This is a genomic window from Ruegeria sp. AWH4_226 (assembly GCF_056159225.1).
The window spans coordinates 2092501-2203968 of the sequence record NZ_JBSWUU010000001.1 but is presented as its reverse complement, the minus strand read 5'-3'; the positions used below and the strand labels follow the sequence as shown (position 1 = coordinate 2203968).

The 111468-nt window shown below is 57.9% G+C and carries 115 protein-coding genes and 2 tRNA genes (1 of these 117 only partly in view); 58 read left to right on the top strand and 59 right to left on the bottom strand.

Features of this window, described 5'->3' with window-relative positions; translation table 11 throughout:
- The 5 genes from ACXAET_RS10845 to ACXAET_RS10825 form a co-directional block, all read left to right on the top strand.
- Positions 1 to 201, top strand: partial view of a hypothetical protein gene (locus tag ACXAET_RS10845; protein WP_475184577.1) — the 3' portion only. 21 nt of this gene lie to the left of the window's left edge; 201 of the gene's 222 nt are visible here — the last part of the coding sequence; its start codon lies off the left edge, out of view; it ends in the stop codon at positions 199 to 201.
- Positions 137 to 856: a helix-turn-helix transcriptional regulator gene (locus ACXAET_RS10840; protein ID WP_475184575.1), complete on the top strand. Its 720-nt coding sequence runs from the start codon at positions 137 to 139 to the stop codon at positions 854 to 856. The genes ACXAET_RS10845 and ACXAET_RS10840 overlap by 65 nt, the downstream gene beginning before the upstream one ends.
- 82 nt (positions 857 to 938) lie before the next feature.
- Positions 939 to 1577 (top strand): acyl-homoserine-lactone synthase, encoded by a 639-nt coding sequence (locus tag ACXAET_RS10835; protein ID WP_475184572.1) that lies wholly within the window; start codon positions 939 to 941, stop codon positions 1575 to 1577.
- Between the two features lie 58 nt (positions 1578 to 1635).
- Positions 1636 to 3168, top strand: a complete 1533-nt coding sequence (locus ACXAET_RS10830) for an ATP-dependent DNA helicase (RefSeq protein WP_475184570.1) — start codon at positions 1636 to 1638, stop codon at positions 3166 to 3168.
- Positions 3165 to 3893 carry an SDR family oxidoreductase gene (locus ACXAET_RS10825; RefSeq protein ID WP_475184567.1) on the top strand — a complete coding sequence of 243 codons (729 nt, stop codon included), beginning with the start codon at positions 3165 to 3167 and terminating at the stop codon, positions 3891 to 3893. Before ACXAET_RS10830 ends, ACXAET_RS10825 begins: the two co-directional genes overlap by 4 nt.
- A 3-nt stretch (positions 3894 to 3896) precedes the next feature.
- On the opposite strand, the gene ACXAET_RS10820 is transcribed toward ACXAET_RS10825, so the two are convergent.
- The 14 genes from ACXAET_RS10820 to trpS all read right to left on the bottom strand — a co-directional run bounded on the left by ACXAET_RS10820 (position 3897) and on the right by trpS (position 15450).
- Positions 3897 to 4664: a TIGR02186 family protein gene (locus ACXAET_RS10820; RefSeq protein ID WP_475184564.1), complete on the bottom strand. Its 768-nt coding sequence runs from the start codon at positions 4662 to 4664 to the stop codon at positions 3897 to 3899.
- Between the two features lie 2 nt (positions 4665 to 4666).
- A complete protein-coding gene (locus tag ACXAET_RS10815) occupies positions 4667 to 5587 on the bottom strand; it encodes a sulfite exporter TauE/SafE family protein (RefSeq protein WP_475184563.1) in 921 nt (306 codons plus the stop codon).
- 6 nt (positions 5588 to 5593) lie between these two features.
- Complete coding sequence (locus tag ACXAET_RS10810) at positions 5594 to 5833, bottom strand: hypothetical protein (RefSeq protein WP_475184560.1); 240 nt, start codon at positions 5831 to 5833, stop codon at positions 5594 to 5596.
- A gap of 89 nt (positions 5834 to 5922) precedes the next feature.
- Entirely contained in the window at positions 5923 to 6891 is a 969-nt protein-coding gene (locus ACXAET_RS10805; RefSeq protein WP_475184557.1) for an ABC transporter permease, read from the bottom strand.
- The gene (locus ACXAET_RS10800; RefSeq protein WP_475184553.1) at positions 6891 to 7985 is read right to left on the bottom strand and encodes an ABC transporter permease; all 1095 of its coding nucleotides are present in this window, start codon (positions 7983 to 7985) and stop codon (positions 6891 to 6893) included. Before ACXAET_RS10800 ends, ACXAET_RS10805 begins: the two co-directional genes overlap by 1 nt.
- Position 7986: 1 nt before the next feature.
- A complete protein-coding gene (locus ACXAET_RS10795; RefSeq protein WP_475184550.1) occupies positions 7987 to 9516 on the bottom strand; it encodes an ABC transporter ATP-binding protein in 1530 nt (509 codons plus the stop codon).
- Between the two features lie 85 nt (positions 9517 to 9601).
- Positions 9602 to 10600, bottom strand: coding sequence for a BMP family lipoprotein (locus ACXAET_RS10790; protein WP_475184548.1), 999 nt, complete (start codon positions 10598 to 10600; stop codon positions 9602 to 9604).
- A 159-nt stretch (positions 10601 to 10759) separates the two neighbouring features.
- Positions 10760 to 11173, bottom strand: coding sequence for a GNAT family N-acetyltransferase (locus tag ACXAET_RS10785; RefSeq protein WP_475184541.1), 414 nt, complete (start codon positions 11171 to 11173; stop codon positions 10760 to 10762).
- A complete protein-coding gene (gene tsaB / locus ACXAET_RS10780; RefSeq protein ID WP_475184537.1) occupies positions 11170 to 11754 on the bottom strand; it encodes a tRNA (adenosine(37)-N6)-threonylcarbamoyltransferase complex dimerization subunit type 1 TsaB in 585 nt (194 codons plus the stop codon). Before tsaB ends, ACXAET_RS10785 begins: the two co-directional genes overlap by 4 nt.
- On the bottom strand, positions 11744 to 12307 hold the full coding sequence (locus ACXAET_RS10775; protein ID WP_475184534.1) for a NifU family protein: 564 nt from the start codon (positions 12305 to 12307) through the stop codon (positions 11744 to 11746). Before ACXAET_RS10775 ends, tsaB begins: the two co-directional genes overlap by 11 nt.
- A 69-nt stretch (positions 12308 to 12376) precedes the next feature.
- Positions 12377 to 12970 (bottom strand): DsbA family protein, encoded by a 594-nt coding sequence (locus tag ACXAET_RS10770; RefSeq protein WP_475184531.1) that lies wholly within the window; start codon positions 12968 to 12970, stop codon positions 12377 to 12379.
- Positions 12971 to 12978: 8 nt separating this feature from the next.
- Positions 12979 to 13434: a universal stress protein gene (locus tag ACXAET_RS10765; protein ID WP_068338174.1), complete on the bottom strand. Its 456-nt coding sequence runs from the start codon at positions 13432 to 13434 to the stop codon at positions 12979 to 12981.
- 65 nt (positions 13435 to 13499) lie between these two features.
- Positions 13500 to 14363 carry a branched-chain amino acid aminotransferase gene (locus tag ACXAET_RS10760; protein WP_475184524.1) on the bottom strand — a complete coding sequence of 288 codons (864 nt, stop codon included), beginning with the start codon at positions 14361 to 14363 and terminating at the stop codon, positions 13500 to 13502.
- 58 nt (positions 14364 to 14421) lie between these two features.
- Positions 14422 to 15450: a tryptophan--tRNA ligase gene (trpS, locus tag ACXAET_RS10755; RefSeq protein ID WP_475184522.1), complete on the bottom strand. Its 1029-nt coding sequence runs from the start codon at positions 15448 to 15450 to the stop codon at positions 14422 to 14424.
- An 86-nt stretch (positions 15451 to 15536) separates the two neighbouring features.
- Here trpS and ACXAET_RS10750 point away from each other — a divergent pair, with 86 nt between their 5' ends.
- On the top strand, positions 15537 to 16223 hold the full coding sequence (locus ACXAET_RS10750) for a rhomboid family intramembrane serine protease (RefSeq protein WP_068338180.1): 687 nt from the start codon (positions 15537 to 15539) through the stop codon (positions 16221 to 16223).
- Here the strand turns inward: ACXAET_RS10750 and murJ are convergent, their stop codons facing one another.
- Genes murJ through ACXAET_RS10735 form a run of 3 tightly spaced genes read right to left on the bottom strand, consistent with a single transcriptional unit; the run spans position 16224 to position 21713 of the window.
- Positions 16224 to 17765: a murein biosynthesis integral membrane protein MurJ gene (murJ, locus tag ACXAET_RS10745; protein WP_475184521.1), complete on the bottom strand. Its 1542-nt coding sequence runs from the start codon at positions 17763 to 17765 to the stop codon at positions 16224 to 16226.
- Positions 17762 to 20581: a [protein-PII] uridylyltransferase gene (locus ACXAET_RS10740; RefSeq protein ID WP_475184517.1), complete on the bottom strand. Its 2820-nt coding sequence runs from the start codon at positions 20579 to 20581 to the stop codon at positions 17762 to 17764. Before ACXAET_RS10740 ends, murJ begins: the two co-directional genes overlap by 4 nt.
- Positions 20541 to 21713 carry a penicillin-binding protein activator gene (locus ACXAET_RS10735; RefSeq protein ID WP_475184513.1) on the bottom strand — a complete coding sequence of 391 codons (1173 nt, stop codon included), beginning with the start codon at positions 21711 to 21713 and terminating at the stop codon, positions 20541 to 20543. Before ACXAET_RS10735 ends, ACXAET_RS10740 begins: the two co-directional genes overlap by 41 nt.
- 86 nt (positions 21714 to 21799) lie before the next feature.
- Between ACXAET_RS10735 and rsmI the strand changes: the two genes are divergently transcribed.
- From rsmI to gshB, 3 genes are all read left to right on the top strand, one after another.
- Positions 21800 to 22657 carry a 16S rRNA (cytidine(1402)-2'-O)-methyltransferase gene (rsmI, locus tag ACXAET_RS10730; protein ID WP_475184508.1) on the top strand — a complete coding sequence of 286 codons (858 nt, stop codon included), beginning with the start codon at positions 21800 to 21802 and terminating at the stop codon, positions 22655 to 22657.
- A gap of 1 nt (position 22658) precedes the next feature.
- Positions 22659 to 23030 (top strand): YraN family protein, encoded by a 372-nt coding sequence (locus tag ACXAET_RS10725; RefSeq protein ID WP_475184507.1) that lies wholly within the window; start codon positions 22659 to 22661, stop codon positions 23028 to 23030.
- Between the two features lie 61 nt (positions 23031 to 23091).
- Complete coding sequence (gene gshB, locus ACXAET_RS10720) at positions 23092 to 24024, top strand: glutathione synthase (RefSeq protein WP_475184502.1); 933 nt, start codon at positions 23092 to 23094, stop codon at positions 24022 to 24024.
- Here the strand turns inward: gshB and ACXAET_RS10715 are convergent.
- Genes ACXAET_RS10715 through cobU form a run of 4 tightly spaced genes read right to left on the bottom strand, consistent with a single transcriptional unit; the run spans position 24021 to position 27643 of the window.
- Positions 24021 to 25535, bottom strand: a complete 1515-nt coding sequence (locus ACXAET_RS10715) for a YifB family Mg chelatase-like AAA ATPase (RefSeq protein ID WP_475184499.1) — start codon at positions 25533 to 25535, stop codon at positions 24021 to 24023. The genes gshB and ACXAET_RS10715 overlap by 4 nt on opposite strands.
- 45 nt (positions 25536 to 25580) lie before the next feature.
- A complete protein-coding gene (locus tag ACXAET_RS10710; protein WP_475184494.1) occupies positions 25581 to 26465 on the bottom strand; it encodes a glutathione S-transferase in 885 nt (294 codons plus the stop codon).
- A gap of 57 nt (positions 26466 to 26522) precedes the next feature.
- Complete coding sequence (locus ACXAET_RS10705; RefSeq protein ID WP_475184490.1) at positions 26523 to 27101, bottom strand: histidine phosphatase family protein; 579 nt, start codon at positions 27099 to 27101, stop codon at positions 26523 to 26525.
- Positions 27098 to 27643: a bifunctional adenosylcobinamide kinase/adenosylcobinamide-phosphate guanylyltransferase gene (cobU, locus tag ACXAET_RS10700; RefSeq protein ID WP_475184487.1), complete on the bottom strand. Its 546-nt coding sequence runs from the start codon at positions 27641 to 27643 to the stop codon at positions 27098 to 27100. The genes ACXAET_RS10705 and cobU overlap by 4 nt, the downstream gene beginning before the upstream one ends.
- A gap of 76 nt (positions 27644 to 27719) precedes the next feature.
- Here cobU and ACXAET_RS10695 point away from each other — a divergent pair, with 76 nt between their 5' ends.
- The 6 genes from ACXAET_RS10695 (at position 27720) to ACXAET_RS10670 (ending at position 34449) form a co-directional block, all read left to right on the top strand.
- On the top strand, positions 27720 to 28598 hold the full coding sequence (locus ACXAET_RS10695) for an RNA polymerase factor sigma-32 (protein ID WP_475184483.1): 879 nt from the start codon (positions 27720 to 27722) through the stop codon (positions 28596 to 28598).
- Positions 28595 to 29407: a ChaN family lipoprotein gene (locus ACXAET_RS10690; protein ID WP_475184477.1), complete on the top strand. Its 813-nt coding sequence runs from the start codon at positions 28595 to 28597 to the stop codon at positions 29405 to 29407. Before ACXAET_RS10695 ends, ACXAET_RS10690 begins: the two co-directional genes overlap by 4 nt.
- A 63-nt stretch (positions 29408 to 29470) precedes the next feature.
- Positions 29471 to 30682 carry a bifunctional phosphopantothenoylcysteine decarboxylase/phosphopantothenate--cysteine ligase CoaBC gene (coaBC, locus tag ACXAET_RS10685; protein ID WP_475184474.1) on the top strand — a complete coding sequence of 404 codons (1212 nt, stop codon included), beginning with the start codon at positions 29471 to 29473 and terminating at the stop codon, positions 30680 to 30682.
- Entirely contained in the window at positions 30682 to 31137 is a 456-nt protein-coding gene (gene dut / locus ACXAET_RS10680) for a dUTP diphosphatase (protein WP_475184470.1), read from the top strand. The genes coaBC and dut overlap by 1 nt, the downstream gene beginning before the upstream one ends.
- Positions 31137 to 32204 (top strand): HesA/MoeB/ThiF family protein, encoded by a 1068-nt coding sequence (locus ACXAET_RS10675; protein WP_475184468.1) that lies wholly within the window; start codon positions 31137 to 31139, stop codon positions 32202 to 32204. Before dut ends, ACXAET_RS10675 begins: the two co-directional genes overlap by 1 nt.
- Before the next feature lie 229 nt (positions 32205 to 32433).
- Positions 32434 to 34449 (top strand): M3 family metallopeptidase, encoded by a 2016-nt coding sequence (locus ACXAET_RS10670; protein ID WP_475184467.1) that lies wholly within the window; start codon positions 32434 to 32436, stop codon positions 34447 to 34449.
- Here the strand turns inward: ACXAET_RS10670 and ACXAET_RS10665 are convergent.
- The 6 genes from ACXAET_RS10665 to ACXAET_RS10640 are packed head-to-tail and all read right to left on the bottom strand — an operon-like array spanning position 34446 to position 41010.
- The gene (locus ACXAET_RS10665; protein WP_475184464.1) at positions 34446 to 35378 is read right to left on the bottom strand and encodes a 2-hydroxyacid dehydrogenase; all 933 of its coding nucleotides are present in this window, start codon (positions 35376 to 35378) and stop codon (positions 34446 to 34448) included. The genes ACXAET_RS10670 and ACXAET_RS10665 overlap by 4 nt on opposite strands.
- Positions 35379 to 35393: 15 nt before the next feature.
- On the bottom strand, positions 35394 to 36533 hold the full coding sequence (gene rodA, locus ACXAET_RS10660) for a rod shape-determining protein RodA (protein WP_475184460.1): 1140 nt from the start codon (positions 36531 to 36533) through the stop codon (positions 35394 to 35396).
- On the bottom strand, positions 36530 to 38479 hold the full coding sequence (gene mrdA / locus ACXAET_RS10655) for a penicillin-binding protein 2 (RefSeq protein ID WP_475184455.1): 1950 nt from the start codon (positions 38477 to 38479) through the stop codon (positions 36530 to 36532). Before mrdA ends, rodA begins: the two co-directional genes overlap by 4 nt.
- A gap of 2 nt (positions 38480 to 38481) precedes the next feature.
- Positions 38482 to 39012: a rod shape-determining protein MreD gene (locus ACXAET_RS10650; protein ID WP_475184453.1), complete on the bottom strand. Its 531-nt coding sequence runs from the start codon at positions 39010 to 39012 to the stop codon at positions 38482 to 38484.
- Positions 39005 to 39907, bottom strand: coding sequence for a rod shape-determining protein MreC (gene mreC, locus ACXAET_RS10645; protein ID WP_475184450.1), 903 nt, complete (start codon positions 39905 to 39907; stop codon positions 39005 to 39007). The genes ACXAET_RS10650 and mreC overlap by 8 nt, the downstream gene beginning before the upstream one ends.
- Before the next feature lie 56 nt (positions 39908 to 39963).
- On the bottom strand, positions 39964 to 41010 hold the full coding sequence (locus tag ACXAET_RS10640) for a rod shape-determining protein (protein WP_039523195.1): 1047 nt from the start codon (positions 41008 to 41010) through the stop codon (positions 39964 to 39966).
- Positions 41011 to 41164: 154 nt separating this feature from the next.
- Between ACXAET_RS10640 and ACXAET_RS10635 the strand changes: the two genes are divergently transcribed.
- The gene (locus ACXAET_RS10635; RefSeq protein ID WP_475184446.1) at positions 41165 to 41956 is read left to right on the top strand and encodes a 23S rRNA (adenine(2030)-N(6))-methyltransferase RlmJ; all 792 of its coding nucleotides are present in this window, start codon (positions 41165 to 41167) and stop codon (positions 41954 to 41956) included.
- Positions 41957 to 42112: 156 nt separating this feature from the next.
- On the opposite strand, the gene ACXAET_RS10630 is transcribed toward ACXAET_RS10635, so the two are convergent.
- Entirely contained in the window at positions 42113 to 43687 is a 1575-nt protein-coding gene (locus ACXAET_RS10630; protein WP_475184442.1) for a 2-isopropylmalate synthase, read from the bottom strand.
- A 286-nt stretch (positions 43688 to 43973) separates the two neighbouring features.
- On the opposite strand from ACXAET_RS10630, the gene ACXAET_RS10625 reads away from it, so the two are divergent.
- Positions 43974 to 44639, top strand: coding sequence for an SDR family NAD(P)-dependent oxidoreductase (locus ACXAET_RS10625; RefSeq protein ID WP_475184437.1), 666 nt, complete (start codon positions 43974 to 43976; stop codon positions 44637 to 44639).
- Between the two features lie 4 nt (positions 44640 to 44643).
- Here ACXAET_RS10625 and ACXAET_RS10620 read toward each other — a convergent pair whose 3' ends face one another.
- Complete coding sequence (locus ACXAET_RS10620; RefSeq protein ID WP_475184432.1) at positions 44644 to 46080, bottom strand: MORN repeat-containing protein; 1437 nt, start codon at positions 46078 to 46080, stop codon at positions 44644 to 44646.
- Positions 46081 to 46226: 146 nt separating this feature from the next.
- Here ACXAET_RS10620 and ACXAET_RS10615 point away from each other — a divergent pair, with 146 nt between their 5' ends.
- From ACXAET_RS10615 to ACXAET_RS10605, 3 genes are all read left to right on the top strand, one after another.
- Positions 46227 to 47885 carry an NAD+ synthase gene (locus ACXAET_RS10615; RefSeq protein ID WP_475184430.1) on the top strand — a complete coding sequence of 553 codons (1659 nt, stop codon included), beginning with the start codon at positions 46227 to 46229 and terminating at the stop codon, positions 47883 to 47885.
- Positions 47886 to 48200: 315 nt separating this feature from the next.
- Positions 48201 to 48434 (top strand): hypothetical protein, encoded by a 234-nt coding sequence (locus ACXAET_RS10610; RefSeq protein ID WP_475184429.1) that lies wholly within the window; start codon positions 48201 to 48203, stop codon positions 48432 to 48434.
- Positions 48435 to 48606: 172 nt separating this feature from the next.
- Positions 48607 to 49935, top strand: coding sequence for an NAD(P)/FAD-dependent oxidoreductase (locus ACXAET_RS10605; RefSeq protein WP_475184426.1), 1329 nt, complete (start codon positions 48607 to 48609; stop codon positions 49933 to 49935).
- A gap of 4 nt (positions 49936 to 49939) precedes the next feature.
- Here the strand turns inward: ACXAET_RS10605 and ACXAET_RS10600 are convergent, their stop codons facing one another.
- Positions 49940 to 50872 carry an MBL fold metallo-hydrolase gene (locus ACXAET_RS10600; protein ID WP_475184423.1) on the bottom strand — a complete coding sequence of 311 codons (933 nt, stop codon included), beginning with the start codon at positions 50870 to 50872 and terminating at the stop codon, positions 49940 to 49942.
- 114 nt (positions 50873 to 50986) lie between these two features.
- Here ACXAET_RS10600 and ACXAET_RS10595 point away from each other — a divergent pair, with 114 nt between their 5' ends.
- A complete protein-coding gene (locus ACXAET_RS10595; RefSeq protein WP_475184420.1) occupies positions 50987 to 51421 on the top strand; it encodes a DUF1801 domain-containing protein in 435 nt (144 codons plus the stop codon).
- 60 nt (positions 51422 to 51481) lie between these two features.
- On the top strand, positions 51482 to 52807 hold the full coding sequence (gene gltX / locus ACXAET_RS10590; protein ID WP_475184415.1) for a glutamate--tRNA ligase: 1326 nt from the start codon (positions 51482 to 51484) through the stop codon (positions 52805 to 52807).
- Between the two features lie 51 nt (positions 52808 to 52858).
- Here gltX and ACXAET_RS10585 read toward each other — a convergent pair whose 3' ends face one another.
- Positions 52859 to 53428, bottom strand: a complete 570-nt coding sequence (locus ACXAET_RS10585; RefSeq protein WP_475184411.1) for a gamma-glutamylcyclotransferase family protein — start codon at positions 53426 to 53428, stop codon at positions 52859 to 52861.
- Between the two features lie 93 nt (positions 53429 to 53521).
- Between ACXAET_RS10585 and ACXAET_RS10580 the strand changes: the two genes are divergently transcribed.
- Positions 53522 to 53968 carry an RrF2 family transcriptional regulator gene (locus tag ACXAET_RS10580; RefSeq protein ID WP_224891573.1) on the top strand — a complete coding sequence of 149 codons (447 nt, stop codon included), beginning with the start codon at positions 53522 to 53524 and terminating at the stop codon, positions 53966 to 53968.
- Here the strand turns inward: ACXAET_RS10580 and ACXAET_RS10575 are convergent.
- Together ACXAET_RS10575 and ACXAET_RS10570 are read right to left on the bottom strand one after the other, a co-directional pair.
- Entirely contained in the window at positions 53965 to 56493 is a 2529-nt protein-coding gene (locus ACXAET_RS10575) for an ABC transporter permease (RefSeq protein WP_475184406.1), read from the bottom strand. The two genes, ACXAET_RS10580 and ACXAET_RS10575, sit on opposite strands and share 4 nt — an antisense overlap.
- Positions 56490 to 57185: an ABC transporter ATP-binding protein gene (locus ACXAET_RS10570; protein ID WP_068338243.1), complete on the bottom strand. Its 696-nt coding sequence runs from the start codon at positions 57183 to 57185 to the stop codon at positions 56490 to 56492. Before ACXAET_RS10570 ends, ACXAET_RS10575 begins: the two co-directional genes overlap by 4 nt.
- Before the next feature lie 47 nt (positions 57186 to 57232).
- On the opposite strand from ACXAET_RS10570, the gene ACXAET_RS10565 reads away from it, so the two are divergent.
- Positions 57233 to 57871, top strand: a complete 639-nt coding sequence (locus ACXAET_RS10565; protein WP_475187189.1) for an arylesterase — start codon at positions 57233 to 57235, stop codon at positions 57869 to 57871.
- Here ACXAET_RS10565 and ACXAET_RS10560 read toward each other — a convergent pair whose 3' ends face one another.
- The 5 genes from ACXAET_RS10560 to ettA form a co-directional block, all read right to left on the bottom strand.
- Complete coding sequence (locus ACXAET_RS10560) at positions 57872 to 58432, bottom strand: L,D-transpeptidase (protein ID WP_475184402.1); 561 nt, start codon at positions 58430 to 58432, stop codon at positions 57872 to 57874.
- Between the two features lie 188 nt (positions 58433 to 58620).
- A complete protein-coding gene (locus tag ACXAET_RS10555) occupies positions 58621 to 58827 on the bottom strand; it encodes a cold-shock protein (protein WP_475184399.1) in 207 nt (68 codons plus the stop codon).
- 212 nt (positions 58828 to 59039) lie between these two features.
- Positions 59040 to 59966 (bottom strand): hypothetical protein, encoded by a 927-nt coding sequence (locus ACXAET_RS10550; protein WP_475184396.1) that lies wholly within the window; start codon positions 59964 to 59966, stop codon positions 59040 to 59042.
- A gap of 42 nt (positions 59967 to 60008) precedes the next feature.
- Positions 60009 to 60719, bottom strand: coding sequence for a hypothetical protein (locus ACXAET_RS10545; RefSeq protein WP_475184394.1), 711 nt, complete (start codon positions 60717 to 60719; stop codon positions 60009 to 60011).
- Positions 60720 to 60751: 32 nt separating this feature from the next.
- The gene (gene ettA, locus ACXAET_RS10540; RefSeq protein WP_475184392.1) at positions 60752 to 62419 is read right to left on the bottom strand and encodes an energy-dependent translational throttle protein EttA; all 1668 of its coding nucleotides are present in this window, start codon (positions 62417 to 62419) and stop codon (positions 60752 to 60754) included.
- A 137-nt stretch (positions 62420 to 62556) separates the two neighbouring features.
- Between ettA and ACXAET_RS10535 the strand changes: the two genes are divergently transcribed.
- The 3 genes from ACXAET_RS10535 (at position 62557) to dacB (ending at position 65225) form a co-directional block, all read left to right on the top strand.
- Positions 62557 to 63027 carry an MOSC domain-containing protein gene (locus tag ACXAET_RS10535; protein ID WP_475184389.1) on the top strand — a complete coding sequence of 157 codons (471 nt, stop codon included), beginning with the start codon at positions 62557 to 62559 and terminating at the stop codon, positions 63025 to 63027.
- A 32-nt stretch (positions 63028 to 63059) separates the two neighbouring features.
- Positions 63060 to 63680: a nicotinate-nucleotide adenylyltransferase gene (locus ACXAET_RS10530; protein WP_475184386.1), complete on the top strand. Its 621-nt coding sequence runs from the start codon at positions 63060 to 63062 to the stop codon at positions 63678 to 63680.
- A gap of 66 nt (positions 63681 to 63746) precedes the next feature.
- Entirely contained in the window at positions 63747 to 65225 is a 1479-nt protein-coding gene (gene dacB / locus ACXAET_RS10525) for a D-alanyl-D-alanine carboxypeptidase/D-alanyl-D-alanine endopeptidase (protein WP_475184381.1), read from the top strand.
- A gap of 2 nt (positions 65226 to 65227) precedes the next feature.
- Here dacB and ACXAET_RS10520 read toward each other — a convergent pair whose 3' ends face one another.
- Both ACXAET_RS10520 and ACXAET_RS10515 read right to left on the bottom strand, forming a co-directional pair.
- Positions 65228 to 65650 carry a tellurite resistance TerB family protein gene (locus tag ACXAET_RS10520; RefSeq protein ID WP_475184378.1) on the bottom strand — a complete coding sequence of 141 codons (423 nt, stop codon included), beginning with the start codon at positions 65648 to 65650 and terminating at the stop codon, positions 65228 to 65230.
- An 83-nt stretch (positions 65651 to 65733) separates the two neighbouring features.
- Entirely contained in the window at positions 65734 to 66201 is a 468-nt protein-coding gene (locus tag ACXAET_RS10515; RefSeq protein ID WP_475184375.1) for an Lrp/AsnC family transcriptional regulator, read from the bottom strand.
- A gap of 108 nt (positions 66202 to 66309) precedes the next feature.
- Here ACXAET_RS10515 and phhA point away from each other — a divergent pair, with 108 nt between their 5' ends.
- The 5 genes from phhA to ACXAET_RS10490 all read left to right on the top strand — a co-directional run bounded on the left by phhA (position 66310) and on the right by ACXAET_RS10490 (position 72049).
- On the top strand, positions 66310 to 67110 hold the full coding sequence (gene phhA, locus ACXAET_RS10510) for a phenylalanine 4-monooxygenase (protein ID WP_475184373.1): 801 nt from the start codon (positions 66310 to 66312) through the stop codon (positions 67108 to 67110).
- Positions 67111 to 67117: 7 nt separating this feature from the next.
- The gene (locus ACXAET_RS10505; protein WP_475184369.1) at positions 67118 to 67471 is read left to right on the top strand and encodes a 4a-hydroxytetrahydrobiopterin dehydratase; all 354 of its coding nucleotides are present in this window, start codon (positions 67118 to 67120) and stop codon (positions 67469 to 67471) included.
- A 122-nt stretch (positions 67472 to 67593) separates the two neighbouring features.
- The gene (locus ACXAET_RS10500; RefSeq protein WP_475184365.1) at positions 67594 to 69168 is read left to right on the top strand and encodes a lysine--tRNA ligase; all 1575 of its coding nucleotides are present in this window, start codon (positions 67594 to 67596) and stop codon (positions 69166 to 69168) included.
- 48 nt (positions 69169 to 69216) lie between these two features.
- Entirely contained in the window at positions 69217 to 69618 is a 402-nt protein-coding gene (locus ACXAET_RS10495; protein ID WP_475184361.1) for a DUF4864 domain-containing protein, read from the top strand.
- Between the two features lie 142 nt (positions 69619 to 69760).
- Complete coding sequence (locus ACXAET_RS10490) at positions 69761 to 72049, top strand: glycosyl hydrolase family 28-related protein (RefSeq protein WP_475184359.1); 2289 nt, start codon at positions 69761 to 69763, stop codon at positions 72047 to 72049.
- A 44-nt stretch (positions 72050 to 72093) separates the two neighbouring features.
- Here the strand turns inward: ACXAET_RS10490 and ACXAET_RS10485 are convergent, their stop codons facing one another.
- Positions 72094 to 72756: a hypothetical protein gene (locus ACXAET_RS10485; RefSeq protein ID WP_475184356.1), complete on the bottom strand. Its 663-nt coding sequence runs from the start codon at positions 72754 to 72756 to the stop codon at positions 72094 to 72096.
- A 146-nt stretch (positions 72757 to 72902) separates the two neighbouring features.
- Here ACXAET_RS10485 and ACXAET_RS10480 point away from each other — a divergent pair, with 146 nt between their 5' ends.
- Both ACXAET_RS10480 and ACXAET_RS10475 read left to right on the top strand, forming a co-directional pair.
- On the top strand, positions 72903 to 73229 hold the full coding sequence (locus ACXAET_RS10480; protein WP_068338276.1) for an antibiotic biosynthesis monooxygenase family protein: 327 nt from the start codon (positions 72903 to 72905) through the stop codon (positions 73227 to 73229).
- A gap of 65 nt (positions 73230 to 73294) precedes the next feature.
- On the top strand, positions 73295 to 73702 hold the full coding sequence (locus ACXAET_RS10475) for a universal stress protein (RefSeq protein ID WP_475184353.1): 408 nt from the start codon (positions 73295 to 73297) through the stop codon (positions 73700 to 73702).
- On the opposite strand, the gene ACXAET_RS10470 is transcribed toward ACXAET_RS10475, so the two are convergent.
- Complete coding sequence (locus ACXAET_RS10470; RefSeq protein ID WP_475184351.1) at positions 73687 to 74190, bottom strand: HugZ family pyridoxamine 5'-phosphate oxidase; 504 nt, start codon at positions 74188 to 74190, stop codon at positions 73687 to 73689. The genes ACXAET_RS10475 and ACXAET_RS10470 overlap by 16 nt on opposite strands.
- A 238-nt stretch (positions 74191 to 74428) precedes the next feature.
- Between ACXAET_RS10470 and ACXAET_RS10465 the strand changes: the two genes are divergently transcribed.
- The 4 genes from ACXAET_RS10465 (at position 74429) to ACXAET_RS10450 (ending at position 76395) form a co-directional block, all read left to right on the top strand.
- A complete protein-coding gene (locus tag ACXAET_RS10465; RefSeq protein WP_475184348.1) occupies positions 74429 to 74734 on the top strand; it encodes an excalibur calcium-binding domain-containing protein in 306 nt (101 codons plus the stop codon).
- 98 nt (positions 74735 to 74832) lie between these two features.
- Positions 74833 to 75123: a hypothetical protein gene (locus tag ACXAET_RS10460; RefSeq protein ID WP_068338279.1), complete on the top strand. Its 291-nt coding sequence runs from the start codon at positions 74833 to 74835 to the stop codon at positions 75121 to 75123.
- Between the two features lie 48 nt (positions 75124 to 75171).
- The gene (locus ACXAET_RS10455) at positions 75172 to 75525 is read left to right on the top strand and encodes an MmcQ/YjbR family DNA-binding protein (RefSeq protein ID WP_475184344.1); all 354 of its coding nucleotides are present in this window, start codon (positions 75172 to 75174) and stop codon (positions 75523 to 75525) included.
- A gap of 183 nt (positions 75526 to 75708) precedes the next feature.
- Positions 75709 to 76395 (top strand): biosynthetic peptidoglycan transglycosylase, encoded by a 687-nt coding sequence (locus tag ACXAET_RS10450; protein WP_475184342.1) that lies wholly within the window; start codon positions 75709 to 75711, stop codon positions 76393 to 76395.
- Here the strand turns inward: ACXAET_RS10450 and ACXAET_RS10445 are convergent.
- A complete protein-coding gene (locus ACXAET_RS10445) occupies positions 76369 to 76986 on the bottom strand; it encodes a hypothetical protein (RefSeq protein ID WP_475184339.1) in 618 nt (205 codons plus the stop codon). The two genes, ACXAET_RS10450 and ACXAET_RS10445, sit on opposite strands and share 27 nt — an antisense overlap.
- A 4-nt stretch (positions 76987 to 76990) precedes the next feature.
- A complete protein-coding gene (gene uvrB / locus ACXAET_RS10440; RefSeq protein ID WP_475184335.1) occupies positions 76991 to 79177 on the bottom strand; it encodes an excinuclease ABC subunit UvrB in 2187 nt (728 codons plus the stop codon).
- Between the two features lie 150 nt (positions 79178 to 79327).
- Between uvrB and ACXAET_RS10435 the strand changes: the two genes are divergently transcribed.
- From ACXAET_RS10435 to ACXAET_RS10425, 3 genes are all read left to right on the top strand, one after another.
- Entirely contained in the window at positions 79328 to 79639 is a 312-nt protein-coding gene (locus tag ACXAET_RS10435) for an ETC complex I subunit (protein ID WP_475184331.1), read from the top strand.
- Positions 79640 to 80104, top strand: coding sequence for a GNAT family N-acetyltransferase (locus ACXAET_RS10430; protein ID WP_475184329.1), 465 nt, complete (start codon positions 79640 to 79642; stop codon positions 80102 to 80104).
- Between the two features lie 217 nt (positions 80105 to 80321).
- Positions 80322 to 80399, top strand: a tRNA-Arg gene (locus ACXAET_RS10425).
- A 28-nt stretch (positions 80400 to 80427) separates the two neighbouring features.
- On the opposite strand, the gene ACXAET_RS10420 is transcribed toward ACXAET_RS10425, so the two are convergent.
- Together ACXAET_RS10420 and ACXAET_RS10415 are read right to left on the bottom strand one after the other, a co-directional pair.
- Entirely contained in the window at positions 80428 to 81396 is a 969-nt protein-coding gene (locus tag ACXAET_RS10420; RefSeq protein WP_475184327.1) for a DMT family transporter, read from the bottom strand.
- 9 nt (positions 81397 to 81405) lie between these two features.
- On the bottom strand, positions 81406 to 82020 hold the full coding sequence (locus ACXAET_RS10415) for a nitroreductase family protein (protein ID WP_475184323.1): 615 nt from the start codon (positions 82018 to 82020) through the stop codon (positions 81406 to 81408).
- A 153-nt stretch (positions 82021 to 82173) separates the two neighbouring features.
- Between ACXAET_RS10415 and ACXAET_RS10410 the strand changes: the two genes are divergently transcribed.
- The 9 genes from ACXAET_RS10410 (at position 82174) to ACXAET_RS10370 (ending at position 91946) form a co-directional block, all read left to right on the top strand.
- Positions 82174 to 83061 (top strand): LysR family transcriptional regulator, encoded by an 888-nt coding sequence (locus tag ACXAET_RS10410; RefSeq protein ID WP_475184321.1) that lies wholly within the window; start codon positions 82174 to 82176, stop codon positions 83059 to 83061.
- Positions 83062 to 83300: 239 nt separating this feature from the next.
- Positions 83301 to 84314, top strand: a complete 1014-nt coding sequence (gene iolG, locus ACXAET_RS10405) for an inositol 2-dehydrogenase (protein WP_475184318.1) — start codon at positions 83301 to 83303, stop codon at positions 84312 to 84314.
- A 123-nt stretch (positions 84315 to 84437) separates the two neighbouring features.
- A complete protein-coding gene (locus ACXAET_RS10400; RefSeq protein WP_224891597.1) occupies positions 84438 to 85358 on the top strand; it encodes a sugar ABC transporter substrate-binding protein in 921 nt (306 codons plus the stop codon).
- A gap of 66 nt (positions 85359 to 85424) precedes the next feature.
- Complete coding sequence (locus tag ACXAET_RS10395; RefSeq protein WP_475184311.1) at positions 85425 to 86531, top strand: ABC transporter permease; 1107 nt, start codon at positions 85425 to 85427, stop codon at positions 86529 to 86531.
- Between the two features lies 1 nt (position 86532).
- Positions 86533 to 87351, top strand: coding sequence for an ATP-binding cassette domain-containing protein (locus tag ACXAET_RS10390; RefSeq protein ID WP_068338300.1), 819 nt, complete (start codon positions 86533 to 86535; stop codon positions 87349 to 87351).
- Positions 87352 to 87440: 89 nt separating this feature from the next.
- Positions 87441 to 89273, top strand: a complete 1833-nt coding sequence (iolD, locus tag ACXAET_RS10385; RefSeq protein ID WP_475184309.1) for a 3D-(3,5/4)-trihydroxycyclohexane-1,2-dione acylhydrolase (decyclizing) — start codon at positions 87441 to 87443, stop codon at positions 89271 to 89273.
- On the top strand, positions 89270 to 90172 hold the full coding sequence (gene iolE / locus ACXAET_RS10380) for a myo-inosose-2 dehydratase (RefSeq protein WP_475184307.1): 903 nt from the start codon (positions 89270 to 89272) through the stop codon (positions 90170 to 90172). Before iolD ends, iolE begins: the two co-directional genes overlap by 4 nt.
- 212 nt (positions 90173 to 90384) lie before the next feature.
- Positions 90385 to 91191, top strand: coding sequence for a 5-deoxy-glucuronate isomerase (iolB, locus tag ACXAET_RS10375; protein ID WP_475184305.1), 807 nt, complete (start codon positions 90385 to 90387; stop codon positions 91189 to 91191).
- Entirely contained in the window at positions 91188 to 91946 is a 759-nt protein-coding gene (locus tag ACXAET_RS10370; protein WP_475184304.1) for an SDR family NAD(P)-dependent oxidoreductase, read from the top strand. Before iolB ends, ACXAET_RS10370 begins: the two co-directional genes overlap by 4 nt.
- Before the next feature lie 259 nt (positions 91947 to 92205).
- Here the strand turns inward: ACXAET_RS10370 and ACXAET_RS10365 are convergent, their stop codons facing one another.
- The 3 genes from ACXAET_RS10365 to ACXAET_RS10355 are packed head-to-tail and all read right to left on the bottom strand — an operon-like array spanning position 92206 to position 94868.
- The gene (locus ACXAET_RS10365; RefSeq protein ID WP_475184303.1) at positions 92206 to 93045 is read right to left on the bottom strand and encodes a class II fructose-bisphosphate aldolase; all 840 of its coding nucleotides are present in this window, start codon (positions 93043 to 93045) and stop codon (positions 92206 to 92208) included.
- Positions 93042 to 93878: a 5-deoxy-glucuronate isomerase gene (locus ACXAET_RS10360; protein ID WP_475184301.1), complete on the bottom strand. Its 837-nt coding sequence runs from the start codon at positions 93876 to 93878 to the stop codon at positions 93042 to 93044. Before ACXAET_RS10360 ends, ACXAET_RS10365 begins: the two co-directional genes overlap by 4 nt.
- A 9-nt stretch (positions 93879 to 93887) precedes the next feature.
- Positions 93888 to 94868 carry a PfkB family carbohydrate kinase gene (locus ACXAET_RS10355; protein ID WP_475184299.1) on the bottom strand — a complete coding sequence of 327 codons (981 nt, stop codon included), beginning with the start codon at positions 94866 to 94868 and terminating at the stop codon, positions 93888 to 93890.
- Positions 94869 to 94979: 111 nt separating this feature from the next.
- Here ACXAET_RS10355 and ACXAET_RS10350 point away from each other — a divergent pair, with 111 nt between their 5' ends.
- Together ACXAET_RS10350 and ACXAET_RS10345 are read left to right on the top strand one after the other, a co-directional pair.
- The gene (locus ACXAET_RS10350; RefSeq protein WP_475184296.1) at positions 94980 to 96083 is read left to right on the top strand and encodes a Gfo/Idh/MocA family protein; all 1104 of its coding nucleotides are present in this window, start codon (positions 94980 to 94982) and stop codon (positions 96081 to 96083) included.
- A gap of 38 nt (positions 96084 to 96121) precedes the next feature.
- The gene (locus ACXAET_RS10345) at positions 96122 to 97255 is read left to right on the top strand and encodes a Gfo/Idh/MocA family protein (protein WP_475184295.1); all 1134 of its coding nucleotides are present in this window, start codon (positions 96122 to 96124) and stop codon (positions 97253 to 97255) included.
- Here ACXAET_RS10345 and ACXAET_RS10340 read toward each other — a convergent pair whose 3' ends face one another.
- Both ACXAET_RS10340 and ACXAET_RS10335 read right to left on the bottom strand, forming a co-directional pair.
- Entirely contained in the window at positions 97256 to 98254 is a 999-nt protein-coding gene (locus ACXAET_RS10340) for a LacI family DNA-binding transcriptional regulator (protein ID WP_475184293.1), read from the bottom strand.
- Between the two features lie 140 nt (positions 98255 to 98394).
- Positions 98395 to 98470: transfer RNA gene (locus ACXAET_RS10335), tRNA-Val, on the bottom strand.
- 219 nt (positions 98471 to 98689) lie between these two features.
- Here ACXAET_RS10335 and modA point away from each other — a divergent pair.
- From modA to ACXAET_RS10315, 4 genes are all read left to right on the top strand, one after another.
- Positions 98690 to 99469 carry a molybdate ABC transporter substrate-binding protein gene (gene modA / locus ACXAET_RS10330; RefSeq protein WP_475184292.1) on the top strand — a complete coding sequence of 260 codons (780 nt, stop codon included), beginning with the start codon at positions 98690 to 98692 and terminating at the stop codon, positions 99467 to 99469.
- 3 nt (positions 99470 to 99472) lie between these two features.
- Entirely contained in the window at positions 99473 to 100165 is a 693-nt protein-coding gene (modB, locus tag ACXAET_RS10325; protein ID WP_475184289.1) for a molybdate ABC transporter permease subunit, read from the top strand.
- Positions 100162 to 101259, top strand: coding sequence for a molybdenum ABC transporter ATP-binding protein (gene modC, locus ACXAET_RS10320; RefSeq protein WP_475184286.1), 1098 nt, complete (start codon positions 100162 to 100164; stop codon positions 101257 to 101259). The genes modB and modC overlap by 4 nt, the downstream gene beginning before the upstream one ends.
- A 105-nt stretch (positions 101260 to 101364) precedes the next feature.
- Positions 101365 to 101778 (top strand): hypothetical protein, encoded by a 414-nt coding sequence (locus ACXAET_RS10315; RefSeq protein ID WP_475184284.1) that lies wholly within the window; start codon positions 101365 to 101367, stop codon positions 101776 to 101778.
- A gap of 7 nt (positions 101779 to 101785) precedes the next feature.
- On the opposite strand, the gene hemF is transcribed toward ACXAET_RS10315, so the two are convergent.
- From hemF to clpS, 4 genes are read right to left on the bottom strand one after another with little or no spacing between them, the layout of a single operon-like run.
- On the bottom strand, positions 101786 to 102670 hold the full coding sequence (hemF, locus tag ACXAET_RS10310; protein WP_475184283.1) for an oxygen-dependent coproporphyrinogen oxidase: 885 nt from the start codon (positions 102668 to 102670) through the stop codon (positions 101786 to 101788).
- A gap of 5 nt (positions 102671 to 102675) precedes the next feature.
- Positions 102676 to 103476: an SDR family NAD(P)-dependent oxidoreductase gene (locus tag ACXAET_RS10305; RefSeq protein WP_475184282.1), complete on the bottom strand. Its 801-nt coding sequence runs from the start codon at positions 103474 to 103476 to the stop codon at positions 102676 to 102678.
- 36 nt (positions 103477 to 103512) lie between these two features.
- The gene (locus tag ACXAET_RS10300) at positions 103513 to 104478 is read right to left on the bottom strand and encodes a class I SAM-dependent methyltransferase (protein ID WP_475184280.1); all 966 of its coding nucleotides are present in this window, start codon (positions 104476 to 104478) and stop codon (positions 103513 to 103515) included.
- 27 nt (positions 104479 to 104505) lie between these two features.
- Positions 104506 to 104850 (bottom strand): ATP-dependent Clp protease adapter ClpS, encoded by a 345-nt coding sequence (gene clpS, locus ACXAET_RS10295; RefSeq protein WP_068338331.1) that lies wholly within the window; start codon positions 104848 to 104850, stop codon positions 104506 to 104508.
- A 93-nt stretch (positions 104851 to 104943) separates the two neighbouring features.
- Between clpS and ACXAET_RS10290 the strand changes: the two genes are divergently transcribed.
- Together ACXAET_RS10290 and ACXAET_RS10285 are read left to right on the top strand one after the other, a co-directional pair.
- Positions 104944 to 105645 (top strand): HAD family hydrolase, encoded by a 702-nt coding sequence (locus ACXAET_RS10290; RefSeq protein ID WP_475184278.1) that lies wholly within the window; start codon positions 104944 to 104946, stop codon positions 105643 to 105645.
- Between the two features lie 279 nt (positions 105646 to 105924).
- A complete protein-coding gene (locus tag ACXAET_RS10285) occupies positions 105925 to 107307 on the top strand; it encodes a D-alanyl-D-alanine carboxypeptidase family protein (protein ID WP_475184275.1) in 1383 nt (460 codons plus the stop codon).
- Positions 107308 to 107365: 58 nt separating this feature from the next.
- Here the strand turns inward: ACXAET_RS10285 and ACXAET_RS10280 are convergent, their stop codons facing one another.
- From ACXAET_RS10280 to ACXAET_RS10265, 4 genes are all read right to left on the bottom strand, one after another.
- Positions 107366 to 108613, bottom strand: a complete 1248-nt coding sequence (locus ACXAET_RS10280) for a hypothetical protein (protein ID WP_475184273.1) — start codon at positions 108611 to 108613, stop codon at positions 107366 to 107368.
- A gap of 151 nt (positions 108614 to 108764) precedes the next feature.
- On the bottom strand, positions 108765 to 109526 hold the full coding sequence (locus ACXAET_RS10275; RefSeq protein ID WP_475184269.1) for a LamB/YcsF family protein: 762 nt from the start codon (positions 109524 to 109526) through the stop codon (positions 108765 to 108767).
- 12 nt (positions 109527 to 109538) lie between these two features.
- A complete protein-coding gene (locus ACXAET_RS10270) occupies positions 109539 to 110537 on the bottom strand; it encodes a 5-oxoprolinase subunit C family protein (protein WP_475184268.1) in 999 nt (332 codons plus the stop codon).
- Positions 110534 to 111286, bottom strand: coding sequence for a 5-oxoprolinase subunit B family protein (locus ACXAET_RS10265; protein ID WP_475184265.1), 753 nt, complete (start codon positions 111284 to 111286; stop codon positions 110534 to 110536). The genes ACXAET_RS10270 and ACXAET_RS10265 overlap by 4 nt, the downstream gene beginning before the upstream one ends.
- Positions 111287 to 111468 lie beyond the last annotated feature (182 nt).

Here is a 111468-nt window from a genome sequence, read left to right as displayed (position 1 = left end):
CTGGACGTGTTGTCGGACCTCAACGCCTTCGCTGTTGAGAACGGTTTGATCGCGCTGGCCGAGCAGTTGGATGACACCAAACTGATCGCCGCAGCCGAGATCGCGTCCATGCAGGCTAAGGTACGGACGCCAGCGGATGGGAACAGAACTAGATTTGAGCCAGGTTCTGGAGGAATTGGAAAACACAAGCACGCTGGATGAACTCAGCGATGTTGCCGTGCGGCTGCGGGACAGCCTGAGGGTTGAACACCTTATTTATCATTGGGTTGATGGTGCCGGTGATCAATATGGCTATACGACTTATCCAGATGCTTGGGTCCAGCGGTATCTGGAAAAAAGTTATCATCGCTTAGACCCGGTGATCGTGGGATGTTTCCAGCGGTTCCATCCGGTTGATTGGAAAAAACTAGACTGGTCTAGTAAACCGGCTAAGGCATTCCTGAAAGATGCGCAAAGCCACGGCGTCGGCAATCAAGGATATTCGATCCCGATCCGGGGGCCAAACGGGCAATTTGCCTTATTTACCGTCAACCACTCCTGTGACGACAGCACATGGCAGGATTTTGTTGAAAGCCACGGGCGTAGCCTGATTCTGATCGCGCATTATTTCAACCGAAAAGGATTGGAATTTGCGAGTGACCGGCAACCCGGTTCACCTCGGGGGCTTTCACCGCGCGAGGTGGACGTAATGACTCTGCTGGCACTGGGCTATAGCCGCGCGCAGGTGGCGCACTCATTGTCGATCTCCGAACATACCTTAAGGGCGTATATCGAAGGCGCGCGCGCGAAACTCGGCGCTCAGAATACGACCCATGCCATCGCAACAGCGCTTAGCCGCGGATTAATAGTGGTTTAAGAGGCGTGCGGTCTCAAAACGAGAATTTAATGATGTTTTTGTACCCCCTTCGTTCCTGCAATGGACGACAAGGGGAAAAGTCATGTTGCGCTATCTTTACGCCGACGAATTGTACAAATATCCGGATTTGGCAGACGGGATGTTCCGTGATCGGGCAGACCAGTTTAAAACCCGGTTGGGCTGGGATGTTCACGTCGATGTACATGGGCAAGAGAAGGACCAGTACGACGACTTGAACCCCCTATACGTCATCTGGGAAGAGGAAGATGGCAGTCACGGCGGCTCAATGCGCGTAATGCCCACCACGGGTCCGGTCATGGTAAACGATGTGTTTGGACATCTCACAGGGGGCCAGCCGATCTGCAACCCGCTGATCTGGGAAGTAACGCGGTTCTGCCTTTCGCGCACCGCCAGCCCTCATACGGCTGGCGCGATCATGTTGAGCGGGGGCGAGTTGATGGAGGGGTTTGGCCTGACCCATATTGCCGGTGTTTTTGATGCGCGTATGATTCGGATTTATCGCCTGATCGGATCGTCGCCGGACGTGCTGGGATCAGAAGGAAAAGGGCGCGATCAGGTTTCTGTTGGGCTGTGGCCCTATTCCGCCCAGGATTGCAACCGCGTGGCAGAGCGCGCGGGCATTCCGCGTGAGCTGTCCCGGCTGTGGTTCAAGACGGCATTTGGCGCCGGACGGCAGCAAAGGTTCCCTCTTTCGGCGTGACCGGGAAAACCCAAATCAGTCTCTGGTGATAGCCGGCGTGGCCCTGTAGGGTCGCGCCATGTCTTTGCCTCCGGTCACTTTCTCAGACGATCAGGCCGCCGCCTATGACAACATCTCCGAGATGTTGAAAGCGGCCGGTGTCGACCTGGATGATGACGCGCTGTTGAAATTACCGGGTGGCGGCAAGTCAGGTGTCATGGCGGTGATCGGAAAGGCAGGATCGGGCAAAACCCTGCTTTTGGCCGAGCTCTACAAGGCGCTTGCGGGAACCGGTGTTCAGATCGTTTCGGGCGATTTTGAAAGCCGCAAAGCGCGGGATAAGCGAAGCCTTGCGATTTTGGCGCCCACCAACAAAGCCGCAAGCGTCCTGCGTCTGCGCGGTGTGCCGGCCACAACCATTCACCGGATACTCTATACACCGGTCTATGATCCGGAATACGAGCGAATCGCCGAATGGTTGGCGGGCAATGATGAACGCCCCGAGATTGAGGGCCTGACGGACGAGGCTTTGGATCGAGCAGCCGCGTTTTATGAAAAGAACAAATCTATTCCCGGCGCGCTGGCGGCGGCTGGCTTGCGCGGGTCTGACTTCATCACAGGCTGGAAACGCCGGGATGAGCCGCTGGATATCGGGTTCGTTGATGAAGCCTCGATGCTGGACGACCGGCAATTCGAAGACCTGAAAGAAATCTTTCCGACCCTTCTTCTGTTTGGTGATCCCGCGCAGCTGGCCCCGGTTAACCAGTCGGGTGGCATGGTGTTTGATGCTCTGCCGGAGCCACGCAAGCAAATCCTGCACAGGGTTCACCGGCAGGATGCGGATAATCCCATCCTCGATCTGGCGCACGCATTGGCGGACCCTCAGATGGGGTTCGAAGACTTCGAACGTCTTGTCGAACAGACCGCCCGACAGGATGACCGCGTGGTCTGGGGGCAGCGGGTCGAGGTGGATCTGATGGCGCGCAGCCCGGTTCTGGTCTGGCGCAACGCGACGCGCATTCGGTTGATACAGGCGTTCCGAAATGTACACGGCGCGCCGGATACGGAGTTGTTGGAAGGTGAACCTCTTATTTGCGACGGTATCGAACTGCCCCTGAAGCACCGCAAAAAGCGGCTGGACCTTGAGGCGCGTGGTTTGATCAAGGGCGCGCAGGTGATTTACCTGGGGCCGGGACGCAAGCCGGGGTTTTCTCGTTTGCATGTGATGGGCGCTGAAGACCCTCAGGTCAGCGCCGCGTCGATCGTCAAGATCGAGAAACCTGACGAAGAAGAACCATTTATCCCATACGCCGCGCGCATGGGCGCAACCTTTTTGCACGGGGCCGCAGTGACGATACACAAGGCCCAAGGGTCGCAGTGGGACACGGTGCAGGTTTTTGCTCCGGACATTTACGCGGCTGCACGAATGGGCCGGACCGAGGCCGGGCAACCCTTGTGGAAGCGGCTGGCTTATGTGGCAATTACGCGTGCGCAGCAAAGGTTGATCTGGGTGGTCCGCAACCGGCTGGCTAAACCCACCCATGCGCTGCGTGTGGACGATCTGCGCGCCGTCCCGGCGGCGGCGCTGGAATTAGAGGCAGAAGAGACATGAGCACCATCATCATTACCGGCGCAAGCTCGGGCATTGGCCGCGCGACGGCCGAGCTGTTTTTGAACGAAGGCTGGACCGTTGGCTTGCTGGCTCGTAGTGCAGACAAGCTGCGCGACATGGCGGCGGATCACAAAAATGCGCTTCCGTTAGCTGCGGATGTTACAAGTCCGGATGCGGTACAGGCAGCCTTCCGAGCTTTTCAGGACAAGGCTGGCCGGTTGGATGTTCTGTTCAACAATGCCGGAATTTTCGCCCCTGGCGGTACAATTGATGAGATCGAGTTGGAAGATTGGTATCAAAGCGTGAACGTGAACCTGAATGGTATGTTCCTCAGTGCGCGCGAAGCCTTTCGGATCATGCGGCACCAGACCCCTCAGGGTGGGCGTATCATCAATAATGGTTCAATCGCTGCCTATGTGCCGCGACCGAACTCGGTGCATTATTCAGCGACGAAACATGCCATCACGGGCCTGACCCGAAGTTTGTCTTTGGACGGGCGCGATTTCGGGATTGCCTGCGGTCAGATCGATATCGGCAATGCACGCACGCCAATGGTGCAAGGGTTGGTGGATGCCGCGATTGAGGCAGGGCGACAGCCCGACCCGACCATGGCTGTCGAAGATGCGGCGCGGTCAGTGCTTCACATGGCGACCCTGCCTCCCGAGGCAAACGTACAGTTCATGACCGTCATGGCCACGACAATGCCCTATATCGGGCGCGGTTAGGTTTTAGGTCTCGCGTAGCAGGCGGAATGCCGTCGACGCGCCCCATCCTGCGGCAATCGCGATGACCAACGACATTAAACCATACCAAACCGGCTGCTCGCGGGACATGCTGTAAAGGAATCGTTCCAGTCCGACTTTGCGCACATCAATAACCGTTTCGTATTGCGACACGACCTCGCCGCCCCGTGTCAGAAAGATGCGCGCGGAATAGTTCCCCTCGGTCAGGTCAGCAGGCATCGCGATTGAGGTGCGGAACAGGGTCTGTTCATCCACGGCCACGGTGTTTTCGCGGATGGAATACAAATCCTCGCTTTCACGAATGCGGATGACTGCGTCCGCAAAGTCCTGTGCGCCACGGATATGCATGGCCGCCCCGACCGAGCGGATAGCACGTTCGATGGAAATTCGATTACGCAAATCTTCGGTATCGGTGAGGATGTCGTCCAATGGGCCGCTTGTGGCAACGGCGTAAAAACTGGGCGCAAGGTCGACAAGAACACTGTCTGTGTTGACCCAGATCCCCAGTTTGCGTTCCTTGCGCCGGACGGTCACAGGACCCGATGGCCCGGCCACGGCGACGATCACCTCAAGCGGGGGACCGTCTGGTATAGGCGTTTCCCGTTTCACAGCACCAAAAATCAGAATTTCAGATCCGTCAAACGTCGCGGTGATGGCTACGCGATCCTGGCTGAGGCCCAGCACAACTTGTTCTTCAGCGGCCAGAGCCGGGGTGCAGCACAGAACCAGCAGGACAATCAGGCGTTTCAGCATGATCAATGGCCCCCTGCGGTGCCCAGAGAATAAAGCTCGGACGGTTCAATCAACAAGTCCAACGCCAGCTTGCCGCAAACCACCAGAACCAGGGCGGCCAACAACACCCGCAATTGCTCGGCCGGCATGCGCGCTCCGATCACCGTGCCAATTTGCGCGCCAATAACACCGCCGATCAGAAGCAGGACGGCCAGAACGATGTCTACGGTATAGTTCGTTGTCGCGTGCAACATCGTTGTAAAGCCGGTCACGAAGATGATCTGAAACAGTGACGTCCCAACCACGACTTTCGTGGGCATCCCCAGCAGGTAGATCATTGCGGGCACCATGATGAACCCGCCGCCAACGCCCATGATTGCAGACAAGACACCGACGAAAAGCCCAACGAGGATGGGTGGAATGACCGAGATATAAAGCCCCGAGGTACGGAATCGCATTTTGAACGGCATGGAGTGCACCCAACCGCGCTGTCGCCGCTTTGCAGGTGCAGCTATGCCCTTTCGTGATTTACGCAGCGCACGCAGGCTTTCGATGAACATCAGGCTGCCAACTACACCAAGAAATATGACGTAACACAGCGTCACCAACAGATCGACTTGGCCCAAGCTTTTGAGATAGTTGAACACTACCACCCCAAGGGCGGCTCCAGTTAACCCGCCAACCAATAAGACTGTGCCCATTCTAAAATCGACTGTTTTTCGTCGAAGATGCGCGAGAACACCGGAAAAGGACGAGGCAACGATCTGGTTGGCTTCGGTTGCAACGGCAACCGCTGGGGGGATGCCGATGAAGAATAGAAGTGGGGTCATCAAGAAACCGCCACCCACACCGAACATGCCCGAAAGCACGCCGACCATCCCCCCCAACCCCAGCAAGAGAAAGGCATTCACGGAAACTTCGGCAATAGGAAGGTAAATCTGCATTTGGAATTACCGGATGACAACGGACGGATCACGCGGGGCGATCCGGCCCGTCTCATACCTTTGGGGTGAGGCTTTTATACGGCGCAGAATAAGCGGCTGTATGGCGAATACCGGCCCAACCGAAGCGTATTCGGTCAGCCAGTTTGGCTGGTTAAAAAAGAAACGCCCGTAACCGGGGTGTTCACGTGTTTCCAATGCCCCGCAGGGGCTTGATCCGCTCTGGGCTATGGCTGGAAATACGCTCATACCCCTTTAGAGCGGTTGCGGCATGCAAAATCAACTCTGTATGCCGCTCTGCAGCGAACAGGACTGAATTGAGTTCAAAACTGGACCTATCAGCGCTCCTTCACATACGGCTCACCCCCGGCGCGGGGCGGGATGGCTTTGCCCACGAAACCGGCCAGAATGACCACAGTCAGGATATAGGGCAGGGCGTCCATGACCTGCACCGGTATAACGATGCCCCCGAGGTCAATATTCTGGAAACGCAAGGCAATCGCTTGCAGCAGACCGAACAGCAAGCAGGCCCACATCGCATGCCAAGGCCGCCATTTCGCAAAGATCAGCGCCGCAAGCGCGATAAACCCGCGCCCAGCCGTCATTTCTTTGACAAAACCGGCCTGCAGGGCTGTGGCGAGGTATGCCCCAGCTATCCCACACAGCACACCACAGATGGCGACTGCGGCGAAACGCAAACCAACAACCGACACACCGGCTGTATCCACCGCCGCAGGGTTTTCACCGACCGCGCGCAGGCGCAATCCAAACCGGGTGCGGTACAAAATCCACCATGTGAGCGGGACCATCAGGAACGCGACATAGACAAGGATCGAATGACCAGACAGAAGTTCCGAATACACCGGACCAATGATCGGTACTGCTTCAAGCGTTTCGGCAAAGGGGAAATTGATCGGTTCGAACCGGCCTTCACCAAACAGCGACGGTGTACGGCCACCCTGCTGGAACCAGCTTTGGGCGATCAGTACGGTGAGACCTGAGGCCAGAAAATTAATCGCAACGCCCGAAATCAGCTGATTGCCCCGGAAGGTGATCGAGGCCACGCCGTGCAGCGCAGACAGAAGCAGCGACGCCCCGATACCCGCCATAAGGCCCAACCAGACAGATCCCGTCACCGCAGCCACGGCGGCTGAGAAAAAGGCAGACATCAGCATCTTGCCTTCCAGACCGATATCAAAAATGCCCGCGCGTTCGGAATAGAGCCCGGCCAGACAGGCCAACAGCAGCGGTGTCGCCAGGCGGATTGTCGAGTCGAGGACCTGAATCAGAGTAACAAAAAACTCCATCACTCTGCCCCCTTCCGCAGACCAAGGAACAGTTTTTCAAGCGGTATCCGCACCATGTTGTCCAACGCTCCGGTGAACAGAATCACCAATGCCTGAATCACCACGATCAGCTCGCGCGGGATCGACGTCCACAGCGCCAGTTCCGCACCGCCCTGATAAAGAAATCCAAAAAGGATCGCCGCGAGGAAAACGCCGAATGGATGTGAACGGCCCATCAAGGCCACAGCGATGCCGATAAAGCCTGCACCCTCGGTCGCGTTCAGAACCAGACGTTCCGCTTCGCCCATCACGTTGTTGATTGCCATAAGGCCCGCCAGCGCGCCCGAGATCAGCATAGCGATGATCGTAATCCGAACCGGTGAAATTCCGGCATAGACGGCGCCGGTTTCAGAATGGCCGTATGCGCGGATCTCGTAACCCAGCCGTGTGCGCCAGATCAGTGCCCACACTATCACGCAGGCCAGCAACGCAACGAAGAATGAGATATTCGCGGGCGCGCCCCGGAACACCACGTTTTCTGCGGTTGAGAACATCGATTGGAAGGTCGGCAGGTGCACAGCCTCGGGGAAGCGCGCGGTAGCCGGATCTTGTGAGCCCTGCGGGCGCATGACATTAACCAGCATATAGTTCAGGAACGCAGCCGCGATAAAGTTGAACATGATCGTGGTGATCACGATATGGCTGCCGCGCTTGGCTTGCAGATAGGCCGGGATCGCGGCCCATGCAGCCCCGAACAGCATCGAGGCCGCGCAGGCAGCAAGCAGCGCGATGCTCCAATGTGGCCAGGGAATGTAAAGACAGGCTACGGCGACACCAAGACCGCCCAGCATCGCTTGACCTTCGCCCCCGATGTTGAACAGCCGGGCGTGGAAGGCCACAGCCACAGCCAGCCCGGTGAACATGAAGTTGGTTGCGTAATACAGCGTATAGCCCCACCCATAGGTGGACCCCAACGCCCCCGTGACCATCAGGTTCACCGCCTCGACGGGGTTTTCACCGATGGCCAGAATGACCAGTGCCGAAAGAATAGCGGCCAATATCAAACTGATCAGCGGGATCAGAACAACGTCGGCCCATTTGGGCATTTTTTCCATGTTACGCGGCCTCTCCCGCAACACCGGCCATAAGCAGGCCCAGTTCTTTTTCATCCGTCTCATGGGGCAGGCGCTCGCCCATGATATGTCCGTCAAACATCACCGCGATCCGATCCGACAGCGAGAAGATCTCCTCCAGCTCGACCGAGACCAGCAGGATTGCCTTCCCCTGATCCCGCAGCGCGACGATTTGTTTGTGAATAAACTCGATCGCGCCGATATCCACGCCTCGGGTGGGCTGACCGACCAGCAGCAGGTCCGGGTTGCGCTCGATCTCACGTGCGACGACGATTTTCTGCTGGTTGCCGCCCGAAAAGTTTTTCGCGGTCAGCCAGGCATTGGGCGGGCGCACGTCAAACTTTTCAATCTTGCGTTCGGTATCTGCGCGCAGGGCGGCGTTGTCCATGAACAGACCGCGTTTATAAGCCGGGTCGCGGTGATAGCCGAACGCCACATTCTCCCACGCGTGGAAATCCATGATCAGACCCTCGCGTTGCCGGTCTTCGGGTACGTGAGCAACGCCTTGTGCCCGTCGGGCCTGACCGTCAGACCCATGCCCTGAAAGTGCCAGTGGCGTGCCGTTCAACCTGATCGTCCCCTGACCGGGGCGCATGCCGCCCAACACCTCAAGCAGCTCGGACTGACCATTGCCCGCGACGCCGGCGATGCCGACAATCTCGCCTGCGCGCACTGTCAGGTCGATTCCCTTGACGCGCTCAACACCCGCTTCGTCGACCACACGCAGGTTCTCAACCTCGAGAATGGGTTTCCCGGGTTGTGCCGGAACCTTGTCCACTTGCAACAGGACTTTCCGGCCCACCATCAGTTCAGCCAACTCCTGCGGGCTGGTTTCTGCAGTTTTCACGGTCGCCGTCATCTGACCACGTCGCATAACGGAAACGGTATCCGTGGCCTCCATGATCTCGCGCAGTTTGTGCGTGATCAGGATAATCGTCTTACCTTCTTCGCGCAGGCGATGAAGAATTCGGAAAAGCTGATCGGCCTCGGATGGTGTCAGAACTCCAGTGGGCTCATCAAGAATCAGAATTTCTGCCCTGCGATAAAGCGCTTTGAGGATTTCGACGCGCTGTTGCCGGCCCACGCCGATTTCATCAATGCGCTTGTCCGGATCTACGAACAGCTCGTATTCTTCTTCCAGGGCTTTCAGTTCCTTCCGCGCCTTTGCCAGCGACGGGGCGAGCATGCCGCCATCCTCGGCGCCCAGAACGATGTTTTCCAGTACGGTGAAATTCTCGACCAGTTTGAAATGCTGGAACACCATCCCGATGCCGGACGCGATTGCCGCCTGGCTGTCGGGGATGTCGGTCTTGGTGCCGTTGATCCAAATCTCACCTTTGTCGGCCTTGTAAAAGCCGTAGAGAATACTCATCAGCGTTGACTTGCCCGCGCCGTTTTCACCGATGATCCCATGAATGGTACCGGGGGCGACGCTGATGGAAATGTCCTTGTTGGCCTGGACTGGCCCAAAGGCTTTGGAAATCCCTTTGAGCTCAATGGCGGGGACTGTCATGTCTTGTCCTCAATAGCCGAAGGGCCGCGCCCATTGCGCGGCGAAGTGGATGCGAGGCGGAGGATCACCACCGCCCCGCGCGATATCAGAACTGCAGTGCCGGGCAGCTGTCGTTGTCGTAATAGCTGACCACCGTGATATTGCCATTGATGATGTCGCTGCGTGCGTCTGCAACAGCTGCGCTCATCTCTTCGGTGACCAGTTCAGCGTTGTTTTCGTCCATTGCGACACCAACGCCTTCCTCCGCCAGACCCATGGTGAATACGCCGGTTTGAACGTCTTCACCTGCCTTCATCGCGTCATAAACGGCAACGTCTACTCGCTTCAGCATCGAAGTCAGAACCTGGCCCGGGTGCAAATGGTTCTGGTTGCTGTCCACTCCGATCGACAGGATGCCTTCATCAGCAGCGGTTTGCAGGACACCAACGCCGGTACCACCAGCCGCAGCGTAGATCACGTCCGCGCCCTGGCTGATTTGTGCTTTTGTTAACTCAGACCCTTTGACGGGGTCATTCCAGGCTGCTGGGGTCGTGCCGGTCATATTTGCAATGATGTTCACATCCGGGTTCACAGCCTTGGCGCCCTGCGCATAGCCGCACCCAAAATGACGGATCAGGGGAATGTCCATCCCACCGATGAACCCAACGGTGCCAGATTCCGACGCCATCGCCGCCATCATCCCAACAAGGTATGAGCCTTCGTGTTCAGCAAAGCTGACCTGGCGGATATTCGGTGCATCCAGCCAGTTTACGTCAACGGCGACAAACTTAGTGTCCGGGTAGTCACCGGCAACCGCAGCCAATGGATCGGCCATCGCAAAACCCATGGTGATGATCGGGTTCGCACCCGCTTCGGCGAAGCGGCGCAGCGCTTGTTCCCGCTGGGCTTCGGATTGAAGTTCGATTTCGCGATAGGTTTGACCGGTTTGTTCCGCCCAACGTTGCGCGCCGTTATGTGCTGCTTCGTTGAACGATTTGTCGAACTTGCCGCCCAGGTCAAAGATCAGGGCTGGCTCGGCCAAACTTGCACCTGCGGTCAGCGCAACGGCGGCGGCTGCACCCATCAAGGATTTCATCAGGCTCATTTCATACTCCCGTTTGTTTTTGTTGATCGAGGCCACGATAGCCGCGATTACCCGCTGCGAGCGAGCACAATTGTTGTGATGGCGGGAATTAAGGCTGTTTGCAACCGGTGTGGTCAATAGAATTTTGACCATTTGGTCGAAAAAATTTCGAAATTGTGCTCAGGTGAAAGTGCGCGCCATAACGATGGCGTCGATTTTCATTGCATTTTCACGTAGGTAATACCCTGTGCGACGACCGCAGGGTTCGAATCCGCAACGTTTGTACAATGCGATAGCCGGATCATTGTCTGCGGCAACGTCCAGAAGGGCCCGCGATGCACCGAGTTGGGTGGCCTTCGCCTGCCAATCCTGCATGCAGCATAAGGCCAAGCCTTGGCGCTGATGGCGGGGGTGCGTGGCAATTGTCAGCAGTTCTGCTTCATCCGCGATGACCTGAAATACGGAAAAACAGTCTGCATTTCCAACCGCATGAGTGAAGCGATTTGCCAGAAGATCGCTGAATTCTTCGGCTGTCCATGGGCGAGACTGTGTGAAGGCCGCCGCGTGGGTGATCGCCATCTCTTGCGGGGTCATCCGTCCAGCAAAACCGGTGGCGTGTCTTTTGACGGGGCGGCATCCGCAGGCCGCAGATACAGTGGTGCCGGCGGTTCGGTCACTGTGGGCCATCTTTCACATGTCAGCCGCGCAATCGCGCGAACCTGCTGATCGGGCGAGTCGTTCAGGATCAAAGGCCCGAGTGATTCTGCCTTTTCCAAGGCCATCAGCGTCGGCTCTTGTCCAGGAATTGCGACATAGACCTGATCGCGCGGGGCGCGGATAGCGGGCAGTTCTTGCCCAATTTCGGCCAGCGCATCGAAGCCCGAAACTCCAACGGCTGGAATCCCAAGACCAAGCGCAAGCCCACGTGCGGCGGACACCGATATTCGGATGCCCGTGAAGTTGCCCGGTCCGATACCGATGCCGATAGCCGTGAGGTCGGACCATGTGTAGTCCGCGTCGGCCAGAAGTTCCTCAAGCAAAGGCATCAATCGTTCGGCTTGTCCGCGTGACATCGCCTCGGTTCGGGATGCGATTACTTCGTCACCCTGCAATAAAGCGGCCGCGCAATGCGCGGCCGATGTGTCAAACGCCAGAATGAGCGGATCAGACGGCAACAGGGCGCACCTCGGTCACTTCGGGAATGTAGTGACGCAACAGGTTCTCGATCCCCATCTTCAATGTAAGGGTCGAAGACGGACAGTTCGCGCAAGCCCCTTGCATGTGCAGATAAACAACGCCGCGGTCGAAGCCATGAAAGGTGATATCACCGCCATCCTGGGCCACGGCTGGCCGCACGCGGGTATCCAGCAGATCTTTGATCTGATTGACGACTTCGGCATCTTCACCCGAGTGTTCAGCGTGACCCGAATTGGGCGTCGCTTCGGAATCCATAACAGGTTGGCCAGATTGGTAATGTTCCATCACGGCGCCCAAGATAGCAGGTTTAATGTGATCCCACTGAACGCTGTCCGATTTGGTCACGGTTATGAAATCATTGCCAAAGAACACACCTGACACACCGTCCACCGTGAATATCCGTCGTGCCAGGGGCGATTTCTCGCTGGCTTCGGCCGAAGGGAAGTCCGCGGTGCCGGCCTCAAGCACCGTTTGACCGGGCAGGAATTTCAGCGTTGCGGGGTTCGGCGTGGATTCGGTTTGGATGAACATGACATGGCTCCGTTACAGATGTTCCTGATATGCGGGTCCGGGATTAGGAAGTCAAGATTTGGAACGATTCTAAATTTCAGCCGCAAGTTGAATTGCGCCATCCAGCCGGTCATCGCCCCAGAACAGCTCATCTCCAACGAAAAAGCTGGGGGCTCCGAAAACTCCCTTGGTCTGGGCCGTTTTCGTTTGCTCCATAAGGGCGGCCTTGATGGCGGGTTCCTGGCACTGATTCAGTGTTTCAGCGGCCAGGCCGACTTGCGACAGGCAGTCAATCAGCACCTCGTCGTCTGAAATGTTCCGACCTTCGGCAAATTCAGCAGTGTAAACAGCCCGGATAAACGCAGCTTTCTGAGGTTGGTCCTTGATCGCTAAAACCAGCCGCGCGGCCTTTAGCCCATTCTGGGGAAACGGATCGGGGCGGGTGAATGCCAGGCCTCGCTGTGCGGTTAACCGTTCCATATCACGCCACATGTATCGGCCTTTGTCCGGGTAGATATTGAACGGGGTATTGTCCAATCCCTGCGCCGCGAAAATTGGGCCAAGCAGGAAAGGGTGCCATTCAACAGCAACGCCGTGCTGCGTCGCAAGCTCTTCGATCCGCATCGCGCTCAGGTAAGAATAGGTCGAAGCGAATTCGAACCAGAACTGAATCTTGTTTGTCATGGTTTGTCTCAGGTTATTTCTTCCAGTTTTTCCTTGCTCAGATCACCGGGGACAATGGTGATCGGGATCGGCAGGCTGCCCGAGTTCTTGGTAAGCTGCGTGACAAGGGGACCTGGGCCTTTCTTGTCGACGCCAGCACCCAGAACCAGAACGCCGATCTCGGGGTCCGACCGCACATGCTCGATAATCTGGGCAACCGGTTCACCTTCGCGGATCGCAAGTTCAGGGTCGATATTCTGTTTGTCGCGCATCCACTTGGCGAATACTTCGTAGTGGGCATGGATACGCTCGCGCGCCTCTTCGCGCATCACCTCGGCCACTCCGATCCAATGGTTGAATTCATCTGGTGGGATAACGGACAGGATCGTCACACCGCCGCCAGTATGGGCCGCGCGCATCGCGGCGAAGCGCATCGCGTTCAGGCATTCACGACTGTCATCCAGAACAACCAGAAATTTGCGCATGAAGTGTCCTTGTTCATTTCCGGCGATCATGCCCGACCAAGTGCGGACTGGCAACTAAAGCGTGGTCAGCGGGTGCTCAGGGCCCAATCCCAGTACATTTCCCGCGCGCGGCGGGCGATCGGGCCGACTTGAAACTGCGTATCCTCAAGTGCTGTGACCGGTGTAATTTTGTTCATGTTGCCAGTCATGAAGACTTCGTCCGCCTTGTAAAAGTCATCAAATCCAAGGACCGATTCGTGCACCTTGACCCCGTCAGCGCGCAGGTTTTCGATGTGGCGCGCGCGGGTAATACCGGCCAAAAAAGTGCCGTTGGGGATGGGAGTGAAAACCTCTCCGTCACGGACCATAAAGATGTTGGCAGTTGCTGTTTCGGCCACATTCCCCATGGCGTCAGCCACCAGGGCATTCGTGAACCCCCTGCCGCGGACCTCTTTCAGCATGCGCGCGTTGTTGGGGTAGAGGCATCCAGCCTTGGCGTTGACCACAGCGGATTCCAGAACTGGGCGGCGGAACCGCGTGTATCCCAGTGTGACCGAGGCTGTCTCGGGCGCCATTGGAATTTCCTCAAGACAGATGGCAAAACCTGTACTGTCTTCCATTGGAACGATGGCCGTCGCGTCGCCGTCGATACCCCAGTACATTGGGCGGATGTAAACGGCTGCGTCGGGACTATAGGAAGCTAGCCCCTCCTTGGTGATCTCAACCATCTGCTCTGTCGTCACAAACGGTGTCAGCATCAGCGCCTCGGCCGAGCGGTTCACGCGCGCGCAATGCGCCTCAAGATCCGGGGCCATGCCGTCAAAATAGCGTGCACCGTCAAAGACTGATGATCCCAGCCAAGCGCCGTGATCGGCCGCGCGCATGATCGGGGCATCCCCATCGTGCCACTGACCTTCGAAATAGGTGCGGATATTCTTGCCGACTGCCATGACGCCCTCCCAAGCTTTTGCGCAACCTAGGAAGACGTCGCAGCAACGTCCAGCGCAATCATCTCTGTTTTGCGCCAACCATGCCTACGATATCGTAGGTCTGCCGCAAGATCGGGGCTGCAATTGCGCGGGCTTTATCCGCGCCTTTGGCCAGAATCCGGTCAATCTCGGCCTCTTCACCCATCAGGCGGGCCATTTCGGTTGAGATTGGCGACAGTTTTGCGACTGCCAGATCGGCCAGCATCGGCTTGAACTCACCGAACTGTTTTCCGCCGACCTCGGCCAGTACTTCTTCGGTGGTCTGATTGCTGAGGGCTGCGTAGATGTTCACCAGATTGCGGGCTTCGGGGCGTTCTGAAAGGCCGTCCACCTCAGATGGCAGGGCGTCCGGGTCGGTCTTGGCCTTGCGGATTTTCTTGGCGATGGTATCGGCATCGTCGGTCATATTGATCCGGCTCATATCTGACGGATCGGATTTCGACATTTTCTTTGATCCATCCCGCAGGCTCATGACGCGCGTCGCCGCGCCTTCGATCACGGGTTCGGTGATCGGGAAGAAATCAACGCCGAAATCGTTGTTGAACTTGATCGCGATGTCGCGGGTCAATTCAAGATGCTGTTTCTGGTCGTCGCCAACCGGCACATGGGTCGCGTGATAGACCAGAATGTCAGCCGCCATCAGCGACGGATAGGCAAGCAGGCCCAGCGAGGCGTTCTGCTGGTTCTTGCCCGCCTTGTCCTTCCACTGGGTCATCCGCTGCATCCAGCCCATGCGCGCGACACAGTTGAAAATCCACGCCAGTTGGGTGTGTTCGGGCACCTGGGACTGGTTGAACAGGATCGACTGTTCCGGGTCGATGCCGGCGGCGATGAAGCCTGCACACAGCTCGCGCGTGGAATGCGCCAGTTCCTTGGGGTCTTGCCAGACGGTGATCGCGTGAAGATCGACCATACAATAGACGGTCTCTTTCTCCGGTCCCTGCATATCCACAAAACGCTTGAGGGCACCAAGGTAGTTGCCAAGATGCAGGTTTCCCGACGGCTGGATGCCGGAAAACACGCGTGGTGTGAACTGGGTTTCGGTCATCGAAGGGAACTCCCGTCTGGAAAAATCAGCCCCCGTCGCTTACCCATGAGGTTAAGGGACGTCAACAGCCGTGAAAGGCCAGCCCAATGAGCAGTGAGCATTACACACCCGCCGTGAACCCTTTGCCGCCTGTCGTGGTGGCCTTGACCCTGTTTATCATGGGGGTGGAGCTGGCCTTTACTTTGGGTACGCGTGGATTGGTCGGCGGCCCCTCGGCAGTGGGGTGGCGGCTGGATGCGTTGCAAAGCTATTCTTTTTCACCCGATATCTTCTACTGGATGATCGAGAACGGGCGCTGGCCGATTGAGCATGTCATCCGTTTCGTGACCTATCCGTTTGTCTCGGGCAGCTTCACGCAGGCCATCTTTGTCTGTGTGTTCGTGCTGGCGATGGGCAAGATGGTGGCTGAGGTCTTTGGCGGAGCTCAGATGCTTGTGATCTTCGTTTTGTCAGGCGTCGGCGGAGCACTGGCCTACGCGCTTTTGCTAGACCCCAACTATCCGCTGGTCGGGGGGTTCCCGCCCGTGTACGGCCTGATCGGCGCGTTCACTTGGCTGCTGTGGCGCAAGCTATCGCTGGTCGGGGAAAATCAGTCGCGCGCGTTCAGCCTGATTGCAGTCCTGATGGGCATCCAACTGCTGTTCGGTTTGTTGTTTGGCGGCACGTCCGACTGGGTGGCCGATTTGGGTGGTTTTGCCACGGGGTTCTGCCTGTCTTTCTTTTTGGCACCCGGCGGTTGGGCACGGATCGTGCGGCGCATTCGCCGCGACTGATCACGACCGCCGCAACGCCTTCTTGAATTCAGACAGCTCAAAAGCACCAAGCAGGTGACCAAGGAAGAAATAGGCCGCTGCTGCAACCTTGATCGTAATGATCAGCGCCAGGTAACGCCATCCCGGTAGATCGAAGGTCCAGCCGAACAGGTGAATGCCTGCATAAAGGATGGCCCCCATGCCCAGCGACGCAGCAATGATGCGCCATGCCCGGTGTTTGAAGCGATCATCAAAGCGCGCCTCTTCACCCATACGCCGCGCTCCTAGGAACAACAGGCCAACCATCACCCAACCGGCAGCCGAGGCCGCTATGGCCGGGGCAATCCAGCCCACCAGTGGAAAAAGGCCGAAGGCCAGCACCGCATTCACGATCATCGCCACAACCGCATAGTGGAACGGTGTTCGCGTATCTTCACGCGCAAAATAAAGCGGTTGTAGTAGCTTTTGCAGCATGAATGCAGGCAAGCCGACACCATAGATCGCAACAGCCAGCGCTGTGGCCGTGGTATCCTGAGCGCTGAACTGCCCGCGCTCGAAGAGGACCGACACCAGCGGGCTGGGCAAGACCACAAAAGCCACCGTTGATGGTATCGTCAGCAACAGCGTGAACTCACCCGCACGTGAAAGCGCATTTCGGGCCCCGGCTTTGTCATCGGCCCGCAGGCGACGAGACAGATCAGGTAGCAGCACGATCCCGACGGCTATGCCCACCACGCCCAGAGGCAGTTGGTAAAGCCGGTCCGCCGCGAACAGCCAACTTACGGCCTTTTCGGTTTTTGAGGCCACAAGTTGCCCCACCACAAGATTGACCTGCGTTACCCCCATGGCCAGTGCGGCTGGAACGGCGATACGGACCATATGGCGCATTTCGGGGCTGAGTTTGGGAATGCCGGGGCGGATGCGATACCCTGCACGTTCGGTTGCCACCCAAACCAATGCCAGTTGCGCAACTCCGGCCAGCGGGATCACGGTAATCAGCCAACGGATTACCTCGCCGCCAGCGGCTGCTCCGGCGATGAGGGCGCTACAGGCGAATATGTTTAGCAGCACCGGCGCGGCGGCTGCGGCAGCAAAGCGACCAGTGGCGTTCAGAACGCCAGAAAACAGCGCTGCAAGCGACATGAACAGGATGTAGGGGAAGACCACGTACCCGTAGCCCACCGCCAGATCGAATCTTTCATCGCCATAAAACCCCTCGGCCGTTATCCAGACCAACCCGGGCATGAACACCATCGCCAACCCGACCAAAGCCAGAACGGCGATGGCAAGCAGGTTGAACGCGTCCTGCGCAAAGCCTTCGGCGTCTTCTTCCCCCTCCAGACGTTTTGAAAACATCGGTACAAAAGCTGCGTTGAACGCGCCTTCGGCAAAGAACCGGCGAAACATGTTGGGCAGGCGGAAAGCGGCGACAAAGGCGTCCATCACCGGACCTGGCCCGATATAGGCGGTCAGCAGGATTTCCCGTAGAAAGCCCAGTATCCGGCTGGCCAGGGTCCAGAAGCCGACCGTGAACAGGCCTGAAAACAGACGGATCTGCTTCATGAGGCCGCGCGCTCGGCGCCTTCGGTGATGGCTTTGCGCAGCTTATCCTCTAGCGTGCGCTGTTTGCTTTCCGAATAGTATTTCAGCCCGAACATATCCTTGACGTAGAACGTGTCCACCACCTGTTCGCCATAGGTCGCGATCACCGCGTTGGCGATATAGACATTGGCCGCCGCCAGCGTACGGGCCAGATCGTACAGCAGGCCGGGACGGTCGCGGGTGTCGACCTCGATAATCGTGTAGATCTCGGATCCGTCATTGTCGAAGGTGATGTGGGTCGGCACGTTGAAGGCGCGCTCGCGTTTCTTGATCTTGTCGCGCGACTTCAACGCATCCTGCGCGACGACCTCGCCCCTCAGCGTCTTGTGGATCATCTGGGTCAAGCGCGGCAGGCGGCTGGATTCAAATGGTCGGCCATCGGCATCCTGAATCCAGAACACATCGGTCACATAACCGTCCTTCGTGGTATAGCTGCGGGCGTCGACCACATTCGCCCCGACCAGTGCCAAGGCCCCGGCGATCCGCGCAAAAATGCCGGGGTGATCGCCCATCGCAAAGCAGGCCCGTGTCGCATCGCGGTCTTCGTCCGGGTGAAGACGGATTTCCATATCACCCGGGTCGCCGCTGATTTCCAGCGATCGCAACATCTCGGCAAATTCTACGTGGGTCGAGACGTTCAAACCCTGCCAATACGGCGCGTAATGCCGCGTGGTTTCAGCCTTGAGGTCAGACTTGGACCAGTCTGCAAGCTCGGCCCGCAGCGCCTTTTTCGCCACAGTGCCGCGATTGGCGCGGTTTAGGTCCTCCATCCCCGTTTCCAGGGCGCGCTTGGTTTCAGCGTGCAGCGCCCTCAGCAGGGTGGCCTTCCAGTTGTTCCAGGTATTCGGCCCCACGCCACGAATGTCGCAGACCGTCAGCACGGTCAACAGGTCCAGCCGCTTGACCGTCTGCACCGCCTTGGCAAAGTCCCGCACCGTGCGCGGGTCCGATATGTCGCGTTTTTGCGCCATGTCCGACATTAAAAGGTGATAGCGCACCAGCCATTCTACGGTTTCCGAATCCGATTTGTTCAGACCCAGCCGCGGGGCAACCTTGCGGGCGATCTGCGCACCAAGGATCGAGTGATCTTCGGCGCGGCCCTTGGCGATGTCATGCAGCAACAAGGCCACGTACAGAACCTTACGATTTACCCCGCCTTTCAGGATCGACGAGACCAGCGGCAGTGTCTCGACCAGCTCTCCGCGTTCGATCTGGGCAAGGTTGACGATACACTGAATGATATGCTCATCCACGGTATAGCTGTGATACATGTTGAACTGCATCATCGCCACGATAGGCTCAAATTCTGGCAGAAAGGCCGACAAGACACCTAACTCGTTCATCCGCCGCAAGGCGCGTTCGGGGTTGCCGTGCTTGAGCATCAGATCAAGAAAGATGCGCCTCGCCTCTTTGTTTTCGCGCATTTCCTCGTCAATCAGGTTCAGGTTCGCGCTGACAAGCCGCATCGCATCCGGGTGTATCAGCATTCCTGTGCGCAAGCCTTCTTCGAACAGGCGCAGCAGGTTCAGCTTGTCCGACAGGAATGTCTCGGGGTCGGCTACATCCAGACGTCCATGCACCACCTTGTAGCCCGCCTTGATCCGACGGCGGCGGCGAAAAATACGCTCAAGCAAAGCTTCGCCCTTCAGATGCGAGGCTTCAAGTTTGGTCAGAAAAATCCGGGTCAGATCGCCGACATAGGTTGCCTCGCGGAAATAGCGTTGCATGAACACTTCAACAGCGCGGCGTCCGGCCCTATCTTCGTAGCCCATCCTTTTTGCGACCTCGACCTGTTGGTCAAAGGTCAACTGTTCTGTGGCGCGCCCCGTGACCAGATGCAGATGCGATCGCACGGCCCAAAGGAATTCTTCAGCCTGAACAAATGTTCTGAACTCTTCAGGCGTGAACAGGCCCAACGGCACCAATTCGGCCACATCCTGAACCCCGTAAATATACTTGGCAATCCAATACAAGGATTGCAGGTCTCGCAATCCGCCTTTGCCCTCTTTTACGTTGGGCTCGACCACATAGCGTTGGCCCTGCTTTACATGACGTTCGTCGCGTTCCTTCAGTTTGGCTTCGATAAACTGACGCTCGGTGCCCTTGAACAAATCGGATTTCAAGCGTTTTTCCAAATCCGCCGCAAGCTTGGTGTCACCGGCCAGGTAACGCTGCTCCAACATGGCCGTTCGGATCGTGAAATCATCGGCCCCAAGACGCAGACAGTCTTTAATCGTGCGCGACGAATGGCCAACCTTCAGCCGCAAATCCCACAAGATGTAAAGCATGGACTCGATCACGCTTTCGGCCCATGCCGTGATTTTGTAGGGCGTCAGAAACAGCAGGTCTACGTCGGATGAGGGCGCCATCTCGCCGCGCCCATAACCGCCCACCGCCAACACAGCGATCTTTTCGCCCTGCGTGGGTGTGGCCAGGGGGTGCAAATCCTCGCTTGAAACTTTCATGGCGGTACAGACCAGCCCGTCGGTCAGATAAGTGTAGGAGCGGGTCAGTGGCCGCGCATCAAACGGGCGCTTTGCAAAAGCATCGGCTATCGCCTGACGCCCGGCTTTCTGGGCGTCACGTAGAATTCGCACAGTTTCGTGCCGCCGCGCGGCATTATCCGAGATTTTTTCGAAAACCTCCGACAGCCGTGCCAGTACGGCGTCGCTGTCGAAAATTTCATCGGCCGGACAGATCAACTCACCCCTTGGGGCAAGTGTCAGAGCCGGTAGATCAGAAACCGGCACCGGAGAAGCTTTGTGGGGCAGGGTCAATCACTACTACCTGTTTATTCTGGATCGTGGCGACAGCCAGACCGCGTTCATTGGTACCGTTCGGCCGCAGGCGGAATATACCGCCGACACCCTGGAAACCGGCGTTTTGTGTCAGCGCCGAAGCGGTGAGCGCGTTGGACCTTCCTTGACTGACCAGGGCAGCGATTGCAGCAATGCCATCATAGGCCAAACCGCTGATCGGGTGCGGGGCTTCGCCATAGGTATTGTTATACCGCTGCCGATATGCCTGTGCTTTGGATGGGTCTGGCAGCGCGAACCAGCCACCTTGTACACCCGGCAGGTCCAATGTTTGTGGCGGGATATCCCAGCGCGTTAGACCGATAAACTGTGTGTTCGCCGGTGAAACGCCTGCTTCGGGCAGCAACTGCGTAAAAAGCGGCAACGCGCCGGCAGTGGTCGCTGTCAGAAACAAAGAGTCCGCACCAGACGCATCTACGGTTGCTTTGACTGACGGGACAGAGTTGATGACACCCTGCTGAGAACGGTCATAACCCACCGAACCCGCATTGTTCACGCGGCTGCCACCAAGTGCATTGGCGATGGCGGCTTGACCCAACCGCCCGGCAGCATCGTTGCTATGAACGATGACCATGTTCGATTTGCCTTGCGATCCGGCAAAACTGACAAGACGGTTGGCTGTATTGTCGAAAGTTGGCCCCAGCACGAAAACATTGCCGCCTGCAATGCTGGTGTTGTTGGAAAAGGACAATACATTCACGTTGTTGCTCAGCGCTGCAATGCCTGCAGAATTTGCAGCCTGCGCATAGACGGGCCCGAGTATGATCTTCGCGCCGTCAGCCACCGCTTGCTGCGCAACCGCGGCCGCCGTATTTGAGCTGCCCCGTGTGTCATAAACGCGCAAATCTATCTGAACATTCGGCAGATCCGAGATAGCAAGCCGAGCCGCGTTTTCCAGGCTGCGCGCCAAAGCTGCGTCACCGGCCTGCCCTGATCCCGCAGGGACCAACAAGGCAACAGGCACGGGGTCGGAGGTATCGATCGAAGGCCCGCCGCCAATGGTGCTTACGTCGCAAGCGGCCAAAAATGCGGCGGTTGCCAGAACGGCGGCTGTATGCGCCAGTTTGCGAACGGGCTTGCAAAGGCTAAACATCTGAATGAAAACTCCCTGTCCGGGCGGCTAGGGGACCGCCACTCTGTTGCTCGGGATAATAAACGTCACGCTGTGAGGGTCCAGCTTTGAATTTCCAAAAAGTCAGTTTGGGCGCCGGCCTGTATTTTGTTGCCACGCCAATCGGGGCTGCGCGCGATATCACGCTTAGGGCGCTGGACGTGCTGGCGTCGGCTGACGTTATTGCGGCCGAAGATACGCGCAGCCTGCGACGTTTGATGGAAATTCATGGAATCCCGCTCGAAGGTCGGCGCATTCAGGCATACCACGACCACAGTGGTGCCGCCGCGCGCGGAAAGGTTCTGGATGCGCTCGCGGAAGGAAAGTCGGTTGCCTATGCATCGGAGGCCGGGATGCCGTTGATTGCCGATCCCGGCTATGATCTGGGGCGACAGGCCGCCGAGGCCGGGCATCTTGTAACCTGCGCACCGGGACCGTCCGCCGCCTTGATGGCACTGACGCTTGCAGGATTGCCAACGGACGCGTTCTTTTTTGCCGGTTTTCTGCCAAACGCCTCTGGCGCGCGACGAACTCGCATCGAAGCCTTGCGCGACGTACCGGGAACCCTTGTGTTCTACGAATCGCCCAAGCGCGTGGCGGCCTGCCTTTCGGACCTGGCCGAGGTGCTGGGTGAAGACCGCAGCGCCGCCATGTGCCGCGAATTAACCAAGAAATTCGAAGAAGTCCGGCGCGGCACTTTGGGCCAATTGGCGTCTGAGCTGCACGGTCAGACACTCAAAGGCGAGATTGTGTTGCTTGTGGATCGCGGACATTCGGACTCTGTTAACGAATCCGACGTAGAAGAAGCTCTGAAACGGGCCCTAGAAACCCACTCGGTCAGGGATGCGGCGGATTTGGTTTCTCAGATGTTCAAACTGCCTCGACGACCGATTTATCAAAAGGCCCTGAAGCTCGGGAAGAGATAACATGACAGCGCGATCCGTCCGAAGCTCGGTCTCTTACCACGCTGGGCAAGCGGCAGAGCTGCGGGTTGCAGCCGACTACGAACGCCGCGGCTTTTCCATCGCGCATCGACGCTGGCGTGGCGCGGGTGGCGAAATTGACCTGATCGCACGCGACGGCGAAGACCTGGTGTTCATCGAGGTCAAGAAAAGCACCAGGTTCGACATGGCGGCCGCCCGGATCAGCCAGCGTCAGATCAATCGCATCTGTGCCTCGGCCGCTGCGTTTTTGGGCAGCGAACCGCGTGGTCAACTGACAAATGTTCGGTTTGATGTGGCTTTGGTGGATGGCAGCGGCGTCGTTCAAATTATCGAAAACGCGTTCGGTACCGCGTGATCCCCATTGAACCCCCGGTCGCGCTGGGCCATGTAACGGGCGAGAAACTGAGGGACACGCCATGAAAATCGCCTTTCAGATGGACCCGATCGGGGCCGTGGATATCAACGCAGACAGCTCTTTCCGTCTGGCCGAAGAGGCACAGGCCCGCGGGCATACCCTCTTTTTCTACAGCCCGGATCACCTCGCCTATCAGGAAGGACGGATTACCGCGCGCGGCCACGACATGAAGGTCCAGCGCGTTGCTGGCAATCCAGCCGTGCTCGGGTCTGAACGTGAAGTTGATCTGGCGGACTTTGATGTGATCTGGCTGCGCCAGGATCCTCCGTTCGATATGCACTACATCACGTCGACCCACATTCTGGATCGCCTCAAGGGGCAGACGCTGGTGGTCAATGATCCGTTCTGGGTGCGGAACTACCCTGAAAAACTGTTGGTTCTGGACTTCCCTGAATTGACCCCGCCGACAACGATTGCGCGCGACCTTCAGACGATCAAAGCGTTCAAGGAAAAGCACGGTGACGTCATTCTGAAGCCGCTTTATGGCAACGGCGGCGCAGGTGTGTTCCGGCTTGACGCAAACGATCGCAACCTGACCTCGCTGCACGAGCTGTTTACAGGTTTCTCGCGCGAGCCCTTGATCGTGCAGAAATTCCTGCCTGATGTCAGCAACGGCGACAAGCGCGTAATCCTTGTGGATGGCGAAGCTGTCGGTGCAATCAACCGGGTTCCGGCGGCGGGTGAGACTCGTTCGAACATGCATGTGGGTGGCCGCCCGGAAAAGATTGGCCTGTCAGAGCGCGATCAGGAGATATGTGCCGCAATTGGCCCCCTTTTGAAGGAAAAAGGGCAGATTTTCGTGGGAATCGATGTTATCGGCGACTATCTGACCGAGATTAATGTGACCTCGCCAACCGGCATTCAGGAACTTGAACGGTTTGACGGCGTCAACATTGCTGAAAAGATATGGCAGGCGATTGAGGCCAAAGTCTAAGACGCGATCTTGGCGCTGATACGAAAGCTCAGCGCCTCTGCGACATGCGGTCGTTTAACATCCCTTTCGCCGTCCAGATCAGCGATTGTGCGCGCGACCCGCAGGATGCGATGAAAGGCGCGGGCTGACAGGCCAAAACGCTCGGCAGCTTTCAACAACAGCTCTTTCCCCTCTGCGTCCGGGGCGGCGATTTCCTCGAGAACGTTGCCCTCGACATCCGCGTTTTGGCGGGTTGCGGGCGTTTCCCGAAAACGGTCGGCCTGAATTGACCGTGCCTGTTCAACACGTGCTGCAACAGTGGCTGAACTGTCGCCAGAGGGCGGCAGATCGAGGTCAGTAAACCCGACTGGCGGGACCTCAATCCGCAGATCGAACCGATCCATCAGCGGGCCGGAGATCCGGCCAAGGTAGTCTTCGCCGCAGACCGGTGCGCGGGAGCAGGCGCGCCCGGGATCGGTCAGATACCCGCATTTGCAGGGGTTGGCCGCAGCTACCAGCATGAACCGGCAGGGATATTTCACATGGGCGTTGGCGCGGGCCACCATGACCTCGCCGGTTTCGATAGGTTGGCGCAGGGTTTCCAGCACCGTGCGGGGGAACTCTGGAAACTCGTCCATGAACAACACGCCATTATGAGCCAGCGAAATCTCACCCGGCTTTGCACCCTTGCCGCCGCCGACAATGGCAGCCATCGACGCGGTATGGTGTGGTTCCCTGAACGGGCGGCTGCGGCTGATACCGCCTTCATCCAGCAGCCCACAAAGGGATTGTATCATCGAGGTTTCCAGCGCCTCGACCGGGGTAAGCGGCGGCAGAATACCGGGCAGTCGCGCAGCCAGCATGGATTTGCCGGACCCTGGTGTGCCGATCATGATCAGGTGGTGGCGCCCGGCGGCGGCAATTTCGAGGGCGCGCTTGGCCCGTTCTTGGCCTTTTACATCGCGCAGGTCCCGGGTGCTGGGCGCAAGGCTAACCTCTCCGGGTTTGGCTACAGGCAAAGGCGACTGGCCCGAGAAATGGCGCACGACATCGCCAAGAGACTCTGCACCGATCACCTGAGTGGCATCCACCCAAGCAGCTTCGGCGCTTGACGCGCGCGGGCAAAGCAGGCTGCGATCCTCGGTCGCGGCAGTCATGGCCGCGGGCAGCGCCCCGAGGACGGGCACCAGTGAGCCATCCAATGACAATTCGCCCAGCGATACCGTACCTTCGGCGGCGTCGGCAGGAATGATTTCAAGCGCCGACAACAAGGCCACGGCGATGGGTAGATCGAAATGGCTCCCTTCTTTTGGCAGATCGGCAGGTGAGAGGTTTATAGTGATCCGCTTTGAGGGCAGCGCAATGGCCATCGAACTGAGCGCACTGCGGACCCTGTCGCGCGCCTCGGACACCGCCTTGTCGGGTAGGCCGACGATGGAAAACGCCGGCAAGCCCGGTGAGACGGCGCATTGCACCTCGACCGGGCGGGCATCGACACCTTGGAAAGCGACAGTGTGGGAGCGGGTGACCATGAACGACCTTTTTGGTTAACAGGTCGTTGCTGCCATGATCGCGGTTTAAGAATGGTTAATGCGGTTGATCATTGATGCGAATTTTGGCCAGGCGCCGTGGTCAGCAACGGTTTTGTCCCGGCAGAACCGGTTGCAAAAGCCCCAGCGTTGGCCGTCCAATTCAAGTACATGAGTGATCGGCTTGCCCGAATAGGGGCATGTGTCGTTGACGGAATCTGTCCCCTCGACTGGGCGTGCATCCGACTGATCGCCTATTGGCCACGCCCGTGACGGCAAATCCAATGCATAAGGAACGGGGTCATAAGCAACCGTCAGACCCATGGCACGCCATTGCCGTACCGAGATGTCTGACAACAGCTCTAGGCAGTACGCGCGGTTTGCTTCTGAAACCGGCAGGCCGTACCCGATGATCCGGGCGGCTACCGGTGTATAGAAAACATCGGCCAAGGAATAGCTGCCGAGCAGAGGACCGGTTTCCGCGCCCGATACGGTGCGGGCGTGGGACCACAGGGTTTCGATCCGCTTCAAATCCGCCAACGTCTCAGAGGATGGCTGAAAACCCTGCCAACACTGCATAAATTGCATTGGGCATTCTCCGCGCAAGGCGTTAAACCCGGCAACCATCTCGGCGCAAAGCCACCGCGCGGTTGCTCGGGCAGCAGGGTCCTTGGGCCACAACCCGGCCTCGGGGTGCCGTTCTGCCAGTGTTTCCGCCATGGCGAGGCTTTCGCCCACGACTGTGCCATCCGGCAAACGCAATGCTGGCACAAGACGGGCCGGGGCAAGGGGTTTCATGTCCTCTGCCATGGTGCCTGAATACAAGCCAATCATGTGGCTTCGGTAGGGCAGGCTAAACTTTTCCAGCATCAACCAGCCGCGCATGGACCAGCTTGAAAACAGGCGGTCGCCGATAAACAGATCATTAGTCATACCTGACGATGGCGCGGTCTGACCCTTCCGTAAATCAGTTATTTGTGCGGGCTGTGATCACGGGCAGTGATTGATCCGGCCCACTGACCAGCGATCGCCGTGATGGGTTATGTCTGTAACGGAAAGGTTGTCGATGCGGTGGCCAAACACCTCTTGCGCTTCGATGCCAAGGGCCCGCTGAACCTGTGTCAGGATGACACCGAAATGGGCCACGATAACCAGGTCGCGTCCGGAGTGGTCTACTATCAGCCGGTCTATCACGGCATCGACCCTCGCCCGAACCTCATTCCAGGTTTCACCGTTCGGGGGGCGAACGTCGCCCGGATTGTCCCAATAGGCAAAGGCAAGATCGGGGTCTTCTGCTTCGATGTCTTTGAACCCGCGTAGCTCCCACGTGCCAAAATGAATCTCTCGCAAGTCGGGATGATGCGGTAGCCTTTGCCGCTGGCCCTGAATGGCCGAGGCGGTGTCGGCAGCGCGTGAAAGGTCGGACGATATGACCAGCGCCTCAGCCGGCAAGTGCCCATGCAGCCGGGCGATGGCCGCATGATCGCTCAGGTCCGCAGGCAAGTCGGACCATCCAACCATTGATTTAGCGTGGGTTGGGCCGTGACGAACAAGGTGCAGACGCGTCATGGCAAATGCCCTTTCAGGACCAACGGCAACCCGGCAGTCACCTGAACAACCAGATCCGCCTGCGCCGCCAAAGCGATGTTGAGCCGGCCCTGGGCCTCGCGGAACTGACGGGCCAGCGCGTTGTCCGGAACAATGCCGTGCCCGACTTCGTTTGAGACGATCACCACCGGAGCGTGGCAAGCCCTGAGGTCGTGCAGTAGTTTCTTCTGCGCCTGTCCCAGATCGTTTTCGGCAAGCAGATGATTGGTCAGCCACATGGTTCCGCAATCGATCAGGCAGATATCGTTCGCGGTCAATTCACCCAGTGCGGGTTCCAGATCAAAGGGTGCCTCAATGGTCGTCCAACCATCCCCACGCTGCGCGATATGGCGTTGAACCTTGTTGCGCATCTCATCATCAAACACTTGTGATGTGGCAATGTACGAACGCTTTTTTCCCGAAGATACAACAAGTTGTTCGGCATATGACGACTTTCCCGAGGCCGCGCCACCCAGCACAAAGGTCAAATCAGGATACACTGCATAGCCTTTCTGGTGATCCACCCGGTCGTTTTCTGCGTACCTATTTCAAGTCGGTAAAACAAGCCCGGCTCGCGCCTGTAAACAAGGAGAGATTTCAATGGCACTCGACAATGCGAACGATTTCTCGATGTCCCGGCAAGCGATGAAGGCCGAACTGCTGGACGCAGAGACCGAATTGAAACTTGCATATGCGTGGCGAGATGATCGCGACGAACAAGCGTTGCATCGTTTAATCACCGCTTACATGCGGCTAGCTATTTCCATGGCGGCGAAGTTCAAGCGCTATGGCGCACCCATGAACGACCTGATCCAAGAGGCAGGGCTGGGTCTTATGAAAGCTGCCGACAAATTCGATCCGGACCGCGGCGTGCGTTTTTCCACCTATGCCGTTTGGTGGATCAAGGCGAGCATTCAGGACTACGTGATGCGCAACTGGTCGATGGTGCGGACAGGGTCGACCTCGTCTCAAAAATCGCTCTTTTTCAACATGCGCAGGGTTCAGGCACGGCTTGAGCGCGAAGCAGCCACCGAAGGCACGGAACTGGACCGGCACCAGTTGCACCAGATGATAGCAACCGAAATTGGCGTGCCGTTGCGGGATGTCGAGATGATGGAAGGGCGGTTGTCCGGCTCTGATTTCTCGCTGAATGCCGTTCAATCCACGGACGAGGATGGGCGTGAGTGGATTGACGCCCTTGAAGATGATCGGGAGCAAGCCGCCGAGACTGTGGAAAACAGCCACGACACGGAACAGTTGCGTGAATGGTTGGTGACGGCCATGCAGGCGCTGAATGACCGCGAACGGTTTATCGTGCGCGAACGCAAGCTGCGTGAGCCAGCGCGGACGCTGGAGAGCCTGGGTCAGGAACTTGGCTTGTCCAAGGAACGGGTCCGTCAGCTTGAGGCCGCGGCCTTTGTGAAAATGCGAAAGAACCTTGAAGCTCAATCGCGCGAGGTGCAACACTTCATCGCATGAAACGATTTGCGATTCTGCTGTGTGCGCTTGTGGTTATGGCCAAAACTGGCCATGCCGACCTCATTCCAAATGACATCCTGAACGCGATGAAATCATCGGATGTGGTTATCTTGGGTGAAATCCACGATAACCCGCAGCACCACATAGTTCAGGCCGAAGCATTGAAAGCCATCATGCCATCGGCGGTCGTATGGGAAATGGTGACCGAGGAAGGTGCGCAGCGTCTTGCGAACAAGGCGGTGTCCGACCCCGAGGAGCTTGCGCGCATATTGAAATGGATCGAGTCCGGCTGGCCGCCGCTCAGCATGTATTACCCGGTTTTTCAGGCGTCAGATGCACCGATATATGGCGCGATGGTGCCACGTGCTGCAGCGCGGGCAGCTATGGACCGTGGCGCGGCGACCGCTTTGGGTGCAGATGCCGCGCGGTTTGGTTTGACCATCCCGCTTCCGCCTGCTGAACAGGCCGCGCGTGAGGCAGATCAGCTGGCCGCGCATTGCGACGCAATTCCGGAAAGCGCGCTGCCGCAAATGGTGGCGATTCAGCGTTTGCGGGATGCCGTGCTGGCGCGGGCTGTCCTGCGGGCTTCGGATGAAACCGGCGGGCCGATTGCGGTGATTACGGGCAATGGGCATGCGCGTAAGGATCGCGGCATCCCAACTTACCTGTCCCGCCTGCGTCCGGGATTGAAGGTGTTTGTGCTGGGCCAGTCCGAGGATGGAGTTATCGAGGGTGAATTCGACGCGGTGCTTGATAGTCCGGTAGTCGAACGGGAAGACCCTTGTCTTGCGTTTCAGCAGCAGAATTAACCGCTGGAACTGTCCGGCCCGCTTGCCTAATGTCAGGGCCGAGCTGGACGGGAAGGGGTCAACATGCTGGCATCGAAACGCATTCTGCTGATCATTGGTGGTGGGATCGCGGCCTATAAATCGCTGGATCTGATCCGGCGTTTGCGCGAACGCGGTGCGTCGGTGACGCCTGTTTTGACCCGCGCGGCAGAGGAATTTGTGACACCGCTTTCTGTGTCGGCCCTGGCCGGAGAGAAAACCTATCGTGACCTGTTCGACCTGACAGATGAGGCTGAGATGGGCCATATTCAGCTGTCTCGCTCAGCAGATTTGATCGTTGTGGCCCCGGCCACTGGCGACCTGATGGGCAAGATGGTTGCAGGGCTGGCAAATGATCTGGCCTCGACCTTGTTGATGGCGACCGATACGCGCGTTCTGTGTGCGCCCGCCATGAATGTGCGGATGTGGGATCATCCGGCAACTCAGAGAAATCTAAAACAATTGCAAGCGGATGGTGTCCGCTTTGTCGGCCCGAATGAGGGTGACATGGCCTGCGGTGAATACGGCCCCGGACGCATGTCAGAACCGCTAGAGATTGTTGCGGCGATTGAAACCGAACTTGGCGCCGGTCCGTTGCGCGGCAAGCGCGTCCTCGTGACTTCGGGTCCTACGCATGAGCCGATTGATCCGGTGCGCTATATCGCCAACCGATCATCGGGGGCGCAGGGAACGGCTGTTGCCCGGGCGTTGGCCGCGTTGGGCGCTGAAGTGATATTTGTAACCGGTCCTGCGGATGTTGCCCCGCCTGAAGGTGTTCAGGTTAAGCGGGTTGAAACTGCACTGCAGATGTCTGACGCCGTGGACGCCGCGCTGCCGGTTGACGCGGCGGTGTTTGCTGCGGCGGTTGCAGATTGGCGGGTGGTTGGAGCATCGGACAAGAAGCTGAAGAAAAGCCGGGACGGAATGCCAGCTCTGGAATTTGCTGAGAATCCGGACATCCTCAAACGCGTCTCGCACCTGAAAACAGGACGACCACCACTGGTTGTAGGCTTTGCTGCCGAGACGGACGATGTAATCGAACACGCAACAGCCAAACGGGACCGCAAGGGCTGCGACTGGATCGTTGCAAATGATGTCAGTCCGGCGACGGGCATAATGGGCGGGTCCGAAAACGCGGTGATCGTGATTTCCGATGAGGGTGCCGAAGAATGGCCCCGTATGGGTAAGGACGCCGTGGCAGAGCGATTGGCGCGCAAGATCGCTGACGCTTTGGTCAGCAAACAAGAGGAGCAGTGATGGTTGCAATTCGTGTAATTCGCGAGGAAGGCGCTGATCCCTCGGTCCCCTTGCCGTCCTATGAAACTTCGGGTGCGGCTGGCGCAGATGTTCGGGCCAACCTGCCAGACGGCGCGGCGATCATGCTTGAACCCGGTCAGCGTGCCTTGGTGCCTACCGGCTTGCGTATCGAAATACCGCAAGGGTTTGAGGTACAGGTGCGCCCGCGATCAGGGCTTGCGCTCAAACACGGCATTACGCTGCCCAACACGCCGGGTACGATTGATAGCGATTATCGCGGCCCATTGGGTGTGATTGTTCTGAACGCGGGGCAGGAGGTATTTGAGATCACCCATGGTGAACGGATTGCCCAACTGGTCGTCGCGCCGGTTGTTCAGGCCCGGTTCGACGCAGTGGAGTCGCTCAGCGATACCGCGCGCGGTGCCGGTGGCTTCGGCTCGACCGGGCGCGGCTAATGCTGCTGGTTCTGATCCTAGCGGCGGCTCTCTGGGGTATCGGCTATCTTGCCGGCGTGTCCCGGACGGCACGTATGACGTCGGTCGCGGTTCTATTGGTGGGCGTGGTTCTGGCACAGCTGGTTTTGCCCGTCAGTCACCCCTTGCGCGCGGCGACGGGTGGTTCAGCGGCGCCTTGGCTTTTGCTGGGCGGCGCCGCGCTGCTCATATTGCTATACAGGCAGATTCTGAGGGCGCTGCGCAATCGGGCCGCGCCGACCTCGGAACAGAGTATTTCGCCATCCGGCCAGTTCTCAGAAACTGAGCTTGAGCGCTATGCCCGCCACATCGTCCTGCGCGAGCTGGGCGGGCCGGGTCAGAAACAGATGAAGCAGGCGCGGGTGTTGGTCATCGGGGCCGGCGGGCTGGGCGCGCCCGCTCTGCAATATCTGGCTGCTGCCGGGGTGGGTACGATCGGCGTGATCGACGATGATGAGGTCGAAAATGCCAACCTGCAACGGCAGGTGATCCATCGCGATGCCGATATCGGAATGCCCAAGGTGTTTTCGGCGCAACAGGCAATGCAGGCGCAGAACCCAAAGGTTACGGTTTTGCCCTATAACCGCCACCTGACCGATGAAATCGCATCCGATCTGTTTACGGATTTCGATGTGATCCTTGACGGCACCGACAATTTTGAAACCCGCTACCTCGCCAACCGCACAGCCGTAGCCCTGGGTAAGCCGCTGATCTCTGGTGCGCTGTCGCAGTGGGAGGGGCAGCTCAGCGTCTTTGACCCGGCCAACGGAGCGCCCTGTTATCAGTGCATCTTCCCCGAGGCACCTGCGCCCGGCCTTGCACCCTCCTGCGCTGAGGCCGGGGTCATTGGCCCTCTGCCCGGTGTGGTAGGGTCGATGATGGCGGTTGAGGCGATAAAAGTGATCACCGGTGCGGGTCAGGCTCTGCGGGGTGAAATGCTGATCTACGATGCGCTCTATGGCGAAAGCCGCAAGATCAGCCTGTCACGCCGTGCCGATTGCCCGATCTGCGCAGGGTCTGAAGACCGGGCGCAGACGCCGGGCGCGTAAGCGCGCGGCCCGGCCCAACGCCGCCAAGGCGCATCTTCGATGCGCGCTTCGGGGGCGGGAGCACTCAGCTTGGGACAGCGTCCATATTGGCGATAAGATCGTCGCCAACGCAGTCGCGATAGTTCTGCTGCTGCTTAACCTGCAGAGCAAAGGAATTTGCCGCGATTGGCCCGCGACCTCTGGACCATCCGGGGTAGCCTCCCTAGCTTCACCGGTAAAGGAGAGCCGCATGACCAACCCGATCCTGTCCGACTGGACCACGCCGTTTGAAATTGCCCCGTTCAACGCCATTTCCGATGACGATTTTACACCTGCGCTAGAACAGGCCATGCAGGCCCACAACGCTGAAATAGACGAGATCGCCAACAACCCGGATACGCCGACCTTTGCGAACACGATCGAGGCGCTTGAGGCGGCAGGCGAACAGATGGATAAGGTGCTTTCGGTGTTTTTCACCGTCGCCGGAGCCGACAGCAATCCGGCACGGGAGAAGTTACAACGGGACTTCTCGCCCAAACTGGCCGCGCATTTCTCGGGTATATCGTCGAACAAAGCTTTGTTTCGCAGGATCGCGGACCTGTGGGCCCGCAAAGACGACCTGAAATTGACCGCGGAACAGGCGCGCGTTCTGATGCTGACACATCGTGGTTTTGTCCGTGCAGGAGCCGCGTTGCAAGGGGATGCGGACGCACGGATGCAGGACATCAAGGCGCGGCTGGCCTCATTGGGAACCTCCTTTACGCAGAACCTGCTGGCCGATGAACGGGACTGGTACATGGACCTGTCCGAGGCTGATTTGGAAGGCCTGCCTGATTTTGTGGTGGATGCTGCGCGCGCGGCGGGGCAGGAAAAAAACGCGAAAGGGCCGGTTGTGACGCTCTCACGCTCTTTGATTGTGCCGTTTTTACAGTTTTCGCCGCGGCGTGACCTAAGGGAAAAGGCGTATAAGGCATGGACCGCGCGAGGCGCAAATGGCGGTGAAACGGATAACCGTGCGATTGCTGCTGAAATCCTGACCCTGCGGGAAGAACGCGCAAATCTGCTGGGTTATGACAGTTTTGCCGATTTCAAGTTGGAAACCGAAATGGCACGTACGCCCGATAAGGTCCGTGATCTGCTTTTGCAAGTGTGGCAGCCAGCCAAGGCGCGTGCGGATGCGGATGCCGAGATCCTGACGCAGATGATGCAGGAAGATGGTGTCAACGGCCCGCTGGAAGCGTGGGACTGGCGCTATTACGCTGAGAAACGTCGCAAGGCCGAGCATGATCTGGATGAAGCGGCACTAAAGCCTTACCTGCAGCTTGATCGAATGATCGAGGCGGCGTTTGCCTGTGCTAACCGGCTGTTCGGGCTTGAATTCGCGCCGCTGGACGTTTCGCTCTATCACGAGGATTGTCGCGCTTGGGAAGTCACACGAGACGGACAGCACATCGCGGTCTTCATCGGGGACTATTTTGCGCGGGGATCGAAACGCTCGGGCGCGTGGTGCAGCGCGATGCGGTCACAGGCTAAGTTCCCCAAGGTGCAGGCGCCGGTCGTGATCAATGTCTGCAACTTTTCCAAAGGTGATCCCGCGCTGTTGTCTTATGATGACGCACGGACGCTGTTTCACGAATTCGGCCATGCGTTGCATCAAATGTTGTCCAACGTGACCTATGAAAGCATTTCGGGCACCAGCGTGGCGCGTGATTTCGTCGAGTTGCCCAGCCAGCTTTATGAACACTGGCTGGAAGTCCCCGAGGTTCTGGCCGAGTTCGCAACCCATGCCGAAACTGGTGAAGCGATGCCACAGGACATGTTGGAGAAAGTGCTGAAGGCCGCCAATTTTGATCAAGGGTTTCAGACGGTGGAATATGTCGCCTCGGCCCTCGTGGATCTGGTGTTTCATGAGGGCGCAGCCCCGGCAGATCCAATGGCGAAGCAGGTTGAGGTTCTGACCGAAATCGGTATGCCGCGGGCCATTGGTATGCGGCACGCCACACCGCATTTTGCCCATGTCTTTGCCGGCGACGGATATAGCGCGGGTTACTACAGCTACATGTGGTCCGAGGTCATGGACGCCGACGCCTTTGCCGCGTTTGAGGAAGCGGGCGGTGCATTCGACCCGGAACGCGCCAAAGCGCTGGAAGAAAACATTCTGTCCACCGGCGGTTCGCGAGAGGCTGAAGACCTGTATCTGGCCTTCCGGGGCAGGTTGCCGGGTGTCGAAGCGCTGTTGAAAGGCCGCGGGTTGATCGCGGCCTAGTACCCTAACGTCCGATCCACGAGGTGCAGGAAGGGTTTGCCTTCCTCTCCTCGGCGGATGTTCTCACAGATCACCTGTGCCGCTGTGACGGGACGGGTTTCCGACGCGATATGCGGTGTGACCGTGACGTTCGGATGTGCCCAGTAAGGGTGGTCCGGCGGCAACGGCTCGACCCGGAACACGTCAAGTGTGGCGTGCCCGACCTGCCCCGTGTTCAGCGCGTCTAGCAAGGCGTTATCGTCGATCAACGGTCCTCGACCGGGGTTGATGATACACGCCCCCTTGGGCAACAGGGCCAGAGTTTTGCTGTTCAGAGTATTCTCTGTCGCCGGTGTATCCGGCAGCAGCAACACGACGATCTCGGCCCGTGACAACGCGCTCAGCAACCCATCCTCGCCATACAGGCAAGTGACACCGGGGATAGCCTTGGCCGTTCGGCTCCAGCCGGTGACATCAAAATTCAATGCGGCCAACGCCCGTGCAGCGGCTTCGCCCAACGCGCCAAGGCCGAGAATGCAAACCTGACGTTCAGTAGCTAAAGGCGGTGCGTCTGGCGTCCAAACCCCATCCTGAACCGAGATATGGTGATCCATGCCAAGGTGATAACGCAGCACGTGCCCCACCACCCATTCCGTCATGCCTTGCGTCAAACCGTGATCCACCATCCGCGCGAGCGGTACGGTCAGCGTCTCATTGCCCGCAATCTGTTCAACCCCGGCCCAAAGGCTGAGCACCGCTTTCAGCCGGGTGTAGGGGGAAAAGTCCATCAACCCTCCGTTCGGGGCATAGACGACGTAATCCACCTGATCCGGTGCGAATTCCGTCCCAAGGCAGACGTCCAGCCCGGCTTCGGTCAGGCCCTTGGCCAGCAGGGGCTCGTACACCGGCCACAGTTCAGGGCGCGCGGAAAACAGGACGTTCACGGGCATAAAAGACCTTTCTAATCAGCGGGGGCGGTGGATATGGGCGCTTTGGACGATGCCAAATGCAGCCATCAGAACCAGCATGGCCGAGCCTCCATAGCTGACCATCGGCAGCGGTACACCGACAACCGGGGCCAAGCCCATGACCATCGACATGTTGACGGCAAAAAACAGGAAAAAGTTCAGCGCGATGCCCAATGTCACCAGTGACGAAAAGCGATCCCTGGTAGACAGCGCCGTGACCAGACAGAACACGAGGATCAGGGCATATAGTGTCAGCAGCGTGATGCCGCCGACAAAGCCGAATTCCTCGGCCAGTGTGGTGAAGATAAAGTCGGTGTGTTTTTCGGGCAGGAAGTTCAGCCGGGACTGCGTACCTTGCATGAACCCGCGCCCGTTCCAGCCACCGGACCCCAGCGCGATCTTGGATTGGGTAATGTGATATCCGGCCCCTAACGGATCAGTCGAAGGATCAAGGAAGGTGTCGATCCGTCGGAACTGATAATCCTTGAGCAGTTGCCAGTCGGTCCCCCGGCTGTTGAATACCGTGGCGATCAGGCCCACCACGGCTGCGATGACAGCAGCGAAATAAGCCCAGTGGACACCGGCCAGAAACATCAATCCTCCGCCCGCTGCCAGCAGCAGGATCGACGTGCCAAGGTCGGGCTGTTTCAGAACAAAGAAAGTCGGGATCAGGACCAGGATGACGGGGATCAGAACCCACAATGGCCGCGACGTTTTATGGGATGGCAACCAGTCGTAGTAGGCGGCCAGAACCATGACAAGAGCAACTTTCATGACCTCGGACGGTTGTAGCCGCATGAAACCAAGGTCGATCCACCGTTGGGCACCCATGCCGACAGTTCCGAAGAACTCAACAAAAACCAGCAGGGCGATTGAGATCAGATAGGCCAGCACAGACATATTCCGCCAGAACCAGATCGGGACAAGCGCAACGATGAACATGACCGCGAGGCCCAGACCAAATCGCTCCATCTGCGGCTCGGCCCACGGGCCCCACGACCCGCCGGCCACAGAATACAGCATCAGGAACCCGGCGCTGGCAACGCTGATCAGCAACAGGGTCAGCGGCCAGTTCATATACAGGAACTTGCGAAACCCCGATGGTGTGGATTTGACGGCGTATTCAAGATAGCTCATGCGCGGTCCTTCTCGGTCGGTCGCGCTTTGGGGCGACGGTCACCTTCCAGCCTCTTTTGCTGTTCCTTGATCTTTTCGCGGTCAGCTACCGGATAGGCTTCAAGCGGGGGCGTTCCGTTATATAACGCTTGCAGCATGATATCGCGGGCCACGGGGGCCGCCGCTTTGGACCCGCCACCGCCGTGCTCGACCACGACCGCCACGGCAAATTTCGGATTGTCATATGGGGCAAAGCTGACAAACAGCGCGTGGTCGCGGCGCTCCCATGGCAGATCCTCGTTACGGATCACACCGGCGGCCCGTTCGGCCTTTGTGATATTTCGGACCTGACTGGTGCCGGTCTTGCCTGCCATGCGCAGGTCATCGGCGATGATACGACTGCGATAGGCTGTACCACCCCTGTCGTTTGAAACAGAGAACATGGCCTTGCGTATGAATTCCAGATTGGTTGGGCTGACAGCCAGTGGCTCACCCGCGCCAGAGGGTTGTTCAACCCCGTTTACCGATCGCACCAAACGCGGTTTTACAGCACGCCCCGTGGCGATCCGTGCCGTCATGACGGCCAGTTGCATTGGTGAAGCCAGCATGAACCCCTGACCGATCGACGCGTTTGCCGTGTCGCCATTCAGCCAGCTTTGCCCGTGAACACGCTCCTTCCACTCTTGATTCGGGGCCAAGCCAGCGGCGACTGCGGACATAGGGATGTCGTGTTTGACACCCAGACCAAAAATGCGGGCCATCTCGGAAATCTTGTCGATTCCGGTGCGCAGCGCCACGTCGTAATAGTAGACGTCGCAACTGCGTTTCAGGGACAGATTCAGATCGACCGTTCCGTGCCCGCCGCGTTTCCAGCAATGAAAGCGGCGGCTGCCGACCTTAAGGTGACCAGGGCAGTAGACAGTGTTTGAAGGTCCGATCACGCCGGCCTCAAGCGCAGCCATGGCGGTGATCATCTTGAAGGTTGATCCGGGCGGGTACGTGCCCTGAACAGATTTGTTTGCCAGTGGCCGGTAATTGTCCTGTGTCAGCGCCCGGTAATCGGCCACTGAAATGCCACGCACGAAAAGATTCGGGTCGAAACTGGGGGCCGAGCTTATGGCCCGGATATCGCCGGTCTCGCAGTCGATGACTACGGCGGCGGCGCTTTCTCCGGCCAGCCGGGCCTGCGCGTATTGTTGCAAGTCGGCATCGACCGAGAGCTGCAGATCAGCACCAGCCTCGCCTTCTTGCCGGTCCAGCTCGCGCATAACACGGCCAGTGGCGTTGACCTCGACACGCTTGGCCCCGGCCTTGCCGCGCAAAGCGCCCTCTTGCTTGGCCTCGAGCCCCACCTTGCCGATCTGGAACCGGGGAATGCGCAGCACCGGTTCTGGGTCTGCGATCTGGCTTAGATCATAGTCACTGACCGGGCCGACATAACCGACCACATGGGCGAAATCTTCATAGCGCGGATATTGCCGGGTTTGACCGACTTCGGGGATCACGCCGGGCAGGGCCGGGGCGTTGACGGCGACTTTCGATATATCGGCCCAGGTGACCTGATCGGCAAGCGTGACAGGCAGAAAAGGTGCCGAGCGCCGCATCTCTGCCTTGGCGCGTTCTATTTCATCTGCGGTCAGCGGGATCAGTTCCGAGAGTTTGGCAATCACCTGATCGACATCTCCGGCGTCCTCGCGCACCATGACAATGCGGTAAGAGGGGGAGTTCTGGCCAATAATCTCGCCGTTCCGGTCATAAATCCGGCCACGAGTTGGCGGGATCAAGCGGATGTTGATCCGGTTTTCCTCGGCCAGAAGGCGGTATTCATCGGCCTGTTCGACCTGCATAAACCGCATCCGGGCCGCCAACCCGCCAATAAACGCGGCCTGTAGCCCGCCAAGGATCAGCGCCCGTCGGGGCAGGCGTTTGTAAGCGAGACCTTGGGCTTTGGGTTTGCGCTGTTTCATCATCACGCCCCCACTATACTGTTATTGGATACAGAGGCACGCCGTACACCAAAGATGTTCTGGCTGAGCAGAACGATCAGCGGATAAACTGCGATTGTCAGAACCAGTTGTATCACCAGCGGGCCAAATGCTGCCTGTTGTACAGATAGGATAGCAAGAATGACACGATTCAGCATGAAGATCGCTGTAACAACCACTGCTACAGTCGAGCATTCACCAAAAAAGCCCAAATCGCGCATGCCATACGCAGCCGAACGCAGGTAGGACGCACCCAGTACGACCAGCGCCGCCAGTAGTCCGGGTGGGCGTTGCAGCAACAGGTCTGCCATCAGCATCACAAAGGCCACAAGAAGCGTCGGAACATATTCAGGCCGTCGCAGCACCCATGCGAAGGTCAGCGCGATCAGAAGGTCAGGAAACGGCCAGCGGTCTGGTTTCGTATCCAGCGGAAGAAGGTGCAGAAACAGGATCAACATCGCCAGAAAAAGATACAGCACCCGTTTGGACCAAAGCTGAGAGGTTGGGCTATCCATCCCCGACCTCCGCCGGGTTAAGTGCCGTTTCAGGGGTTCCGGGGCCAACAATATCGCCCGGATCGCTGATTGGGGGGGCAGATTTGTACCGCAGCACCCGAAGGAACTCGAGCCGTTCGAAATCTGCCGAAAGGCGCACCCGCAGGCGGCCTCCGGGGTCGGCAGTGATCTGACCGATCAGCAGGCCGCCTGGGAAAACTCCGCCATCGCCCGAGGTCACAACACGGTCGCCGGGACGCACGAGTTCCCGGTTCTCAAGGAACTCAACGGCGGGTGCAGGCGTGTTATCGCCGGTGATCAGCGCGGTTTGGCCCGACGGCTGGATAGTGGCCGGGATCGCGCTTGAGGCGTCGGTCAGCAGGATCACCCTTGCTGTGTCCGGCCCCACACCAGAAATTCGCCCGACCACGCCGATCCCGTCCATCGTGGCCCACCCATCGGTGATGCCGTCACGCTCGCCCACGTTCAGCAGAACCGATTGCCGGAAAGGTGATCCGCTGTCGGCCATCACAACACCGGTGATATACGTCAGACGCGGATCAAGACGTACGTTGTTCAGGTCCAGCAGCCGGGCATTTTCCTGCTCTAACTGCAACGCGGCCTCTTTCCAGGCGCGCATCAGGCGCAGTTCGCTGCGCAATTCCTGGTTCTGTTCGCTCAGGCGTTGATAGCTTTGGAAATCGCGGGCGAGATTGACCACGGCGGTGACCGGAACCATCGCCCATTCCATCGAAGGAACCACCCGGTCCACGACTTGCGCACGGAACCTTTCCACGCGGGGGCTGTCGATGCGCCAGATCAGAAAGATGCCGAGCAGGCACAGCACAACAATCCCCAGCAGCAGGCGGCGTAAGGGGGTTGTATATTCGTCGCGCTGTGATCGGTCCTTTGCCACAGGTTACCTTCCCGTGCTGCTCTTGCCCGAGTTGTTACCCCGAAAGGGTGCGCGCCTTAGCTTTCGTAGTCAATCGCGTGGCGCAGTTGTTTTTCATATTCCAGCGCCTTGCCGGTTCCCAAAGCCACACAATTCAGGCTTTCGTCGGCAATCGACACGGCCAGACCTGTCTGCTCGCGCAGCGCAAGGTCAAGATCGCCCAGCAGCGCGCCGCCACCGGTCAGCATCACGCCCCGGTCGACAATGTCAGCGGCCAGATCGGGCGGTGTGGTCTCAAGCGCGGTCATCACTGCCTCGCAAATTTGCTGGACGGGTTCCGACAGCGCCTCGGCCACCTGAGCCTGGCTGATCTCAATTTCCTTCGGTACACCGTTCAACAGGTCGCGGCCCCGGATATGCATCGATTGGCCCCGGCCATCGTCGGGCATACGGGCGGTGCCGATGGTGGTTTTGATACGCTCGGCGGTCGATTCACCCACCAGCAGGTTCTGCTGGCGACGCAAGTACGAGATGATGGCCTCATCCATCCGGTCTCCGCCTACGCGGACCGAGCGGGCGTACACGATGTCGCCCAGCGACAGAACCGCAACCTCGGTCGTACCGCCGCCGATGTCGACGACCATGTTGCCGGTCGGATCGGTGATTGGCATGCCGGCGCCAATGGCAGCCGCAATTGGTTCTGCAATCAGGCCCGCGCGCCGGGCGCCTGCGGACAGAACCGACTGGCGGATTGCGCGTTTTTCAACGGGTGTCGCGCCATGCGGGACGCAAACAATGATCTTGGGTTTCGAGAAGGTCGAGCGTTTATGCACTTTGCGGATAAAGTGCTTGATCATCTCTTCGGCAGTGTCGAAATCTGCGATAACGCCTTCGCGCATCGGGCGGATCGCCTCGATCGAGCCGGGGGTCCGGCCCAGCATCAGCTTGGCGTCCTCGCCCACGGCCAGCACTTTCTTGACGCCGTCTTTTACGTGGTACGCAACCACAGAGGGTTCAGACAGGATGACGCCGCGCCCTTTGACATAAACCAGCGTGTTCGCTGTCCCAAGGTCGATAGCCATGTCCGCTGTGAACAGGCCGCCCAGATTGCCAAAGATCCCCATGATTCCCCTGATCCTGTATGTCGTTTTTCTACTGCCCGCGACTCGACGGTTCCGGGACGGATGACTTATAGGGTGCCAGCACGTCCGGTAAAAGGGCTGATTCCGCGACGATCAGCACCTTTCCGCCTTATTAAGTGAGACTTTAGAAGGCAATATGCTCTCATATCAACATATTTACCATGCTGGAAATCTGGCGGATGTGCAAAAGCACGCATTATTGGCATGGGTGCTGGCCTATCTGACCCAAAAAGACAAGCCACTTACCTATATGGAAACGCATTCTGGACGGGGATTGTACCACTTAAACGCGCCTGAGGCGCTGCGTACAGGCGAGGCGGCAGCAGGTATTCAGCGCGTAAGGCAGGCAGGTTGGTTTCGCGCGGATAATCCTTTGGAGCGTGCAATCCGAGCGGTTCAAAAGCGGCACGGGGCTGAGGCCTATCCGGGCTCACCCATGATTGCTGCCAGTATTCTGCGGGATCAGGATAGTCTGCACTTTGCCGAGTTGCACCCGCAGGAGCACGCTGCGTTGGAGATGATGATATCTCCGTATGGTGCCAAGGTTTATCGTCAGGACGGTTTTGAACTCGCACAGTCATTGTTGCCGCCGACACCCCGACGCGGGGTTCTGATGATTGACCCGAGCTATGAGGTGAAGTCCGAATATAATCGCCTGCCCGGAGTTATCTCCAAACTGCACCGCAAATGGAATGTCGGTGTAATCGTGTTGTGGTATCCTGTTCTACGGGATGACCGCCACAGCACTATGGTTTCGGCGTTGAAGGCGCAAAAGCTGCCCAAATCCGTCTGTCACGAGGTTCGGTTTGACCCAGTGCGCGAGGGGCATGGTATGGTTGGCTCAGGCATGTTCATTGTTAATGCCCCCTATGGATTCGAAGACGAGGCAACCCGCCTGACACGCTTGTTCGAGGGGCTCCGAAACTGACTCAAAATATCGGATTGCTCCCGCCTTGTTCGTCCGCATCATGGATGCGAATAAAAAACGTTGGGCCGGCAGCGCGCCATGGCTGCCGGGCCCAAAACCCAAGAAGGGACGGCGAAGCCGGACCGCCGCGGGTGCGGGAGCCTTTGACCGTCGCGCCTAGGTCAGGTCCTTGTAGCTTATCTCGCGCGCGTCTGAGCCGGGGCCGGTTTTTTCGCGGCGTACGATCAGGCGGTTCAGGGCGTGGATATATGCCTTGGCCGAAGCGACGACCGTATCCGTGTTGGCCGATTGACCAGTGGCGATCATACCATCTTCTTCCAGACGCACGGATACGGTGGCCTGTGCGTCTGTACCCTCGGTTACGGCATGCACCTGGTACAGCTGCAAATGGGCCTTGTTGGGATAAATCGCGCGGACTGCCTTGAATGTCGCGTCAACCGGGCCGTCGCCGTGTTCGGTTGCGATGACATCCTTGCCGTCGACCTCCAGTTCAACGGTTGCTTCGGCCTTCCCACCGGTGCCGCAGGTGACCTTCATGGAAACCAGTTGCAGGTGGTCGTTTGCTTCGTCATCGTCCAGCGTCATCAGCGCGATGAGGTCGTCGTCAAAGACCTCTTTCTTTCGGTCGGCCAGATCCTTGAACCGCACGAAAATATCCTTGAGCTGGTTGTCCCCGATCTCATATCCCAGCGTTTCCAGCTTGTCGCGCAATGCCGCGCGGCCCGAATGCTTGCCCAATGGCAAGGATGTGCCAGACAGACCGATATCCTCGGGGCGCATGATTTCGAAGTTTTCGCGGTTCTTCAGCATGCCATCCTGATGGATGCCGCTTTCATGGGCAAAGGCGTTCTTGCCGACAATTGCTTTGTTGAACTGCACATTAAAGCCGGACACGGTCGCGACGCGGCGCGAGATGTGCATGATCTTGGTCGTGTCAATGCCCGTCTTCCACGGCATGATGTCATTGCGGGTGCGCAGTGCCATCACCACCTCTTCCAACGCGGTGTTGCCCGCGCGTTCACCCAGACCGTTGATCGTGCACTCGATCTGCCGCGCGCCGCCCGCAACTGCGGCCAGAGAGTTCGCGGTCGCCATGCCAAGGTCGTTGTGGCAGTGGGTCGCGAAGACGACCTCATCCGCGCCCGGGACCGTTTCGATCAGGCGTTTGATCAGGTCAGCGGATTCCACCGGAGCGGTGTAACCCACTGTATCGGGGATGTTGATCGTCGTTGCACCGGCCTTGATGGCAATCTCAATCACGCGGCACAGGTAATCCCATTCCGTCCGTGTCGCATCCATCGGCGACCATTGCACGTTTTCACACAGGTTGCGGGCGTGGCTGACCGTTTCATGGATCTTATCGGCCATCTCATCCTGTGTCAGGTTCGGGATCGCGCGGTGCAGTGGCGAGGTGCCGATGAAGGTGTGAATGCGGTTCTTCTCGGCGTGTTTAACAGCCTCCCAGCAGCGGTCGATATCGGCGAAATTGGCGCGCGCCAGACCGCAGATGCGGCTGTTTTTCGACCGCTGGGCAATCTCGGACACCGCCTTGAAATCACCTTCGGACGCGATGGGAAAACCGGCTTCGATGATATCGACGCCCATCTCATCCAGCAGTTCGGCGATCTCGAGCTTTTCGTCATGGGTCATGGTAGCGCCTGGGCTTTGCTCGCCGTCGCGCAAAGTGGTGTCAAAGATCAAGACACGGTCTTGGTCGGTCACGTTAGTCATGGGAATCTCTTTCTTCTTCTGTCCTAAAGCCTATGGCGCGCGGGCGTCCTCCTCTGAGCGGGCGCGCCGGTTGGCACGCTCAGAGGCGGATTAGGATCAGTAGGCCGCGCAGCGACGCACCGCGAAGGGTGGTGTCGGCAATAAGGATATCTGCGCGGCTGTTCATGGGCAGAATGTATACATCGCCTGCCTGGAATGAAAAGACCCATTTGCAGCGTAAAGGCGTAAGAGGGTTTCTTTTCTGTCCCGTATTGATCCTCTGTCGCAACCGGCTACGTCCTGCGCCATGGAAAAAGCATTGATTATAGGCGCATCGGGTGGAATCGGGCAGGCGGTTTGCCAGCAGCTGACCGGGCGGGGGGTAGCTGTAACGGCCTTGTCACGTTCGACAGACGGGTTTGACCTGACTGACCCTGACCGCGTTCATCACATCTTGGAGGAAATCCCCGGCCCTTTTGACCTGATCTTCGTTGCCTCGGGCGCGCTGGAGATCAAAGGGTCAGAACCGGAAAAGACCTTCAAAACCCTGTCAGCGCAGGCGATGATGGATCAATTCGCCCTCAACGCTGTTGGGCCTGCGCTTGTGCTGCGTCACGCAGCGCGCCTGTTACCCCGTGACCGTCGTGCCGTTTTCGCGGTGCTTTCGGCGCGGGTCGGCTCGATTGGAGACAACCGTCTGGGCGGATGGGTCAGCTATCGTGCGGCAAAGGCCGCCGTGAACCAGATTGTACACACTGCCTCTATCGAACTGGCACGGACGCATAAACAGGCGATTTGTGTCGCCCTGCATCCCGGTACGGTAAAAACCGAGTTCACTCGCAAATACCTCGGTCGCCACCCTGCGGTTGAGCCGGACGAGGCCGCAGCAAACCTTTTGAATGTCACGGAACACCTGACCCCGACAGATACCGGAGCGTTTTTCGATTGGGCGGGAAAACCCGTGCCATGGTGATGGCTCAGCCGTCCGAGTCCGCGGGCGCCACCTCGGGTGTCTCATCTGTCGACGTCGCAAGCGCACCGTTTTCCCAAACGCCGGTTTCGACTTCGCCATTTGCATAACGCATGGTGCCATTGCCCTGACGCTTGGCATCGACAAAGCTGCCTTCGTACACGTCTCCGCTTGGGTAAGTCGCGACGCCATCGCCGGTGATTTTGCCTTCGGTCCACTGGCCAGTGTAGCTGAAGCCGTTCGCCATGACGATCTCACCCTGCCCGTGGCGCTTTCCGTCGTTGAATTCACCGGTGTAAACCGTGCCGTCGGGATAGGTCGCCATGCCGGTTCCCTGACGCAGGCCATCAACCCAGTCGCCGTCATAGATATAGCCGTTGGCTGAGGTCAGAACACCTTTGCCGTGGTTCTTGGCATTCCTGAATGCACCTTTGTAGACCGTGCCATTGGGATAGGTCGATACACCCTGACCCTCGATTACCCCGGCGATCCACTCTCCCTCATAGGTCGATCCGTCCGTATAGGTGATGCGGCCATTGCCTTCGGCCAGGTCGGCCCTGAAATCCCCAACATAGATCGAGCCGTCGGGATAGGTCACTTCGCCCAGGCCTTCGATCAGACCATTGGTCCACTCGCCGGTGTATACATACCCGTCGGTCCCGGTATAGGTGCCCTGACCGTGGCGCAGGTCGTCTGCATAGTCGCCTTCGTAGACGTCGCCGTTTGCGTAGATGACCTTGCCCTTGCCCTGACGGCGGCCTTCGACAAGCGTGCCTTCGTAGACATCGCCGTTCACATAAGACAGGCGCCCGGTCCCGGTTATGCGATCTTCGGACCAGTCGCCCACATAGGTCATGCCGTCAGGCAGGGTCAGGCTGCCCTGGCCGTGGCGTTGACCGTCCTTTATGTCGCCCTCGTAAACGCCGCCTTCGGCATAGGTGATCTTGCCCTTGCCCTGTTTGACGCCGTCGACCCACTCCCCGTCATAGCTATAGCCGCTTGGGTCGGTCAGAACGCCCGATCCGTGATACCTGGCGTTCTGGAAGCCGCCTTCATAGCGTGCACCATTGGCATAGATCGCCACGCCCTGACCGTTTATGGTGCCATCGGACCACTCGCCTTCATAGCTGCCACCGTCGGCATAGATGATTTTGCCGCGCCCTTCGGGTTGGCCATTCGCAAACGTCCCTTCGTAGACAGACCCGTTTACATAGCGGGCAATTCCTTGGCCCTGAATCTCACCCTCGGACCATTCGCCGGTGTATTCGAACCCGTTCGGCAGGCGATAGGTTCCGGTGCCGTGGCGCAGCCCGTTTTCGAAAGTGCCTTCGTAGACGCCGCCGACCTCATCATCTTTGGTAATCACCTGACCGTCTTGTGCGGTGGCGCCGGTGGCCATCAGAGCGATCGCTGACGCGGCAATGGAAGTGCGGAAAGTGTTCATGATTGGTCCTGCCTGCCAGGTTTTCATCCTTTCGACCAAAACTAAGGTACCGTTGGGGTCAGAGCAACGAGTTTTGCACCATTTGCCTTTTACTCGCGCAACGATCTGCTACATGGCAGTAAGACTGACGAGATCATGAGAGCACAATGGCCGACCGCTTCCGCATCACTCTGGCGCAATTGAACCCAACGGTTGGGGATGTTGACGGAAATGCCGCCAAGGCGTTCGCCGCGTGGGAGCAGGCGCGCAAGGCCGGGGCCGACCTGGTGGCTTTGCCCGAAATGTTCATCACGGGCTATAATACGCAGGATCTGGTCATGAAACCCGCATTCCACTCAGCCGCGATGGCCCGGGTCGAAGCCCTGGCCAAAGATTGCGCTGACGGCCCGGCCGTTGCGATTGGCGGCCCGTGGGTCGAGAATGGTAGCCTTTACAATGCCTACCTGATCCTCAAGGGCGGTCGGATCAGCAGCAAGGTTCTGAAACACCACCTGCCCAACGAAACCGTTTTTGATGAGGTGCGCCTTTTTGACTCCGGGCCTTTGGGCGGCCCCTATGCCGTTGGAAACACCCGCATTGGCAGTCCCATTTGCGAAGATGGCTGGCATTCGGATGTGACCGAAACGCTTGAGGAAACAGGGGCGGAATTCCTGTTGATCCCCAATGGCTCGCCCTATTTCCGCAACAAATACGACGTGCGGATTAATCAAATGGTGGCGCGTGTCGTCGAAACTGGTCTGCCGCTAATTTACCTGAATATGGTGGGCGGTCAGGACGATCAGGTTTTTGATGGCGGGACGTTCGGGCTGAACCCCGGGGGCGAACTGGCATTTCGCATGCCTATCTTTGACGAAGCGATCAACCACATAGACCTTGAGCGCGGCGATGATGGCTGGCGTATCCTGCCTGCCGAAATCGCGCCGCAGCCCGATGAATGGGAGCAGGACTATCGCGCAATGGTGCAATCCTTACGCGACTATATGGGCAAAACCGGGTTCAAGAAGGCTCTGCTCGGGCTTTCGGGTGGCGTGGATTCTGCCTTGGTCGCGACGATAGCGGTTGACGCCATCGGGGCTGAGAACGTCCGCTGCGTGATGCTGCCGTCTGAATACACCAGCCAAGCCTCTTTGGACGATGCCGAGGCGGTCGCAAAGGCGCTGGGTGTTCATTATGACTTCGTGCCGATTTCAGACAGCCGGGCGGCGGTGACGGACACTTTAGCCTCGCTTTTTGACAGCCACGAACCTGACGTGACCGAAGAGAACATCCAGTCGCGATTGCGTGGCCTGTTACTAATGGCAATCTCGAACAAGTTTGGCGAGATGCTGCTGACCACGGGAAACAAATCCGAAGTCGCTGTGGGCTATGCCACCATTTATGGTGACATGAACGGCGGATATAATCCGGTCAAGGATCTGTATAAAACCCGCGTGTTCGAGACCTGCCGCTGGCGCAACGCGAACCACCGCGACTGGATGATGGGTCCTGCGGGCGAGGTTATCCGCCCCTCAGTCATCGACAAACCCCCCAGTGCCGAGCTTCGTGAAGATCAGAAAGACAGCGACAGCCTGCCTGATTACCCGGTTCTGGACGCGATTCTAGATATTCTGATCGATCAGGAAGGCTCGATTTCCGACTGCGTGGCCGCCGGTTTCGATGAAGCTGACGCGCGGCGGGTCGAACATCTGATCTTTATCAGCGAATACAAACGCTTTCAGTCTGCCCCCGGAACACGTCTGACCCATCGCGCATTTTGGCTGGATCGCAGGTATCCGATTGTGAACCGTTGGCGCGACGGGGGCTGACGCGCATGGACGTGCTCTGAAAGGGCAATTCAGAGTTTCCTGATCGGTGTTAATACCCTTGGATCAACAAACACTGTTTCGTAATCGAGTGGTAGTGTTCGTGTTTTTGGGCCTTTTCTAAGGCTGACGTCTTGAAATTACGACATTTTTTTGCCACATTTCTGCTTGATTGACGCCCAACTGCGGGCGGCGCGCCTGATTTCGATTGTTCCGGATCGTGGTGCGCAGATTGTGTGACGTATGAGTTAACGATTTGGTGGTATTATGTATGAAAGGTACGACAAGCCGCTTCACCCGCCTTTAAGGTACAAGTCCATGGAGACCGAGGGAAAGGCTCTGGACGAGGCGAAGGTGGATGCCGCGATTTCGGATCTTCTGCGTGAGGAAGAGCCGGAAGACCCCGAGCCCGAAGCTGAACCTGCGAAAGCAGAACAGAGCTTTCCGGATCTGCCCAGTCAGGCAGACATTGACGAGACGGAGAACTCCAAGGAAACCGGTATCGCGGCGGCAATCCGTCAAAAGCTGGCCGAGCTGCGTGGCGCGGCTTAGTCCACGCTTCATTCCATTAGTGTTGGCCGAAAGTGTTGGCGCGCAATGGCGCGCCTTTTGGCGTGTTCGCCACAGCTTGGAAAAATTCTTTAACCCTGCGGCATAAGGCATGTTGCCTATGGAAGCTCTTCGCGCATTCATGGCGGTTCGAGCCATGACGTAAGAGCAGTTGATGCCCGGCCCAAAGCCAACCCATGTAGAACCCGATTTGTACCTGCCCAAAGCCGTGGACGTCGTCGTCATTGGCGGCGGTATCATAGGCGCGTCGACAGCCCTTGAATTGTCTGAACGTGGCGCATCTGTGCTGCTGTGTGAAAAAGGCCAGATCGCAGGTGAGCAAAGCGCACGCAACTGGGGATGGGTACGGCTTGGAATGCGCGACCCAAGGGAAATCCCGCTTATGGTCGAGGCGCTGCGCCTGTGGCAAGGGCTGGATCAACGGATAGGTCGAAGAACCGGGTATACGCGGTCTGGTATCCTATTCGGTGCGTCTGGCAAGCGCAGCCGTGGCCACCTGGAGCGTTGGCTGCGCCACGTCGACGGGATGCAGACCGGCGCCACGTTGGTGGACGGGTCCGATTTGAACGCGCTTTTGCCCGGCAATCAAACGGATTTTGACTGCGCCCTCTACATGCCGCAAGACGGGCGGGCCGAGCCGCAATGGGCGGCCCCCGCGATCGCCGAAGCCGCGCGGGACAGGGGCACCGTGCTGATGACCAATTGCGCTGTGCGGAGTGTCGAGTTTGACGGCAACCATATCTCAGGTGTCTTCACCGAGCGCGGCCGTGTTGCATGTAACTATGTGGTTCTGGCTGGTGGCGCCTGGTCCCGGCTTTTTGCAGGAAACGCGGGGATCGAGCTGCCGCAGCTTAAGGTTCTGAACACGGTCCTGCGGACTTCGCCGGTCGACGGGCCGGACACTGCGCTTTGGGCTGACGCGTTTGCCCTGCGAAAACGCGCGGATGGAGGGTACTCAATCGCGTCTGGGCACGAGAATACCGTCGACATCGTACCTGATAGTTTTCGGCTGCTCCGTCAATTCCTGCCCGCCTTTGCGCAGGAATGGCGATCCTTGCGCTTTCGCCTGTCGAATCGGTGGCGCGTCGAAGCGCGCGAGGATCGAAGCTGGCTGCCCACTGATGTGACTCCGTTTGAGAAATGTCGGATTCTTGATCCGGAACCGTCGGCCAAAGTTCTACGACGTGCCTGGGCAAAGGCACGCAAGGGGTTTCCAGCACTGGAGAAAGCCGAAATCATTCAAAGCTGGGCAGGAATGATTGATGTGACCCCGGATGCGGTGCCGGTGATCTCGGGCGTAGATGATATGCCGGGTATGTATATCGCCACCGGATTTTCGGGTCATGGCTTTGGTATTGGTCCGGCAGCAGGTCGCCTGATGGCCGATCTGGTCGCGGAGACCACGCCGTGTGTCGATCCGGCCGCTTTTCGCCTGTCCCGTTTCACGGATGGCTCCAAAGTGCGACCGGACCCCGGATACTGAAAGATCAGCCCATCATCTGATAGCTGACCGGAACAAAGCGGAAACCCTCCCCACGGGTTTCAACAAACCCAGCCGCCGGGAAAGGCATGTGATAGCCGATCATCGGCACCTTGTCGGCGGCCAGCATCCCCAGCACGTTGCGGCGCGATGCGGTGGCCGCCGCTTTGTCCATGTCAAAGACCACTTCCCATTCCGGGTGGGCGAAAGACCAGACATAATGGTTCGCCAGATCCGCTGTGAGTACAAGGCGCTGGCCGTTGCTTTCCAGATGGTAGACCGTATGCCCCGGCGTGTGCCCGTATGCGGCGACCGCAGTGATGCCTGAAGTCACCTTGCCACCGTCTCCGAGAAAGCTCATCTTCTCGGCCAGCGGGGTCACTTTGGCAGCGACCAGATCACCGACGCGATTGCCAGCGTCTAGTGCAGACCAGAAGTCATACTCGGGTGATGCCGTGACATAGCGGGCATTGGGGAAGGTCGGCGCGTCATTGGTTGTCATGCCGCCGATATGGTCGGGGTGCATATGGGTTATGACAACGACGTCGATCTGGTCTGGGGTAACGCCGGCATCGGCAAGCGCGGCCTGAATACCGCCTTGTCCGAGGCCGGTGTCGAACAACACAAGCTCGGACCCTGTATTGACCAGTGTAGGCGTGAAGAAAAACTGCGCCACATCAGGCGAAATGAAGTTCTCGGCCGAGACCCTGGCAAAATCCTCATCCGAAACGCCGCCGCCAAAGATGTCCTTGGCACCGTCGCGGGGCAGGCTACCGTCCAGCAACGTCGTGACAGTGAACTCCCCCAATTTAAAGGATTTGGCGATGGTCGAATTGGCTTTGGTCTCAACCCCTTCGGCCAACAACGGTGACGCCGCTGCGGCAAAAGGCAAGGCTGCTGCGGAACCAAGCGCCGCGCGACGGGTCAGTTTGATAGTCATTATGCTTCTCCGTGTCAGAACACTTCTGGTAGGTAGGTCGGCGCCAGCGACTTGCCAGATTATACCCTGCAGATCCGGGCTGCGTGAATGAACAAACCGTGTTAAAAAGTGTTTATGCCGCGATCTGAGAACAAGACTTGCCCGACAGACCAAAGTGTTGACGGCTTTCTCTCGGGGATAATACCTTCAAGAAAAGCTGAGGATGCGCGCACGCTTGACGTGCTGTTTCGCAGGACAACAGGATACTCACCTTTGATGTGGGGGCCGTCGATCGTTGGGTATGGTCGATATCACTACCGGTACAAATCCGGTCGTGAGGGCGATTTCCTGGCCACTGGGTTTTCTCTGCGAAAGGCTGCGTTTTCGATATACATCCTGCCCGGTTATTCCGATTTCGGAGACATCCTATCCCGCTTGGGCAAGCATAAGCTGGGAAAATCCTGTCTGTATGTGAACAAGTTGGCGGATATCGATCTTGACGTTCTGTCCGAACTGATCCGCGCCGGGTTAAGGGACTTGAACCACCACTGGCCTGTAGAGCCAACCTAAACGCCTTTACTGGACAATTGGCCAATCCTGTGACAAGAGCCGCGCCAACAGGAGAGCTCCATGACCACGACCCGTTTCGCCCCTTCGCCCACCGGTTTTATCCATGTGGGCAACCTGCGCACCGCCCTTATGAACTATCTGATCGCCCGCAAGGCGGGTGGAACGTTCATCCTGCGTATCGACGATACCGATCCCGAGCGGTCGAAAGAGGAATATGTCGACGCGATCAAGCAGGATCTGGAGTGGCTGGGCCTGCATTGGGACCGGGTCGAGCGTCAGTCAGAGCGTCTTGACCGGTACGCCGAGGCGGCTGACAAGCTGCGCGAAATGGGCCGGTTCTATGAGGCGTTTGAGACGCCGACCGAATTGGACCTCAAGCGGAAAAAGCAGCTGAATATGGGTAAGCCGCCGGTCTATGACCGGGCCGCGTTGAACCTGTCGGAGACAGAGAAAGAAGCTCTGCGCGCCGAGCGTGGCAATGGCGTGTGGCGTTTCAAGCTGGATCATGAACGGATCGAGTGGACTGACGGTATCCTGGGGGATATTTCGATTGATGCGGCATCCGTCTCTGATCCCGTCCTGATCCGGGGTGATGGCCAAGTTCTTTATACGATTGCCTCGGTCGTGGACGACACCGAGATGGGCGTGACCGATGTGGTGCGCGGCTCGGACCATGTGACCAACACCGCGACGCAGATACAGATCATCGAGGCGCTGGGCGGAAAATGCCCGCGTTTCGCACACCATTCGTTGCTGACCGGCCCGCAGGGTGAGGCGCTGTCGAAACGTCTGGGCACATTGGCGCTGCGCGACCTGCGCGAGCAGGGCGTTCAGCCGATGGCGCTGCTGAGCCTGATGGCGCGTCTGGGGTCGTCGGACCCGGTCGAGCTGCGCTCTGACATGGCCGAATTGATCGACGGCTTTGACGTCAGCCGGTTCGGTGCCGCACCAACAAAGTTCGACGTGCAGGACCTGTTCCCGTTGACGGCAAAGCATCTGCAATCCCTGCCACTGGCGGACGTTGCCGACGCGGTTTCGAAGGCTGGTGTGCCGGACGAGCTGGCCGAGGACTTCTGGGCAATGGCACGTGAGAACATCACTACTCTGGGTGACCTGAAAGGCTGGTGGGAGCTGTGCCGCGACGGGGCCGAGCCTCTGATCGCCGATGAAGATCGCGAATTTATTGCTGAGGCCGTCGCTTTGCTGCCCGAGGGTCCGTTCGATGCAGAAACCTGGGGCACTTGGACGAACGCGGTGAAAGAGGCCACTGGCCGCAAGGGAAAAGCGCTGTTCATGCCACTCCGCAAGGCGCTGACTGGCATGGAACGCGGGCCGGAAATGGCAGCCCTGCTGCCACTGCTTCAGGTGATCCGCGCGCGCGGTTGATCACGGCGCATCTGAATGCGTGAAAGGCAGGGCCAACGGGTCCTGCCTTTTTCATGCCGACTGAACGAACCGGACTGCAAGGCGGTGCAGGCGGTCGTCTACAAACTCTGTCTCGTTTGATTTCAGCCGCTGGTGGCGCGTGTATCGCGGTTCAGCGCGGTCATTCAGAATTGGGGCCTCCCACCCGTCGGTCGTGGCAAAGAACCGGTCGGCACCCTCTTCTCCGAAGGCGCGCAGATATCCTTGCACCACGACGTCGATATAGCTGAGCAACAGCGGATGGCGGTTGGTCGGGTCGTTTTGGCGTTCGTGCGGCACTGCGTAAACGGCGATCTCAACCTTGTGGGTCAGGGGATGCGTGACCGACTGAGTGGCGGGCACCCGGTCATAGGCCCATTCCCGTTCATCCAAAGCAGCCCAGTCGTTTCCGGGGACATGGGCGATCATCCCTTCGATTTCACAATTCGCGTCCGGCACTGCGGTCAGGAAGGCCACCGGGCGCAGATCCGTGTGGCGCCATGCGCGCCGCCATCCTTTTAACCGGGCTGGGCGCGGATCGGGGAAATCATGGGTCGAGAGGTTCACAAGGCTGCCGTAGCCAAAGAAATAGGGGTCAGCCATGGGCTTATGTCCTTCAAATGCGATTGATGTATGTCAAACCGCTTTTTTATCAGACATGCAATAAGGTCTTACGCTGAAGTGAGGGAGGGCATCATGCGTATTACCAAGCGGACAAATATTGCAGTGCGGCTGTTGATGTATTGTGCTGCGCATCCGGATCGGTTGGTGACAAAGGCCGAGATCGCGGATGTCTGCAATATCTCGGAAAACCATCTGGCGCAGGTGATCAATCAACTAAGCCAGCTGAACTACCTTAGCACCCAACGCGGTCGCAACGGCGGCATGTCTCTGGCGCGCCCCGCCGATCAGATTCGTATCGGGTCGGTGTTCCGCCATGTGGAGGGGAACCTGCCGATTGCAGAATGTTTTGCCGATGCCGACAACACCTGTCCGCTAACGGATGCGTGCAGATTGCGGGTGGCGCTACGGGATGCTGCCGAAGTCTTTTACGCCTCGCTGGACGAAATTACGCTGGACGCGTTGGTCTGTGACAATGACCGGCTGTTGCAGATCCTGCAACCGGTGGCCTGCGTCCGCTAGTCCGTGGCGCGTAAGATACGGGCCGGGCGAACCGCCAGGGGGCGCAGGGCAAACAGAATGCCTGCGGCCAATGTTACGGCGATGCCGGCAAGGACTATGCCCAGTGCCGAAGACCAGATGACAACGAACCCGGTGTCAAAGATATAGGTGGCAACGGCCCAACCTCCGATTATACCAGTCAGCAGGGCAACGCCGCCTGCTGCCGCGCCAAGAAGGACCGAGCGCAGAGCAAAACTGAACAGGATACGTCGGCGGTCTGCACCTAGCGTCTTGAGGATCGCGGATTCGTAGCGACGTGCGCTTTCTCCTGCGGCGGCGGCTCCGATCAGAACCAAAAATCCGGTCAGCAACGAAATGCCTGCACCGTAAGAGGTTGCCGCCGCCAATCCCGCCAAAAGACCTGACACGCGGTCAATCGCATCACGCACCCGGATGGCAGTGATGTTCGGAAACTGCCCGGCCAGATCACGCAGGATGGCAGCCTCAGCATTTTCCTCAGCATAGACAGTGGCGATAAAACTGTGCGGGGCACCTGCCAGGGCTGACGGATTCATCGACATGATAAAGCCCATGCCAGCGGTTGAAAAATCAACTTCGCGCAGCGAGGTGATCTGCGCGGTGATATCCCGGCCCAGGATGTTCACGGTCAATTCGTCGCCAAGGGACAGACCCATTTCTTCGGCCTCTTCTGCCGCAAAACTGACTTGTGGCACGCCCGCATAGTCGTCAGCCCACCATTCCCCTGCCGTGATCCGGGTATTGTTCGGCGGAGCGGCTGAGTAGGTCACGCCCCTGTCGCCATCCAGCACCCAATGATCACCCGCCACCCCGCGCGCGGGCTGTCCGTTGATCTGGGTGATGATCCCGCGCAGCATCGGCGCGCTTTCGATACGGCTGACGGCGGGATCAGAGTCCAGCCGTTCGGTAAAGCCGGGCATTTGGTCCTTTTGGATATCGACAAAGAAATACGACGGCGCCACATCCGGCAAGTTGCCCGAAATCGCGTTGCGCAATGTGCCGTCGATCTGGCCAACAGCAGCCAAAACCGAAAGCCCCAAGCCCAGAGACAACACGACCGAGGCCGCCCCTTCACGCGGATCCGAGATAGCGGACAACGCCCACCGCAGGGCGGGACGCCCGCGCGCCGGGGTGGTGCTGATGCGGGCCAGCTTGCGGATCGCGACGGCAGACAAGGCCAAGAGAAGAAGCGCGCCCACCAGCCCTCCACTGGTCCAGAGCGTCAAGCGGGTCGAGCCGCTGAACCATGCCGCTGATGCGACCAGCAGCGCCAGCCCGACGCCGGTTGCCAACACGAACTGTATGCGAGGAAGGGTGCGCGCCGAAGATAGCGCATCCCGGAACAGTGTCGCTGCGCGTACTTCTTCTGTGCGGGCGAGGGGCCAGAGCGTGAACAAAAAAGCTGTCAACGCTCCGTAAAGTGCGGCTTCGGCCAGCGGACGGAGATAAAGCGCAAAAACTGCAGGTACTGGTAATTGAGCCTCAATCAGCGGGGCCAGCAGAACAGGAAGCACACCACCCAATACAAGTCCCAAAAAGATGCCGATGCCGGACAGGACACCGATCTGTATCATGTAGGTTTGAAAGATCGTCGCGCGATCTGCCCCCAAGGTCCGCAGCGTCGCGATGGTTTCGGTCTTTTGCGCCAGATAGGCCCGGACGGCAGCTGAAACACCAATACCCCCGACTGCGAGCCCGGACAGCCCCACAAGAACCAGAAAAGCGCTTAGACGGGCGACAAACTCGGCAATCCCCGGTGCACCATTGCGTGCGTCGGTCCAACGCATGCCGGTGCCGTCGAAACTCTGCCGTGCGGCGGCTGACAGGCTGTCCAAGTTGGTGTCGGGTGGCAGTGCCAGACGGTACTTGGTGGAAAACAACGTTCCCGGCACCAACAGGCCAGATGCCCGCAAGTCCTCCGTTCGAACCAATGTGCGCGGCCCAAGGGCAAATCCATCTGCCGCACCGTCCGGTTCGTGGATCAGGGCGGCCATCAGCACGAAATCCTGTGTGCCAAGGGCAAAGCGGTCTCCGACGGACAAGCCCAGCCGATCCATCAGCACCGGGTCCATGACTGCGCCGGGCAAGTCCTGCGCGCCATCCAAAGCGGTGGATAACGGCTGTTCCGGGTCAAGCCGGGGGAGGCCCAACACTGGATAGGCCGCATCCACTGATTTTACCTGTGTTAGCGCGCGCTCGGGTTCCTCGCCCCGCCGGACCACTGCCATCGACCGGAAATCGACTACCTCGGAGACTTCCGTTGCGGTCCGAGACATCCAGTCGCGTTCTTCCGGACTGGCGAAGCGGTACGTGAACTCCATTTGGGCGTCGCCACCCAGCAATGCCGCACCTTCCTCGGTCAGGCCGGTCTGGATGGCTTGACGCACCGATCCAACGGCAGCAATGGCGGCAACACCAAGCGCCAGACAAGCCAGAAACACCCGAAAGCCCGGTAGGCCACCCCGTAATTCACGGCGCGCCAGACGAGCGGCCAGCCGCAGGCTCATTCTGCGGCCTCTTGCTGGATGTCTTCGGCAATGGTTCCGTCTCTTAGCCGAACGACCCGGTCGCATTTGCGCGCCAAACTGTGGCTATGCGTGACCAAAACTAAAGTAGCCCCGTGCCTGTCGCGCAGATCGAACAGTAAATCAACGATGGCGGCACCGGTCGTTTCATCCAGATTGCCGGTTGGTTCATCGGCCAGCAAAATCTGAGGCCGCGGCGCGGATGCCCGGGCCAAGGCTACCCGTTGTTGCTCGCCCCCCGAGAGTTGCGCCGGATAGTGATCGCGGCGATGCGACAAACCAACGGCTTCAAGCTCTGCGCCTGCACGATCAAATGCGTCGCGATGTCCGGCCAATTCCAGCGGCGTAGCCACGTTTTCAAGTGCCGTCATCGTCGGGATCAGGTGGAAATTTTGGAAAACGACCCCCATCGCGTCGCGTCGCAATCGGGCCAGTGCGTCTTCATCCATATCGGTCAGGTTATGTCCCAAGGCAGTGATCACGCCCGCCGTTGCCCTTTCCAACCCGCCCAGCAGCATGAGCAGCGAGGATTTGCCCGACCCCGACGGCCCGACCAGCCCCAGTGTTTCGCCTTGCGATACCGTCAAAGTGATATCGTGCAGGATATTCACCCGCCCGGCATTGCCATCCAGCGACAAAGCGGCATTTTGAAGCGAAAGAACGGGTGTTGTCATAAGTCTGTCCAAATGGGAGTGATCAATTGGGATATGGAGCAGTTCTGATGTTGCGCAAGGCTTTGATGTCGGTGCTGTTTATGTGTTGCGGCATTGCAGCCACAGCCGAGCAGGTCGTCATCGCCGCTTTGGGAGATTCGCTGACACAAGGGTACGGACTGCCGCAACAGGACGGATTTGTGCCTCAATTGCAGCGTTGGTTGCAGGCGCAGGGTGAAGATGTCCGCTTGATCAATGCGGGGGTGTCCGGTGATACGACTGCCGGTGGCGCAGCGCGAGTAGGCTGGACCCTGACCTCCGAGGTCGATGGAATAATCGTTGCGCTGGGTGGAAACGACTTGCTGCGGGGGATCGACCCGGCGGTGTCGCGCGCCAATCTTGAGGCGATTATCCAGGCCGCCGATGCGTCAGATGTCGAGGTTTTGCTGATCGGGATGCAGGCACCTGGAAACTATGGGGTCGAGTACAAAGAGGCGTTTGACGCGATGTACCCAGAATTGGCTGAAGCCTATGAAACAGGCTATGCCCCAAGTTTCTTCACCGGACTGACTGCCGAAAGCGATCCGGATGCCGCACGGAAATTCATGCAACCTGATGGTATTCATCCAAACGCCCAAGGCGTGGCCTTGATCGTAGAAACCCTTGGCCCCTATGTGCTGGACCTTGCGCGCGCTACACAGAAGTGATCAGACGACCGTGACCACCGTGCCGATCGGCACGCGCGCATACAGATCTATCACATGAGAATTCAACATCCGGATACAGCCGTTTGACGCTGCGCGCCCAATGGTTTGCGGCTGAGTTGTGCCATGAATTCGGAAATAAGTGTCGATCCCGTTCTGGAACAAATACAGCGCCCGTGCGCCGAGCGGGTTGTCACTACCGCCGGGCTGCACATAGTCGTTATCCTTGAAACGGGCATAGGTAATGGGTTCACGCTCGATCATCTCGTCGGTTGGGCGCCATGTCGGCCATTCTTTCTTGACGTCAATCGTGGCGGTGCCCGTGAACTCGAGCCCGGCCTTGCCGACGCCACACCCATAGCGGATCGCCTTGCGTGGCTCGGTCACGAAGTAAAGGTAGAAGGACCGTGGCACCACAAGCAACTGGCCCGGTAGGAAGTCTTTTTTGATCCGCACGTATTGTGGCGTGGGATCGTATTCGACAGCTTGGTTCTTTGCCGTTGCAATGCCGGGCACAAGGCCGGCAGCGGCAGATGCTGTCAGGAATGTACGACGCGTGAACATGGCAGCTCTCTTAGACAAAATTGAATAAACCTGGACAAAATGTCCAGAGGATAGCCGATTTGGTCAATCGCTGCAGAAAGTAACTGGAATTTGATGTCATCACCAAGCCACACCCGCAGGTCACGAAACGATGCGGGGGGCTGATCTGGTCAAGAAAGGGCAGAGGAATCCTCTGCCCTTAAGGCTGCTTATGCAAGCTGGATGTTGTCAGCGCTTTCGCGGCCGTCACGACCCGAGCGCAGCTCGAACGTGACTTTCTGGTTGTCGGCCAGACCGGTAAGGCCCGAACGCTCGACGGCTGAGATGTGTACAAACACGTCTTTGCCACCTTCTTCGGGTGCGATGAAACCAAATCCTTTGGTTGTGTTGAACCATTTAACGGTGCCTGCTGGCATATCCGTATTCTCCTGTTTTGTTGCTGCCCACGGGGTTGCGGCAGCCCGGCGTCGTCGTCTGGATCGAATGACTGAGCGCCGATAAAGGAGACAGTAGGTCGAAGTAGAAAAACGTAAGCGACGCCTATATGGCATCAGGAAGGGCACAGGGCAAGTGGCGTCGGACGGAGTTATATTCTGGGCAACAAACAGCCGATTGGAGCAAGGTCTGCTCAGAGGTTGTACATCTTGCTTTCCATCGGGAACATCATCCGGATCGCTTTGATGCTGTTTTCTGATAGGTCGTGAGGCGCTAGATTGCGTGTAGCCGTCCCTGAGACCTGAGATTTATTTATGTGAGGCAGGGACTTATGTAATTTTCGTGTCCTGGAATACGCCTTGAAGCTGCGGGTCTTAAACGCTTCGGACAGGGCGGGAAATCTTCGGCTTTCAAGTCGGCTGGAAACCCAACTGTTCAGTTCTTTTGCGTTTTCGAGCCGAAACACTTGGTCGATATGGTTGTTGCCCGTGCGATCAATTGAGTAGGCCTCAAGGCTGAGGGGCGAGAGGTTTTCGGTCGAAATCCAATCGGGAACAAATTCATGCCGGCCGTCCCGAATACCAACTCTGCCATGCTGAATCCACTCTTCAAAACCCATCGCTGAACCTCCGCTCCAATCTGGCGCGTAGTTATAGCGGCATTCGGAGTCTGGTTGAAAAAAACAATAATAGGACCAAAGCATGTCAATTGGGTTTCGCGTGGTCACGAAATAGGTAAGCTTGGGGTGGTCTGGGTACAATTCCGCCAGTTTTGCTTTGACGAACGGGGCCATGTCATGGGGATGAAAAACAGGACTATCTTCGGCCTCGTCGACTGCAAAATCGCGGTCTTTCCTCGAAATAAACTGCCCCATCCGGATACGGATTGATGTAGAGCCACAGCGCGGTTTGGATATGAAAACAAGGCCCTTGGAGAAAAGCACTCTCACCCATTTGATCCTTTGGCTGACCGAATACGTCGAATATGTCCAGCAACGCACCCTGAAACAGTTTTGTTGTATTGCCAAGATTAAACGCTGTTGCAACGACATGGTGTTGTAGTTCAACAGGTCAAAACCTGCTTGATCCGGATTTGTGCTGGAAAAAACGGCGACCGGCAAGCGCGACTCTTGGCTAGGACGGGGCGCCGCAAATAGATGCGTCTATTCTGATATCGGCAGTTCCTGAACTGTCATTTCGTATCGTTTTGAGGCAATAAAACAGCGTGGCAACTGGTCGATCACCTCGTCGATCGGATCATACAGACGATCCGCCTTTGCCCTGAGGTCCGCCGGAATGTCCTTGGGCGCGCGGTCCCGTCGTTCAGGTGGATTGAATTTCAGCCCGCTGAATCGAGCGATGGTATCCCGATATTCCCAAATCGCGTCATAGTGGATGCACAGAACGGGAACGTCCTCGAAAGTCACCCATTCCTTGATTTGGCGTGCCTGCTGAAGAACGTCGCGTTCGAACAGCTCATCGTAGGTTCCATCAGCGTGCAGGTGATAGAAATGCGACTCGATCCAGTCCGCACCATACCCCTCCATCGCCGCATGTACGGAAAACGCGGAGTCCTTGGATGGCCCAAAGCAGAACACCACCCGCGTGTTTTCCGGCCACGAGGACAAAGCTTGGGGGAAGTCATGTGTCTTGTATACGCAAGGCGCGCGAAATTTTGCGCTTTTCAGGCGCGCGACGAAATATGACTGTTTGGCAGCCCTCGGCTTGATATTTTTTAGTGAATCCAACAGGGCCAGGAAAACCATCGTACTGCCTGACCGGCCATTGCTGGCGACAATGACGCAGTTTTCAGGGGTACTTTGCAGCATACGCCGCACTTGCCAAGGTACGACTCTTTTTCGGACGCTGCGCATCCATTTGTCCTTACGGGCCTGTATAAAGCTGATCACCGCACAAATTTCTTATGTTTCAACCGCTTGGGCTCTAGCGCATCAGGACCCAAACGCCGTTTTTTGTCTTCTTCGTAGTCCTCGAAGTTGCCCTCGAACCACTCAACATGCGCATCACCCTCAAACGCCAGAATATGCGTACAAATCCGGTCGAGGAAGAAGCGGTCGTGTGAGATGACCACGGCACAGCCGGCGAAGTCGACCAAGGCGTCTTCCAGTGCACGTAGGGTTTCGACGTCGAGGTCGTTGGTGGGTTCGTCCAGCAGCAGGACGTTGCCGCCCTCTTTCAACAGGCGGGCCATGTGGACGCGGTTGCGCTCACCACCTGACAGCAGCGAGACCTTCTTTTGCTGATCGCCGCCTTTGAAGTTGAAGGACGAGCAATAGGCGCGGGAATTGACCTGCGCATCGCCCAGCTGGATGATTTCGGCACCGCCGGTGATTGCCTCCCATACGGTGTCGTTGTCTTGCAGGTCGTCGCGGGACTGGTCGACATAGGACAACTGCACCGTATCGCCTAGCGTGATGGTGCCGCTGTCGGGCTGTTCCTGCCCGGTGAGCATCTTGAACAGGGTCGATTTACCGGCACCGTTGGGCCCGATCACACCGACAATGCCGCCGGGGGGCAGGGCGAAGTCCAGCCCTTCGATCAGTTGCTTGTCGCCCATGTGTTTCGACAGGCCCTCGACCTCGATCACCTTGCCGCCAAGGCGCTGGCCATTGGGGATGACAATCTGCGCGCGGGTGAGCTTTTCGCGTTCGGACTGATCTGCCAGCTCGTTATAGGCGTTGATCCGGGCCTTGGATTTGGCCTGACGGGCCTTCTGGCCCTGACGCATCCATTCCAACTCGCGCTGCAGGGTTTTCTGCTTGGACTTGTCCTCGCGGGCTTCCTGCTCCAGCCGTTTGGCTTTTTGTTCCAGCCATGCGGAGTAGTTGCCCTCGTAGGGAATGCCGCGGCCGCGGTCGAGTTCCAGAATCCAGCCGGTGATGTCATCCAGGAAGTAACGGTCGTGGGTGACGATCAGGATGGTGCCTTTATAGTCGATCAGATGTTGTTGCAGCCATGCGATCGTCTCGGCGTCCAGGTGGTTGGTCGGCTCATCAAGCAGCAGCATGTCAGGCGCTTCCAGTAGCAGCTTGCAAAGCGCCACACGACGTTTCTCACCACCCGAGAGGTTGGCGATGTTGGCGTCGTCCGGCGGGCAGCGCAACGCCTCCATTGAGACATCAATCTGGCTGTCGAGGTCCCACAGGTTTTCCGCATCGATCGCGTCCTGCAGGGTGGTCATTTCCTCCATCAGCTCGTCCGAGTAATTCTCGGCGATCTCCATGGCGATTTCGTTGAACCGATCAACCTTGGCCTTTTTCGCGGCCACGCCCAGCATGACGTTTTCACGTACTGACAGAGTTTCATCCAGCTGCGGTTCCTGTGGCAGATAGCCAACCTTGGCGCCCTCGGCCGCCCATGCCTCACCCGTGTAGTCGGTGTCGAGGCCCGCCATGATCTTCATCAGCGTCGACTTACCCGCGCCGTTGACGCCGACGACGCCAATTTTCACACCGGGCAGAAAGCTCAGGTGGATGTTTTCAAAGCACTTCTTGCCACCGGGATAGGTCTTGGAGACACCCTGCATGTGGTAGACATATTGATAGGCGGCCATGTCGCGTCCTCTGGGTCGGGGAATTCAGGTTGAAACGCTAGATATCCAAGCCGGGCGGGCGGGGCAAGCTGGAGGTTTTGTGATTTTTACCGCTCACGCGTGTCGGATAGGTTGGCGGCACGGGGTAGGGGGGTGATTTGTCGGAATTGGCTGAATTGATCGCAGGTTGGGCACAGCCCGGACGGATCGAATGGATCGGTGTGCGGCCGGATCGGCGCGCGCCCATGACTGTAGTTGAAGAGCTTGCCCTGACTGCAAATGGGCTAGATGGCGACCGGGGCCGCGCGGGTAAGCGGGCGGTGACGCTGATCCAGCAAGAGCATCTTTCGGCGATTGGCTCATATCTGGGGCAAGGATCGGTCACACCGGACATTCTGCGGCGCAATCTGGTGGTATCGGGGATCAATCTGTCGGCGCTCAAGGGGCGCGAGGTACAGGTGGGCGAGGCGGTTTTGCGCTTTACCGTCATCTGCGCGCCCTGCAGCCGGATGGAGGAGGCGCTGGGAAAGGGTGCCTATTCCGCTGTCCGTGGCCATGGGGGCTGGTGCGCCGAAGTGGTGCGGCCCGGATGGGTCAAGCTGGGCGATGTGGTGCAACCGGTCGATTGACAACGACCCGCAGTTCTGAACATCAGCAGGGGATGTTGCGAAGCTCTATTCCATATGCGCGGTCCGGGCAGGTTGTGGGTTTGTTCGGCGGGTCATTTGATCCGCCGCATCCGGGGCATGTGCATGTCACGCTTGAGGCGATGAAAGCGTTTGGACTGGATCGGGTGTGGTGGCTGGTGTCGCCGGGCAATCCACTGAAGGAACATGGGCCGGCACCGCTGGCGCGACGGGTCAATGCGGCCAAGACGGTGATGAGGCATCCGCGCGTTGAAGTCACTGACCTGGAGGCCTTAACCGGGACACGGGCAACTGCTGATACGCTCGCGGCGTTGCGACGCTTTTATCCACACGTGAAATTCGTGTGGCTGATGGGGGCTGACAATCTGGCGCAGTTCCACAAATGGAAAGACTGGCGTTTGATCATGGACAGCGTTCCCGTGGGTGTTGTCGCGCGACCGGGAGACAGGATTTCCGCAAGGATGTCTCCTGCAGCGCGGATTTACGCAAAATACCGTATCGACGGTCAGGCGCGGCACTTGCTGGGGCGGGCGCGGGCTCCGGCGTGGTGTTTTGTCAACGCACCGATGATCAAAGTTAGCTCGACCGAGATTCGAAGCCGAGGCGTTTGGGGCGACACAGTGTTGCCCGAATAGCCCCCATCGGCGCATAATCTCATTCAATGGTTGTGCGCCTGTGATCTCTGGGATTTTAATTGACCCATGGTTGAACGTATTTCGCGTCGTCTGTTTCTTGCTGGTCTGGGGATTTCGGTCCTGTCGAGCCAGGCCTTGGCCGATGCGCCTTTGCATTCCCTTCGGCCACAGATGCGGGGCGACCTGCCCAGCGGGGCAGAGCGCCTTATTGAGGCTGCAAGGTTACGAGGCGAGGTTGTCTTTGCTGTGGCCGATGTGAAAACCGGCGCGCAGCTAGAGGCGTTTGGCGGCACTCATGGTTTGCCACCCGCGAGTGTCGGCAAAGCTTTGACCGCGCTTTATGCGTTGGATGTTCTGGGTGCGGACCACTGCTTTGAAACTGCGTTGATGGCGGATGGTCCCATCTTAAATGGGGTGTTGGAGGGCGATCTGATCCTCGTGGGTGGCGCGGACCCGTTATTGGACACCGATGACCTTGCCAACATGGCCGCAAACCTGCGTGAAGCCGGCATTACCGAGGTACGCGGGGCGTTCAAGGTGTATGATGGTGCGCTGCCCTATGTGTTCAGCGTTGATCCGGGGCAGCCGGATCATCTGGGATACAGCCCGTCCATCAGTGGCATTTCGCTGAATTTCAACCGTGTCCATTTTGAGTGGAAGCGGGCCGGCAACGGATATGATGTGACCATGGATGCCCGAACTGCCCGCTACAGACCGTCCGTTGATACGGCCGCGATGCGGGTTGAGAAGCGTAACTTGCCTATCTACACCTATCAGCCAAGCGCGCGGCAGGATCGCTGGACAGTCGCCAGCGCTGCGTTGGGCAATGGTGGCGCGCGTTGGCTGCCTGTCCGTAAACCTGCGCTGTACGCGGGGGATGTGTTCCGGACTCTGGCTCGGTCCAACGGGATTGTTCTTGGACGTGTCCAGATCACGCGGGAAACGCCCCAGGGGCAGGTTTTGGTTGTTCACCAGAGTGATCCTTTGGAAAGCATCCTGCGGGGGATGCTGAAATACTCAACCAATATCACCGCAGAAATGGTGGGCATGGCGGCGTCCAGGGCGCGCGGGGCGGATATTCAAAGCTTGGCGGATTCGGCGGCCGAGATGAACCTATGGGCTAATGAGACTTATGGTGTGACCGGAATCTCGATGGTGGATCATTCGGGGTTGGGTGATGCGTCCCGTGTAGCCCCTGAAGATCTGGTGACAGCTTTGGTCGCTGCCCGAAAGGATGGCGTATTGCGGCCGCTACTTAAAAAGTTCGTTCTGGTCGATAGCCAGGGCCGTCCGGTCAAGGATCATCCAATCAAGGTTGACGCCAAGACCGGAACATTGAATTTCGTGTCAGGATTGGGCGGGTTTATAACAGCTCCGGATGGATCAGAGCTTGCCTTTGCCATATTCACCGCCGATGTCGTCCACCGCGCGACTATCCCCCGCGCGCTGCGCGAACGTCCCGACGGCGCTCGCAGCTGGAACCGCAGGTCCCGTAAGCTGCAACGTGCTTTGATCGAACGATGGGGATCGCTGCAAGGCAGTTGATCTCAGGTTGTGTGACGCGCCCGGGCACCCCGTTCAATGGCCGCTGCGTGCAGGCGATCAATGTTCAACTCGTAGCGGATTTCTTCCAGCAGGCGCAACTCGGTCTCAGCCAGGGAGCCATCCGCCGCGGCGACATCACAGGCCAGCGCATAAGCCGTTTCATGCAGCCGGTCCGGCAGGTTGTCGCGGATCAGGCCGAACAGGGCGTCGAGCCCGTCTTCCTGTTCGAAAAGGTCGAAGACGACTTGGGTTACGCGCCGTGTGCGGTCGGTGTCATATTCTGCAAATATCGGCAACATGTTAACCGCGCCTTCGATCTTGACCAATTCGGCGGTCCGAATCGTTTCGTCCGACGCAGAGATCGCAACCATGATCGCAACAAGGCAATCCTGTGGGGACATTGGGTGGGCTACTTGTTGGGTCATGGTGTCGTCCTGATTGGGCTTTTCTGCACCCGCACGATAGGTGGACTGACAGGCAGGTTCAACGGATTTTGCCCCCGACCCGGTCAGAGAATCGGCAACGGTCCCCTGGTTTTGGTCTGGCGCAGCACGAAATTGCTGCGGGTATCGCGCACCAAGCCGGATTTCAGCAGCCGCTGCATGATGAAGTGTTCAAGGTTCTCAGGAGTTTTTGCATAGACCTTCAGAATGAAATCATGATCGCCGGTGATCGAAGCACATTCGACGATCTGCGGTTCTGTCTCAACAAGCCGCTGAAACGACGTGATGCTTTCCTCTTGGTGATCGCGCAGGGCGACGTGAACATACGCGATGGCGTCCAGACCTACAGATTTAGCTCGTACCTGCGCAGCGTACCCGGACACCACACCAGACGCTTCGAGATCGCGTACGCGACGCCAGCATTGCGAGGCAGACAGGCCAGTGCGGTCTGCAAGCTCCTGCATCGATAGGCGCCCATCGGTTTGCAGATGCTGCAGGATGGCAATGTCAGCGGATTGAAGTGTTTGTTTCATAAATGATGCCGTGGCGATATATATTTACCAAAATAGCGGCAAAACCATCATCTACCAAACCAAATTCATCAGTTTGCGCGGCTATACTTTCCTCAAGGAAAAAAAGTAATGCCAAAATCGACCAAATACATCGCCAAGGTGGCCGATGCGCGCGGCCATATCGCCTATTCGGCCGAGGAAGACGCGGTTTGGGCCGATCTCTATGCCGCCCAAGAGAAGAACGTGCAGCGCTACATGGCCCGTGATTATCTTGCCGGGTTGGACCGGCTAAACTTGCCAAAAACCCGCGTACCGTCTTGCGCCGATATCTCCGAGCGCCTGATGGACCTGACAGGTTGGCGGGTACAGCCGGTGCCGGCGCTGATCGGGTTCAAGACCTTCTTTGGCATGCTGGCAGACCGGGTCTTTCCCGCCGCATCCTTCATCCGGTCGCGCGAGGATTTCGATTACATCGAAGAGCCCGACATTTTTCATGAGATTTTCGGTCATACACCGTTACTAAGCGATCCGCGCTTTGCGGCGTTTAGTCATGCGATTGGAAAGGCGGGGGTGCAGGCCAGCGAAAAAGACTACGCCTGGCTGATCCGGCTTTATTGGTTCTCAATCGAATTTGGGCTTCGAATTCAGGATGGTGAGATCAAGGCGCTGGGGTCTGGGCTTGCGTCTTCGCCGACCGAATTGGTCTATTCCGTGGAAAGCGACATTCCCGACCGCGACCCGTTTGATGTCCTGACGATCCTGCGCACGCCGTACCGGATCGACATGCACCAGATGGGCTATTTCGTGTTAAACTCACCTGAGGAACTGTTTGCAGCCGCCGATCGCGATCTTCTGGCGGATGTCCGTCAGGCGCAATCCCTTGGAGTGCTGCCGAACAAGTTCCCACCCAAAGCAACCGCAGCGGAGTGAACGGATCATGACCAGATCAGGACAAACCTGCAGCCTATCTGACCGAACCTGTGTACCATGTTCCGGTGGCATTCCGGCTTTGACCAAATCCGAGGCCGAAACCCACATGGCCGAACTTGCGCCCGGCTGGAAACTGGACGCAGAAACCAAAGAGCTGAGCCGTCATTACAAATTCAAAGGGTTCGCCAAGGCGACCTATCTGGCCAACCTCTGCGCCTGGCTGGCGGATCAGCAAGGGCATCACCCGGATGTAACTTTTGGTTGGGGCTATGTTGACGTAAAGCTGACCACGCACGAAATCAGCGGTCTCAGCGAGAATGACTTTATCTGGGCCGCCAAACTGGACCAGTTGACTACGTAAAACTGCCTTTCCATCACGAAAAACAACGCGCTTTATTGACTCATGCTGCACCGGCACAATAGGAGGGGCCGGTCGGTTGCATGCGGCGGCTGACGCTGTTTTTCCCGATGGAGCAAATAAAAATGTCTGAACTGCGCGAAACCGCGATGTCGTCCAAGGCCTGGCCTTTTGAAGAGGCGCGCCGGTTGCTCAAACGCTATCAGAAAGGCGCTCCGGAAAAGGGATACGTGCTGTTTGAAACTGGGTACGGCCCGTCGGGATTGCCGCATATTGGAACGTTCGGCGAGGTGGCGCGGACCACGATGGTCAAGCGCGCCTTTGAGGCACTGTCCGACATTCCGACCAAGCTGATCTGTTTCTCGGACGATCTGGACGGCATGCGCAAGGTCCCCAGCAACGTGCCCAATCCCGAGAAGCTGGAAGAACACCTACAGCGCCCGCTGACCTCGGTTCCTGATCCGTTTGGCGAATACCCCAGCTTTGGCGAGCACAACAACGCGATGCTGCGGCGTTTTCTGGACACGTTTGGGTTCGAGTATGAGTTTTACTCGGCCAAAGAGTTCTACGCGTCCGGCCAGTTTGACGAAACCTTGAAGCGTGCTGTTGAGAAATATGATGACGTAATGGCCATCATGTTGAAAAGCCTGCGGGAAGAGCGGCAGCAAACATATTCGATCTTCCTGCCGATCCATCCGGAAACGGGCAGGGTTCTGTATGTGCCCATGAAAAAGGTCTGTGCCGAGACCTATACCGTTACCTTCGATGACGAGGATGGCAAGGAATGGACCGTTCCCGTCACCGGTGGCAACGTCAAGCTTCAGTGGAAGCCGGACTTTGGTGCGCGTTGGGCGGCGTTGGGCGTCGATTTCGAGATGTATGGCAAGGAGCACGCCACCAACGAAAAGATCTACGATGGGATCTGTCGCGCGTTGGGCGGACGCGCACCTGAGCATTTCTCGTATGAGTTATTCCTGGATGAGAACGGTCAGAAGATTTCCAAGTCATCTGGCAATGGTGTGTCGATTGACGAATGGCTGACCTATGCGCCGACCGAGTCGTTGGCCTATTTCATGTATCAAAAGCCCAAGACGGCCAAGCGGATGCATTTTGATGTGATCCCAAAAGCCTATGATGAGTATCACCAGCAGTTGCGTGCGTATCCGGGGCAAGACCTGAAGGCGCAGTTGAACAACCCGGTCTGGCACATCCACGGCGGTGATGTTCCAGAGTCCACGCTGATCGTGCCTTTCGCAATGCTATTGAACCTAGCGTCGGTTTCTGGTGCCGAGGACAAGGAGGCGCTTTGGGGCTTTATCCGCCGCTATGCGCCCGAGGCCACAGCCGAGAGTCATCCCGACCTCGATCAGGCAGCCGGGTTTGCGGTGCGGTACTTCAACGACTTTGTCAAACCGACACGTCAGCACCGTGCGCCGACGGATCAGGAGCGTGAGGCGCTGGAGGCGTTGAGGGCTGCGTTGGAGTCTTATGACGGTCCTATCGAAGACGAAGCGCTGCAATCGGTGGTCTACTCGATCGGGCGCGAGCGGTTCGATCCGCTGCGCGGTTGGTTCACGGCGCTTTATGAAGTGCTGCTTGGCGCCTCGCAGGGGCCGCGATTCGGTGGGTTCATCGCGCTATACGGCGTGAGCGAAACGATCGACCTGATCGACAAAGCACTGGCCGGAGATCTGGTCTGATTTGACCTGACATCGCGTGGGGCTACCCTTGGTTCAGGAGGAAGCCCCATGCGTCGTTTATTGCTAACTATTTCGTTTGTTGCCGGTCTTGCTTCGGCCGCATTTGCCCAGAGCGATGAGATCGAAGAAAACATCGCGGCCCAAATTCAGGCGTTTGAGGCGGACGACTTTGCCAAAGCCTTTACCTACGCCAGCCCCAGTATCCAGCGCCTGTTCCAGACGCCCGAGAATTTCGGCGTGATGGTGAAGCGTGGCTATCCGATGGTCTGGCGCCCGTCCGAAGTGCGGTTTCTGGAACTGCGAGATGTGGCTGGATCGCTATGGCAAAAGGTCATGATCACCGACATTGATGGCCAGGTACACATTCTCGATTACCAAATGGTTCCGCTTGAGAATGGTTGGAAAATCAACGGCGTACAGCTTTTGGGCAATTCCGACCCTGCGGCCTGATGCAACATCACCGTCACGGTGATATGAGCGACGGTTAATCCCTTTTCAGTACTCAGGCTTTTGCGTTCGGGACGTGTCGCCCCGGACACTGGGTTTATGCGCGTGGCGGGCCGCCGCTGGCGCAACTGGGAAAGGGATTTCTATGAATAAGGCAATCACCGATGGCATCGTATTCACGCCGCCTGCTTTCGCGACTGGCCTGAATGTATGGTCCAGTGGCGATGGAACGCCGGGTTCTCCGACCTATGACGGGTCGGGAACCGGCGTTTTTGTACCCGCTGATGCGGATTTTGGCGGGTGCCTCGAAATCTTGAAAGTCAACGCAACGCAGCGTTTGCGCTACATGGGCCAGACCCCGTTATTGCCGGGCTGCTACCTGCAGATCAAAGCACGCGTCAAAGCCATCAGCGGCCCGCTACCGGATGTGCGTATCGCGGGCTGGGCGGGCGGTGCCGGGGATGTGCAAGTCACCGGTGTTGTCGAGCAGGGACCGGCAACGCAGCTATCCGCTTACGGCACGGTGCATGAAATCACCGCAATTGTCGGTACAGGCCAGCGGCCCGGTGTCGACATGCCTTGGGGCGTCGAGGCGCTTTACGGCCATTTCGGTATCGACATTGACGGAGCGAACGGAGCCGTGGTGCGTGTCGATGATATTGAGATCACAGACGTCACCGGCGTATTCTTGCGGAATCTAATCAGTCTGGTCGATGTCCGCGATTTTGGTGCTGTTGGGGATGGGGTAACAGATGACTCCGCCGCGTTCGAAGCAGCGGATCAGGCTGCCAACGGTCGTCGGGTATTTGTTCCCGGCGGGACTTATTTTCTGGCGCAGAACACCTCAATGGCATCTGAGATTGATTTCGAGGGCACAGTTACGATGCCGGACGATAAGATGCTGCTTTTGACCAAAAGCTTTGATCTGCCGACCTACATCAACGCGTTTGGCAACGAAATGCTGGCGTTTAAGAAAGCGTTTCAGGCGTTGCTGAACAATTCGGACCATGAATCATTGGATATGGGCGGGCGCAAGGTGTCTGTCAGCGAACCGATAGACATGGCTGCAGCGGTTCCGAACCGGCAATCCGGTTTCTCAACCCGCCGTGTGATCCGCAATGGACAATTCGACGTCCAAAACAGCTCGGCCTGGGATACCGAGACTTTCACCTCGGTCGCAACATACAATCCCAACGACCCGACACGTCTGGTGAACGTGGCCAATGTTGCCAACATCCCGGTCGGTTCGCTTGTGCAGGGCAGCGGCGTCGGGCGCGAGATTTATGTCCGCTCGAAGAATGAGGGCGCGGGTGAGATTACGCTGAATGCACCAATTTATGATGCTGCCGGAACGCAGACCTTCACCTTTTTGTCGTTCAAATATCTACTGGATTTCAGTGGTTTCAGCACGCTGCGCAAGTTCGGAATGGAACAGATCGAGTTCCAGTGCAACGGCCGCAGCAGCGCCATCCGTCTGGCCCCGTCCGGCAGCACCTTCGCGTTGGCGAACTGTTTTATCAGTCGCCCCAAAGACCGCGGGATCACCTCGATCGGGACGGGATGCCAGGGAATGTTAATCGATACTTGCCAGTTTCTGTCCACCGAGGAGTCTTTCAATGTTTCGGATCGCAAGTCCATCGCACTGAATGCCACGGCCAATGATGTGAAGCTGCGCCACAATAGGGCCGTGCGGTTCCTGCATTTTGCCGTTCTGGGCGGTACGAACAACATGATCCTTGGCAATCACTTTTTCCAGGGTGACAGTATTCCGCAAGGCGTTCGCAGTCCCGGATTGATCATGATCGGCACGTATAACAGTTCGACCATCTCGGGGAATTATATCGACAACTGCTTTATCCAGTGGACCAACGAACGGGATGCAGATCCTGTCTACCGAGCTGGGTTTTCGTTCAGTTCGATGGCAATCACCGACAATATTTTCTATTCCAGTGAAGTTGCGCCCTGGTTCAGCTACATCACCATCCGCCCACATGGCGCGGGGCATTTCCTGAATGGTGTGGTCATCACAGGGAACAAGTTTCGGTCCACAAGCGGAAGCATAAATCGGGTAGAGCAGGTGGACACCTCTTTTGCCAGTCTGAACAACTATGCGCATCGGAATGTTATGTTCGAAAACAATACATTTCATGGAGTGGACCAAAAAGTTGCGAACCCTTTGCGGGTAACGCATTCGCAAGGTTCCCCATCGCAGGCATGGTCGATTAAAGCCGCCGGAGAGCTGCCATTTGGCGGCTTTGCACGCAGCTGCGATGCGGTTACGGCGCTGGGCCCGCTGAAGAACGTATTTGGCTTGACGGCTTATGCGAGCCCGTATGTCGAGTTGGAGCAGGGAGCCGGGCGAGACGCCATCAACCTGCGATGGCCCGAGGCCGTGAGTGGGGAAGTCTCAACCCTCATTCGTATGGAAAGTTAATGTCCTTTGTGGCCGCCCCCGCACGGGCGGCCAATTCGCTGACTTCAGAACGTGTTCCAGAGTGCAAATTTTACACCCGTGTCGTTGCGGGCCTTATTGCGTTCAAAGCCCAGCACCCAGGTCCTTCCGTTGTCTCGCCCACGAATCAGGACAGAGGGCCGAACAGTCCAAAACAGCGAGTTTTCAGGCGTGTAGCTTGTTTCAATTTGCATCATGGGGTTAAGCAGCCTGTCCCCGGACAGGCCAGCGGTAATGTCGAGCTTGCGGAACACTGCGTCATGCGTGCGGTTCTCCCATGCCGCCTCAACCGCCAACCATCCGTTGCCCCATCCGGTCTGGAACCCCTTACCGTAAGATAGGGTCAATTTGTACATCGCCCAGGACCCAAGCAGCCTATAGTGAGCGCCAGCGCCGAACTCTGCCGCAAAACGTCCCCAGTTGTCGAAATCAGCAACCGGAATGCGCGCGAATACAAGTGCGTGGCCAAAGTAGTCCCGGTTTTGCTCCAAGTCCAATCCGATTGTCACATTTGGCCTGAGTCCAAATTCGGCATACAGCGCGGTTTTGTAGTTGTAACTCCCATCCGGGTCTTTGAAAGCCGTAACCGAGGCCGCAGTGAATGCGGCATCTTTTTCACGTAGCCATGCACCGGACCAAGCCGGGGCCGCGGCCAAGAGAAGTGAAAAAAGAAAAACGACTCGGCACATGCGCAAAGCATCGGCCCGTGTGGTTAACAGATGGTTAGTAATCTGTTCACTTCTTGGAAACCAACAAAAGAGGCGGTGTCATCCAGCGAAACGCAAGACCTTGCCGAATACTGTGTTAGTATTTGGGTAGATAAGGGAGTATCCAGATGCCGAAAATTTCCGAGAATGCGAGCGTCCAGACAGTTATAACCACTTTTGAAATGACTCCGGGCACCTGCCAAGACCTGCTTGAGGCGCTGACCGATGCCTATTCCGAGTTTATTTCGAAACAGCCAGGGTTCGTTGCGGCTGGTCTGCACGTCAATGATGCACAGACGCGAATTGCCAATTACTCGCAGTGGACCCGGCGCGAAGATTTTCTGGCTATGCTGCGCACTCCTGAAATGCGGGATCGCAACCGCAAGATCAACGAGCTGTGCAAAAGCTTTGAGCCGGTCATGTATGATGTGGCCGAAACATTCGGCAGTTTCTGACCTAGATCAATGACTTGGCGCGCCGCGCCATTCAGGTTGCAGAAACGAAAACGGAGGCGCGCGCCATGTATAACAATATTCTTGTCCCTATATCCTTTGATGCTGAACGGGACATTTCCGGACCGCTAAAACTGGCTGAACTGCTCTCGACACCAGATGCAAGGGTCACGCTCTTGCATGTGGTCGAACACATCCCAAGCTACGCGATTTCGTATATGCCGCCCGAATATTTGTCCGAGGCCCGCAAGGCATTGAAGGTCGAGTTGGATGACCTGGCGGCCAAACTGCCCAATGCGATCGGTGAGGTGGTTGAGGGGCATTCCGGACGCACCATTCTGGACTGGGCGGAAACTCACAAACCGGACCTGATTATCATGGCGTCACATCGGCCGGGCATGCAGGACCTTCTGCTGGGGTCGACCACCAACCATGTGGTGCGTCATGCCGCCTGCGCGGTTCACGTGGTGCGCTGACCGGGCCACAGATCTGCTTGGGTAAGCCGCCACGCTTTGCCGAATCCACCATTTAGCAAAGCATCTGAGATGTCGAACCGAACAAAACCGAAATCGGCGAAATCGACGTAGAGTTTCGCTTTCGGTCGCAGGGTCAGATATCGCGACCGCAAAGTAGTATGGTCGGTGCTTTCGTGTGGAATGAACCGGGCTTTGGCGTGCAGCGTCAACCGAGGATGGGTCAGGGGGTCACCGGTTTCGCCGGGGTCCCCGACCAACAGCGCACAGGCTGGGTTGGTACGCAGCGCCTGGGTATGATCCGCCAGGGTCGAGATCAGCGTCACTGGTCCGCCTGCGTCATCCGTGGCCAGCGCGATGCGCGATACCGAAGGCAGCCCAAGGTCCGGTCGCAAGGTAGCAAGTGCGGCATGGCGCGCGCCATCGATTAACTCGCGGGCCAGCGTACGGGCAGTATCGTCGACCGGGCGGAAGGGGTCGGTTCGGCTCATGTCTTCTGTCTCGCTGTTTCAAGAGCTTAATAGATAGCCGCATCCGTTGTTCTGTACGAGGGCTGGTTTCCGACCGGTCTTGCGTCTCGGTTTCGCCACAAACTCGGTTTAACAGAATGCCATGTCCCACAAGACGCGCATAGAAAACATGGACACCCCCGCCCCAAAAACTTCGCGACGCCAGCGACGAGCAGAAGCCTTGCGCAAGCGTGCCCTGTCGCCGATCAGGATCATGCTCATGGTCCTTATGCTGCCGGTGACTACTATCGGCATCGCGGTCGGTGTTTATCTGCGGACCTCGGAATTCGAACATGATGAGGCGTTGCTGCACCTGATTGCCTTGGCTGGATGTAACGCGGTCGAAAACATCGTGCCAGGACCCTTTGTGGCCGGTAGGCCGGGCTATCACAAGCGCAACGACCCGGATGGCGATGGCGTGGCCTGCGAAACCCGCAGCGTGGTTTTCGAACCAAGCGCGCCGCCGCAGCAAACCGAGACACCCGCAGCACGCAGGGTCGGAACCGCCAAGTTCGTGCGGCCCTGACCCGAACTCTGAGAGAATCCCCGAGGGTATGTTACACTGCACCTGACGCGCCGTTTTGGCCGTCATTGGGGGGTTTCGCCCTGACAGGGAGGAAAGACATGTTTGCACGCATTACTCAGTTCAAAATGAAGCCCGGCATGCGGAATGCTGCCGAGGCCAAAATGAACGAATTGAAAGATCAGATCATGGGCATGGACGGTATGCACAGCTTTACCAATGTCATGAATGAAGACGGCACCGGATTTGTTGTTGCTGTCGTGCAAAGCGAGGAGAAATCGAACGCAAACGCGCCCAAAGTGGCCGAGCTGTGGGGCCATTTTGCTGAGTTTCTTGAAGGCCCGCCATCGCCTGCCGGGTTTGACGTAGTTGTCCATTGGGACAAGGGATAAAGCCCGACACAGCTTGCCTTATTTCGATCAATCGCCAATCTTCGGGCGATGACACGCGATGAGTTCAACAGTTTTTGCGCCAGCCTCAAAGCCACGTCTCACGTGGTGCAATGGGGTAATGCGGATGTGTGGAAAGTGGGCGGCAAGGTGTTTGCCATCTGCGGCTGGAACGAGGGGCGCGATGCCTTCACGTTCAAAGTCACCGATCTGGCTTTCGAGGTGCTTCAGGACGAACCCGGCATCCGCCCCGCCCCCTATCTGGCCTCACGGGGGATGAAATGGCTACAGGTCTACGAAGAACGCGGGATGAGCGACGCCTCCCTGCGCGAACATATCCTGACGTCTTATGATCTGGTTGTGGCCAAACTGACCAAGAAGATGCGGACGGAGTTGGGGGTTTAGGGTGGGGTTTTACCCCATCAAGAATTCGTAGGTTTGACAAAGATGGGTTAAAAATTCATCCTAAGGTTGACATTGAGCCTCCAAAACCAGATGCGCGCCGGGATTGAAATATCATGTATCTGCTCGCCAATATGGAATTCTGCTGATATCTCGAAGCTCATGGAAACTAGGAACACCCCAAGATTGGATTTGAGCATCAAACGCCGATTGCGAGCGTTGAACTGGGATTTGGATAGAATTGTAGAAGAAGTGCAATTTGACTCGCAATCCACAGTTTGGACTGTTCCGGCAGTCAAGCTTAAAAGTTTAGACATTGATGTCGTTCAAATGATTCTACTAGTTGAAGACAGACGCTTTTTTCGACATCTTGGGTTTGAGTTTCGCGCAATACCTCGATTGATCAAAAGAGCTCTCAAGTTTCGAAGACCTGGTGGAATAAGCACCTTGGATCAGCAGCTTGTACGCATTATTACAAATAGACGCGAAAGAACCGTTTCGCGTAAAGTCAGGGAAACTGTTCTTGCCGCAGCAATAAATAGCTGGCTTTCCAAGGAAGATCTATTGTTGTCCTATCTAAAGAGGAGTTATTTTGGGCACGGCTTAATAGGGGTTGAGGCAGCTTCAAAACGCTTGTTCGACAAGGAGCCCGAACTGTTGTCAACAAATGAAGCCGCTTTTATTGCTTCGTTGTTGGCAAGGCCAATTCCAGGAGTTGTTGTAGACTGTCTGAATGACTTTAAGTTGCTTACATCACGGCGACCTGAGGACTACATTGGCATGGCAAGGGTCTGTGCGCCTACTTGGGCTATGGCTGTCCGGGCGCGCTATCTGTACACATTAAAGCTATTTCACGACTCCAAAGAGTCTTGAGACTAGAAACAGCACCGAAATATCCTCCAACTTACCATGCTGTGTGTTGTTCCAGTATTGCACCGACCCGAACTCGTCGTTTTCGACGCGCTCAAGTAGACTGCGTTGAAACCTCTGAAAGTTCCTTCGCGCTACTTGCAATTTTTGAAAAACACGCGCAGCAATAGCTGTGTCCAAACTGCTCAAGTCCCAACCGTGCCGGTATCTAAGCTGTAGACCATCCCCGCTATCCTTCAGGGGATCGTGGCACTCGTAGACAAACAAAGTTGCCGTTTCCCGGTCGAAGTACACCGACAGCCTCGCCGAAATTCTTGACAAAGCTGTCATCCATGCATCTACCTCTTTGTTGTATTCCGCGTAAATGGTCTCCAGATTTTTGTCATCAGTATTGAGAGCCCCGAGAAGTTTTCGGTGGGCATGGTATCTTTTGTCGAATGCATCACCGATTAGCTCGATAGTTTGAAGCGCGGCGTGTCTTTCATCCTTGCGTATGTCTTCACGGTTTTTTTCACGCCAGCTTCGGGCCTGAAACGTAAACGTTGTCATGGCAGCAATTAGCCCAAGGGCTACGGTTGATAGAAATCCCCACATTGAACTACCTCTTCCTTCTCTTCACATTCCCACCCCGCTGCCCCGGCCTCCCAGCCGTTGACCGCCCGCGTGATTTCACTGCATCTTCCGAGGCTTTCTCAACCGCCCATTGGCGCGCCATGGGGTCGTCGGCGACGGCGAGGTCGACCGCTTCCAGACGTTTGATTTCATCCCGGATGTTGGCGGCTTCTTCGAACTCAAGGTTCTCGGCGGCTTTGCGCATTTGTTCGCGCAACCCGTCCAGATGGGCCTCAAGGTTGGCGCCGTGCATCGGTTTGTCGATGGTGGCGGTGACACGGTTCATGTCCACGTCGCCTTCGTAGAGGCCGGCCAGAACATCCTCGACATTCTTTTTCACCGTCGCGGGCGTGATGCCGTGTTCCTCGTTATAGGCGATCTGTTTGGCGCGGCGGCGGTTGGTCTCGTTAAGGGCGCGCTCCATCGAACCGGTGATCTTGTCGGCATACATGATCACCCGACCATCCGCGTTCCGCGCGGCACGGCCAATGGTCTGGATCAGCGAGGTTTCAGAGCGCAGGAAGCCCTCTTTGTCGGCGTCCAGAATGGCGACCAGCCCGCATTCGGGAATATCGAGCCCCTCGCGCAGCAGGTTGATGCCGACCAGCACGTCGAACGCCCCCAACCGCAGATCGCGCAGGATTTCGATGCGCTCAATCGTGTCGATGTCCGAGTGCATGTAGCGGACCTTGATGCCCTGTTCGTGCAGGTATTCGGTCAGGTCTTCGGCCATGCGTTTGGTCAGCGTCGTGACTAGCGTGCGATAGCCATTGGCGGCGACCCTGCGCACCTCGTCCAGCAGATCGTCCACCTGCATCGACACGGGGCGGATTTCAACCTCGGGGTCTAGCAGGCCGGTGGGTCGGATCACCTGTTCAGTGAAAACACCGCCGGATTGGTCCAGCTCCCACGCGGCAGGGGTGGCCGAGACGAAGACGGATTGCGGGCGCATCGCATCCCATTCCTCGAACTTCAGCGGGCGGTTGTCCATGCAAGACGGCAGGCGGAAGCCGTGTTCGGCCAGAGTGAACTTACGCCGATAGTCGCCCCGGTACATGCCGCCGATTTGCGGGACACTGACGTGGGATTCATCAGCAAATACGATGGCGTTGTCAGGGATGAATTCGAAAAGGGTCGGGGGCGGTTCACCCGGCGCGCGACCCGTCAGATAACGCGAGTAGTTCTCGATCCCGTTGCAAACGCCGGTGGCTTCGAGCATCTCAAGGTCGAAGTTAGTACGCTGTTCAAGGCGCTGGGCCTCAAGCAGCTTGCCTTCACCCACCAGTTGATCTAGCCGGATACGCAGCTCCTTTTTGATCCCGATAATCGCCTGCTGCATTGTCGGCTTCGGCGTCACGTAGTGAGAATTGGCGTAGACGCGGATCTGCTCCATCGTGTCGGTTTTCTCTCCGGTCAGCGGGTCGAATTCGGTGATCTGTTCCAGTTCTTCGCCGAAGAACGACAGCTTCCACGCGCGATCCTCAAGGTGAGCAGGCCAGATTTCCAGTGAATCGCCCCGCACCCGGAACGAACCACGTTGGAACGCCTGATCGTTGCGGCGGTATTGCTGGGCGACCAGATCGGCCATCACCTGTCGCTGGTCATACTCCTTTCCGACCTTCAAATCCTGCGTCATCGCGCCGTAGGTTTCGACCGAACCGATGCCGTAGATGCACGAGACCGAGGCCACGATGATCACGTCGTCCCGCTCCAGCAATGCACGCGTGGCCGAGTGGCGCATTCGATCGATCTGTTCGTTGATCTGGGATTCTTTTTCTATGTACGTGTCGGACCGCGGCACGTAAGCCTCGGGCTGGTAATAGTCATAGTATGAAACAAAGTATTCGACCGAGTTTTCGGGGAAGAAGCCCTTGAATTCGCCGTATAGCTGCGCCGCGAGTGTCTTGTTGGGCGCAAGGATGATGGCGGGGCGCTGGGTTTCCTCGATCACCTTGGCCATGGTGAAGGTCTTGCCCGTCCCGGTCGCGCCCAGAAGCACCTGATCCCTCTCACCGTCCCGCACGCCGCTGGCCAGTTCCTTAATCGCTGTCGGCTGATCGCCTGCCGGGTTGAACTCGGTGTGCATCACGAATGCCTTGCCGCCTTCCAGCTTCAGGCGGGCGCGAACGTCATCGGCGGTCAGCTGGGTCTTGTCGGAATGAGCGTATGCCATAGGGGATTCCTTTCGCGCCTGATTTTGGTCTGTTTTTGTTCTTGTTCAAGGGGGCATCTCCAATCATCGAAATTGCGACAATTGCGGACTTGTCCGCGCCGTGTGTCTGGCGCATATACATCAATAACCAAGTGAGTACGGAGAGGCGACATGCGCGCACGGATTTACAAGCCTGCCAGGAATGCGATGACCTCGGGGATGGCCAAAACCCGAAAGTGGGTTCTGGAATATGCCCCTGCTTCGGCGCGTGAGGTTGATCCGCTCATGGGGTGGACCTCGTCCAGTGACACGCAAACCCAAGTGCGCCTGAAATTCGACACCAAGGAAGAGGCGCTGGACTACGCCAAGGATAACGGGATCGAGGCGCAGGTCAGCGAGCCGCACAAGCGCAAACCAAATCTGCGCGCCCGTGGGTATGGCGAAAACTTCGCTCCTGACCGGCGTGGTGCATGGACCCACTGAATGATCGAGATCAGGCGCGTTGACCCGACCTCTGACGCGTTGCGCCCGTTGATCACGGCCCATTTCGCCCATAGCCAGACGGCGGGGCCTGCAGAAAGCAATCACACCATGGATGCACTGGCCTTGGCCGGTCCTGATGTTAGGGTCTGGGCGATCTACCACGAAGGTCAACCAGTTGGATGCGGTGCGCTCAAGGCACTGCCGGACGGTACGGCCGAGATAAAGTCGGTACATATTCTGGCGGAAATACGCGGGCGCGGCCTGGCACGGCAGATGATGAAGCACCTGGAAGATCAAGCGCGATCTGAGGGTGTTTCAGCCCTGGTCCTTGAAACCGGCGCGGCCCATCTTCCGGAATACGATGCCGCACGGAAACTCTATGAGGGATTGGGCTACGCTTACTGTGGGCCGATTATCGGGTACGAGGATGATCCGAACAGCGCTTTTATGCGGTTGGCTCTTTAGGATCGAAGATCAGGCGCGCTTATCGGCTTTGGACTTCAAACAATGGGGTTCTGGTTGCATATAGCCGGAGTCGTATTTTTATTAAGCTGCGCTCAAAAAAAGACCTTATCACCGGTGTCGATTGCATAAGTCAAACGGTGACAAATCACTAAGGTTTCCCTGCTCTTCACCAAGTTGACAATCCATAACAATTGCCTGATACAGCGCGAATACGAGTGGGCCGTTAGCTCAGCTGGATTAGAGCAGGGAACTTCTAATTCTCAGGTCGGGGGTTCGAGTCCTCCACGGCTCGCCACTTCTCTGGTCATTTCACCCCGACAGGTTCAGGTTTGTGGGTTCGGGCACGATACAGGTTTTGCGTCATCGCTGCGGGCTTTCAGGTTCGCTTGCAGAACAAGTGTTGCAACGATCGCCAGCATAACACCGGGCCATGTCGCCATTGGCGGCAAGCTGTCTCCCAAAGCCAATCCGATAAACAGAACAAGGGCCGGGTTTAGGAAGGTGTAAGACGCCACACGCGTTGGCCCGATCCGTGTGGTGCTCCACTGAAGTATGAAGAACGTTACAATCGTAGTGAATACCGACAGGTAGGCGATTCCGGCAAATACCTGCGTCGGGATCAAAGACCATTGCACCTCGGCTAGTCGTGGAAGGGACAGCAACAGCAACCAGACAGCGCCGGTCGCCAGAATCCAAAAGGTCATCCGGGCCATCGGCTCACCTCGGTGCAGAACTTTCACCAGTGTACTGTAACCCGCGAGCGCGAGTGTACCTGCCAGGAACACCAAATCACCCTGGCCGACTTCAAGCGCGAGGAAAGCGTGCGGGTCCCCCCGAAAAATGACCCAGATCGCGCCGACGGCTCCGATGGGTAAGGCCACGCGCGCCGAAAGCGACATCTTCTCGCGCAAGAGGATCGCAGCCATGGTGGCCGTGATGATCGGGTGCAAGGCAAAAATCGCCGCCGTATTCAGCGGTGTGGTCGTGCGCAACGCGGCGAACATGCACCAGAAAAACGCAACCATCAAAAGGCTCAGCACTCCGTACCGCAGCAGATCGCGCAGCGTCGGTAGAACAAGCCCGTAGCGCCAAATAACAAGTGGCGCAAATAACAGGGTCGCAAGGGCAAACCGGATCAGCGTTAGCACAACGCTGTCGAGACCGGCGGTGATGGCCGACGCGACCGGAAAGGACGTGGCGACAAGAAATGTCGCCAACAGCATCAATCCGTGAACCGGCAGGTCAAGACCGGTTCTGAATTTTGAGAGGGGGTTACTCAATTGCGTCGGCATTTCATCCTCCTACTCCGCTGCTATCGGGTTGAACCGGCTTGGGAACGGACCCGAAAATGAAATTTGTTCCAGTGGCATCCGGTCGCTGGGGGCCTCACGAGTTTGCAGGTCTTCGGGAAGGCGGTTGGCATCGGTTTGGCGCCCGATTGCGATCCCGATTTCCACCTTGAATCGGTTCGGCAGTTCCAGCACCTCAGACGCGCGGTCAAAGGCAAGACCCGCCATCGCATGTGCGGCGTATCCAAGTGCCGTAGCCTGAAGCGCAATCTGCGCCCAGGCAGCTCCTGAATCGAAGCTGTTGTAATGTGAGACCGCATCAGGCCGGGTTTCGTCGCCGGGCATCACGGTATCCGACACCAGAAAGACCAGCGCCGAAGCCTCTGCCGCCCATTGCTGATTGAACGGATCAAGCAGCGAGATGAAGGTCGACCAGTGCACATCTTGCCGCTGGGCATAGAGAAACCGCCACGGCTGCACGTTGTAAGCAGATGGCGCCCAGCGGCCTGCTTCGAGAATGGTCAAAAGGTCCTGTTCGGGCATTGCAGAGGCGTCGTAGGACCGCGGCGACCAGCGCGACAGGAAAATAGGTTCAACGGGGTGATGAGGGGTTCTTGCGGTTTGCATTCAAAACTCTCCTTAATGCTTCGGGTGTCGATTGTTCGGCGTGTGGTATGCGGTTGAACTGCCCCGCCACCGTCATGATGAAAAATACGCTCGTCGCGCCGAGTGGAGAATGTAGTGTTTGGTGAAAACATCATTCACTGATAGTGAATAACAATGGATCGTATTACCGCACTGACCGTCTTTCGAAACGTGGTTGAGCTTGGCAGCTTTGCGGCGGCTTCCCGGCAGTTGGGCCTGTCGCCCGCTGCGATCAGCAAAAACGTAAGCGAGCTGGAGGCGCATCTTTCCGTGCGCCTCATCAACCGCACCACACGGCGTATGAGTCTGACTGAGGCCGGAACCCTTTATTTTGAACGCGTGGTGCAGGTGCTCGACGACCTCGCGGAAGCGGACGGCATACTTCACGCTGCGCAAAATACTCCTTCGGGATTGCTGCGCGTCAGTGCCCCGATGACCGTGACGCTGGTCAGATTATCGGACGCAATTCCGAAATTCCTGCTCCGCTATCCTGAGATTTCGTTGGATTTAAGGCTTGATGACCGTCGGGTGAACCTTGTTGAAGAAGGCTTCGACATTGCTCTGCGCGGCAGCGACAACCTGGAAGATTCGGGCCTTATCGCACGCAAGTTGGCGACAATGGATCATGTGCTTTGCGCGGCGCCATCGTATTTGGAAACACATGGTCGGCCCCAGCAGCCTGAGGATCTGGCACAGCACAATTGCATTCAATTCAGCTTGTCAGATCATGCTACGAAATGGACCTTCCGAAACGGTAAACGAACGGCGAGCGTGCCCATAAGCGGGCGCTACAAGGTTTCCTCCAGCCTTGCCGTCCGCGACGCTTTATGTGCGGGGTTCGGCATCAGCGTCATTCCAAGAATGTATGTCGCACAAGACATTGCCGCGGGCCGGCTTTGCCCTGTTTTGATGGACTGGACACCGAATGAAACATCGCTCTATGCGGTCTACCCCTCAAGGCGCTTTGTCGTCTCGAAGGTTCGGGTATTTCTCGACTTTCTGGTCGATGAGATGAGTGCGTGACCCAAGGCGCAGTCTGGTCGTTTGGCTTGCCACCACGTGATGCGGAATAACCGCATCTTTTGAATGCATTGGGCATGGCGCGGGACAAATCACGTTTTGGCGGAATGGCTCCGCGATTCATCTCAGTTTAATCCGATTTATGGCTGCGTTTGGGCGGGCATACTGGTACGGCAAGAAAACCTTGCAACCGGTTGCAAAAATACTCATGGTGGCCTCACCCGAAGAATCAGGAGGATCGCATGCTCAGAATTGGACTGCTTGGCGCGGGACGGATCGGTCGGGTACACGCACAGACCATTTCGGCCCATCCTCAAAGCCGGCTCTCCGCAGTCTCAGATGCGATTTCGGATGCAGCTGAAAGCCTGGCTGCTGAACAGGAGAGCAAGGTAAGTACCTCTGACGACATCATTGCCGACCCGTCAATCGATGCCGTCCTGATTGCGACGCCGACAGCCACACATTCTGACCTGATCGAGGCCGCAACACGGGCCGGAAAGGCCGTTCTGTGTGAAAAGCCTATTGACCTGAATCTTGAGCGGGCGCTTGCATGTCAAGCGGCAGTGTCAAACACTGATCAGCCGGTGATGGTGGGATTTAACCGCCGTTTTGATCCCAGCTTTTCGACGCTGAAAGCCGCCGTGGATCAGGGTGAGATCGGCACGCCCGAGATGCTTTCGATCACCTCTTTCGATCCCGCGCCCCCTCCGGTCAGTTATATTGAGGTCTCCGGCGGGCTGTTCAGGGATATGACGATCCACGATTTTGACATGGCGAACTATCTTTTGGGTCGCTTGCCCGTGCAGATTTCCGCCGTTGGTTCGTCGCTTGTCGACCCCGAAATCGGGCGCGCTGGTGACGTGGACACTGCTGTTGTCACCATGACATACGCCGACGGTCAGATTGCGGTAATCAAGAACTCGCGTCGCGCGGTATATGGCTATGATCAGCGGATTGAGATGTTGGGATCGGGCGGCCTGCTTCAGGCGCAGAATATTCTGGAACACGCGGTTGTAAAATCCACCGCTAATGGCGTCACGGCAGCGAAGCCAACCTACTTTTTCCTAGAGCGCTATATGCCCGCCTATCGCGCAGAATGGGATGCTTTTGTGCAGGCCGTTCAGGCGGGTTCGGCGATGCCCGTGACGCTTGAGGATGGCGTCGCCGCCCTTGCCATGGCTGAGGCCGCGACCCGTTCTATGCAATCAGGTCGGCCGGTTGCACTGGAGGAGATATTGAAACCGGTTGCAAAATGATGGGATATCCGGAAACTGAGGCAAGCTCCGCCAGCTTCCGGAGCAGAGGAGATTCGGTTCGTCCGAATGATTGGGGCTGACGCCCCACAAAAAAGACAGACTGTTCTTATGGGAGGAAACCAAATGAATAAGTTCGTAAAAGGCGCACTGGCTGCCGGTGCTCTGGCTCTGGCCGCGCCGGCATACGCGCAGGAAATCGTGGTTGTGTCGCACGGTCAGGCAAATGACGCGTTTTGGAATGTCGTGAAGAACGGAGTCGAGCAGGCCGGCAAGGATGTCGGCGTAAACGTGGAGTATCGCGCGCCTGAAACCTTTGACATGGTGGCCATGTCGCAGCTGATCGACGCTGCCGTGAACCAGGAACCCGATGGGCTTATCGTTTCGATCCCGGATGCAGACGCGCTGGGGCCGTCAATTGAACGCGCGGTCGCGGCCGGAATTCCGGTGATCTCGATCAACTCGGGGTCTGACGTGTCCAAGGAGTTGGGTGCGTTGCTGCATGTTGGCCAGGACGAATTCGATGCTGGCAAGGCCGCTGGCGAGGCGCTGGCCGCGATGGGCGGCACAACAGCGATCTGCGTCAACCACGAAGTAGGCAACGTCGCGCTGGACTTGCGTTGCGAAGGCTTCGCTGAAGGGTTTGGCGGAGAGGTCGAGGTGCTTCCAACGTCAAACGACCCATCGGAAATCGAATCCAAGGTCTCTGCAGCTTTGGCTTCGAACGAGGCCGTGGACACCGTGATGGCGCTGGGCGCCAGTTCGGCGGGTGAGCCTGCTGTCGCGGCTGTCAAAGGATCGGGCCGCGAGGTGAACGTCGCTTCTTTTGACCTGTCAGCAAACTTCCTGCAGTCGATTGCGGACGGCGATGCGGCTTTTGCGATTGACCAGCAACAGTACCTGCAAGGCTACCTTGCGGTGAACTTCATGGGGCTGCACGCCAAGTACGGTCTTATGCCCGGCGGCAATGTGCCCTCGGGTCCCAACCTGGTCACTCAGGAAAAGGCTGCGCAGGTGATTGATCTGTCAGCGCAAGGCATCCGCTAAGCCTGTTGATCTGTGACAACGGAAACGGCGCGACTTGCGCCGTTTCAACCTAAGTGGGAGGAGAGCATGAGCCAATCAGCGCCCGTCGCAGCTGACGAAAGGGTCAAAAGCGAACCATTTCTGACCAAATTGATGAAACGCCCCGAACTCGGCGCGATGGCCGGTGTAATCCTGGTGGTCATCTTCTTCGCAATCACCGCCGATGCGTCCATGTTTACCCTGGCCGGTGTGATGAATTTCATGACGCCTGCCGCTCAGCTTGGTATTCTGGCCATTGGGGCCGCGTTGTTGATGATCGGCGGAGAATTCGACCTGTCGATTGGGTCGATGGTGGCATTCTCTGGCCTGTTTTTCGGTGTTTGCGTGGTCACTTGGCAATTGCCGCTGATGGCTGCCATTCCAATGACTTTTGTTTTTGCGGCCATGGTCGGCGCGGTCAACGGCAACATTGTGATCAGATCTGGTCTTCCATCATTTATTGTGACGCTGGCGTTTCTTTTTATCCTGCGCGGCCTGTCTCTGGTTGGTTTGAAAATGGCAACCGGTGGCTCAACCCAGTTGCGTGGAGTGCGCGATGCCACCGAAAATGACTGGCTGGCACCGTTCTTTGCGGGCGAAGCGTTTGGGGGTCTGTTCAGTTGGTTGGCGGCCAATGGCCTGATCGACACGTTCAAAAGCGGTGCGCCGAAAGTACCGGGAATTCCGGTCGAAATCCTGTGGTTTGTCGCGCTGGCTCTGGTTGCCACTTATGTTCTGCTGCGCACCCCTGCGGGCAACTGGATTTTTGCCTCGGGTGGCGACAGGATTGCTGCGTCAAACTCGGGCGTGCCGGTCAACCGCGTCAAGGTTTCGTTGTTCATGCTGACAGCTTGCTGCGCCGCATTGGTGGCCATCATCACCGTGATGGACGCGGGGTCAACCGACGCGCGCCGCGGCTTTCAGAAGGAATTCGAAGCGATCATCGCAGCCGTGATCGGTGGCTGCCTGCTGACCGGCGGCTATGGCTCGGCTATCGGGGCGTTCTTCGGTTCGATCATCTTTGGCATGGTGGTCATTGGGCTGACATATACCGACTTTGATCAGGACTGGTTCCAGGTGTTCCTGGGCGCGATGCTGCTGATCGCTGTTCTGTTCAACAACGCGATCCGTAAACGCGTCACCGGGGAGCGCTGATATGACCGAAGATACCAAGTTCCATCACGGCGATGCGACCGACGCGGCCCCCATCGTTGAAATGAAAAACATCGAAAAGCACTTTGGCAACATCATCGCACTGGCGGGTGTCAGCTTTGACGTCAAACCAGGCGAGTGCCACTGTCTGCTGGGCGACAATGGTGCGGGCAAATCGACCTTCATCAAGACCATGTCCGGGGTGCACAAACCCACCAAGGGCGAGATCTTTTTCGAAGGCAAACCGCTGCATTTCGATACGCCGCGCGATGCGATGGAGGCGGGTATTGCGACCGTGTTCCAGGATCTTGCCATGATCCCGCTGATGAGTGTGACGCGCAACTTCTTCATGGGGCGCGAGCCGACCAAGGGGAAGGGGCTGTTGAAACGCTTTGACGTGGACACCGCCAATGAGGTTTGCATGGAAGAGATGCGGAACATGGGCATCAACCTGCGGGGACCGGATCAGGCTGTCGGCACCTTATCAGGTGGCGAGCGTCAGACGGTCGCCATCGCCCGTGCGGTGTATTTCGGCGCTAAGATTCTGATCCTCGATGAACCGACCTCGGCCCTTGGGGTACGTCAGACCTCGAACGTTCTGGCAACCATCGACAAGGTGCGCAGTCAGGGCGTTGGTGTTGTTTTCATCAGCCACAACGTACGGCACGCCTTGGCGGTCGGGGATCGTTTCACCGTTTTGAACAGGGGCAAGACCTTGGGCACCGCGAAACGAGGCGAAATCACGCCCGAACAACTACAAGACCTCATGGCAGGTGGTCAGGAAATGGCCGAGTTGGAAGGGTCCTTGGGCGGAACGGTTTAAGGTCGTTCCTATCTTTTAGGGTCTAACGGTTCAAAAACGAATAAAGTCACAGGAATGGCCAGAACGGCCTTGTGTGGAAAGGGATCACAATGGGCAAGACCGTCCGACTGACCGCAGCGCAAGCTTTGGTGCGCTATCTGGGCGCGCAGATGAACGAAGCCGGAGAGCCGTTTATCGCAGGCGTCTGGGCCATTTTTGGTCATGGCAACGTGGCCGGGCTGGGTGAGGCGTTGCACGCCGTCAAAAACAGCCTGCCCACTTACCGCGGTCACAATGAACAGACCATGGCGCATTGCGCAATTGCCTATGCCAAGCAGATGCGACGCACCCGCGCAATGGCGGTAACATCGTCGATCGGACCGGGGGCGACCAATATGGTGACGGCGGCTGCGCTGGCACATGTGAACCGTCTGCCTGTCCTGCTTTTACCCGGTGATGTCTTCGCCTCACGCGGACCCGATCCAGTGTTGCAGCAGACCGAGGATTTCACCGATGGAACCGTCAGCGCAAACGACTGTTTCCGCCCGGTCAGCCGGTATTTTGACCGTATCTCGCGGCCCGAGCATTTGCTGACCGCGTTGCCGCGCGCTTTTCGCACGATGACCGACCCGGCCGATTGTGGCCCGGTGACGCTGGCCTTCTGTCAGGACGTACAGGCCGAAGCCTATGACTATCCCGAAAGCTTTTTTGAGCCGCGCGTCTGGTATCAGCGCCGTATACGTCCGGATGAGGCCGAGCTGGCCCGAGCGGTCGCCGCGATCAAGGCAGCCAAGCGCCCCGTGATCGTGGCAGGGGGCGGGGTGCACTACTCGGAGGCCACCGACGCGCTGCAAAGCTTTGCCGAAACGCACAACATTCCGATAACCGAGACACAGGCAGGTAAGTCGTCTTTGGCATGGGACCATCCGCTGAACCTTGGTCCCATTGGCGTGACCGGAGGAGAACCCGCCAACACCGTCAGCACCGAGGCTGATCTGGTATTGGCTGTGGGCACACGTTTGCAAGATTTTACGACCGGCTCATGGGGCCTGTTCTCGAACCCCGACCGCGAGATGATCTGCCTGAATACGTCCGCCTACGATGCCGAAAAACACGGTGCCATGCCGCTGCAATCCGACGCGCGTGTGGGGCTTGAAGAATTGAGTGCAGGTCTGAAGGGCTATCGCGCAGAGTCCGTTGCCGACACCCTGAAAGCCGATTGGTTCGGCAAGGTCGACAGACTGACCGACGCTCCCGGCGAGGGCAACGCGCTGCCAACCGACATGCAGGTCATCGGTGCGGTCCAACGGGCCTCGAACGACGATACGGTTGTGATGTGCGCGGCGGGTACGATGCCCGGTGAGCTTCACAAGCTATGGAAAGCGCCGCGGCCTGGGTCCTATCACATGGAATACGGCTTTAGCTGTATGGGGTACGAGATCGCGGGCGCGATGGGCATCAAGATGGCTCAGCCGGATCGTGACGTGATCTGCTTTACCGGTGACGGTACTTACATGATGGCAAATTCGGAACTGGCGACGGCGGTGATGATGGGCATCGCGTTCACCGTGGTCATTACCGACAATCGCGGGTTTGGGTGCATCAACCGATTGCAGATGGGCACAGGTGGTGCCGAGTTTAACAACCTGCTGGATCATACCGTGCACGAAACTGCGTCAAATATCGACTTTGCCGCCCATGCGGCGGCGATGGGTGCAACCTCGGTCAAGGTCGGCTCGATTTCCGAGCTTGAAGACGCGCTGGCCAAACGGGGCGATATCAAAGGGCCATATGTGGTGGTCATCGATACTGACCCGTACCCGTCCACCGAATTTGGCGGTACGTGGTGGGAAGTGGCTGTGCCCGAGGTCAGCACCCGCCCAGAAGTGAACGAAAAACGTGCGGCTTACGAGGTCGCGCTCAAGGAAAGAAACACGAAATGAGCGTGAAAATCGGGATCTCTCCGATCGCGTGGCAGAATGATGACCTGCCGGATCTTACGGCGGCCTTTACTATGGAGCAGGCCCTGAAAGAAGCGCGCGAGATCGGCTATACCGGTGTTGAGCGCGGCCAGCGGATGCCCAGCGACACTGAGGGGTTGCGCGCCTATCTTGAGGGCAACGATATTGCTTTGTGCGGCGGCTGGTGTTCCGGTGCATCGCTGGTCAATGATTTCGCGACCGAACGCGAAGCTGTGCGCGGGCAGGTCGAACAATTCGTGGCCCTGAACAGCCCGTGCATTGTTTATGCCGAATGCTCGAACACGGTTCAGGGGCAGATTGAGACTCCGGTCAATGACAGGCCGAAACTGTCAAAAGACGACGTGTTGGCTTATGCCGCCAAGATCACCGAGCTGGCGAAATGGATGGCCGATCAGGGCATGCCGATGGCCTATCATCATCATATGGGCACCATCATCGAAAGCGAAGATGACGTGAACTGGCTGATGGAGGGTTCGGGACCAGAGGTGAAGCTGTGCTTTGACACCGGCCACCTGCTGTTCGGCGGCGGTAATGTAAAGGCAACTCTGAATCGTTGGGGTGATCGTGTACATCACGTCCATTTCAAGGATATCCGCCCGGCCATTGTGCAGGACACCCGTGAGAACAAGCGCAGCTTCCTTGATGCAGTTATCTCAGGTGCTTTTACCGTGCCCAGTGACGGTTGCATCGATTTTCAGGCAGTTGCGAATGCTCTGAAAGCGATGGACTATAACGGCTGGATCGTGGTCGAAGCCGAACAGGATCCGGCCAAGGCACCGCCCTACGACTACTCCAAAATGGGCTACGACCACATCGTCAAAGTCTGCGGAACGGCCGGGTTGCAGATAGCAGCGGGATAAGACCGTCCGGTCAGCGCAGTGCGGCAACAACACGAGAAGGCGATGTCATGGTGAACCACAGGCTTGGATATGTCGGCGGTCTAAACCGGGCGGCCTGTGATCGAAAGGAACTCAAGCGCTTGACCGGTCAGAAACTTTCGACCTCGCGCTCAAAGCAAATGTTCTGAAGCAAGAACCGGGCAGGTGATATGACCGCCCCCACGGAGGTAGACATGGCAGATCTGCTCAGGAAACCAACCGGTCGTCGCGGCAAGGTGCACGACATCACTCCGGCAAATGCAGGGTGGCGCTATGTCGGGTTCGGCCTGTATCACCTGCGTGCCGGTGACACAGCCGCCGAAGCCACCGAAGACCGCGAGGTTATCTTGGTCATGGTCGAGGGTAAGGCCCAGATCACTGGCGCTGGGCAGGATTGGGGCATTCTGGGTGACCGGATGAACGTTTTTGAAAAGACAGCACCCCATTGCCTTTACCTGCCAAACGGAACCGAGTGGCGTGCAGTTGCCGAAACCGATTGCGTCATTGCCGTCTGTTCGGCCCCCGGCACAGGTGGGCACACGGCACGTCGCATCGGCCCCGAGGGGATCACGCTGACCGAACGCGGCAAGGGCGTGAACACACGCTATATCAACAACATCGCGATGGAGGCGGAAGACTATGCCGACAGCTTGCTGGTAACCGAAGTATTCACGCCAAACGGGCATTGGTCGTCCTACCCCAGTCACCGTCACGACGAAGATGATTTCCCCAGAATTACCTATCTGGAAGAGACGTATTATCACCGGCTCAACCCGTCTAATGGGTTCGGCATTCAGCGGGTCTATACCGATGATGGACACATGGACGAAACGATGGCCGTGTCCGATGGCGACGTTGTTACCGTTCCGAAAGGCCATCACCCTTGCGGCGCACCCTACGGGTTTGAGATGTACTACCTGAACGTCATGGCCGGACCTTTGCGGAAATGGCGCTTTGTTGCGGCCCCAGAGGTCGAATGGATCATGGAGCGTGATGGATGAGCCAAAACTTTGCGACTTACCCCAGCCTGAAGGGAAAAACCGTTTTCATTACCGGAGGGGCCGGCGGTATAGGAGCAAAGACCGTGCGTGCCTTTGCCGCGCAGGGGGCGAAGGTCGGGTTTGTGGACATCAACGCCACTGCCGGACAAACGTTGCTGGCTGATCTTCATGGCGATCACGCGTTCGCCCAATGCGACCTGCGCGACATAGATGCACTGCGGTCGGCATTGGACCAACTGACCAAGGAACTGGGTTCAGCGCATGTTCTGGTCAACAACGCCGCCCATGATGATAGGCACGATTGGCGCACGGTAACGCCGGAGTATTGGGATGAACGGATGGCAACCAATATCCGCCACATGTTCTTTGCCATCCAGCATACCGCTCCAGCGATGATCGAACGCGGGGGCGGGTCCATCGTCAATCTGGGATCAAACTCGTGGTGGGAGGCGGGCGCCGGGTTCCCGGCCTACGCCACTGCAAAATCCGCAGTTCACGGACTTACCCGCACCATGGCGCGTGAGCTGGGCGATCACCGTATCCGTGTGAATACCGTTGTTCCCGGTTGGATCATGACGAAACGTCAGAAAGACCTGTGGGTCACACCCGAGGCTTTGGCCAAACAGATCGATCGTCAGTGTCTGCCTGATCCGATTGATCCGGTCTATGTGGCGCGCATGGTCGTGTTTCTGGCCTCTGACGATGCCGCGATGTGCAGCGCTGGCAATTTCATGGTCGAGGGTGGCTCGATCTAGAAATCATCGACTTGGGGTCGGTGTGTTTTGACGGCTCCGGCCGTGGAACGCCTGTCACTGGCAGCATGAGACTGAAAGCACGGGGCAGGCCGAACCACGTTTTCAATTTTGGCCGACGAGGGGCGCATTTTCACGCCAGAGGCTCCAAACTGCATGATTGCGCTCAATTGCGCTGTTTAACTGGTCGGAAAGGTGCAGATTGGTGATGCTGCGGAAGCCGGGCTTGCAGTCTTCGGGGACGCAATCTAGCTTTGGCTGTTCATTTTTGCGGTGGTGCCCCGAGTGCCCGGATCACGGTGCGGGCCGCGGCCTCGACCGGGTCATGGGTCTCCTTCAGGATTAAGACGCGGTCAAACCTGTCCGGATCGCGGTTGACGGCCTCACGCATGGCATTGCCGAACGCCATACGCAGCTCGGTCCCAATATTGAACTTGCAGATCGAGGTTTCGCGGGCGAGGCGCTTGCGCTGCTCGACCGGAACGCCGGACCCGCCATGGATAACCAGTGGCACATCGGTCATCGCGTCGATCTGACGGATGCGATCTTCATCCAGACCGCCTTCCTTGTTCTGCTGCAAATGGACGTTGCCGACTGAAATCGCCATCGCATCCACGCCGGTTTCTTTTGCGAATTGAGCGGCTTCGACGGGATCGGTGCCATTCGAGCCTTCGCCCCCGGAATAGCCGACAAAACCGATTTCCCCTTCGCACGAAATCCCAGCGGCGTGCGCCATTTCGGCAATCGCAGCGGTCTCATCAATGTTCTGCTGCAAAGGCTTGCGAGATCCGTCAAACATGAGGGATGTGAACCCGCTGTCCAGCGCGATCTTGCACTCTTCGAACGTATAGCCGTGATCCAGATGGGCGACGACCGGGACCGAGGCAATTTCGGCCAGATGACGGAACATTTTGCCCAAAACAGGCAGAGGCGTGTGTTCGCGGCAGCTGGGGCCAGCTTGCAGTATGACGGGTGCGTTTTCAGCCTCGGCAGCGGCAACATAGGCGCGCATGTCTTCCCACCCAAGGGTAACCAGCCCACCCACAGCATAGCCTTGCTGATAGGCGGGGGCCAGGACGTCTTTTAGTGTGACAAGGGTCATTTGAACTTTGCAATCATGTCTTTGATGCCGGGGATTGTTTCGATCTGATAGGCATGAGTCGGCTGGAAATATTGCACCAATGAGCGCTGGCTGAGGCCGCCGAGAATGGTGAAGTAGTACATCTCATAGCCCGGTAGCACGCAGCAAGGGTGATAGCCTTTGTCGATGCAGATCGTTGACCCATCGACGATATGGTAGGCATCCCCCGGCAGGTTATCTTCACGCTGCAACATTTGCAGACCCGAGCCCCAGTTGGGTTTGAAGCGGAAGTTGTAGGTTTCGTCGTGGCGCGTTTCGTCCGGCAGACGGTCTTCGTCGTGCTTGTGGCTGGGGAAGCCGGACCAGCCGCCCTGGCCAACAGTGAATAGCTCACTGACCAGCAAACGGCCGACCTTGTCATGCTGCTTTTGGCCGAGGATGTGTTTGATTTTGCGATGGGTCTTGGTGTCATCGCTGCCATATTGCACAAGATCGTGTTTGCGCACATCGAACGGATCGAGCACTTTGTCGTATTTGGCGCCAGCCACGAAAACCTCGGCCGAATCCGAGACACAGACCATCTGTACTGTTGCACCAACAGGGGCGTAGACGCCTTCTGGCTCACCGTCCCAGACATCCTCACCGCGATTGCCCAGCTTGGTGAATTGCACGCCCTCGACGTCCACATCGACGCTGCCGGTGGCGGGCACGATGCAGGTTTCATACCCTGCTACCCTATATTCAAACGCCTCACCTTTTTTCATTTTGACGATGTTGAAATAGTTCAGCGGCACCGTCGGGTCGTCGGCATCGACGATGGGTTGGTTTTGATTGTCATAGGGCGCGATATGCATGGGAAACTCCTATGTAGTCGGGCCAGGGTGGTCGGTGAGGAATGCGTCCAACTCGTGCACCGTTGGCATAGCAGGGGCGCATCCGGGTTGTGAGACCACGATAGAAGCGCAGGCCGACCCGCGCATCACCGCCTCTTTCAACGAATGCCCATTCGCGATCGAGGCAAGCAGGCCCGCCATAAAACTGTCGCCGGCGCCATTGGGTTTAACAGCGGTGACGGGGTAGATGCCGGTCCGGATTTCCTGACCGTCCAGCAACGTGATCGCACCTTTTTCGCCCATTTTGTAAATGACAACGCGGCCCGGTTTTTCAGCCAGTTCTTTGGCTTTGGTGAACCCCTTCTCGAGCCCGCCAGCCATAAAACCAAACTCTTCGTCATTACCGACGATCAAGTCGCTGGCTTCCCCGGCGCGCGACATGACATCTGCGGCCACTTGGGGCGAGGGCCAGCTGTAGGGGCGGTAATCGATATCGAAGATGATCGGCAGACCCACCGCACGGGCATTGTCAAATGCGCGGAACGTGGCGCTTCGCGACGGTTCGGCGGCAAAAACCGTGCCGGCCGAGATCACAGCCGAGAATGCCCCGTAATCGACCCTGTCCATGTCTTCCTCAGTGACCTGAAAATCGACGGCGCCGTTGCGATAGATGACGTTCTGAAAGTTCTCGATCCGGCTTTCGTAAACTGCCAGCGACATGCGGTACACCCCGTCCAAAACGCGGATGTAGGAGGTGTCGACGCCATAGTGATGCAGGCGGTTCAGGCAAAACCGCCCAATGGCGTCATCCGATATCGAGGTGATCAACGACGCGTATCCGCCGAGTTTGACCAGACCTGCGCAGATATTCGCGGATGACCCGCCCAGGTCGGCGTGAAACGTATCGGCATCCTCGCTTTTTACACCGATGGGGTCGGCATACAGGTCCATGCCTGCACGGCCCAGCACGGCGAAGCGGTTTCCTTTGATGCCGTCAAGCAGGGCGCTCAAGTGTTGTCCTCCGGCAAAGTGGGGTCGGCAAAGTTGGACCTTGCGTTGAATCGATTCACACGATACTGATTTTGCAACCGGTTGCAAATATTATGTGCGGAGCCGCGGCAGATGCCTGAAATCGGAATTGGAATCGTCGGTGGCGGCTATATGGGCAAGGCCCATGCGGTCGCGATGTCAGCGGTTGGCGCGGTGTTCAACACGGCGCTGCGCCCGCGACTTGAGATGATCTGCGCCTCAACTCCTGAAAGTGCCGAACGGTATCGGGCGGCCTACGGGTTTCGCCGTGCGACCGAAGACTGGAAAGCTTTGGTGGGCGATCCTGCGATCGACGCGGTCGTCATCGCCTCACCTCAGGAAACGCATCGTCAGATCGCCGAAGCGGCTATGTCCCTGGGCAGACCGGTGCTTTGCGAAAAGCCTTTGGGTGCATCGCTGGAGGACGGTAGGGCGATGGTCGCCGCAGCAGAGGCGGCAGGTGTCACGAACATGGTTGGATTCAACTATGTCCGCACACCTGCCACGCAATACGCGCGGAAGCTTATCGCCGAAGGCGAGCTGGGTGACATTACGTGGTTTCGAGGCGAGCATACAGAAGACTTCTATGCTGATCCTGACGCCCCGGCCACATGGCGAACCACCGGTATGGCAAACGGCACGATCGGTGATCTCGCCCCTCATATTGTCAATGGAACATTGGCCCTGATGGGTCCGATTACTGCGGTTATGGCCGAGGTCGAAACTGTCCATGACACCCGCCCCGGCGGCAAGGTGACCAATGATGATCACGCACAGATCATGTGTCGATTCGAAAATGGTGCGATGGGAAATATTTACGTCAGCCGCATCTCGACCGGACGCAAGATGGGATACGCCTATGAGGTTTCGGGCACCAAGGGAGCGCTGCGTTTCGATCAGGAAGACCAGAACGCGCTGTGGTTTTATCGCCGCGAAGGTCCCGACGCACAACGCGGGTTTACCAAGATCCTGACCGGTCCGGCCCACCCCGACTATGAACCCTTTTGCCAAGGTCCGGGGCACGGTACGGGCTATCAGGACCAGATCATTATCGAGGCCAAGGATTTCCTTGAGGCCATCGATACCGGCCAACCGATCTGGCCCACCTTCCGCGACGGGCATGAAGTTAACCGGGTGCTGGCCGCGGCGCTGGCCTCGTCCAAGCGGCGGCAGTGGCAAGACATCCGCGACTTCTGATCGCGGACGCCCTTCAACTCCAAAGAGAGAAAAGAACAATGGCAAAGCTGAGATGGGGAATGATTGGCGGCGGTGAAGGCAGTCAGATCGGGCCCGCCCACCGCCTGGGGGCGCTGGCCGACGGTTTGTTCGAATTCGCCGCAGGGGCGTTGGATCATCGCCCAGATGTGGGCCGCGACTATGCGCAACGCCTGGGCATCGCCGCTGATCGTGCCTATGGCGATTGGCGGGACATGCTGGCCGGGGAAAAAGACCGCGATGATCGGATTGATCTGGTAACAATCGCCACTCCGAATTCCACGCATTTCGAGATTGCCAAAGCATTCCTGGAGGCCGGATTCAACGTGCTGTGCGAAAAACCGATGACCATGATGGTGGAAGAGGGCCAAGAGATTGTCCGCGTTGCAGAAAGCTCGGGTAAGATCTGCGCGGTGAACTATTGCTATTCTGCGTATCCGATGGTTCGTCAGGCGCGCGCGATGGTTCGGGCCGGGGATATCGGCAAGGTGCGTCTTGTCGTGACGAATTTCAGCCACGGCCATCACGGCGATGCAACAGACGCCGACAATCCGCGTGTTCGCTGGCGCTATGACCCGGCGATGGCGGGTGTGTCGGGCCAGTTCGCGGATTGCGGTATCCATGCGTTGCACATGGCCAGTTTCATCTGCGACGACGAGGTGAAATCACTGTCCGCCGATATGGCCTCGACCATTTCCAGCCGTGAGTTGGAGGACGACGCCATGATCAATTTCAGGATGGAGGGCGGCACGGTGGGTCGTCTTTGGACGTCCTCAGTTGCGATCGGCCGACAGCACGGTTTCGACATTCAGGTCTTTGGTGAAACCGGAGGCCTGCGCTGGGCTTCGGAACAACCCAACCAGTTGATCTATACCCCCGTGGGCGGGCGTACCCAGATCATCGAAAAAGGCGAAGCCGGGCTGCACGCGGACACTCAGCGCTTGTCGCGCGTTGCCATAGCCCATCCCGAAGGTTTTCCTTTGGCTGTGGCCAATATCTATTGCGACCTGGCAGATGCAATTCGGGGCGAACAGCGTGACGGATTGCCTAGCGCAGCAGATGGTCTTCGCTCCATCGCCGCTGTGCACGCGGCTGTTGCATCAGGCAAGGAAGACGGTGCCTGGAAAGACGCGCGTCCACCGATGTTCCGTTAGTCAGGGGCGGGGTCGCAGCGTGCCGCGCTCGATCACACGGCAGGGGAAAATCCGCGCCTCGGGATAGCGTTCGGGGTCTTTCAGCATCTCTTCGACCAGATCGACAGACGCGGTGATGATCTGTTTGATCGGTTGATGAATAGTCGTCAGATCGATGTTTTCCCAGCGCGACATTTCCATGTCGTTCAGGCCAATGATGCCGATATCCTTGCCCGGCTCAAGCCCGTGGTCACGCAGGGCCGACAACGCACCAACAGACAGAATATCGTCACCGCAGAAATAGCCATCCGCAGGTGTGTCAGCCAGCAGGCGCAGCATTTCGGCGCGTCCAGCCTCGAACGAATACGCCCCCGCGTAAGAATGCGAAACCTTCAGGTCAGGGTGTCTTTCAACCTCTTCCATGAAGCCGCGATACCGGTCCATGGCGGATGTCGCGTTCTGCGGACCACCTACGTACCCCACGTGTCGATATCCACGCGCCAGCAATTCCCGCGCCGCCATTCGCCCGCATTCCACGTTGTCGATTCCAACCACATGAACTTCGGGCGAGGTGGCCGAGCGCCCAAATGTATGTACCACCGGAACGCCGGCATCGTGGAACGCCTTGGCAAAGCTTGGCGGCAAGGTCGATGAGGCAACGATGGCGGCGTCTACAGAATACTGCCGCAGCATGCGTACCGAATTTGCGGGCTCCGTCTCGTCCGTCAGGTTCACGATCAATGGGCGTAGCCCGCGGTCCTGCAAGGCGCGGGTGAATTGGTCGAACACCTCAAGAAAGATTGGATTGTGAAAGTTGTTCGAGATCAGCCCGATCAACTTGGTCCGCCCGGTGGTGAGCGATGACGCCAGCGCATTGGGGCTATAGCCCAGCTCTTTGGCTGCCTTTTCTACTTTGCTACGGGTTTTCGCCGAAACTGATGCACCCTCGGTAAAGGTGCGCGACACGGCCGAGCGCGAAACGCCAGCCAGCGCTGCGACGTCTTTCAACGTAACGCTCATAACAGAAACCGTGAGGTTGGTGAAAAACTGATACGCAAAGTCATGGGCAAGACTCTATGCACCTTTGCACAACACTTGCAATCGGTTGCAAGCGTATCCACGGAAGTTGGCGAAATACGTTGTATCTTTGCGGGAAAGGGTGGTGGGTGATGAGAGACTCGAACTCCCGACATCTTCGGTGTAAACGAAGCGCTCTACCAACTGAGCTAATCACCCGTGCCGCTGCATTTAGCCAAGCCTGCGCGCGGGTGCAAGAGGGTCTGGCATATTTTCTTTGCTTCAATACCGGATCTGTCCTTTTTGAGGGGCTTGGGTTCAATCAATAGCGTTCATTCCTCGCGACCTTCGACCAAAACGCTTGGGAAAGGCGCTTGCTTGCCCCCCGCTGCCTCAGATATCTCCGTGGGAAATTCAACCGTCCAAACGGGAGAGTGCATGATCTTGTCCGTTGCCCGCCGATGTGCGATCGCGGCTTTGGTGCTGAGCGCTGTAACGCTGGCTCCGCTTCGGGCTGGTGCGGCCGAGATTTTGGTTTTCGCAGCGGCCAGTCTTAAGACGGCTCTGGATGAGATTGCGCCAGCTTTCGAGCAAGAGACAGGGCATGACGTAACGGTGTCCTTCGCCGCCTCATCCGTTCTGGCGCGGCAAATTCAATTAGGTGCACCAGCGGATGTGTACATTTCAGCCAATGTCGATTGGATGGACGTCCTTGAGGATGGGGGGTTGATCCAGACGGCCTCAAGGGTCGACTTGCTGGGCAACAGGCTGGTTTTGATTGGTGGGACAGAGCGGCCAAAGATCGGGCAGATCGAGCCCGGGTTGGCTCTGGATCAGCTGTTGGATGGCGGGTATCTGGCGATGGCGCTTGTGGATGCGGTTCCCGCGGGTATCTATGGAAAGGCTGCGTTACAGAGCCTGGGTCTTTGGCAGGGAGTACACATGCACGTCGCCCAAACTGACAATGTCCGCGCAGCCTTGGCGCTGGTTGCCACAGGCTCGGCCCCGCTGGGAATCGTGTACCGATCAGATGCGCAGGCAGAGGACCGGGTTCATATCGTGGCCGAGTTTTCATCGGAGCTTCATCCACCAATCATCTACCCGGCAGCGATAACTTTGTCGGCGCAGCCCGAAGCGCAGGCGTTTCTGGACCATCTGCAAACCAATGCGGCGCGCGCGGTTTTTGCGGAACAGGGCTTTGCCCTGCCGGATAGCTAACGCATGGGGTGGCTGGGACCCGCAGAGCTTGAGGCGCTAAGGCTGTCTTTGCGCGTGTCGTTTTGGGCGACGCTGGTGACCTTGCCCTTGGGCATCTTTGTGGCCTACGCACTGGCCCGCTGGCGGTTTCCCGGTCGTCAACTGCTGAACGGGTTGGTGCATCTGCCTTTGATCCTGCCGCCCGTTGTGACCGGGTACCTGCTGCTGCTGACTTTCGGCATTCAGGGGCCGTTGGGCCGGCTGCTGGCGGAACTCGGGATCGTTGTTGCCTTTCGCTGGACAGGCGCGGCGCTGGCGGCCGGGATCATGGCGTTTCCGTTGATGGTCCGTGCCATTCGCCTGTCGATCGAGGCAGTGGACCCCAAGCTGGAGCAAGCCAGCGCGACACTGGGCGCGTCGCGGCCCTTTGTGTTTGCAACGGTAACCTTGCCGATGATCCTGCCCGGTGTGATTGCGGGCGGTATCCTCGCCTTTGCCAAGGCGATGGGCGAATTCGGGGCCACCATCACGTTCGTCTCGAATATTCCGGGCCAGACCCAAACGCTCCCTTCTGCCGTTTACGCCTTTCTACAGGTTCCCGGTGGTGAAAGCGCGGCGACGCGATTGGTCGTGGTCTCGATCATCATTGCCATGGGAGCGCTGCTGCTGTCGGAATATGTCGGCCGGCGCGCGGCTGCACGGGTGTCTGGGTCATGAGCCTTTCTGTCCACCTGCGGCATGACCTGCCTGACCTCAGGCTGGACCTCAGCTTTGACGCGCCCTCGGGCGTGACGGTACTGTTTGGGCGATCCGGATCGGGGAAAACCACCGTCGTTAATGCAGTGGCAGGCCTTTTGCGCCCGCACACGGGCCGCGTTGCGATTGACGGGTGGGAATTGTTCGACACCCAGCAAAACCGATGGCTGCCACCACATCGCAGGCGTCTTGGGTATATCTTTCAGGAAGGCCGGCTGTTTCCGCATATGACCGTCCGGCAGAACCTGTATTACGGTCGGTGGTTCGCTCCGAAACGGGCGCGGCGTGAAAACCCGGACAAGGTGATTGAGATGCTGGGTATCGGTCACTTGCTGGACCGCCGCCCTGCTGGCTTGTCGGGTGGTGAGAAACAACGTGTCGCAATCGGGCGCGCATTGCTGGCCAGTCCGCGTCTGATCCTGGCAGATGAACCGCTGGCCGCGCTGGATGACGCGCGCAAGGCCGAGATTTTACCCTATTTCGAACGGCTTCGGGATGAGGTGTCGGTGCCCATCCTTTATGTCACCCATTCCGCGGCCGAGGTGGCGCGGTTGGCGACGTCTGTCGTGGCCCTTCAGGACGGCAAGGCGGTGCGGCATGGGCCCGCGTCAGAGGTGATGGCCGACCCTTCGATCGCCCCGGCAGGAGTGCGCGCCGTCGGTGCAGTGCTAAACGTGCGGGTCAGGGAACACCACGCCGACGGTCTGACCGAGCTGGAGGCTGGGGGCGCCCGCCTGTTTCTGCCGCGTATCCCGCATCAGGCGGGGGAAGAGTTGCGAATTCGTATCCCAGCGCAGGAGGTCATCCTGTCCAACAAACGGCCCGAGGGGCTATCGGCCCTGAACGTGCTGGAGGGTGTGGTCGAAACAATTCGCGCCGGCGAAGGGCCCGGAGCAATTGTTTCGGTCAAAACACCGGCTGGGCCAATTCTGGCGCGTATAACCCGCCGTTCGGTTGCTGCGCTGGGGTTGGAGCCGGGTCAGACGTGTTTTGCGGTGATCAAAACGGTTGCATTAGCCCCGCAGGATGTTGGTGGGCGGTTGAACACGAACTAGAGCAACTTGTGTTTGATGCCCGCGTTGGAACATCGTGAACTTTACTCATGGGGGTCAACGCCTATGATCATAGCCAGGGGTTTTGTATAGTCAGGGAAAATGACGATGCAGATTTTCAAAGTGACAGGCGTGGCTGCTTTAACGCTCTTGCCAGTACTTGCAAACGCCACCGGGTTTGGGATTGGCTTCGGCGTCAACCCGGCCTTTCGCACGACCGTAACGCCCTTGGATGATGGCAGTTTCCGAGTGGCCACGCAGGGCTCATCAGCGGCCATTGCCTATTGGTGCGGTATTGGTGATTTTGCTATTCGCACGCTTGGTCTGCCGACAACGCAGCGGGTGTATGTCTCAAAACCCTATGATAAACAGACCCGGACCGTGCAGTTTTCGTTCACCGCACCCGAAGGGGCGGATACCTCAAAGAGTTATTCAATCACTGTCAGCCGTGTAGGCGAGAATATGTCAGCCAGCGGGGCGCAGAGCCATTGCTTTGATAATATCATGGATTTTGATTTCTAGGCGCGCGTCAGACCCACTTGGCCATCGGTGGCAGGCTCATAAGAACTGCATCCGGATCGTGACCGGTTTCCAGCCCGAACTTGGTGCCACGGTCGTAGACAAGGTTGTATTCGGCGTAAAGCCCCCGATGAACAAGCTGAGTATTCTTGTCGTCGTCAGTAAAGTCCTGAACGCGGCGCTTTTCGACCAGAGGGACAAAAGCCGGCAGGAAGGCGCGGCCTATATCCTGCGTCAGCGCAAAATCCGCAGCCCAATCGCCGGTGCAATAGTCATCCATAAAGATGCCACCGACCCCGCGTGCACGTTTGCGGTGCGGGATGTAGAAATACTCGTCCGCCCATTCCTTCAGGCGGGGATAGTGCCCCGGCCCGTGCGGGTCCAGATGCGCCTTTTGCGTGGCGTGGAAATGAGCGGTGTCCTCGTCATATTCGATGCAGGGGTTCAGGTCCGAACCACCGCCGAACCACCAGGCATGCGGGGTCCAGAACATACGTGTATTCATATGAACCGCCGGAACATGCGGGTTCTGCATATGCGCAACCAGCGATATGCCCGAGGCCCAGAACCGCGGATCCTCGGTCATGCCGGGAATGCCCTTGCGCGCGGCCATCGCCTGTTGCGCGCGCGCACCCAACGTGCCGTATACGGTCGAGATGTTGACGCCGACCTTCTCGAACACCCGGCCACCCCGCATCACCGACATCAACCCGCCACCCGCGTCCGAGCCATCCTCGGATTGGCGTGTGGTTTCCTTGACCTCGAACCTTCCGGGGTTGGCATCTGCGAACGGCCCGGTGTCGTGGCTGTCTTCCAAGGCTTCGAACGCAGCAACAATATCGTCGCGCAATTGGCGGAACCAAGCAGACGCGGTGGATTTTTCGGTGTCAAACATGGGGATCAATGAGCCGGGGCTGCGACAGGGTCCAGCAGGGTGCGACCGCCGTCTATGGTCAGGATTTGCCCCGTTATGAACCCTGCTGCGTCAGAGGCAAGAAATTGCGCTGTTTCAGTCAGTTCGGTCGGCGCAGCAATTCGGGCAAGAGGGGTGTGTTTTTCGATGTCATTCCGGAAATCACGGTTCTCTTTCAAAGTGGATTGCAAAGAGGCGCTCATGACCGACCCCAGCGCGATTGAGTTTACGCGGATTCGGCTCGGTGCCAACGCGACGGCCAGCGAGCGGGTCATCTGGTCAAGCGCGGCTGTCGACACCGAATAGGCCATCAGATCGGGATGGGTGCGGCGCGCAGCAATCGACGAGAGGTTTATGATTGACCCCGCCGGGTTGTCCCCGTCATCCCCGGACTGCTTGATCATCCGTTTGGCGACCAACTGGCTAAGGCGCAGGGCGGGCATCAGGTTCTGGTTCAGCAGGATGCGAACTGAGTCGTCTTCGGGATCCATCGGATCGGATGGGATCACCTGGCGCGCCCCGTTGACCAGAATATCCACTTGGTCAAATGCGTCGATGGTCGCCGAAAGCAGGTTGGCGATGGTCAGCTTTTCCCGAAGGTCGCCTGCGAAAAAGCGGATATTGCTGTCATCAGCCTGCTCGCCCAGTTCCTCGGCTAACCGCTTTTCGTCGATGTCAGCGAACATCACGTTCGCACCTGCATCGGCAAAGTGGCGTCCGATGGCCAGCCCGACGCCATTTGCGCCACCGGTCACGATCGCGGTTTTACCAGATATGGAAAAGGACATGCGTTTCCTCCTGAATCGCGGGCAGGTTAACCGGGATCACCGCCGAGGGCGAGAGGCGTGAAACACCTTGAACCGATTGTCACCAGCGGCTTCCTGAACATGCGTAAATGTATCGGTTAGCATGGCTTCGTAGGGCAGATGGCGGTTAGCCACCATCCACAATGTTCCGTTACGTGTCAGGTTTTTAGCCGCCGCTGCGATAAAGCTTTGCCCCAACGCAGGCTCGGCACTGCGCGACGTATGAAACGGCGGATTCATAACGACGGTGTCCAGCGGCTCAGGTGCCTGCCAGGTCACTGCGTCTGCCCAATGAAACTGCGCGCGCGGGTCAACCACGTTAGTGCGGGCACAGGTCAGAGCGGTGTGGTCTGCTTCGACCAGATGCAGTGTTTTCAGACCCGAAAACTTCAGCAGACCGGCCGAAAGATAGCCCCAACCGGCCCCCAGATCAGCAATGTGCGCACCTAGCTTGTCGGGAAATGCCGCCAGCAACAGGGCCGAACCGGGATCGACACCATCGGCAGAAAACACGCCGGGCGCGGTTTGGAAACCGTCGGCTATCTGATGTTCTGGAGCAGCCCAGTCCGTAAATGCGGTTGGATCAGACTGGAACCAGAAGATTTTACCATGAGCTTTCGATATCGGCCCCTCAACCGCGACACGCTTGCGGATGTCTTTCAGCAGGCTGTCTACACCTTCGGTTTTGGCACCATCAATGACGACCACCCCGGTGGCACATGTGCAAGCTTGCTGAACCAATGATCGGGCCAGAGCCTTTGCCCGCGGGAGGATAACGATCGCATCCCGACACGGTCCCTGCACCTTTGGCGTAACAACAAAGCCTTGGTCGGCAAAGTGATCGTGGAAAGGCTTAAAGGGCTGCACAACCTGTGTCTCAGCCGGTAAGGCGGACAGGTCGGTGGCGGGTGTCGGCCCGAAAACGGTCAGCGGCTGCGACACGCTGAGGCCGCTTTGCAGGGCAAGATTGAGGCGAGGGGACATCAGCACTTGCGAGCGGCCGGTGCGGCCTTACTCTTCCCGTTCCATGGTGCATTGCAACGGATGCTGATGCCGACGGGCAAAATCCATCACCTGACCCACTTTGGTTTCGGCGATCTCATGGCTGAACACACCAACCACGGCCACACCCTTTTTGTGGACGGTCAGCATGATTTCGAACGCTTGCGCATGCGTCATGCCGAAAAAACGCTCCAGCACATGCACGACGAACTCCATCGGTGTGTAGTCGTCATTCAGCAGCAGAACCTTGTAGAGTGGCGGACGCTTGGTCTTTGGGCGCGTCTGCACCAGGACAGACGAGTCGGAATCGTCATCGTCCGAATTGTCAGACATCATCCATTGGTGTTCAAGCATCGTGTTCGTCTATCCGATTCAGGCTTTGGTTTGTCTGTGCGCTTATATAACGTCGAACGGGCCAGAGAAAAGAGCCAGCAGGACGCAATCAACATGGGCCAGAACCTTACCACAATCGGTTTCGATGCGGATGACACTTTATGGCACAATGAACGGTTTTTTCAGCTGACCCAGGCCCATTTCACCGAATTGCTGGCCGATCATGCCGAGCGCGAGCACCTTTTGGACCGCCTGTTAGAGGCGGAAAAGCGCAACATTCGGCACTATGGCTATGGAATAAAAGGTTTCGTTCTTTCGATGATCGAAACCGCGATTGAGGTGACTGAGGATCGTGTCCCAGCCTCAGTAATCCGCCAGCTGGTCGAAGCTGGGCAAGAGATGCTGGCCCACCCGATCGAGCTGCTGCCCCATGCGCGGGAAGCAATCGAAAGCGTCTCGGCGACTCATCAGGTTGTGCTGATCACCAAGGGTGACTTGATTGATCAGGAACGCAAACTGGCACAGTCAGGTTTGGGAGAGCTTTTTGACGGGGTGGAGATCGTGTCCGAGAAAACACCGCAAACCTACAAGCAGATATTCGGCCAATACGGGGATGGGCCTGTTTCTGCCATGATGGTCGGCAACTCGATGCGCTCGGACGTGGTGGCCCCAATTCAGGCCGGTGGCTGGGGTGTTTATGTGCCGCACGGGCTGGTCTGGGAGGTCGAGCAGGCAGAAACACCAGCCAATAGCCCGCGATTCCGTGAATTGCCGGATCTGGGTCGGCTCGCCGACCTTGTGAAAACCCTCAGCTGATGTTGCGGAACGGTACCAGTTTCAAGAAAACGGTACGAAAGAACACCCAATTTCTGCCATTTTCGCGGATTTGGGGGACGCAAGGCTGTGTTGGACCACATCTGGTAGGCTAACGAAGGCGTCAATATGCGTCGAAATCGTTAGCTTTCTGTTTATTTCACGGCACCCCTGTGCTAGCCTCATCGGAAATAAAATAAATTTAGCCGACCAGGAAAACCCGGCGGCGTGAGGTAGACAGAGGCAAAGATCGTGCAGATTCGGCGGACAGTTCCGGCCCGAATGGGCTTATTCCTTATAGTATTCTTGTGGCTGCTTTCCTTTGCGCCGTTGCAAGCGTTGGCCGCGCCCTACGCGGCTATGGTGATTGATGCGCGCACCGGCGAGGTTTTGCATTCCCGCAATGCCGACACCCGGCTGCACCCGGCGTCCTTGACCAAGATGATGACTCTCTACATTGCGTTTGAAGCGGTGCGAAACGGAGAGATCGAACTGGATACGCCGGTTCGTATCACCAAGAAAGCGGCGGCTGAGCCGCCATCGAAACTGGGTTTGCGTTCGGGTCAAACGATCGCATTCCGGTATCTGATCCGTGCGGCAGCAGTGAAGTCGGCAAACGATGCCGCCACCGCAATCGGCATCGCGATCAGCGGCTCTGAGGCCGCGTTTGCGCGCCGCATGACCCGCACGGCCAAGGCGATGGGCATGAGCCGGACGACCTTTAAAAACGCACATGGTTTGACGGAATCGGGCCACTTGTCGACAGCGCGTGATATGACCACTCTGGGCCGTCATCTGCTGTACGATTACCCGCAGTATTACAACCTGTTCTCGCGTCAATCGACCCATGCGGGGATCAAAACAGTTCCGAACACAAACCGCCGTTTGCTGGCGGCGTATAGGGGGGCTGACGGGATCAAGACCGGCTATACCCGTGCTGCGGGTTTTAACCTTGTGGCCTCGGCCAAGCGCAAGGATGAACGCATTATCGCTACGGTTTTCGGTGGCAAGTCAGGCGCATCGCGCAATGCCAAGGTGGCGGAATTGCTGGACATGGGCTTTCGACGCGCACCGTCGCGAGCGCCCATTCGCAAACCAGCGCGACCGGCCTATGCCGGGAATGCAGGTCTGGGCGCCACAGTCGCGGCCCTGACCGGAGCGCCAACCACCAGCCTGCGTCCCGTGCTGCGTCCCGGGCCGGGTGCAGCCGTCCAGGTTGCCGGTACGATCGCCGCAACTGCCGCCAAGAATAGGTCGCGGATTCAGGATGGCATCGCAGCAGCCATCGCCTCTGCGGGCATTCAAACGCCATCGGACGATACACCGCGCCCCGCCGCGCGACCGCGTGATGTTGTTCTGGCCTCAACAGGTCCGGCCGAAGAACCAGAGCCAGAACAGGAAATTGTTACCAGACTATCCACTTCTGGCGGCCATCTTTGGGGCGTCAATGTGGGCCGCTACACCACCCGATATGAGGCAGAGAAGATTTTGCTGAAAACTGCCCTGTCGGAAATGACCACTCTGGAAGGAACCTTGCGCAAGGTAAACCAAAACGCGCGCGGGTTCGAAGCGACATTTCAGGGTATGACCCGTGAGCAGGCCGATCTGGCGTGCCGCAGGCTTCAGGCCCGGAATGTGACTTGTTTCATGATCGGACCCTCATAAGATCCGACATATTCTCTCCTGGACAGGTCTGGGCTGCGGGACACCCCGCAGCCTTTTTTTAATCGAAGACGCGGCCGTGCTTGTATTGCTCATCCTGTCCGGCAGCCGCCGTAAGGGCCGCCACGTTGTCCTTGGTGAAAAAACCGTCATAGTGGTGGCAACGCTCGATATATTCAGTGATTAGCAACGTGTTTTTCGAGTGTTTTGAAAAAATCTGCTTCAGGTTTGGATCGTCTTTGCATTCTCCTACCACATGGGCCAGGAACGGCACGCCCTTGTCCTTGAGCGTATTTACCACAAAATCGACGTTCTTTTCCCCAGCTCCGTGATCGCCATCCTGAATTTCGACCGCCATATGATGTAGGCGGCGACCAAAATTGCGGACAAAATCCTCGGTCGGCATCGGAAGCTGTTCGAAGGAGTTAACAAAGGATGGCGTATTGTTCGCGGTGAATACCTTTGCGGGCGATTTCTTGTCGTCATCCACATTTGCGTTTCGGTTCACATTGGTGGAAGAGTTCATCTCAAAGATATTGTACGCCCCCCAGAAATAATAAGGGACCATGGTCAGAAACTCGAGGATCGCATCCTCGCGTTCGCCAGCAAGAATGCGGGTGGCAAGGTGGTCGATGCCCAACATCAGGGGGGCAATCTTGCTGTCTGCGCCGAAGGCTGCCGCCTGATCCAGTTTTGCCTGCTCCGCATCGCTCAGCAGGATGCGATCGCCCAGACCCAGACTGTCGGGTTCGTTGAAATCCAGGGACGAATACCCGACCCGGTTGCAGGTAAAATCTGAGGGCGTTGTAAACCGGAACCCGTCCAGCGTGTAGAACGGGTTTTCGGTGTCGCCGCTGTATTCAAAGCGGATATTCTGATCTTCCAGTGTTTTGGTCAGACCGTTCAGATCGGTGGCGCCATAAATCTCGCCGACATAGCGGGTTTGCGGCGTGCTGCGGGCCAGCGGGTACATCCGGTTGATGCGGGGGATGAAGTCCTCAAAGCTGGGGCTAAGCGGGGCCATTGCGATCAAGGCCGGGTAGTCGGAATGCGAATGCAGCACTGAGACTTTATGTGTTTGACCCAGATAAGTCGCTGTGTGGCGGTAGGGGGTCATCACATACAACTCGACCAATGTGTCGAACAGCGCGTTGGTTTCCACTTGTAACACGATTGCCCGCATCGCACCGACCTGATCGGCCACGCCTGACATACTGCGGCGTTCGTAAATCTTTGGCAGATATTCGTGAAAGAAGTCAGAGTTCTTCTTGTCGCCGCGCGGCTCGTAAGACATTAGATCGAAAGACATTCACTTCACTCCTTACGCCGAGCCCGCTGGTACGTGGGCAGCGCCCCACCGGATTTCCGGAACCCAGGCATTCAGTTTCCGGCATGCTAGGGCTAGAAATCCGACTGGGCAACAGCCAGCAGAGGCAGGCGCAGGTCTTGCGCCTGTTTCTTTATCGTTCGAATTTCGTGACTTCGACGCCCCCGGCGATCAGATTCTCGCGGACGGACCGGGCGATTTGTACCGCGGTTGGGCCATCCCCATGCAGGCAGATCGTGTCGATTGAGGTTTCAAGCCGTTTTCCGGATTCGGTAATGATGGCACCTTCGCGAACCATATTCAGGATGCGCGGGCCGGCGAGTTCGGGGTCGTGGATGACGGCACCGGGCAGGCTGCGATCAACCAGTGTTCCGTCATCATTGTAGGCGCGATCTGCAAAGATCTCGCCGACCCATTTGCAGCCCAGCTCCCTCACAGCCTCTTCTTGTTTGGTGACAGCCAGCACCATGATGATAATGTCCGGGTCTACATCCAGCGCGCCCTGATAGCACGCCCGCGCCATGCTGATATCGGCCGAGCACATATTGGCAAGTGCGCCGTGCAGTTTCAGATGCCGGACATGGGTGCCGACCGCTTTTGCCATCCCAACCGCTGCCCCAAGCTGATAGCGTACAAGATTACGCAAGGCGTCATGGGGCAGGTTCATGTTGCGGCGGCCAAACCCCTGAAGGTCCGGAAAACCGGGATGGGCACCGATGCCGACGTCGTTCTGTGCGGCCAGCGTCATAGTTTGCGCCATTACATCCGGATCGCCCGCGTGAAAGCCGCAAGCGATATTGGCCGATGTGAGGATTTTCAACAAGCTTTCGTCATCGCCCATTTTCCAGGGGCCAAAGCTTTCCCCCATATCGGCATTCAGATCGACGCTGGGCATCGGTGTAACTCCTTATTCAGTAGCAGATATCATTCCGCTGATCAGTTGGTAGGACAGCAGGTCCGGGATGTCGTGCGGGTCGCGGATCAAAGGCTCTACCCGCGCCCGCAGCTGTGACAGCCCGGTTGCAAAGGTTTGGTGCAGCGCGACCGCTTCATCCATCGTTACGAACTTGAACCGTATGTGCTCGCCAGCCGGGGTCTGCGCTGCGCGCGGCAGGTCACAGGGCAGGACAGAGGCGATACGAGGGTATCCCCCGGTGGTCTGGCATTCGGGCAGCAGGATAAAGGGGCTCCCGGTTCCGGTCATTTGAATGTCACCGGGGGTTATCACCTCGGACAATATGTTCAGCTGGCCCTTTGCGGCAAAACCTTCACCGTCGCTTTCCAGTTGCATCCCCATTCGGTTTGCCCGCGTGCCTCGGCGGAACGACGTCTGGGTGAATCGGTCAAGCGTCTCCTGATCGAAAAGGGTGGTCTGAAAGCTCGCAACCACGCGCAGCGTGCCACCGGCAAAGCGATCCTCGGTCTTCAGCTTCATTCCCGCGCCGCCGGAGTACGGCCCGTTTGGCAGAATATCACCGGCCTGCAGCGCGCGCCCGACTTCTGCCGTCAGGTGGGTTGAGCGGGACCCAAGGAACACAGGCGCATCAATTCCGCCGCCGACATGCAGGTAGCCATAGGTGCCCTGTGTCGCCGCTCCGATCTTCAACTTCTGACCGGGTCCCATCGCATGTGAGGCATTCCAGGCAATTGCAGCACCATCAATACTGGCCTGCATCGGCGCACCAGTCAGGGCGATGCAAACTGGTTGGATCGCCTCAAACGTGCCCCCCATGCCCGCCATTTCCAGCGCGGCACAGTCCGGGTTTTGCCCCAACAGCGCGGCACCTTCGTGCAGCGCCAGCTGATCGGCCGCACCCGACCGCGAAAGCCCCCGATCCAGATAGCCCCTGCGCCCTTGATCCTGAAGGGTGCAGGCTGGCCCGACTTGATGCACCAGCAGAGTCACAAGGGTATCTCCTCGCAGGTCGCACCGCCCGTGTCGACATCGATCTCGCGAAGCTTCTCAAGCTCCGCGCGTGAAACCGGCAGGAACTGCATCTCGTCCCCTGGTCGCAAGGCAAAGCTTTCCTGGGCTTCGGGGCGGAAACAGCGAAACGCGGTTTGGCCGATATGCCGCCAGCCAGTTGGGGTCGGTCCCGAAAACAATACGAACTGCGAGATGGCCAGAACCAACGCGCCCTCAGGCACCATCGGAGTGAGCTCTTTGAGGCGCGGTATGTTGAACTCCGGTCCCAGTGGGCCAAGATACGGCTGACCGGGGGCAAACCCGATGGTCAGAACGCGGACGCGACTTTGGCTCAGGCGATCTATGGCTTCGGACGGGGAAAGCCCCGCTGCGGCGGCAGCTTCATCTAATTGCGGCGCAAGTTCACCACCATAAACGGTTGGTACTTTCCATAGGCGACGCCCCGCAGGCAGAGGTGCCTCGTACCAATTCTCACGATGCAGTAACTTGTGAACCCGCCCGTGGATCTCGGAATGCGCCAGCATCAGCGGATCGAAGCGAATATAGGTTGATGCCAGGGACGCCGATGTTTCAATCACACCGTCCCAATTAGCGGTGTCGATCGCTTCGCGAAACGCCAGCGCCGCCCGGTTCGAGGGTTCCGCCATTGAGTCGGCAAACGAAACCAACAGCCCATCCAATCCGACCGTTCGAATACAGGGGAAAGTAGATGCTTGCGTGGGTACCATGGCTTTTTCGCGTGACCTTATCTTGGCGGGGAAGTGACCGCATCCTTATCTGATGTGCAAGCCCTTGCGGAATGGCCAAGTTTTTTAGCCTGACAAGACGCGGCGAGTCGGGCGAAGGGGGAAGAATTGAGTCGGTTCCAATACCGCGACTCCGTGTTGTCTTGTGGCTGTCCTGCACAAAT

Coding starts and splice junctions, on each gene's coding strand:
- ACXAET_RS10710 (WP_475184494.1), bottom strand. CDS start 26,465: ATGACTAATGATCTGTTTATCGGCGACCGCCTGTTTTCAAGCTGGTCC.
- modC (WP_475184286.1), top strand. CDS start 100,162: ATGAGCCTTTCTGTCCACCTGCGGCATGACCTGCCTGACCTCAGGCTG.
- ACXAET_RS10640 (WP_039523195.1), bottom strand. CDS start 41,010: ATGGGGATCTTTGGCAATCTGGGCGGCCTGTTCACAGCGGACATGGCT.
- ACXAET_RS10505 (WP_475184369.1), top strand. CDS start 67,118: ATGACCAGATCAGGACAAACCTGCAGCCTATCTGACCGAACCTGTGTA.
- ACXAET_RS10770 (WP_475184531.1), bottom strand. CDS start 12,970: ATGACAAACAAGATTCAGTTCTGGTTCGAATTCGCTTCGACCTATTCT.
- hemF (WP_475184283.1), bottom strand. CDS start 102,670: ATGTTTGACACCGAAAAATCCACCGCGTCTGCTTGGTTCCGCCAATTG.
- ACXAET_RS10595 (WP_475184420.1), top strand. CDS start 50,987: ATGCCGCGATCTGAGAACAAGACTTGCCCGACAGACCAAAGTGTTGAC.
- ACXAET_RS10265 (WP_475184265.1), bottom strand. CDS start 111,286: ATGGTACCCACGCAAGCATCTACTTTCCCCTGTATTCGAACGGTCGGA.
- ACXAET_RS10545 (WP_475184394.1), bottom strand. CDS start 60,719: ATGCGCAGCGTCCGAAAAAGAGTCGTACCTTGGCAAGTGCGGCGTATG.
- ACXAET_RS10470 (WP_475184351.1), bottom strand. CDS start 74,190: ATGAGCCGAACCGACCCCTTCCGCCCGGTCGACGATACTGCCCGTACG.
- ACXAET_RS10675 (WP_475184468.1), top strand. CDS start 31,137: ATGCTGCTGGTTCTGATCCTAGCGGCGGCTCTCTGGGGTATCGGCTAT.
- ACXAET_RS10690 (WP_475184477.1), top strand. CDS start 28,595: ATGAAACGATTTGCGATTCTGCTGTGTGCGCTTGTGGTTATGGCCAAA.
- ACXAET_RS10555 (WP_475184399.1), bottom strand. CDS start 58,827: ATGCCAGCAGGCACCGTTAAATGGTTCAACACAACCAAAGGATTTGGT.
- trpS (WP_475184522.1), bottom strand. CDS start 15,450: ATGACCGAAACCCAGTTCACACCACGCGTGTTTTCCGGCATCCAGCCG.
- ACXAET_RS10480 (WP_068338276.1), top strand. CDS start 72,903: ATGCCGAAAATTTCCGAGAATGCGAGCGTCCAGACAGTTATAACCACT.
- ACXAET_RS10305 (WP_475184282.1), bottom strand. CDS start 103,476: ATGTCCTTTTCCATATCTGGTAAAACCGCGATCGTGACCGGTGGCGCA.
- ACXAET_RS10520 (WP_475184378.1), bottom strand. CDS start 65,650: ATGACCCAACAAGTAGCCCACCCAATGTCCCCACAGGATTGCCTTGTT.
- ACXAET_RS10475 (WP_475184353.1), top strand. CDS start 73,295: ATGTATAACAATATTCTTGTCCCTATATCCTTTGATGCTGAACGGGAC.
- ACXAET_RS10570 (WP_068338243.1), bottom strand. CDS start 57,185: ATGACAACACCCGTTCTTTCGCTTCAAAATGCCGCTTTGTCGCTGGAT.
- modA (WP_475184292.1), top strand. CDS start 98,690: ATGATCTTGTCCGTTGCCCGCCGATGTGCGATCGCGGCTTTGGTGCTG.
- ACXAET_RS10485 (WP_475184356.1), bottom strand. CDS start 72,756: ATGTGCCGAGTCGTTTTTCTTTTTTCACTTCTCTTGGCCGCGGCCCCG.
- ACXAET_RS10435 (WP_475184331.1), top strand. CDS start 79,328: ATGCGCGCACGGATTTACAAGCCTGCCAGGAATGCGATGACCTCGGGG.
- ACXAET_RS10315 (WP_475184284.1), top strand. CDS start 101,365: ATGCAGATTTTCAAAGTGACAGGCGTGGCTGCTTTAACGCTCTTGCCA.
- ACXAET_RS10565 (WP_475187189.1), top strand. CDS start 57,233: ATGTTGCGCAAGGCTTTGATGTCGGTGCTGTTTATGTGTTGCGGCATT.
- ACXAET_RS10575 (WP_475184406.1), bottom strand. CDS start 56,493: ATGAGCCTGCGGCTGGCCGCTCGTCTGGCGCGCCGTGAATTACGGGGT.
- ACXAET_RS10795 (WP_475184550.1), bottom strand. CDS start 9,516: ATGACAGTCCCCGCCATTGAGCTCAAAGGGATTTCCAAAGCCTTTGGG.
- ACXAET_RS10765 (WP_068338174.1), bottom strand. CDS start 13,434: ATGCGCAAATTTCTGGTTGTTCTGGATGACAGTCGTGAATGCCTGAAC.
- ACXAET_RS10715 (WP_475184499.1), bottom strand. CDS start 25,535: ATGGTCACCCGCTCCCACACTGTCGCTTTCCAAGGTGTCGATGCCCGC.
- ACXAET_RS10705 (WP_475184490.1), bottom strand. CDS start 27,101: ATGACGCGTCTGCACCTTGTTCGTCACGGCCCAACCCACGCTAAATCA.
- ACXAET_RS10500 (WP_475184365.1), top strand. CDS start 67,594: ATGTCTGAACTGCGCGAAACCGCGATGTCGTCCAAGGCCTGGCCTTTT.
- uvrB (WP_475184335.1), bottom strand. CDS start 79,177: ATGGCATACGCTCATTCCGACAAGACCCAGCTGACCGCCGATGACGTT.
- ACXAET_RS10300 (WP_475184280.1), bottom strand. CDS start 104,478: ATGTCCCCTCGCCTCAATCTTGCCCTGCAAAGCGGCCTCAGCGTGTCG.
- ACXAET_RS10360 (WP_475184301.1), bottom strand. CDS start 93,878: ATGCATATCGCGCCCTATGACAATCAAAACCAACCCATCGTCGATGCC.
- gltX (WP_475184415.1), top strand. CDS start 51,482: ATGACCACGACCCGTTTCGCCCCTTCGCCCACCGGTTTTATCCATGTG.
- ACXAET_RS10605 (WP_475184426.1), top strand. CDS start 48,607: ATGCCCGGCCCAAAGCCAACCCATGTAGAACCCGATTTGTACCTGCCC.
- ACXAET_RS10825 (WP_475184567.1), top strand. CDS start 3,165: ATGAGCACCATCATCATTACCGGCGCAAGCTCGGGCATTGGCCGCGCG.
- ACXAET_RS10615 (WP_475184430.1), top strand. CDS start 46,227: ATGGCCGACCGCTTCCGCATCACTCTGGCGCAATTGAACCCAACGGTT.
- phhA (WP_475184373.1), top strand. CDS start 66,310: ATGCCAAAATCGACCAAATACATCGCCAAGGTGGCCGATGCGCGCGGC.
- ACXAET_RS10670 (WP_475184467.1), top strand. CDS start 32,434: ATGACCAACCCGATCCTGTCCGACTGGACCACGCCGTTTGAAATTGCC.
- ACXAET_RS10760 (WP_475184524.1), bottom strand. CDS start 14,363: ATGGCAGTCGGCAAGAATATCCGCACCTATTTCGAAGGTCAGTGGCAC.
- ACXAET_RS10620 (WP_475184432.1), bottom strand. CDS start 46,080: ATGAACACTTTCCGCACTTCCATTGCCGCGTCAGCGATCGCTCTGATG.
- ACXAET_RS10280 (WP_475184273.1), bottom strand. CDS start 108,613: ATGTCTTTCGATCTAATGTCTTACGAGCCGCGCGGCGACAAGAAGAAC.
- ACXAET_RS10460 (WP_068338279.1), top strand. CDS start 74,833: ATGTTTGCACGCATTACTCAGTTCAAAATGAAGCCCGGCATGCGGAAT.
- ACXAET_RS10580 (WP_224891573.1), top strand. CDS start 53,522: ATGCGTATTACCAAGCGGACAAATATTGCAGTGCGGCTGTTGATGTAT.
- ACXAET_RS10430 (WP_475184329.1), top strand. CDS start 79,640: ATGATCGAGATCAGGCGCGTTGACCCGACCTCTGACGCGTTGCGCCCG.
- ACXAET_RS10410 (WP_475184321.1), top strand. CDS start 82,174: ATGGATCGTATTACCGCACTGACCGTCTTTCGAAACGTGGTTGAGCTT.
- ACXAET_RS10750 (WP_068338180.1), top strand. CDS start 15,537: ATGAGCAGTGAGCATTACACACCCGCCGTGAACCCTTTGCCGCCTGTC.
- ACXAET_RS10815 (WP_475184563.1), bottom strand. CDS start 5,587: ATGCAGATTTACCTTCCTATTGCCGAAGTTTCCGTGAATGCCTTTCTC.
- ACXAET_RS10345 (WP_475184295.1), top strand. CDS start 96,122: ATGGCAAAGCTGAGATGGGGAATGATTGGCGGCGGTGAAGGCAGTCAG.
- ACXAET_RS10465 (WP_475184348.1), top strand. CDS start 74,429: ATGGTCCTTATGCTGCCGGTGACTACTATCGGCATCGCGGTCGGTGTT.
- ACXAET_RS10390 (WP_068338300.1), top strand. CDS start 86,533: ATGACCGAAGATACCAAGTTCCATCACGGCGATGCGACCGACGCGGCC.
- ACXAET_RS10800 (WP_475184553.1), bottom strand. CDS start 7,985: ATGGAAAAAATGCCCAAATGGGCCGACGTTGTTCTGATCCCGCTGATC.
- ACXAET_RS10395 (WP_475184311.1), top strand. CDS start 85,425: ATGAGCCAATCAGCGCCCGTCGCAGCTGACGAAAGGGTCAAAAGCGAA.
- ACXAET_RS10415 (WP_475184323.1), bottom strand. CDS start 82,020: ATGCAAACCGCAAGAACCCCTCATCACCCCGTTGAACCTATTTTCCTG.
- ACXAET_RS10830 (WP_475184570.1), top strand. CDS start 1,636: ATGTCTTTGCCTCCGGTCACTTTCTCAGACGATCAGGCCGCCGCCTAT.
- ACXAET_RS10695 (WP_475184483.1), top strand. CDS start 27,720: ATGGCACTCGACAATGCGAACGATTTCTCGATGTCCCGGCAAGCGATG.
- ACXAET_RS10490 (WP_475184359.1), top strand. CDS start 69,761: ATGAATAAGGCAATCACCGATGGCATCGTATTCACGCCGCCTGCTTTC.
- ACXAET_RS10420 (WP_475184327.1), bottom strand. CDS start 81,396: ATGCCGACGCAATTGAGTAACCCCCTCTCAAAATTCAGAACCGGTCTT.
- iolE (WP_475184307.1), top strand. CDS start 89,270: ATGAGCGTGAAAATCGGGATCTCTCCGATCGCGTGGCAGAATGATGAC.
- clpS (WP_068338331.1), bottom strand. CDS start 104,850: ATGCTTGAACACCAATGGATGATGTCTGACAATTCGGACGATGACGAT.
- ACXAET_RS10350 (WP_475184296.1), top strand. CDS start 94,980: ATGCCTGAAATCGGAATTGGAATCGTCGGTGGCGGCTATATGGGCAAG.
- ACXAET_RS10585 (WP_475184411.1), bottom strand. CDS start 53,428: ATGGCTGACCCCTATTTCTTTGGCTACGGCAGCCTTGTGAACCTCTCG.
- coaBC (WP_475184474.1), top strand. CDS start 29,471: ATGCTGGCATCGAAACGCATTCTGCTGATCATTGGTGGTGGGATCGCG.
- ACXAET_RS10560 (WP_475184402.1), bottom strand. CDS start 58,432: ATGTTCACGCGTCGTACATTCCTGACAGCATCTGCCGCTGCCGGCCTT.
- modB (WP_475184289.1), top strand. CDS start 99,473: ATGGGGTGGCTGGGACCCGCAGAGCTTGAGGCGCTAAGGCTGTCTTTG.
- gshB (WP_475184502.1), top strand. CDS start 23,092: ATGAAAATCGCCTTTCAGATGGACCCGATCGGGGCCGTGGATATCAAC.
- ACXAET_RS10790 (WP_475184548.1), bottom strand. CDS start 10,600: ATGAGCCTGATGAAATCCTTGATGGGTGCAGCCGCCGCCGTTGCGCTG.
- ACXAET_RS10445 (WP_475184339.1), bottom strand. CDS start 76,986: ATGTGGGGATTTCTATCAACCGTAGCCCTTGGGCTAATTGCTGCCATG.
- iolB (WP_475184305.1), top strand. CDS start 90,385: ATGGCAGATCTGCTCAGGAAACCAACCGGTCGTCGCGGCAAGGTGCAC.
- ACXAET_RS10400 (WP_224891597.1), top strand. CDS start 84,438: ATGAATAAGTTCGTAAAAGGCGCACTGGCTGCCGGTGCTCTGGCTCTG.
- dut (WP_475184470.1), top strand. CDS start 30,682: ATGGTTGCAATTCGTGTAATTCGCGAGGAAGGCGCTGATCCCTCGGTC.
- ACXAET_RS10290 (WP_475184278.1), top strand. CDS start 104,944: ATGGGCCAGAACCTTACCACAATCGGTTTCGATGCGGATGACACTTTA.
- iolG (WP_475184318.1), top strand. CDS start 83,301: ATGCTCAGAATTGGACTGCTTGGCGCGGGACGGATCGGTCGGGTACAC.
- rodA (WP_475184460.1), bottom strand. CDS start 36,533: ATGAGCTATCTTGAATACGCCGTCAAATCCACACCATCGGGGTTTCGC.
- ACXAET_RS10725 (WP_475184507.1), top strand. CDS start 22,659: ATGACAGCGCGATCCGTCCGAAGCTCGGTCTCTTACCACGCTGGGCAA.
- ACXAET_RS10775 (WP_475184534.1), bottom strand. CDS start 12,307: ATGTTCATCCAAACCGAATCCACGCCGAACCCCGCAACGCTGAAATTC.
- ACXAET_RS10600 (WP_475184423.1), bottom strand. CDS start 50,872: ATGACTATCAAACTGACCCGTCGCGCGGCGCTTGGTTCCGCAGCAGCC.
- ACXAET_RS10635 (WP_475184446.1), top strand. CDS start 41,165: ATGCTCTCATATCAACATATTTACCATGCTGGAAATCTGGCGGATGTG.
- murJ (WP_475184521.1), bottom strand. CDS start 17,765: ATGAAGCAGATCCGTCTGTTTTCAGGCCTGTTCACGGTCGGCTTCTGG.
- ACXAET_RS10630 (WP_475184442.1), bottom strand. CDS start 43,687: ATGACTAACGTGACCGACCAAGACCGTGTCTTGATCTTTGACACCACT.
- mrdA (WP_475184455.1), bottom strand. CDS start 38,479: ATGAAACAGCGCAAACCCAAAGCCCAAGGTCTCGCTTACAAACGCCTG.
- ACXAET_RS10835 (WP_475184572.1), top strand. CDS start 939: ATGTTGCGCTATCTTTACGCCGACGAATTGTACAAATATCCGGATTTG.
- ACXAET_RS10340 (WP_475184293.1), bottom strand. CDS start 98,254: ATGAGCGTTACGTTGAAAGACGTCGCAGCGCTGGCTGGCGTTTCGCGC.
- ACXAET_RS10785 (WP_475184541.1), bottom strand. CDS start 11,173: ATGACCCCGCAAGAGATGGCGATCACCCACGCGGCGGCCTTCACACAG.
- ACXAET_RS10530 (WP_475184386.1), top strand. CDS start 63,060: ATGTTGCGAAGCTCTATTCCATATGCGCGGTCCGGGCAGGTTGTGGGT.
- ettA (WP_475184392.1), bottom strand. CDS start 62,419: ATGGCCGCCTATCAATATGTCTACCACATGCAGGGTGTCTCCAAGACC.
- ACXAET_RS10285 (WP_475184275.1), top strand. CDS start 105,925: ATGGGCTTATTCCTTATAGTATTCTTGTGGCTGCTTTCCTTTGCGCCG.
- ACXAET_RS10455 (WP_475184344.1), top strand. CDS start 75,172: ATGACACGCGATGAGTTCAACAGTTTTTGCGCCAGCCTCAAAGCCACG.
- ACXAET_RS10625 (WP_475184437.1), top strand. CDS start 43,974: ATGGAAAAAGCATTGATTATAGGCGCATCGGGTGGAATCGGGCAGGCG.
- ACXAET_RS10840 (WP_475184575.1), top strand. CDS start 137: ATGGGAACAGAACTAGATTTGAGCCAGGTTCTGGAGGAATTGGAAAAC.
- ACXAET_RS10820 (WP_475184564.1), bottom strand. CDS start 4,664: ATGCTGAAACGCCTGATTGTCCTGCTGGTTCTGTGCTGCACCCCGGCT.
- ACXAET_RS10370 (WP_475184304.1), top strand. CDS start 91,188: ATGAGCCAAAACTTTGCGACTTACCCCAGCCTGAAGGGAAAAACCGTT.
- ACXAET_RS10365 (WP_475184303.1), bottom strand. CDS start 93,045: ATGACCCTTGTCACACTAAAAGACGTCCTGGCCCCCGCCTATCAGCAA.
- ACXAET_RS10810 (WP_475184560.1), bottom strand. CDS start 5,833: ATGAGCGTATTTCCAGCCATAGCCCAGAGCGGATCAAGCCCCTGCGGG.
- ACXAET_RS10805 (WP_475184557.1), bottom strand. CDS start 6,891: ATGGAGTTTTTTGTTACTCTGATTCAGGTCCTCGACTCGACAATCCGC.
- ACXAET_RS10650 (WP_475184453.1), bottom strand. CDS start 39,012: ATGGATAGCCCAACCTCTCAGCTTTGGTCCAAACGGGTGCTGTATCTT.
- ACXAET_RS10735 (WP_475184513.1), bottom strand. CDS start 21,713: ATGTTTAGCCTTTGCAAGCCCGTTCGCAAACTGGCGCATACAGCCGCC.
- dacB (WP_475184381.1), top strand. CDS start 63,747: ATGGTTGAACGTATTTCGCGTCGTCTGTTTCTTGCTGGTCTGGGGATT.
- ACXAET_RS10665 (WP_475184464.1), bottom strand. CDS start 35,378: ATGCCCGTGAACGTCCTGTTTTCCGCGCGCCCTGAACTGTGGCCGGTG.
- iolD (WP_475184309.1), top strand. CDS start 87,441: ATGGGCAAGACCGTCCGACTGACCGCAGCGCAAGCTTTGGTGCGCTAT.
- ACXAET_RS10495 (WP_475184361.1), top strand. CDS start 69,217: ATGCGTCGTTTATTGCTAACTATTTCGTTTGTTGCCGGTCTTGCTTCG.
- ACXAET_RS10275 (WP_475184269.1), bottom strand. CDS start 109,526: ATGCCCAGCGTCGATCTGAATGCCGATATGGGGGAAAGCTTTGGCCCC.
- ACXAET_RS10515 (WP_475184375.1), bottom strand. CDS start 66,201: ATGAAACAAACACTTCAATCCGCTGACATTGCCATCCTGCAGCATCTG.
- ACXAET_RS10610 (WP_475184429.1), top strand. CDS start 48,201: ATGGAGACCGAGGGAAAGGCTCTGGACGAGGCGAAGGTGGATGCCGCG.